Genomic DNA, 115,343 nt, shown 5'->3' with positions numbered 1-115,343 from the left:
GCATTCACAAGTGCCTATGTGTTTCCACTCCGTAAATCTGTTCTCGCTATCGGTCAGCACGCCCGTTAGGAATTCGTATAGCGTTTCGCGCTATTAACCTAGCGGCCTCGAATCGGCCATCTCTACCCTACTCAGCGCGAGATGTCCAATGGCTGAGATCACTCCGATCGAGAGCCTTGCATAGATCGACCGACCGGCATTCGACCTCGAAAAGCCCCTACTACCTGGCGTTTCATCCAGTCCGATGGGCTATCACAGCACGGTCACGGCCCTGGGCAACCGATCAGTATCACCGCAGGAGGGCCATCTTGTAAATAGTTCGGATGTTAATTCTCTAATGTGCAGGTATTCGGCTCGAGTCGAATGAAGCTATTGACTCGATTTCGTTTCGCGACCTAACGTACGTCATCGCCGATGTTGGCGTCGTACCGAATTGCGGCGCCGATGAAGTGTGATCGCCGAGCCACGGCGATGCGGCCACCTGTTTGCCATCAGCACCGCTCGACAATGCCGACGAGCTCGCACCATGAGGAGTTCACATGCCAATGCCAACCCACCTCCCCGGTCCGAACGCCGACGTCTGGGATTGGCAGATGCGCGGATCCTGCCGCGGCCAGGACTCCGCGGTGTTCTTCCATCCGGACGGCGAGCGCGGCCGGGCCCGCGCTCAGCGCGAGCTTCGCGCCAAGGACATCTGCAAGGCCTGCCCGGTGCTGTTGCAGTGCCGTTCGCACGCACTGAAGGTCAGCGAGCCCTACGGCATCTGGGGCGGCATGTCCGAGACCGAGCGCGAGCTGCACGCCCGGCGTAACCGCCGGCGTGTCGTGGCGTAATCCGGCCGCCCCCAGACACTCTCGGCAAACGCCCGTGACCGGTGTTCACCAGCGTTGTCGCTGATGCGGCGGTGGGCGGGGGCTCGAGATTATTCCCATCCTTTCGGGGTGGCGCGCCGAATAGCTAGCAAACACCCGGCACCGCCCGGCGGGGTCGGCAACTCCCGGCGCGTCACGGCGTGTCTTTGATGTCACGATTGCGGCGTTTCGGTACAAATCGGAAAATCGCTGTGCCACAGTCGCTTTGCCGATACCCCCACCCGAGAGGAGGTTATAGCGGCACGCTACCCTCGTGGCCGATGACACAGAACGGAGCGTTGTGACAACGCGGCCGCCTGCCGCAGAGGGCGACTCGTTCCAGAGCTCGAGGGACGGACGGGTGGAAACACCCAGCGTGGACTCTGCGGTGACGGCGCGCGCAGCCGAAAGTCTCGAACTAGCCGCACTTCTCCAGCGTTGCGGGCAGTCCGATCAGCAGGCCTTCGCCGAGCTGTACGACCGCACCAGCGCCCGAGTGTTCGGCCTGGTCCTACGCGTGCTCCACGATCCGGGCTACGCGGAGGAAACCACACAGGAGGTCTATCTCCAGATCTGGCGTACGGCGGCCAATTTCGATCCGAACAAGGGCTCGGCCGTCACCTGGTTGATGACGCTGGCCCACCGCCGCGCCGTCGATCGAGTCCGCGCCGAGCAGGCGCATGCCCTGCGTGAAGTCGCCTATGGCACCAGCACTCTCGGTAACGAGTTCGACGAGGTCACCGAAGAGGTCGGGCGACGGCTGGAGCAGCAGGCGGTGCTCGCCGGGCTGGCCACCCTGACCGAAACGCAGCGGGAGGCCATCTCTCTCGCGTATTTCGGCGGGCGGACGTATGCCGAGGTAGCGGCCTATCTGGGCGTAGGGTTACCTACCGTTAAGTCCCGTATACGGGACGGACTGACACGACTCAAGAAAAGTTTGGGAGTGACGTGAGATGAACGAAAGCCAGATCGATCTCGCGCACACTGTCGCGCTCGGATCGATCGGCGACGAAGATCAGCGCGCAGTGGCGGACCTGCTGGATTCCGACGACCCCGTACTGCGTGCCGCCTTCACCCTGGAAGTGCAGCAGACCCGAGAAGCGCTCGCGCTGGCCGCGTCCGTGCCGGCCGTACCGCCGCCGCCCGCCCTCCGCGACCGCCTCCTCGCCGCGATAGCTACAGACCCGCCGACCCCGATTCACCATCCCCATACCGCTCTCCACAACGGAAACGGACGTTCGTCGCATCCCGTAAGGGATTGACCACCCGACCGCCCCGGATCATTCTCCGGGGCAAATCCCCGATTTCCGTTCACCGGTAACAACCCTCACAAACGGGACGATTCGGACACCGTAAGCCCGTGTGCGCCATGCGGATTCATGACGCCTCGCGAACGAATCCAGCACGTACCCCCTCACCCTCGCCCGCCTCACGGTGTCCCCACCGTTGGAATGACGTGGCCAGAAACCTGCGGTCTCCCCGAAACACCGAGGGCCCCGGACGATTCCGTCCGGGGCCCTCGGGGCTATGTCCTGATCAGCTGGTTACGGCTGGATCAGTGGGAGTGGCCGGCGTGCGCGTCGGCGGCGTCGTCGACCGGCTTGTCGACGATCGCGGACTCCGTGGTGAGCACCATGCGGGCGACCGAGGTGGCGTTCTCGACGGCCGAACGGGTGACCTTGACCGGGTCGATGACGCCCTCGGCGACCAGGTCGCCGTAGGTGAGGGTGGCGGCGTTGAAGCCGTGCGCGCCGTCGGTCACCTTGGAGACCACGACCGCGCCGTCGACACCGGCATTGCTGGCGATCCAGAACAGCGGCGACAGCAGGGCCTGACGCACGACCTCGACGCCGACGGCCTCGTCACCGGTCAGCGAGTCGCGCAGCGCGGGCAGCGTGGCGGCGGCCTGCACCAGGGCGGTGCCACCGCCGGGGACGATGCCCTCGGCGACCGCGGCCTTGGCGGACGCGACCGCGTCCTCGACCCGGTACTTGCGCTCCTTGAGCTCGGTCTCGGTGGCCGCGCCGACCTTGATGACGGCGACGCCGCCGGCCAGCTTGGCCAGGCGCTCTTCCAGCTTCTCGCGGTCCCAGTCGGAGTCGGTGTTCTCGATCTCCTTGCGCAGCTGCGCGACCCGGCCGTCGATGTCGGCCTGCGAGCCGGCGCCCTCGACGATGGTGGTCTCGTCCTTGGTGACCACGACGCGGCGGGCCTTGCCCAGCACGTCCAGGCCGGCCTCGCGCAGGGTGATGCCCAGGTCCGGGTTGACCACGGTGCCGCCGGTGACGATGGCCAGGTCGTCCAGGAACGCCTTGCGGCGGTCACCGAAGAACGGGGCCTTCACCGCGACGACCTTGAGGGTCTTGCGGATCGCGTTGACGACCAGGGTGGACAGCGCCTCGCCGTCGACGTCCTCGGCGATGATGACGACCGGCTTGCCCGACTCCGCGATCTTCTCCAGCAGCGGCAGCAGGTCCGGCAGCGAGCTGATCTTCTCGCGGTTCAGCAGGATCCACGCGTCCTCGTAGACCGCCTGCATGGTCTCCGGGTCGGTGACGAAGTACGGGGACAGGTAGCCCTTGTCGAACTGCACGCCCTCGGTGATGGCGACCTCGGTCTGCAGACCCGAGGACTCCTCGATGGTGACGACGCCGTCCTTGCCGACCTTGGTCAGCGCCTCGGCGACCAGGGCGCCGATCTCCTCGTCACGCGAGGACACGGTGGCGACCTGCGCGATGGCCTTCTCGCCGTTGACCGGGGTCGCGGCGGCCTGCAGGGCGGCGGTGACCGCGTCGGCGGCCTTGCTCATGCCCTTGCCCAGGGTCATCGGGTTGGCGCCCGCGGCGATGTTCTTCAGGCCGCCCTTGATGAGGGCCTGCGCCAGCACGGTCGCGGTGGTGGTGCCGTCGCCGGCGACATCGTTGGTCTTGGTGGCGACGCTCTTGACCAGCTGCGCACCGAGGTTCTCGAAGGGGTCCTCGAGGTCGATGTCGCGGGCGATGGTCACGCCGTCGTTGGTGACGGTCGGGCCGCCGAAGGCCTTGGCCAGCACCACGTGCCGGCCGCGCGGGCCGAGGGTGACCTTGACGGCGTCGGCGAGCTTGTCGACGCCGCGCTCCATGGCGCGACGAGCCTTCTCGTCGAACTCGATCTGCTTTGCCATATGTGCCTACTCCTGAAGTGAGTTGAGGTAGAAACGCACTTCGCCCCGGGCCGATGCTGTATGACCAGCTACGACACCGGGGCGGCGCTTCTCCGGGCGCCCGAGGTTCAGGGGAAGCCCTGAGAGCCAAGCGGTTTCAGGGGGCAGCCCCTGGAGCCCCGGAGAGTTGGGCGTTTCTTACTTGGTGACGACGGCCAGCAGGTCGCGAGCCGAGAGGATCAGGTACTCGGAGCCGTTGTACTTGATCTCGGTGCCGCCGTACTTGCTGTAGATGACGACGTCGCCTTCCTTGACGTCCAGCGGGATGCGCTTCTCGCCGTCTTCGTCCCAGCGGCCGGGGCCGACGGCGATGACGGTGCCCTCCTGGGGCTTTTCCTTCGCCGTGTCGGGGATGACCAGACCGGAGGCGGTGGTGGTTTCGGCCTCGTTGGCCTGGACGAGGATCTTGTCCTCGAGCGGCTTGATGTTCACGCTCGCCACGTTGAGCCCTCCACTTTCAGGGGATTCTTCTCGCCCGGGGCTGTTCCCCGGACGCACGGTTTCGGTCATGTGCGTGACCCTGTGCAATCAGCCCCGTCGTCGCGGGTGCCGGGACCCCTGCTCAGTAGTCATCAGCTGGCACCTAGCACAAATCGAGTGCCTCCTAGCACTCTATACATGGGAGTGCCAGCGCTCAAGGCAAGGGGCTGCTAGAAGACTGCTCGCGGACGACTCGCCGACACGACGGCCTGGGAATCTGAGGTCTTCCAAAGAAATCCGAAAATCTGTAACGTTCGGATAACGGATTGTGACACCATTGACGGCGGTCACGCGCCAAGACCGATTCGGTCGTGTCACGTGCGCCGTCGACAGTTACACATCCGCTTCACCCCGCTAACCGTGCGGCAACTCCGCGCACGGGCTCGAGAAGAGAGCAAGACCGCAAGTGATCAGTGGCAGGTCCGGACGCCCCATCGGACGCGAGCCCGCCACGGTCCGTAGCTCGCCGGAATCGTCTGCTACCCACTGGGCGCGCCCGGAGTCCGTTCGAGATGGTCGTCTCCACCAGGACCATCCGCTCGAAGGGAGGTGAACATGCGAACATCCCTCGGCATCTCCGCCGGGAGCGAAGTGGTGTGCTCCGCGACGGTCGCGACCGCGCCCAACGGCGCCCAGAGCTTCGACTACCGGGTTGTGACGGCCGATACCGCCCACTCCGACCTCGGCGACCTGGTGGCCTCCTCGATCGAGTTGATGACCACCCAGATCCCCCGCGACAGCGTGCATCCCGTCGGCGCGCACCCCGGCGCCCACACCAACGGCCATCGCGAGCCCGGCGCGGCGGCGCCCGGTGACATCGCGGTCGCCTACCGGGACCGGGAGCAGGCCCAGATCATTCGCTCCGCGATCGGCCGGCAGCGGCACGGCGTCCAGCTGATCCCGGAGAGCACCGCGGCGCTCGCCTATCTGCGGCACACCGGCCTGCTGGATCGCTGGAACACGGTGGCGGTCATCGACATCGGGGCCACCGGCACCACGGTCACCGTCGCCGATCACGCCGACGACACTGTGCTGCGCTCCGAGCGCACCTCCGCCATCAGCGGCAACGCCATCGACGAACTGATCCTGCAGCACCTGCTGGACTGCCACCTGTCGCGCCGCGGCATCCGCCCCAACCGGGGCATCCTGCTCAACCGCAGCCGAGCGGCCAAGGAGCACCTGTCGGTGGTGCCGGCGGTGACCATCGACCATGTGGCCGGGCAGCCGCTGAAACTGACCCGGGTGGATTTCGAGGAGATCGTCGCCGACCTGCTGCGCGAACTGGCCGTGTTCGCGCGCGGTGTGTTCACGCGCGCACCGAAGTTCCCGGAGGCGGTCGCGGTGATCGGCGGCGGCGCGAACGTGCCGATCATGGTGGTGGGGCTGGAACGCCAGCTCGACGTGCCGGTGGTCACCGTGCCCGAACCGGAGTCGGCGATCGCGAAAGGCGCGGCGCTGGTGGCGGATTCGACCACGCCGACGGCCTTCCCGGTGATCGGCATGGGCTCGGACGCGCCGATCGGCACCTTCACCAAGCTGGCGGGCACGCTGGCCGGGGCGGTCGTGGTGGTCGGGCTGATCGTCGGCTACGGGGTCAAGGAGTTCGTGGTCGAGGAACCGCAGCCCGCGCACTACTCGCCGACCACCACGCAGCAGCAGCCCCCGCCGACCACGCCCGCGACGACCAGTCCGCCCGCGGGTTCCACCAACCCGACCACGAACCAGAGCCACCGCACCACGGTCGCCGTGCCGCCGGTCCAGACCGGTTCGGCCACCGGCACTCCCGCGTTCCCGACCATCACCTCGCAGCAGCCGCCGCTGCGCCCGGATCCGGACCTGCCGCAGATCCCGTTCCCCGCCGACCTGCCGCGCCTGCTGGGCCCGCTGCTGGGCACCACGCTGCCGCCGGTGGATCCGGAACCGCGCGTCTCGCCGACGCCGCGCGGGCCTGCGCATTCCGGGTCCGCGAACAACGGCACGACAGCGACATTGGTCCGCCCCAACGCGTAGGACGAACGACCAGGGTCTCGCGGGGCCCGGCGCACCCGTCTGCTTGGGACTTCAGCGGTCTGCGGAGAGCAATTGGCCGGCACGCATCCGTGCCGACGTTGGGTGCAAGCTGTCGGCGGCGATCGTTTACAGGTAGCTCGTCGAGACCGGCAGGCCCGGGTCGGTGGCGACGGTCAGTTCCGAAGGCGGTGCGCCCCCGGCGATCACGTGCGCGCCCAAGGTGGCGATCATGACGCCGTTGTCGGTGCACAGCCGCGGTTTCGGAACGCGCAGGGTGATTCCGGCAGCGGTGCAACGCTCTTCGGCCATCGAGCGGATGCGGGAGTTGGCGGTCGCGCCGCCGCCGAGCACGAGGGTGTCGACGCCGACGTCCTGCGCGGCCCGCACGGCCTTCATGGTGAGCACGTCCGCGACGGCTTCCTGGAAGGAGGCCGCGATATCCGGGATGGGCAGTTCGCGGCCTTCGCGTTGCGCCGCTTCGACATAGCGGGCGACGGCGGTCTTGAGGCCGGAGAAGGAGAAGTCGTAGCGCGGGTCGCGGGGACCGGTCATGCCGCGCGGGAAGGCGATCGCCTTCGGATCGCCTTCGGTGGCAATGGAATCCAGCACCGGTCCGCCCGGGTAGCCGAGGCCGAGCAGCCGGGCCACCTTGTCGAAGGCCTCGCCCGCCGCGTCGTCGACGGTGCTGCCGAGTTCGGTGATGGGCTGCCCGAGATCGGTCACCTGCAGCAGGTGGGTGTGCCCGCCGGACACCAGCAGCGCGACCGCCGGGGGCATGGGCCCGTGCTCGAGGGTGTCGACGGCGACGTGCCCGCCCAGGTGGTTGAGCGCGTAGAACGGGATATCCCAGGCCGCCGCATAGGCTTTCGCCGCCGCCACACCGACCAGCAGCGCGCCCGCGAGGCCGGGGCCGATGGTGACGGCGAGCGCGTCGGGCTTGCTGATCCCGGCGGTGGCCAGGGCCCGGCGCATGGCGGGCACGATGGCCTCGAGGTGTGCGCGCGAGGCGATCTCGGGCACCACGCCGCCGAAGCGGGCGTGCTGGTCGACGCTGGAGGCGACCTCGTCGGCGAGCAGTTCGCAGCTGCCGTCCGGCAACCGGCGCACGATGCCGACACCGGTTTCGTCGCAGGAGCTTTCGATACCCATGACGATCATGACGAGACCTCGGCGTCGGTGGCGAATCCGTCCTGCGGGAACCCGGCCATGGCGGGCCGCCGCATGGTGTACGCGTCGGCTCCGCTGGGCTGGTAGTAGTTCTTGCGCAGGCCGATGATGTGGAAGCCGTGCTTCTCGTAGAGCGTGATGGCGGGCGCGTTGTCGGTGCGGACCTCGAGGAAGACCGGTCCGCCGCGGCGGCCAGCCTCCAGCAGCAGGGCCTCGAGCAGCAGGGTGCCGATGCCGCGGCGATGGTCGTCCGGGTCGACGCCGATGGTGTGCACCTCGGCCTCGGGGTGATCGGCGGTGCCGAGCAACGCGATTCCCGCGTAGCCGACCATGCGGCCGCCGGCGTCGCGGGCGGTGATGTAGCGGTTGTGCGGTCCGGCCAGTTCCGACAGGAACGACACCTCGTGCCAGGGATCGTCCTCGGGGAACAGCACCTGCTCGAGTTGTGCGCAGCGGGCGACGTCGGCCGGCCGCATCGGTTCGATGCGGATGGTCATCGGCCCACCTGCGCGTAACTCTTCTCGACGGCGTCCGGGCGGCGCAGGTACAGCGGTACCAGCGGTGCGGGGACGGCTCCGGACAGGATGTCGGCGGCGGCGCAACGCACCAGACCGGCCGGGGACGGCGTCTCGACCGGGATCACCGGCAGGTCGAAATAGTCGACGTGCGAGGCGGATCCGGCGATCAGGGTGGCGGCCGCCTGATCCAGGTCGGCGGGCTTGCTCACCTCGGGGCCCTCACTGCGTTCGAGCACCAGGCTGCCGGGGATGGCGCGATAGCGCGCCCAGTACACCTCGCGGCGGCGGGCGTCGGTGACGACCAGCAGCTCGACCGGTTCGGAGCTCTCGCGCAGATAGCTCTCGGTGTCGGCGGCGATGGCGTCGAGACTGCACACCCCGTACACGGGAATGCCAAGCGCGTCGCCGAACGCGGCCGCGGTGGCCATGCCGACGCGTAGCCCCGTGAACGGCCCCGGACCGATCCCGGCCACGACCGCCGCGATATCCGCACGGGAGCGGCCGGATTCGGCCAGGCAGGTCAGGATCTGGGGAGTCAGCACCTCGTTGTGCGCGCGTGCGTCCACGGTCACCTCGGCGGTGATCGTGGTGATGCGGGGTGCGTTCGACCCGGGTTGTGCCGGTTCCAGTTCCACCAGGCCCGCTGTGACGGCGGGAGTCGCGGTGTCGACAGCCAATATCAGCATGATTGCCTCAACAATACCGGGTGGTACAGCCCACTCGGCGTGGTGTCTGCCTGCGGGAATCTGGCGGTGGGTCAGGTGGCGGCGACCCACTCCCATTCCACGGTGCGCACATCGGACTCGGGTTCGCGGCGCAGCTGCACCCGCAGGTGGCGGTCGGCCAGGTGTTCGGCCACGCCCAGGCCCCATTCGACGACCACGACCGCGTGGTCGAGATCGGTGTCCAGGTCGAGGGCGTCGAGTTCGTCGAGGTCGCCGCCGAGCCGGTAGGCGTCCACGTGCACCAGCGCCACCGCGCCCGGATGCGCTCCGGCGCGATGCTGGCGGGCGATGATGAAAGTCGGTGAGCTGACCCGTCCTTCGACCCCCAGCCCGGCGGCGATGCCGCGGGTGAGCGCGGTCTTGCCGGCGCCCAGCGGGCCGTCGAGGATGACCAGATCCCCGGCCTGCAGCTGTTCGGCCAGCTCGCGGCCGAGCGCCTCGGTGTCCTCGACGGTGGCCAGCATGCGGTGCTCGTTCATCGGTCGCCCCCCAGGTGCGCGCGGACCACGCGGCCGCGCGGATTACAGACGATCTCGTAGTTGATGGTGCCGAGCGCGTCGGCCCAGTCCTGGGCGCGCGGGTGCCCGGGCTCCGAGCCGAACAACACCGCGGTGTCGCCCGCCCGCACCCCCGCCTCGTTCTCGCCGAGGTTCACCACGATCTGGTCCATACACACCCGCCCGATCTGCGGGCGGCGCGCGCCACCCAGCCAGACGGAGAACTTCCCGCTGAGCGAGCGCGGCACACCGTCGGCGTATCCGGCGGGCAGCAGGGCGACGGTGGTGTCGTGTTCGGCGATCCAGTCGTGGCCGTAGGACACGCCTTCCCCGGCGGCGACCCGCTTCACCCGCAGCACCCGGGCCCGGAAGGTCATGGCCGGGCGCAGGCCGAAGTCGGAGAGCTCGGGGATCGGCGACAGGCCGTAGACCGCGATGCCGGGGCGGACCATGTCGAAGGCGAGGTCCGGACGGGTCAGCGCGGCAGCGGAATTGGCCACGTGCACCAGCTCCGGTTCCAGGCCGTGCTCCTTGGCGACGGCGATGAACTCGAGGAAGCGTTCGCGCTGCCGGTCGTTGACCGGATGCTCCGGCTGATCGGCCAGCGCCAGGTGCGAGAAGATCGCGCGCAGCCGGGCCGTCCCGTCGCCGACCAACCGGGCCAGCAGTTCCAGGACCTCCGGGTATTCGACGGCCGGAATGCCGTTGCGGTTGAGGCCCGTGTCCACCTTCAGGCTGACGGTGGCGGTACGGCCCAGCCGCCGGGCGGCCGCGGCCACCGCCTCCAGTTGGGCGAGCGCCGACACCCCGATCTCGATGTCGGCGGCGATGGCGCTCGCGTAGTCGGCGTCGGAGGTGTTGAGCCAGCACAGGATCGGCGCGGTGATCCCGGCGGCCCGCAGCGCCACCGCCTCACCGATGGTCGTGGTGCCCACTTCCCGCGCGCCCGCCGCCAGCGCCGCCCGCGCCACTTCGGCCGCCCCGTGGTTGTACCCGTCCGCCTTGACCACGACCATGACGGCGGCGTCGCCGGCGCGCTCGGCCAGGATGCGCACATTGTGGGCGATGGCATCCAGATCGACGAGGGTTTCCACCTGTGGGTCGGGCGTAGTCACAATCCGATCCTGCCATCCGGGCAAGGGCGATTCGCGTCACACCCGAGTGGGAGCGGCCGCCGCGGGCCGCGTCTACACCGCCGCGGGCAGTGCCGTGGACAGCGCGGCCAAGGCCGATGAGAGCGCCTCGGGGCTCGCGGGCAGCAGCGGGAGCCGCAGGTTCGCGGTGGGGATGCGGCCCTGGGCTGCCAGAACCGCCTTCACGACAATCGGATTGGGTTCGCTGAACAGGGCGTTCGCCAGGGGCGCGAGCCGGTTGCCGAGTTCGCGGCCCGCGTCGAGCGCGCCGCTGCGCCACGCGGCGACCAGGTCGGCGTAGGCCGCAGGTGCGACATTGGCGCACGCGAGAATCGCGCCGGTCGCGCCGAGCGCCAGCAGCGGGGCGGCGAACAGATCGTCGCCCGCCAGCACCGAGGTGTGCTCGGGCAGCCGGGCCAGAAAGGTCACCGTCGTCTCGTCGATGCCGCCCGCGGTGTACTTGAAGCCCGCCACGTTGGGCAGTTCGGCCAGCCGGCACAGGGTTTCGGCGCTCAGCGTGCGGGAGGTGCGATACGGGATGTGGTAGATCAGCACCGGCACCGGGCTGGCGGCGGCGAGGGCCCGGAAGTGTTCCACCACACCGTCTTCCGAGGGCCGGTTGTAGTAGGGGACGACCGCCAGGGCGGCGGTGGCGCGCGGGTCGAGAGCGGTGAGGGCGCGCGCCGAGTCGAGCGTGGCGTTGGAACCGGCGCCGACGATCAGGGCGGCGTCGCGTTCGGCGCAGACGCGGGCACAGACATCGATGACCCGCGCCTGCTCCGCGCCGGTGAGGGTGGTGGGTTCGCCGGTGGTGCCGAGCGCGACGAGGCCCGCCGCGCCGGCGTCGAGGACCTCGTGGGCGAGCGCCTCGAGGGCGTCAGCGGCCACCTCGTCGTCGGCGGTGAAGGGCGTGACCAGGGGCACGTACAGGCCGTTGAATGTCATGCCCTCAGCCTGGTCGACGCGATGCGTCAGGTCTATTTCACGTTTCTTGCCCCGAGCATAAGATCAACTGATGCTGGATGTCCGCCGTCTGCGCCTGCTCCGCGAACTCGCGCACCGCACCACCATCGCCGCGGTCGCCGAGGCGTTGACCTATACGCCCTCGGCCGTCTCCCAGCAGCTCGCCGCCCTGGAGAAAGAGGCGGGCACGCCCCTGCTGGAACGCACCGGCCGCAGCGTCACCCTCACCCCCGCGGCGCTGCGCCTGGTCGAGCACACCGAAACCATCCTCGCCGTCCTGGAACAGGCGAGCGCCGAACTCGCCTCCGTCCGCACCGAACTCACCGGCGCCCTGCGCATCGGCGCGTTCCCCACCGCCGTGCACCACATCCTCTCCCCCGCCCTGGTGTCCCTCAGCCGCGACCATCCGCTGCTGGAACTGCTTGTCACCGAACTGGATCCGGCCGAGGCCCCCGCCGCCCTGCGCGCCGAGACCCTGGACATCGCCCTGCTCCAGGAATACGACTACGTCCCCCTCACCCCCGAACCCGGTCTCGACACCGAGCCGCTGTTCGAGGAAACCATCCACCTCGCCGCCCTGACCCCCGGACCGCTTGCCGCACAATCGGATTCCCCCTGGATCGCGGGCACCCCCGGCACCCTCTGCCACGAAATGACGGTCCGAGCCTGCCTCGCTGCCGGTTTCACCCCCCGCATCCGCCATCACGCCGACGACTTCGGCACCGTCCTCAACCTGGTCGCCGCCGGCCAGGGCGTAGCCCTCGTCCCCGACCTGGGCACCCACTCCGCCCCCACCGCCGTAGCCCTCACCCCACTCCCCACCCGTCGCCGCACCCACCTCGCCTACCGCCGCGGCACCGCCACCCACCCGGTCATCGCCGCCGCCCGCACCGCCCTGCACACCGCCGCGGCGGCCACCCGCCCCCGAGCCTGATCAGCGAGCCGCGAGCTCACGCAGGGTGCCGATCGCCTCGCGGACGTGGGAGAGCAAGGGGGAAGCGGAGATCGGGGCGCCGGCGGTGGTGGCGGAGTGAGCCGCGAGGTTGGCAGCCAGGGCGTGGACGCGGGCGGCGGCCGCTGCGGCCCAGGCGGGGTCTCGGCCGCTGGCCAGCAGGGCCGCGATGATGCCGGACAGGACATCACCGGATCCGGCGGTGGCGGCCCAAGAACCACCAGCCTCGTTGACCAGGACCGGGCGACCCGGGCTCGCGATGAGGGTGGCACGGCCCTTCAGAAGGACGGTGACCTGCCAGGATTCGGCCAGTTTGCGGACGGCGGCGACGCGGTCGGAGCCGGGCTCGGAACCGGTGAGGCGGGCGAACTCCCCCGCGTGCGGCGTGAGGACGGTCGGGGCCGCGCGGCCGGTGACCAGGCCGGGTTCGGCGGCGAGCAGGGTCAGCCCATCGGCGTCGACCACGACGGGGAGGTCGGTGGCGAGGATCTCGGCGAGCCGATCCCGGGCAGCGGCGTCGGTGCCCGCACCGGGGCCGCACACCCAGGATTGGACCCGGCCGGCGGAGGAAATGGTCTCGGCGGCAACTACTTCCGGGAAGTGGGCGAGGACCTGAGCCGCGCCGGTACCCGCGTAACGCACCAGGCCCGAGGTGGCGGCGATCGCACCTCCGGTGCACAGGACGGCAGCACCCGGATAGGTGGCGCTGCCCGCGCAGACACCGGTCACGCCTTGGGTGTATTTGTCGTCGAACGGTCCGGGGACCGGCCAGCCCGCGCCGACCGAACGCGGCTCCAGCGCAATCAGATTCGCATCGGGCAGTCGTAACCCGATGGGCACCAGCTCGATTCGTCCGCACAACGGCGCGGCCAACGCATGCACCGGCTTCAACGCACCGAACGTGACCGTGACGTCCGCGCGAACCGCGGGCCCACTCACGGCTCCGGTGTCGGGATCGACGCCGCTGGGCAGATCGGCGGCGATGATCGGACAGCGCACGCCCGCAACCAGTTCGGCCGCCACCGGTCGCAGCGGACCACGCCCGGAGATGCCGACGATGCCGTCCACGACCAGGTCAGGGGTGCCGAGCAGCGCTCCTGACCCCTGCACGACCAGCTCTGCGACCGTGGCGGGCGCGGGGCAGATCCGCCCGCCCGTCCTGCGCAGTGCGGCCAGCCCCGCGGCGTGGGCGCGTTCCGGCGCGAGCAGCACCGCCCGCACCGCCACCCCGCGCCGCCGCAGGAACGAGCCCGCCCACAGCGCGTCGCCGCCGTTGTCGCCGGAGCCGACCAGCAGGGTGACCGTTCGGCCCGCCACGCCGCCGGTGCGTTCCCGGAGTTCACGCGCCACCACGTCGGCGAGACCGAAGGCGGCGCGGTGCATGGGCATTCCGGCGGGTACGCGGGTGAAGAGTTCGGCTTCCGCGGCCCGTACTTCGTCGGCCGTGTAGTAATCGAGCACCGCGTAATCGAGCACCGCGTGGTCGAGCACCGCTGGGTCGTGCGCCGCCGGTGCGGTCATGGGTCGCCTCCCGAATCCGGACTGCCTGCCGATTCAGCAGACTACGCCCCTCTCGTATCAGAGCGAATCAGCGCGGCGCAGGTCAGCGCGGGTGCCCGCGAATGACCCGCTATCGGCGAGGACTAGCCTGGCTGACATGCCGATCCGCCAGTCGTCCTCGCGTGCCCTGCTTCTCGTCGCCGTCGTGGCGGGGGCGCTAGCGGCCGGGGGCTGCTCCTCGGACACCTCGAAGCCCGCCGCCACCTCCACCCCGGCGGCCGCCGCGTCCTCGACGGCGGCGACCTCGGCCGGTCCGGCCGCGCCCGCCGCCGTCACCGTGAACGTCACGGACATGAAGTTCTCCCCGGCCGACATCACCATCAAGGCCGGTGACACGGTGACCTGGAAGTTCGACGACAAGGCCCCGCACGCCGTGCAGGGCATCGGGGATGTCGCGCTGGGCATCAACAGCCCGATCATCCGCAAGGGCGAGTGGAGCCACACCTTCACCTCGCCGGGCACCTACCGCTACCTGTGCCCGCTGCACCCGGACATGAAGGGCACCGTCACCGTCCAGTGAGAGAACCAACTCTCGGGGCTCTCAGGGGCTTCGCCCCTGAAACCCCAACTGCCGACGGTCCCTACTCGACGGTGACGGACTTGGCCAGGTTGCGGGGCTTGTCGACGTCGTAGCCGCGGGCCTGCGCCACTTCGGCGGCGAAGATCTGCAACGGGACCGTCGACAGCAGCGGCTGGTACAGCGTTGGGGCCGAAGGGATTTCGATCAGGTAGTCGGCGAACGGCCGCACCGTGTCGTCACCCTCCTCGGCGATGACGATGGTGCGCGCGCCGCGGGCCTGGATCTCGCGGATATTGCTGAGCAGCTTGGAGTGCAGCACCGCGCGGCCCTTCGGCGAGGGCATGACCACGAAGACCGGCAGCCCGTCCTCGATCAACGCGATCGGGCCGTGCTTGAGCTCGCCCGCCGCGAAGCCCTCGGCGTGCATGTACGCGAGTTCCTTCAGCTTCAGCGCGCCTTCCAGCGCGACCGGGTAGCCGACGTGGCGGCCCAGGAACAGCACCGTCGGGACGTGCGCGAACTCGCGGGCGATCTCCCGCACCCGCCCGGCCGACTCCAGCACCTGGGCAACGAGTTTCGGCATGGACTCCAGTTCGGCGAACTCACGCGCCACCTCGTCCGGGTACTTGACGCCGCGCGCCTGCGCCAGCGCCAGGCCGACCAGGTAGTTGGCGGTGATCTGGGCCAGGAACGCCTTGGTGGAGGCGACGCCGATCTCCGGGCCGGTGCGGGTGTAGAGAACGGCGTCGGCTTCGCGGGGGATCTGCGCGCCATTGGTGTTGCAGATGGCCAGGACTCGCGCCTTCTGCTCCTTGGCGTGACGCACGGCCTCCAGGGTATCGGCGGTCTCGCCGGACTGGGAGATCGCGACCACCAGGGTGGAGCGGTCCAGAACCGGGTCGCGGTAACGGAATTCGCTGGCCAGTTCGACCTCGACGGGCAGCCGGGTCCAGTGCTCGATGGCGTACTTGGCCAGCAGGCCCGCGTGATACGAACTGCCGCAGGCGACTACGAAGACCTTGTCGACCTCCCGCAGCTCCTGATCGTGGAGCCGCTGCTCGTCGAGCACGATCCGGCCGTTGGCGAAATGGCCCATGAGCGTGTCGGCGACGCCCGCGGGCTGCTCCTCGATCTCCTTGAGCATGAAGTAGTCGTGGCCGCCCTTCTCGGCGGCGGCCAGGTCCCAGTCGATGGTGAACGGGCGGGTGCGGACCTCGTCGGCCACGCCGTCGAAGTCGGTGACCCGGTAGCTGTCGGCGGTGATGACGACGGCCTGGTCCTGACCGAGTTCGACTGCCTCCCGGGTGTGTTCGATGAAGGCGGTCACGTCGGAGGCGAGGAACATCTCGCCCTGGCCGACGCCGATCACCAGCGGCGTGGAGCGGCGGGCGGCCACGATGGTGCCGGGGTGGTCGGCGTGGGTGAAGACCAGCGTGAACGCACCCTCCAGGCGGCGCACCACGCTCAGCGCGGAGGCCACGAAGTCACCGGCGGTGTCGCCGGCGGCGTAGGCGTTCGACACCAGATGCACCGCCACCTCGGTATCGGTGTCACTGCTCAGTTCGACGCCCGCGTCCTCGAGTTCGCGACGCAGCGGGGCGAAGTTCTCGATGATGCCGTTGTGCACCACGGCGACCCGGCCGGTGCGGTCGCGGTGCGGGTGGGCGTTGCGGTCGGTGGGCGCGCCGTGGGTAGCCCAGCGGGTGTGCCCCATCCCGGTGGATCCGGCGTAGCGCTCGGGCCCGCGGTCGACGAGTTCGGCCTCCAGGTTGGCCAGCCGCCCCGCCTTCCGCTCCACGGCGAGGCCGCCCACCCCGTCCAGGATGGCGACTCCGGCCGAGTCGTAGCCTCGATATTCCATGCGGCGCAAAGCATCGACGACCACACCGAGCGCGTCCCGGTACCCCACATACCCCACGATTCCGCACATGAGTCACCAGCCTAGCGGTGTTCTCGGCCTCCGCTTCGCTACGGCGGGTTCGCGGCCCCTTGGTCCCGATTCTTCCCTCCTCCGCTCCTCCGCTTCGCTCCCGTATCCGGTCCAAGCACGGGGAGGCGGAGCGCAGTCCAGAGTCGGGACGGCCGCGAACCTTGTGCGCTCGAGGCATTCGGCCGCAAGACCGACTAAGTTCATCTCCGTGTCGGTGTCTGTGAAATCGCTCCTGAGCACTCTGACCCTGCGTGGCCCGCACGAGGTGCTGCGCGGGAATCTCGGCATCGCCGGGCTGCCCGGGGTGGTGTACACGCCGGGCAAGGGGCTCAACCTGCCCGCGGTCGCCTTCGGGCACGGCTGGCTGACCGGGGTCGGCAACTACCGCCGCCTGCTGGAACACCTGGCCTCCTGGGGTTATGTCGCCGCCGCACCCGACACCGAACGCGGCCCGATCCCGTCGCATCTGAACCTGGCCACCGATCTGCTCACCACCCTCGACATCTGCACCGGTGTCCGCCTGGGCGCGGGCAATATCAGCGTCCGCCCCGACCGCTTGGCCCTGGCCGGCCACGGCATGGGTGCGGGCGCGGCCGTGATCGCCGCCTCCCAGCGCGAGGTGGCCGCGGTCGCCGCCCTGTTCCCCTCCCCCACGGCCCCCTCCGCCGAGGCCCTGGCCGGCAAGGTAGACGCCCCCGCCCTGATCCTGGCCGGCGCCACCGATATCGACTCGGTCAGCTCCAACGCCCTCCCCCTCGCCTCCGCCTGGGGTGAAGGCGCGATCCTCCGCTCCCTCGACAAGGCCACCCACAACGGCATGGTCGAAGGCCGCCGCGCCCTGGCCGCCCTCGGCGCCGGCAAACACGAACCCAAGACCGAGCGCCTCACCCGAGCCCTCCTCGTCGGCTACCTCAACTACACCCTCCTCGGCGACAAGAAATACAAGCCCTTCGCCGACCCCGAGGCCGTCATCCCCCACACGCAGCTGGTAGACCCCGACGCGGTGGACGACGAAGCCGAGCAGCCCCAGAAGCTCCCCGTCCTCCAACTGATCCAGGCCCTCCGCAAGTAGGCCGCACACCCGCGGCCCTAGGAAGCCCCGGGCCCGAGCCCGGGCGCCACCTCCGGAATCTCCACCCCTCCCTCCGGAATCTCCAGCGGCACATCCGAACCCCCGAGCGCAGGCGCAGGCGTCCCTACGGTCCCACCGCCGACCGGCCCACCAACGGCCCCACCGCCGACCGGTCCACCCGACTCCGCCCCGCCCGCTCCCGGCGACTCGGCGCTATCCAACGGTGAAGTCGCCCCGGGGTTTTCGGGCACGACCGGGCAGTTCGCGGGATCTCCGACCGCGCTTCGCCCGCCATCGAGCGGCTGCCCTCCGGGCAAATCACCGCAGTCGGGCGGCGGCGCAGCCGGACACATGCCATCGACTGGTGGATAACCGAAGTTCGGCAGCTGGTCACCACCGAGCGGCCTTGGCGGCGTCGCAGATTCGGATGGCGGCGAACCACCCGGTGTGCAGGTCGGACTCGGGCCTCCACCAGGCGGAGTGCCGGCATTCGGCGCGGCGCTGCCGCACGGCGGTGCCGGTATGCCGGACTCGGATCGCGACGAATCATCAGGCCGGCACAGGTTCAGGCCCTGGTGCTGGACCGGAGGGCATCCCGCGCCGGGAATCTCCGCCCCGCCGACCTGGTCCGACCGTGTGGCGGACTCAGGCGATGACGGAGTGCCTTGCGGGCACGGGTCCGGCGGGACTGCCCCCGGAGTCTGGGCCCCGCCGGCGGGGGTGAATGGTCCCCCAGCGGGGTTGTCCGGGGTGAGGGCGGGGTTGCCCGTGTGATCCTTCAGGGTCCAGGTGTGGGTTCGACCGGATTCGTCTGTTACCGCGACAGACATGTCGCCGTTTGCCGTGCGGTCGAGGACGAAATGCTTTCCAACGATGTCGAATTCGACGTGGCCAGTAGGCAGATTCGCACCTTCGGGACCGCGCGGGGCAGGTGTCGAGCCTTCAGGCCCGCCGGAGTTGATCCCGCCTCCCGGGGAGGCGGGGTGCCCTGCGTTGCTGGGATGCCCGGAGTCCTCCGGAAGGCCGGAGTCGACCGGCTCGGGTGATGTCGGGTCAGCGAGGAAGCCGAGCTGCTCGAGGGTGGCTGAAATACCTTGCCGGAGGCTGGTTCCGAGCTGCTCGAGAGTGCCCTTCAACGCTTCGGCGAGCCGGTCCGACGAAGCCTGGCCCGGTTCGATCGCAGCCCCGGGCGTCTGCGAGGACCCGCGCGGTCCAGCACCTGCCGCAGACTCCGCGCCCGGCCAGGGCTCCGCTCCACCACGTGGCTCAATTGCGGTGCGCGACTCTATGTCACCCCGCGAATCCATTGTTGCCCGCGGCTCCGAAGTGGCGAGCGGGGTTGTGGCGGCGGGGCCGGCGAAATCGGTATTGCCGCCGGCACGTTCAGGGTGGGTGGAGGTCGGACACGTGCGCCCCTCCGACCGAGATCGAGCCGAGTCCGGCGCATCCGTTGCGACACCGGGCGGCTGACAGCATGCGGGCCCGCCGTCGGATGCGGGCGGCCGCGATCCGGCCGTCGGCGGCGCACCCACCCCTCCGTCGGCCGAACCGACCGAGCAGGGCTGTACGCCAACAGCATTCGACTCCACACCTGCCGGTTGGCACTTCGCACCAGCCGGGTCGGTCTCCACCGCAGCTGGATCTGCCTGCCCGGCGAGAGGGTCCGCTTCTCCGGCAGTCGGGTTTCCCTGCGCAGCGGCGGGGTCTGTCCGCCCCGCAGCAGAGTTCCCCTGTCCAGCGGCGGCATCTGTCTGCCCGGCAGCAGGGTTCCCCTGTCCAAAGGCGGGGTCTGTCTGCCCGGTGGCAGGGTCCACCTTTCCGGTGGTGGGGTTGGGCAGCGGCGATGGAACTGGACGGGCTGCCGAGGGATCGCGTTGCTTCGGGGCGTGGGTCGGCGGTGCCGGGGCGGGGTCTTGCTGTGGCAGCAGGGTCGGGGCGGGCTGAGGGTAGGGGTGGTCGATGACCTGCGCGAAGGCGGTACTGATCACGCGGTAGTGGGATTCGAAGGTGTCGGCGGTGGCGGTGCAGGCTGCGGTGAAGGCGGCGAGTTTGTGGTCGACGTCGGTGCGGAAGGTGCCGGTGAGCCATGGGTCGGTGGGGGCGATCGACTCGATGGCGTCGGGTGTCCTGCCATCGATGGTGAGGCGGCCCTCGCCGTCGGGTGTGGGTTCGAGCAGGGCGCGAGCGTGTTCGGCTTTCGCGAGGACGGCTTGACGCATCGGGTCGAGGGCCGCGGCGATCGCGCCCGATGCCGCGCGGATCGTGTCGAGGTCGGTGCGGGCCTGGCGCAGTTGAGAATTCATGAGCGCGACGGCTTCCGTGCCGGTGGCACCCGTCCACGCGGTGGGCAGGGTGTTCGCTACCGCCCGGTGGGCTGCGAAGCGGGAGTCGGCGTCCGCGAGCGCCTTGTCCATTTCGTTTCGAGCAGTGTCGAATTCGGTGAGGCTCATGCCGCGCTGCTCGTCGTAGCGTGCGTAGAGTTCCGTCGGTTCCGCGCCCGGCGGTGCGCCGAATACCTTGGCGTACAAGGGCAGGAAGTGCTCCCAGTAGCGCAGGCCGGGCGCGCCGTAGTCGAGGATCTGGTCGACGGTCTTGCCGCTGGGGTCGAAGGTCATCGGCCCGCCTCGTCGAGAGCGGTGGCGCGGTCGCGGTCCAAGCGCTCGTATTCGGTGGCGGCGCGGTCGATGACGTCGGCGGTGGCGGCCGCGGCGGCACTCCAGTAGCGCAGGCAAGCCGCCGCACGTTCGAAGCCCTGGTGCACATCGGCGCCCTGCGCGGAGTAGTCGCGGCCCGCTCGGTCATTGCCGATACCGAAGGCGTGATCGGCGACCGCCCCGGCGTGCTGTCGCAGCGCCGCAGCGTTGTCGCGCAAGGTGGTGGCCGCCGTATGCAGGGCTGCGATGCGCACGCCGAAATCGCCGGATTCCCCCATTGATCCCCCCTCGAGTCCTTGCCCTCCGGACCGGCCTCGCCAGCCGGCGAGGCCCGGTTACGCGCCGTGCAGCCCCCTGCGCTCGGCCTCAGCTGCCGCCGAGATGCCCGCCGTCCATCCGCACCCATTCGGTGGTGCCGTCGGAGTGGTGGTGGAACTCCCACGCCGAGTAGTCACCACCGCTGTCCACAACGGTCACATGGTCGGCGTAGCCGTCGTGATCCAGATCCGTCCACACCTGCATGGCGTGATCGGTGCCGGTGGTCACGGTGTCGGCCAGCCCGTCGGCGTCGAGATCCTGCGTGGGGTGCGATAACTCGACCGCACCCAGCGCACCGAGTTCCGAATGCGCGTCCAGCTCAGGCAGATTCAGTCCGGGCAGATCACCGGATGTGACCATGATGTGCACTCCTCCGCAGTGGCGTGACTCCCATCCTGGCACTCCCGATCACCCCTCGCACCACCTTCGATGCCGAATGTGGATAACTCGGGCCCTGGGGATAACTCACTGCTTGGGGATGATGATCCACAGCGCGATGTAGAGCAGGAACTGCGGTCCGGGCAGCAGGCAGGAGAGCACGAACAGGAAGCGGACGAGTCCGGAACTCCAGCCGGTGTATTCGGCGAGCCCGCCGCACACCCCGCCGATCCACTTGTCGTCCCGCGAGCGGGTCAGTCGTTTGGGGGCCGGGGTCGGAAACTGTGTGGTCATGTCTCCACTCTGCCGAGGCGGGACCCCGCGCACATCGGGCCGAAGCCCGAGGACGACCCTGAACTTTCCGAGGCCCGACGTCAGGGTGCCACCCCGAACACGGCAGAATCGCCCAGGTGAGCACCACTCTGCATGCGCGCGGCCTGGCCGCCGGACACGGCGAGCGTCTGCTGTTCTCCGACCTGGACCTGATCCTCGCCCCCGGCGATGTGATCGGCCTGGTCGGCGTGAACGGGGCGGGCAAGTCCACCCTGTTGCGCATGCTCGCCGACGGCGACGCCCACGAGGGCGAGATCGTGCTGAGCCCGCCCGACGCTACCGTCGGCTACCTGGCCCAGGAGCCCGAGCGGGTGGCCGGCGAGACCGTGCTGGAGTTCCTGCGTCGCCGCACCGGCGTGGCCGCCGCCCAGCGGATCATGGATTCCGCCGCCGAACGGCTCGCCGACGGCGGCGACGACGAGTACTCCCCCGCCCTGGAGCGCTGGCTCGCCCTGGGCGGCGCGGATCTGGAGCAGCGCGCCGACGAGGTGGCCGCCGATCTCGGCCTGGCCGACAGCCTCCCACACGGCCTGGACACCCCGATGACCGTGCTCTCGGGCGGTCAGGCGGCCCGGGCCGGGCTGGCCTCGGTGCTGTTGTCCCGCTTCGACATCCTGCTGCTGGACGAGCCCACCAACGATCTCGATCTGGACGGCCTGGCCCGGCTCGAGCAGTTCGTGACCGGTGTCCGCGAGCCGCTCATGGTGATCAGCCACGACCGAGAGTTCCTGGCTCGCACCGTGAATCGCATCGTCGAATTGGATCTGGCGCAGCAGCAGGTCGGCGTCTACGACGGCGGCTACGACTCGTATCTGGAGGAGCGGGAGATCGCCCGCCGACACGCCCGCGAGGCCTACGACGAGTTCGCCGACACCAAGGCCGGTCTGGAGGCGCGGGCGAACATGCAGCGCAATTGGATGGAACACGGTGTCCGCAATGCCCGCCGTAAGTCCAAGGCGGACTCGGACAAGATGGGCCGCAAGGCCCGCGCGGAATCCACCGAGAAGCAGGCGTCCAAGGTCAAGCAGACACTCAAGCGCATCGAACGCCTGGACGCGGTGGAGGAGCCGCGCAAGGAGTGGGAGTTGCGCATGTCCATCGCGGCCGCGCCCCGCAGCGGCGCGGTGGTGGCGACGCTCTCCGGTGCGACGGTGAGCCGCGGCGACTTCACCCTCGGTCCGGTGACGGTGCAGGTGGATTGGGGCGACCGCATCGTCCTGACGGGCGCGAACGGCGCCGGAAAGTCCACCCTGCTGTCGCTGCTGCTCGGAAAGATGCAGCCGGACAACGGATCCTCGTCGCTGGGCTCGGGCGTGGCGATCGGCGAGGTCGATCAGGCGCGCGGCCTGTTCCGCGGAAACGGCACTCTCGCCGATACTTTCAGCGCTCAGATCCCCGACTGGAACGAATCCGACGTCCGCACCCTGCTCGCCAAGTTCGGGCTGCGCGGCCCGCATGTGCTGCGCCCCAACGACACCCTGTCCCCCGGCGAGCGCACCCGGGCCGCCCTGGCGCTGCTCCAGGCACGTGGCGTGAACCTGCTGGTGCTGGACGAGCCCACCAACCACCTGGATCTGGTCGCCATCGAGCAGCTGGAGCAGGCGGTCGAATCCTTCGAGGGCACAGTCCTGTTGGTGACTCACGACCGTCGCATGCTCGACACGGTCACCGCCACCCGACGCTGGCACCTGGCCGACGGCAAGCTGACCGAAGCCCACTGACACGTCGAGTGGCACACCGGGGGCGGATCTTCGTACCGCCGGGGTGTGCCACTCGGCGAAAAGCTAGACGGCCTCGACCAGCTTGGCGAGGTGATCGGCCAGGTCGTGCGCCTGGGCGAGGTCGGTGGCCTCGACCATGACGCGGACCAGTTGTTCGGTTCCACTGGGACGCAGCAGGATTCGGCCGCTATCGCCGAGCAGCTGTTCGGCCTGGGCGACCGCTTCCAGCACCGCGGGCGCGCTGGCGACGGCGGCCTTGTCCGAGACCGGGACGTTCACCAGGATCTGCGGGACGGTCTGCACGATGCCCGCCAATTCCGCGAGGCTGCTGCCGGTTTCGGCCATCCGCGCCATCAGTTTGAGGCCGGTGAGCACGCCGTCGCCGGTGGTGCCGTAGCGCGGGAACACCACGTGGCCGGACTGCTCGCCGCCCAGGGTGTAGCCGCCGTTGCGGAGGTCCTCGAGCACGTAGCGGTCGCCGACGGCGGTGGTGCGCACCGTGATTCCGGCCGCGCGCATGGCGATGTGCAGGCCGAGGTTGCTCATGACGGTGGCGACCAGGGTGTCCTCGGCGAGTTCGCCGGACTCGCGCATGCCGACGGCGATCACGGCCATGATGGCGTCGCCGTCGACCACGGCGCCGGTGGCGTCCACCGCCAGGCAGCGGTCGGCGTCACCGTCGAGGGCGAGGCCGAGGTCCGCGCCGTGTTCGCGCACCGCGGCCTGGATCTGCTCCAGATGCGTGGAGCCGCAGCCGGCGTTGATGTTGAGGCCGTCGGGTTCGGCGTTGATCGGGATGACGGTCGCGCCCGCCTCACGGAAGGCGGCGGGGCCGACCTCGGAGGCCGCTCCGTGCGCGCAGTCCAGCACGACGGTGAGCCCGCGCAGGTCGCGGCCGGTGGCCTGGACCAGGTGCTCGACGTAGCGTTCGTGGGTGCCTTCGAGGCTGTAGCGGTCGGTGACGTCGAAGACGTGCCCGCCCAGTCCGGGCCGGCCGAGGATGCGTCCGATGGCGCCGCCGGTGGGCCGGGTGAATCCGCCGTCGGTGATGAGCGCCTCGATGCGGTCCTCGATGGCGTCGTCCAGCTTGTGCCCGCCCGCGGCGAAGATCTTGATGCCGTTGTCCGGCATGGGGTTGTGCGAGGCGGAGATCATCACGCCCAGGCAGGCGTCGTACACGCCGGTCAGGTAGGCGACGGCGGGCGTCGGCAGCACGCCGACCGACAGCACGTCCACGCCCGCGGAGGTCAGGCCCGCGGTGACGGCGGCTTCGAGCATCTCGCCGCTGGCGCGCGGATCGCGTCCGACGACGGCCACCGCGCGCTTCTTCCCGCGGCTCAGTACCTGCGCGGCCGCGGCCGAAACCTGCAGTGCCAGTTCCGGACTCAACGAGTCATTGGCGAGCCCGCGGACACCGTCGGTGCCGAACAAACGTCCCATTACCTCAACACCCCTGCAGTTCGGTGGATACAGCACGAGAGCAGGCGCCCCTCCGGTCCGAAAACCGTTGTGGGGAGCCTGCTCTCGCACAGGTTGCCGTGCAGACGGTACCGTGCCCGGCCCCCACGAGGGCCGGGCACGGTAGAGCCTGACGGCGCAATATCAGCGCTTCGAGTACTGAGGCGCCTTACGGGCCTTCTTGAGGCCGTACTTCTTACGCTCGGTGGCACGCGGGTCACGGGTCAGGAAGCCGGCACGCTTGAGGGCGGGACGGTCGTCCGGGGTGACCTCGATCAGCGCACGGGCGATGGCGAGACGCAGCGCGCCGGCCTGGCCGGACGGGCCGCCGCCGACGAGGCGGGCGAAGATGTCGAAGGTCTCGACGCGCTCGACGGTGACGAGCGGGGACTTCACCAGCTGCTGGTGCACCTTGTTCGGGAAGTAATCCTCGATGGTGCGGCCGTTCAGCACGAAGTTGCCGGTACCCGGCACCAGGCGCACGCGAACCACGGCCTCCTTGCGGCGGCCGACGGTCTGGACCGGACGGTCCATGGCGACCGGCGCGGCGAAGGTCTCGGTGTACTCGGCCTCGGCCTCGTAACCGTCACCCTCTTCGACGACCTCCACGGCGGTGTCCTCGACGACGTAGTCGTCGTTGAATTCCTCAGGAGCGGTCACTGGGCCACCTGCTTGATCTCGAAGGGGATGGGCTGCTGGGCGGCGTGCGGGTGGTTCGGGCCCGCGTAGACCTTCAGCTTGCCGATGATCTTGTTGCCCAGCTTGTTCTTCGGGATCATGCCCTTGACGGCACGCTCGACCAGACGGTCGGGGCGGGTGTCCAGGATCTGGCCCACGGTACGGCCCTTCAGACCACCCGGGTGACCGGAGTGGGTGTAGAGGACCTTGTCCTGCCGCTTGTTGCCCGAGATGGCAACCTTGTCGGCGTTGATGATGATGACGAAGTCGCCGCCATCAACGTTCGGGGCGTAGGTCGGCTTGTTCTTGCCACGCAGGATGTTCGCAGCCTGCACGGAAAGACGGCCGAGCACTACGTCAGTGGCATCGATGACGTACCACTTGCGGGTCACGTCACCGCCCTTGGGGCTGTACGTAGGCACAGTGCATCCCTGTCTGTCGTAGGTTTTGCCAGCCAAGTGCGTGGTCGAGCTGATCCCGGCGGCCGGAAGAGACCCAGGGCTCGTGTGACAACCAGTTGCCTGGCCGTACCGCACACCAACGAGCAACCTTACCAGCGGGGGCGGCGGTCCCTCGAATCCGGCCCCCAGCCCCGGAATGGGCGAACCGGCGAGTGAAGCACATCACCGTCCAACCGAAAGGGCCCTTCCCGCGATCGCCGGAAGGGCCCACAGGTCAGATGTGCAACGGCGGGCCGGGGTCGATGCCGCGCACCGGCCCGGGCAGCGTGTAGCGGAGGGTGTCGATGCCGAGGCGCAGGCATTCCAGGCTCTGCGGGTCGCCGATGGTGGCGACGCCCGAACCCGGCAGGCCGGACACGAACGGGGTCACCGCGCACGAGTCGCCGACCGGACGCAGCTCCCCGACGGCGGTCCGAGCGACGACGCCGGAGGCGGTCCCGGGCGCGACAGACGTCCCGGACGCGGTCCCGAACGCGGTGGATGTCCCGGAGGCGGTTCCGGACGCGGTGGATGTCACGGACGACGCGGGCGGGACGGACTCGGCCGCCATGGTCGCCCGCTGATCCGAGTGCGCGCCCAGCAGCGACAGGGCCGCGGCGCCGACCACGATGGGCGCGCCGAACGGCTTGCGCATCTTGCCCCACAGCTTGCCCTTGCGTGGCTTGCGCTCACCTTCGGAGCCCGATCCGGAGTCCGAATCCGACTGCCCAGCGGCATCTTCCGGCGCTTGCGGATTCGACCCACGCACCCCCGACGACATCGGCCCACCGTACATCGCGCCGGGCTGGCCAGGAGCGTTTCCACCGGATCCAGCAAAACTCCCGCGACCCGAACCGGACGTATCCCCCTCGGGCCCATAGGGACCCGCCGGATAGCCGCCCGTGGCGTACCCGCCTTGCGCACCGTATCCACCCGGGCCGTATCCGCCCTGGTTGTACTGCCCGCCCGGACCCTGCTGCGAGCCGTACTGGCCGCCGGGACCTTGCTGCGCACCACCCGGGCCGTAACCGCCCTGAGCGGAACCTTCCGACCCCGCAGCGTTCGCCGAACCGTAGCCCGCGCCATAGCCGCTGCCACCGGTCGAGCCCGGCCCGCCTGCGCCCGGCCCGAATTGGCCGGCGGCGGCCTGCGACTCACCCGGCCCATACGCGCCGGGCTGCCCATAGCCGCCCTGCACCTGACCACCGGGCCCGAAAGCGCCACCCGACTGCCCCTGGCCGTAACCGCCCTGGCCGCCAGGACCATACGTGCCCGCGGCACCCTGCCCCTGCTGCGCACCAGCGCCACCAAGCCCCTGCTGCGCGCCTGCCGAACCCGGACCCTGCGCCGCGCCTGCGGAGCCTGAACCTTGATGCGTGCCCGCCGAACCTGCTCCCTGCTGTGCGCCCGCGGAGCCCGAACCTTGTTGCGCGCCTGCGGAACCCGGTCCGTACCCGCCATCTGCGGCGTGTGCCGACGCCGCGTAGCCCTGACGGCCCGACCCGGCACCACCCTGGTCACCGGGTCCGAAGACCGTCGTCATCTGATCGTCGGCGGGTGAACCCGGCGGCCGCATGAACCGGCCGCCGACGCCTTCCAGCCCGGGCGGTAGCGTCCCGCGTCCCCCGGCCACGGGCTGTCCCCCGGTGCTCGGACCTTCGGTGCCGCGCGTAACCCCTTGGCCCGCATCGCCGCTCGGCGACGTCCCGGCCGCCGCGGCGGCGTTCCGGTCGGGTTCGCCCGCTCCCGCCTGTGTGAGCCGTGCCAATTCCGCGGCGGTCACCCGCTGGGTGATGCCACCGGGCCCGGTGTTGCCCGTCGCGCCGGCCTGAGCCGCGGCGTCCTGCGCGGTGATGCGCCGCGTGAGTCCTTCGGCGGCCGGATCGGCGGGCCGGCCCGACGTCGACCCCTTCGTCAGGGCGGCCACGGCCGCGACCTCCTCGGCGGTCAGACGACGAGTCCGGCCCTCCGAGTCGCCGCCCGCCGGCTTACCGGCGTCGGCCGCAGGCTGCGGGCCCGTGCGCGGCGCGGAACCCGGCCGCTGCGTGTCGGATTCGGGCGCGGGCGGTGGATCCATGTGCCGGGGAACCAGTTCCGGCTGCTGAGCCAGCGGTTCGGGCTGGCGTTGCAGCGGCCGGTCGGCGGGTCCGCCGCTGACATGGCGCGGTCCCTGCTCGATCGGTCGCGCGTCAGCGCCTCCAGGCTGCTGTTCGGAGCCACTCTGCTGCCCGACGGCGCCCGCCTGCTGCGGCGATCCCGTCTGCTGCCCAGCGGCACTCGTCTGCTGCGCCGATCCTGCCTGCTGCCCAGCGGCACCGGCCTGCTGCGCCGATCCCGCCTGCTGCGCCGCGGCGGGCCGGGGCCGGTCGTAGGCCGGGTCGCCTTCACTGTCGGCGACCAGCAGGTGGGTCGCACCCAGGACGAGCGCGTGCATCGGATGGTCGGCGACCTGGAAGCGGTGGCCGAGGTGGTTCTGGAAGGCCAGGCGCAGCGCGTCGTTGAAGCAGACGTTGCCGGTGAGCAGCACGGTCGAGGTGTCGGCGTTGATGGCGCGGGCGGCGGCCATGACCTCGATGACGACATTGTCGGCGGCGTGGGCCTCGTGCAGCGCTTCGGCGGTGATGGCGACGCTGACCGATTCGGTGGGCTGATCGTCGTTGCCGTGGACCGCGACGACCAGGCATTCGCGGCCGTCGGAGTAGACGCCGACCGCGCCGACGGCGGGCCCGCGCCCGGGCGCCCGGACCAGGCCGAGGGCGCGCACGTACCCGGACAGCGCCACCGATTCGGGCAGCGGTTCGGCGGGCACGCCGAGTTGTTCGACCAGCCGCACGAATTCGTCGACCTTGGGGTCGGGCCATTCGTCGGGGAAGGGCAGCGCGAGCACATCCGGTGTGGCCCCGAGATGTTCGACGACCGAGGCCAGCGGGTTGTGCATGCGGGCGCGGAACACCAGTTCGGCGGGCCAGGTCGCCCCGGCCACCACGATCTGCGGGTGCCCGATGATGTCGCGCACGTCCGAGATGGCAATGCCGACATCGGGCCGCCGGTCCACGCCGGCGGTGTGCAGCCGCCCGGACGCGTCCGCCAGCAGATACGCCGGAGGGGTGTACGAACCCTCAACCAGGACCGGGCGGATGGGCGAACCGCCGCCACCGGCGGCCACCGACACCACGTCCCAGCCGAGATGCACTGCCCCAACTCGCGCCGTCACGACCATCAGTCTGCCTGCTCGCCCTGCTGAGCGCGCGACCGAATCACCACTTCGCACCCCCGCCCGGGTGTATGACCGATCACGCCGACAGCTTCTTCAAGCGCAGACGCGACCAGGTGAACAGCGCGAGCAACGCCGTGATCCCGCTCAGGATGGCGATGTCCATCGCCCAGGTGCCGACCGTGTGCTTCCACACGAAGTCCTTCTGCGCCTCGGGCATCGACGACATCGAGGGCAGGTTGATCGTGGACGCCCCGGCGCCGTAACCCCAGCGGGACGGGAACAGCCACGAGAGCTGTTCCAGCACGGTCTGACCCGCCACCGAGATCATGCCGCTGGACAGCACCAACTGCGCCATGATGACCACCACCAGCAGCGGCATCACCTGCTCGTTGGATTTGGCCAGCGCCGACAACGCCAGACCCAGCACCACACACGACACCGCCGTCAACGCGACGTCGAGATAGAGCTCGAAGGTTCCCGACGAGAGCACCACGCCCTTGCCCGGCGCGGGCTTGAACGCCAGCACGATGCCGATCATCACCGCCGACTGGAACAGCGCCGCGAGACTGAAGATCACGATCTTCGACATCAGGTAGGCGCCCGACCGCAAGCCGACCGCGCGTTCCCGATAGAAGATGGCCCGCTCGCCGACCAGGTCACGAACGCTGAGGGTGGCCCCCATGAAGCAGGCGCCGAGGATCAGCACCACCAGCAGCTGCTGCGCCTCACCGTTGCTGGCGGGCACCATGTCGCCGTTGGGCAATTGGACGAAGCCGGCCGATTGGAATCCGTTCTTGCCCTTGACGACCAGTGACAACGCCCCGAGCACGAAGGGCAGCACGGACAGGAAGATCAGGTAGCCGCGGTCGGCGAAGATGAGCCGCGACTGCCGTCGCGCCAGGGTCGAGAACTGTTTGATCGCACTCGATTTCGGGGCCTTCGCCCGCTCCACCGGTTTGACCGGCGCGGGCGGCTCCGCGAACGCCTGCCGGGACCGGAAGTTCGCGAACGCCAGATCCGGGTCGGCGTCGACGCGGCCGAAGATCTCGGCCCAGTCACTGGTGCCCATGACGTGCCCGACGGTGCCCGGGTGCCCACAGAAGGCGGTCTTGCCGCCGGGCGCGAGCAGCAGCACCTGATCGCACATGTCCAGGCAGGCCACCGAGTGGGTGACCACGATGACGGTGCGCCCGGCGTCGGCCAGTTCCCGCAGCATGGTCATGACCTGACGGTCCAGCGCCGGGTCCAGGCCCGAGGTGGGCTCATCCAGGATGAGCAGCGAGGGACCGGTGAGCAGTTCCATGGCCACCGAGGCGCGCTTGCGCTGACCGCCGGAGAGCCGGTCCACGCGGGTGTCGGCGTGCTGGGTGAGCGAAAGCTCCTTCAGCACATCGGTGATCACCTGTTTGCGGTCGGCCTTGCTGGTGTCGGGCGGCAGTCGCAGCTGGGCGGCGAAGTTGAGCGCCTGTTTGACGGTGAGCTGCCGGTGCAGCACGTCGTCCTGCGGCACCATGCCGATGCGGGAGCGCAGCGCCTCGTATTCGGCGTGCAGGTTGCGGCCCTCGAAGGTGACCACACCGGCGGACGGAAGGGTGGTTCCCGCAATGAGTTTCGACAGCGTGGACTTGCCCGCGCCGGAGGGTCCGATGAGCGCGGTCAGCGAGCCGCGACCGGCCTGCATGTTGACGTCGACGAGCAGCTGCTTGTTGCCCTCGACGGTGAACGAGACGCCGTGCACGTGCAGGCCCTGTTCGGCGACCGGCCGCTGCCGGTGCACCAGGGTGCCTTCCTGCACGACGAAGTCGACGTTACCGATGGTGACGATGTCGCGTTCGCGCAGCAGTGCGCGCTGTTCCCGGCGGCCGTTGACGAAGGTGCCGTTGGCCGAGTTGAGGTCCTCGAGGGCCAGGCCCTCGCGGTCCGGGACCAGGCGCGCGTGCTTGCGCGAGGCCATCGGATCATTGACCACGATCTCGTTGTCGCTGGTACGGCCGATGTGCAGGCCGTTGCGCGGAATCCGGTCGGCGCGCGCGATGGCGGCGGTGGACGCCCGCGCGCGGATCGGCGGCAGCGCGGAGGTGTCGGCCTTGGTGGTCATGTTGATCGCGTCGCCGGCCTGCGGCTGCTGGTTGACCGGCGGCCGCACCACGTTCGGCCGCGGCGGCGTTCCGCCCTGCGGAGTCTGCCGCTGCGGCATCGGGTTCGGCTGCTGATGCTGCGGTCCCGAGACCGGCCGGTTCGGGTTCGGGTTCGGCCACTGCGGCTGATTCTGGTTGGGCTGGACCGGATTCGGCGGCTGCCACGGCTGCTGCGGCGCGGGCCGCTGCTGCACCGGCGGGCGCTGCGCGAACGGCTGCTGTGCCTGCTGCGGCTGCCCCACCTGCGGCTGCGGGCGCGACGGCGGCCGGTTCGGCTGCAGACCGGGCTGCTGCGACGGCGTGCCTCCCACACGCGCCTGCTGCGGCAGCAGGTGCAGCAGCGGGCCGCTGATGGCGTCGCCGAGCCGCACCTGGGTGGGCCGGTTGATGACCAGCGGCGTGGACAGCCGGCGGGCGTCCACGAAAACGCCGTTGGTGCTGCCGTTGTCGGTGAGCATCCACGATCCGGCCTCGTAGCTGAGGATCGCGTGGACGCGGGAGACCAGTGGGCTGTCGACGAACAGCGTCACCTCCGGCGCCCGCCCCATCGTGATCTGCTGAGTCGCGTCGAAGACCCGTTCGGTTCCATCATGACGCACGGTGATCTGCTGCGCCCCCGGTGAAGACATGGTGGGATGATAAGCGAAGCCCCCGGAGTCCGGCGTCGCGCTTCTTGGCCGCCCGCCCGATTCCGGGACCAGAATTCGATCGGCTGCCGAGGGAGAACACGTGGCGAGACGCCGAGGGGAGGCGGTGCGCACTCGCCGGTCCGCGCGGATTCGCCGCACCCTGGTGACGCTGGGGGTACTGGCCGTCGCGGTCGCGCTCTTGTCCGGATGTACACGAAATGTTCACGGCCACGCCGTATCCATCTACGACGACCCGTTCAAGGTGGCCGGTCTGCCTACCACCAGCGGTCCCAGCGGACCCCGCACCGGTGTGCCCGATTCGACGCTGACCGCGCAGAACTCCGACGGCGGCATGATCGACAAGCTGGTGCTCAACGCCCTCGACGATATCCAGACCTATTGGCAGGGTGAGTTTCCACGCGAGTTCGGCGGCGACTTCACGCCGGTGGACAAGTTCATCTCCTGGAACGCCAGGACACCGCGCTCGCAGGCCGGGCAGTTCTGTGGCGAGACCAGCTACCGGCTCGTGAACGCCGCCTACTGCCGGCTGGACGGTTCGGTGGGCTGGGATCGCGGCGTGCTGCTGCCCGCGGTGGCCGACGAGTTCGGGAAGATGTCGGTGGTGATGGTGCTGGCCCACGAGTACGGGCACGCCATCCAGGAGATGGCCAAGCTGGTCGGCCGCCGCACCCCGACCATCGTCAAGGAGCAGCAGGCGGATTGCTTCGCGGGCGCCTTCATCCGGAATGTGGCCGAGGGCAAGGCCCCGCATTTCACCATCAACACCTCCGACGGCCTGAACGCGGTGCTGGCCGCGACGGTCGCCTTCCGCGACGCCGATCCCGACGATCCGCAGAGCGTGCACGGTTCCGCGTTCGAGCGGGTGACGGCCGTGCAGATCGGCTTCACCGACGGCCCCAAGAGCTGTAAGGCCATCGACCAGAACGAGATCGACCGCCGCCGCGGCAATCTGCCGCAGACCCTCGGCAACGACGCCAATCACGGCCAGTCCGAGGTGACCCAGTCCAGCCTGCAGGATCTGGCCAAGGCGATGGCGTCGATCATGCCGATCAGCGACGAGCCCGAATACGGCTACGACACCGCGAAGCTGAACTGCCGCAACGGCGCCGACACCGCGCCGGTCACCTATTGTCCGGCCACCAATCGGATCGGCACCGATGTCTCCGCGCTGCACGATCGCGGCGTCTCCAATGCCGATGACCAGGATGCCTTGCCCGCCAACGTCACCGGGGATTTCACCGCCTACATCGTGTTCATCTCCCGCTACACACTGGCCGTGCAGCACTCCGAGAAACTGCCGTTGAAGGGTGCGAAGACGGGTTTGCGCGCGGCCTGCCTGTCAGGCGTGATCTCGGGGAAGCTGGCCGATCCGAGCCGCAAGGCGAGCGGCGGCATCACGCTGTCCGCGGGCGATCTCGACGAGGCGGTCTCGGGTCTGCTCACCGACGGCCTGGCCGCCAGCGACACCGACGGCAAGACCGTGCCCAGTGGCTTCTCCCGGGTGGACGCCTTCCGCGCAGGAGTGCTGGGCACCCAAGACATCTGCTATTCCCGATATACCTAGGGGAACAGGGACTTTCGGGTCCTATCCGAAGGGCGGGGGCGCGACGGGTTCCAGCCGCAGCACCCGGTTGCCGAGCATGATCTCCGCGCCCGGAATCAGAGTGAACGGCTGATTCGGTTGCAGCCGAATCCAATCGCGGTATCCGGGCGGGCGCACCCGGGTGCCGTTGGTGGAGCCGCGGTCGACGATGGTGACATCCCAGTTCACCAGGCGGATCTCGGCGTGCGCCCGGGACATGCCGCCGGAGCTGTCGTCGATCCGCAAGGGCAGCAGGCCCGCCCGGGCCGGTTCGGAGAGCTCGGGGTCGCGGCCCACCACGGCGTCGGCGGCCAGCATGAACGTCATACCGTCGTCGAGGACCAGCATGCCCAGCGGCGGCCGGATCACCTCCGACACGTGCTGGGTCTGATCCACCGGCATGCCGCACACCGTGCAGAAGGCCGCGCGCGGATCACTGGGATGCGCACGCGCGCACTTGAATCCGAGCACCTTCGCGGTGAGGGCGGTGGCCTTGGCGGTGGCCTCGAGCCGGCGCTGCAGGTCCGGATCGGGTTTGGGCGCGGGGTTGGTGCCGCTGGTCTCGCTGGAGCCGGCCATCTCGGTGGGCGCCCGATGCAGATCCACCGGGATGTCCTCGGTCACCGGATCCGCGGGAGCGGCGGCCGCCGCCAGGCTCGCGGGAATGCGATTGGAGGTGCGGGTCGGGATCAGATCGGGGTCCACGGGGAGCGGTTCGGGCTCCGGATCCCGTTCGGCGTCGAAGGCGGCCGTGGGCGGCGGCGGTTCCGCGGGCCGCGGCCGGACCGCGCGCACCGGTGTGCGGGACACCACAGGCTCGCCCTCGAACCAAACCACCGCGCCCGCGGCGGGCGCCAGTCCCTCGATGAGCGACCCGATTCCGCGCTCGGGCAGCTCCGGTTGCCGCTGGTGGTGGCCGAAGAGTTCCTGCCGGGATTCGTCGATGAACAGCGCCGCGGCCCGTGCGGGCGGCGCGGCGACCCGGTCCACGGTGAACGCGGCGTCACTGCCCCGGTAGTACTCGACCACGCTCCCGGCCAGCACGGCCGTCACCGAGCCGTGCAGGAAGATGGCCAATCCACCGGTGTCGGCGGCCGACAGGATGCCGAAATCGATGGGCTCCCCCGGTGAGATCCGCTCGGCGTCCTTCATCAGCCACCGCGTCGCCTGCCGCGCGATCCACCGGCCCGGCCCGTCCGGGGACAGCTCGGTGGCGTCGGCGACCAGATCCCCCAGCGCCCGCACCGCCGTGACCGCCCGCGATTCCGGGGTGAGCCGCCCGCGCTCCCGATGCGCGACCAGGATCACCGCTCCCGCCACCCGGCTCAGCGCATGCCCGCCCGCGACGACCTCGACCTGCCGATCCATCACGGGAATCGGCCCCCGAGAAGCACGCGGCAGGGATCCTTCAGCACAGCCACCAGGTTACGTGCCCGTCCGACACCCGCTACAGTCGCGGAGAGCAGCGGGGGGAGCCGCTGCGTCCGGCGAGTAATCCAGGAGTTCGTTCATGGCGATGAGTCCCGGCACCATCGTCGGGGGGTACCGGATCGTGCGGGTCCTCGGTGCGGGCGGGATGGGGACCGTCTACCTGGGCAAGCATCCTGAGCTGCCGCGTATGGACGCGCTCAAGGTGCTCTCGGCCGAGCTGACCCGCAATGAGGAGTTCCGCGGGCGCTTCGAGCGCGAGGCCAATGTGGTTGCGGGTCTGGACCACCCGAACATCGTCGCGGTGCACAATCGCGGCGAGGAGAACGGGCAGCTCTGGATCGCGATGCAGTACGTCGAGGGCACCGACGCCTCGGCCGAGATCAAGCGCGATCGGGCCGCCGTCCCGCCGCTGCGCGCGCTGTCCATCGTCACCCAGATCGGCCGCGGCCTCGACTACGCGCACCGGCGCGGACTGCTGCACCGGGATGTGAAGCCCGCCAACTTCCTGCTCTCCAACGCCGAGGGTGAGGACGAGCGGGCGCTGCTGGCCGACTTCGGCGTCGCCAAGTCCATCGAGGACACCACCGAGCTCACCCAGACCGGCAGCTTCGTGGCCACCATCGCCTATGCCCCGCCGGAGCAGCTGTCGGGCGCCCCGCTGGACCACCGCGCCGACATCTACAGCCTGGGCTGCTCCTTCTTCAAGCTGCTGACCGGCCGGAACCCGTATCCCGCAACGCAACCGGCGCTGGTCATGATGGGCCACCTGCACGAGCCGCCGCCGCGCGCCACCGACGTCGACCCGCATCTGCCCGCCGCACTCGACCAGGTCTTCGCGCGGGTGATGGCCAAGAACCCGGCCGAGCGCTACAACTCCTGCCGCGAGTTCACCGAAGCCGCCACGGCCGCGCTGGTGCCGGGCTACAACCCGGTGTCCACCAACACCTCACCGACCTATCCGATCCAGGTCGCGCCGCCGGGCATGCTGACGGCAACGGCCCAGAACTACAGCGCCACACCGGTTTCCGCGTCGGATCCGACCGAGGCGGTGCGGCCGACCCGCGGTCGCACCCGGCTCTACCTAGGTATCGGTGCGGCGACGGTGGCCGCCGCGGTCGCGGTGGGCATCGGCATCGTGGTCAGCGGCGGCGAGAGCGGTTCCGCCGCAACGACTTCCGCCGTGGCCGCCCCCGCCTCGAACGCGGCGCCGAAGTCGGTGGACCAGGCGCGCAAGGACAATCCCGCGTTCCAGGGCAAGACCGTCACCATGGTCGACGTGACCGGCGACCAGCTCAACACCAAATACAGCATCTACCTCACCGGCAGTGACCAGGCGAAATACCTGGAGAGCCTGGGCTTCGTCTACAACCCGCAGTACCAGCCGGCGACCGGGGAGACCGCGCCGCGCGCCTCCACCGGCTGGGGCTCGCTGAAGGTGACCGACGATTCCTACGTCATCGCCGTCCGCTCCGACGAGAAGGCCGGCGGTGGCGGCCTTCTCGGCCTGCCGAGCGAAATCACCAGCTCACGTGCCATCGTGGTGCCGGTCGACGACCCGTCCACGGTGGCCGCGATCCGCAATTGGACCCCCGACTCCGGCCAGACCCTGCTCACCAAACTGGTACCGGTCCTGCACAACCGGATCAAGTAGGGTTGCGCCGACAGTCTCTGGGGAGGGGAACCCATGCGCAAATCCGTGCGCGCAGCCATGTCCGCGGCGGCCGCGGTCGTGGCTCTGATGACCGCCGCCTGCGGCTCCGATCCGGAATCGGCCGCACCGGCCGAACCCGTCATCGACCTGGCCAAGCTCGATACCGGCAACCTGACGACCCAGCCCAAGCAGTACGACAAGGCCGGCAACAAGGACCTCGGCCGGGCCGTACAGGCCGAACGGCTGGCCAATTACCTACCGCTGCCCGCGGAAATGAACCCGGCGGTCACCAAGCCCGCGGCGGCGGTCAACGGCGCGATCAGGCCTTTCATCGATCTCGGCTCCGGTGCGATGCGGGTCCGCACCAACGCCAAACCGGACGCCCTGCGGGCCGCCGCGCCCGGCTTCCTCTCCGGCTACGTGACCACCGGTAATTCCGACGACCTGCCGGGCCTGGCCTACGAGTTCGCGAATACGGTGCTGATCTTCACCGACGAGGCAGCAGCGTCCGCCGCCGCTCAGGCCCTGGGCCAGGCCGACTTCGACGCCGTCCCGAGTGAGCGCCTGCACCTGGACAAGTACCCGTCGGCCTTCGTCTATCTCGACAAGTACTACGACTTCAACGCCGGCGTCCGATCCTGGTATGCCACCGGCAGATTCGTCATCTTCGGCTACGTCTGGGACGAACTGATGGCGGAGTCCGGGATCAGCGATCCGGCCGCGCTGCTGGCCCGGGTGCAGCTCGGCCTCGACGCCATTCCGCCCGCCCTCGCGAAGTTCCCCGCCGTCGCCCCGGATCAGCTGACCGAGCAGCCCGTCGACCTGGACGGCGTACTCGGGCGCACCTTGCGGACCGTCGCCGACGACCAGTCCGAGCGCGGCATTCCCGGCGTCTACGACCGGCACGGCGGACTCCAACTGTTCCCCGGCGACGACAATGCGGCCTTGTTCGAGAAGGCGGGCGTGGACCGGGTGGCGTTCAACGGCGGCTACGTCTTCCGCGCCCGCGACGCTGCCGGGGCCACGGCCATCATGGCCGAACACAGCCGGACCTCGCGCACCTTCGAGCCCGCGGACTCACCCGTGAACCTCCCGAATGCTCAGTGCCGCAAGTACACCGGGCCGGAGCCCCTCTCCATCCCCTACTACTGCTACGTCACGCACGGCCGCTTCGCGGGCGAGGTGGCGGCGAGCCAGCTGCTCGATGCGCAGCAACGGATTTCGGCGCAATACGCCCTGTTCATCAACGCGGACAAGTGATCGGGAGGGAAAATGATGATCTCGCAACGACTTCGAATGACCGCCCTGTTCGCGGTCGCCGCCGCGGCGCTGACCGGCTGCGCGACCATGTCCGGCACCACCCGGCCCGGTGAAATCGACGTCCGCACACTGGATGTCGGCAAGTACTCCACCCGGCCGCTGGATCTGCGGTACCTCTACCGACCGAGAATGATCATCGCCCGGGAACTGGCGACGCAGCGGCTCGCCGACCACGTGGTGACCGGCGCCGACATCGACCCGGCCCTCGCCTTCGGCACCGGCGCCGTGTCGATCATCAATACCGACCGCGCGACCCAGGTCCTGGCCAAGGCCACCGAACCGGTCCTCGTCGCGAACAAGATGATGTTCGGCCTCTCGGTCGGTCACAGCGACAAACAGCTGGACGAGTCGGGTAAGACGCCCGCCGACAGCACGTTCACCACGGTCACCGTCCTCCAGTTCCCCGATGCCGCCGCCGCGGTGAAAGCGGCCACCGAATTGGACGACGCCGACTTCGGGGTGGCCGCGGATGTGAACGAGCGGGTCGTGTTACCCGGACACGGCGACGCCCATTCGCATTGGCGGCCCGGAGTCGCCAGCCTCGGCTCGACCATCGCGCACGGCAGCTACGTCGTGAATACCTATCTCGGCGTGCAAAATCCGGATCTGTCGGCCTTGACGGCGCTCGCCGACAAGGTCTTCGACGCCCAATTGCCGCTACTGGATTCCTTGCCGCCGTTGACCCCGGAGGGCATTCTGCGCCTGCGCTACGACGCGGACGGCATGCTGCGGCGCACCCTCGCCCCCGGGGTGAGTTTCCGGCCCGACTTCCGTGAGCAGGCCGTCGCCGAACCGCGCGGATTTCTGCATCGGGTGAGCGATCAGGCCTTCTGGCGGCGGCTCGTCACCGACAGCGGAACAGACCGCTTCTCGACCTCCGGCGCGGATTACGACGGGCCGAGCATGCTGTTCCGAACCCGTGACGCGCAGGCGGCGAAACAACTGGCGGATGCCATTCTCGGACACGGCTATTCCGGGAAAGTGGACGCACCGGCCGGAGTTCCGGACGCGAAATGCGGGGAAACCACCAATACTTCGACCGTGATCAACCGCATCCGGCGGTATCGCTGCGTGGTCAGCTATCGCCAGTACACGGCCGTGGTGGACTCCGATCAGGTGGCCGACGCCCATCAGCGGGCGGCCGCCCAGTACGCGTTGCTGGCGAACAGCACCTGGTAGCGGGGAACCGGCGGGCCGTGACCTACGTCCAATCACTCAGAGGTCGTCCGCCCGCGAACCGGAAGGAGGCACCGTGGCAGGTGCATTCGAAGCCAGTAACGAGCTCATCCAGGCCAAGGCCCAGGAGTTCCAGAAGACCCACGACATGCTGATGCACGCCATCGCCGATCTGAAGCGTGATGAGGACGGCATGGTCGCCGGCTCGAATTGGCGAGGCGGCGCGGCGGACGCTTTCAACGCGTTCATGCAGCGGTACTACTTCCAGGCCGACAAGCTCAACGACAAGCTCATGCACACCGCCGAGACGCTGATCAAGGTCGGCTCGAACTACGAAGAGCACGACAAGGATTACGAGTCCAAGGTCAACGCCCAGATCTCGAGCCTCGACCTCCCGGCCGTCTAGCCACTCGGCCACCCTCTCTTTCCGGACAATTGGCAAAGGAGTTCACCATGGCAGCAGTTGACGGCCAGATCATCTCCGCCCATTTCGAAGGCGTCGCCGACGGCGCGAATTCGATCCTCCGCCGCGCGGAAGCCATCCGCGACCAGCTCGAGGCCTTCCACCGCACGGTGGAGGAGTTCGTGCAGAACAACTGGAAGGGCGACGCCAACGACGCGTTCGCCGACCTCCAGCGCCTGTGGAACCAGCATGTCCTCCACCTCAACACCACCCTCAACGGCGCGGCCACCCTGGTCCGCACCGGCAATGCCGAACTCCAGGCCAAGGACACCGCACTCGCGGGACTGTTCTGAGAACTTCACGAGCGAACGGGCCCCGGCATTGCCGCCGAGGACCGTTCGCGTTCGGTCACTGACAGCTCACGGCTCTGCCGAAGGCAGCCAACCGGTTTGGATCAGTCCCTGGCTTGCCCGGGTGCCGTAGGTGCCGCGGCCCGGCGGCATGAGGGACGGACGGCTATTGCCGAACAACACGCCTTCGTCGCGGCTGCAGCTCATCACCAGGGACGCGGAGTTGAGTTCCTCGAGGCGGTTGAGGGTGGCCTCGTACATGGCTCGGCCCGCGCCGCCGGAGCGGCGGGCCAGGATCAGGTGGAAGCCGAGGTCGCGGGCGTGGGCCAGGTGGTCGACCAAAGCGTGCAGGGGGTTGCCGGCGGCAGTGGCGACCAGGTCGTAGTCGTCGACGATGACGTACAGTTCCGGGCCCTGCCACCAGGAGCGGTCCTTGAGCTGCTGCGGGGTCACGTCGGGGCCGGGCATGCGCTGGCTGACGTAGGCGGCCAGGTCGGCCATGTGCTGGGTGAACTGCGGCCCGGTGGTGCCGTAACCCGCGAGGTACCCGTCCGGGACGGTGCCGAGCATGGTGCGCCGGTAGTCGCCCATGATGACGCGCGCCTGATCGGTGGTGTTGGACGCGCAGATGGACTGCACCAGCGAGCGCAGCACGGTGGTCTTTCCGGCTTCGGAGTCGCCGATGATCACGAAGTGCGGGCTCGCCGCCAGATCCAGGAACGCCGGGGCGAGTTCGGCCTCGTCGATGCCGAGCGGGAAGCGCAGGCACGGCTGGGCACGGTCCACCCGGGCGGGCCACTCCCCCGCCGCGCGCAAGAGCTCGGCGCGAGGCAGCCGATCGGGCAGCATGCGCACCGCGGGCGCGGGGCGGCCCGGCGTGAATCGAGCGATCATCGAGACCGCGTGCGCCACACCGGTTCCCATCGATGCCGGATCGGGGTCGCCGCCGACTCGCGGCAGCGCGGTCAGCATGTGCAGCCCGTCGGCGGTCATGCCGCGCCCCGGGCGTCCCATCGGCACCAGTGCCGCGAACTTGCGGCCCAGATCCGAATCCATGGGGTCGCCGAGCCGCAATTCGACGCGCGTGCCGATCTGATCCTTGAGCGCGGGCCGGGCCTCGGCCCAGCGGTTCAGCGACAGGACCACGTGCACGCCGTACGAAAGTCCTTGCACCGCGAGGTTCATGACAGTTTGGTCGAGAAGTTCGAATTCCTGCCGGAAGGCGCCGTACCCGTCGATCACCAGGAACACGTCGCCGAAGGGGTCCTCCCGCACGCCGCCGGCGGTGCTGTCGGCGTCGGTTCCGGTGGCGCGCAGCCGCCGGAACTCGGCCATGGACTCCACCCCGAGGCGCCGGAAGCTTGCTTCGCGGCGGCGAACGATGCCCACCATCTCGGCCACGGTGCGCCGCACCTGGTCGGCCTCCATGCGGCTGGCGACCGTGCCGACGTGCGGCAGCCCGGCCAGCCCGACCATGGTGCCGCCGCCGAAGTCGAGCAGATAGAACTGCACCTGTTCGGCGGTGTGCGTCAACGACATCGCCATGACCAGGGCCCGCAGCGCCGTCGATTTACCCGATTGCGGGCCGCCGACCACGGCCACGTTGCCGCGCGATCCCGACAGGTCCACCACCATCGGATCGCGGCGCTGATCGTAGGGCCGGTCCACAATGCCGATCGGGGCGCGCAGCGCGGCCACGGGGTTCCAGTCGCCGGTGAGGATCGAGCGCGGCAGCAGCTGATCCAGGGTGGGCGCGTCACCGAGCGGCGGCAGCCAGATCTCGTGGGCGGGCCGCCCGCACCCGCGCACTCGCGACACCAGCATCTGCAGGTTGGAGACCTGATCGGCCTCGGCGGGCGCGGTCACCGGTTCGGGTTGCTCGGGCGGCGGAATCCGGTCGGCGGTGCGGAAGTCCACGCGTGCCGCGCTGAACGGCCGAGCAGTCACGTCGATCTCACCGGAGCGAGTCACCGCCCCGGCCGCACGTCGCGCCGCGCCGCCGGTGTACGGCCCGGAGACGTAGGCGGACTGGAATCGCTGAATCTCCCCGGAATCGGATTTCAGGTAGCCGCCGCCGGGATTGCCGGGCAGGTTGTAGGCGTCCGGCACGCCCAGTACCTGCCTGGATTCGTTGGCGGAGAACGTCTTCAGGCCGATCCGATAGGACAGGTGGCTCTCCAGCCCCTTGAGCCGTCCTTCCTCGAGCCGCTGCGAGGCCAGCAGCAGGTGCACGTGCAGCGAGCGCCCCAGACGCCCGATCATGGTGAACAGCTCGGCGAAATCCGGGTGCTGGGACAGCAGTTCGGAGAATTCGTCGAGCACCACGAACAGGGCGGGCATGGGGTCCAGGTCCGCGCCCGCCGCCCGCGCCCTCTCGTATTCGGAGACATTGGCGAAGTTGCCCGCCGCGCGCAGCAGTTCCTGTCGCCGGTTCATCTCACCGGCGAGCGCGTCGCGCATGCGGTCGACGAGGTCGGCCTCTTCCTCCAGGTTGGTGATGATGGCCGCGACGTGAGCCACCCCTTCCAGCCCGAGGAAGGTCGCGCCGCCCTTGAAATCGACCAGCACGAAGTTCAGCTGATCCGGCGAGTGCGTGGCGACGAGGGAAAGCACCAGTGTGCGAAGGAATTCCGACTTTCCCGACCCGGTCGCGCCGATGCACAGCCCGTGCGGGCCCATGCCACCCTCGGCCGCCTCCTTGATATCGAGCACCACCGGCAGTCCGTCGGCCCCGATGCCGAACGGCACCCGCAGCCGTTCCCGGCCGTAGCGCGGCCGCCAGGCGGTCTCGGGGACGAAGGCGCCGATGTCGCCGAGCCCCAGCAGCTGTGACCAGCCGGAGATGACTTCGCCTTCGTCGCCGCCGGTCTCGGCGGTGCGCGCGGCGGGGGCGCGGTAGGGCGCGAGCCGCCGCGCCGCCTGTTCGGCTTCGCGCGCGCCAATGCGGTCGATGACCGCGAAGCGTTCCATCGCCCCGGAGGCGCCGCGGCCGGCGCATTCCCCGTTCTCCACCACCATCTGGATGCCGCGGGAAGCGGCCAGCCGTGGCGCGTACCCGCACAGGTCGATGACAGTGACGCCCTCGAAACCGTGCTCCCGCAGAGGATCTTCCTCGGCTTCGAGTAGTCCGCCGTCGAGCACCAGCACGATCTGGGTGAGCGCGGGATCCGCCGGCTGGTTACGGGAGTATCGAACCCGGTTGTGCAGTAGCGAGTTCAGGTCGGCGTGCGCCTCACGGATGGAGCCGTACACCATGCGCCCGCTGCCGACGCCGTCCTGGGATTCGGGATGCTGGCTGTGCGGCAGCCATTTGGCCCATTCCCATTCCCGGATGGTGTCGGGTCCGCAGACCACGGCGACGAGTACCTGGTCAGGGCTCTGGAACATGGTCAGTTGCAGCAGCATTGCCCGGCTCAGGTCGCGGGCCTGGGCGCGGTCGCCGGTGAGCTGGACGGCGGCGAAGCCTTTGACGGCGAGTGCGGTCGGCAGGTCGGGGACGGTGGAGTGGGTGCGCACGAACCGCCGCAGCGAGACCGCGGCGATGGGTTCGAGTTCCTCGACCGGCCCAGTTTCCGGGGCGACCAGTCTTGTAGCAAGTCTCTGGCTACCTAACCCGATGCGGGCGTGACAGAAGTCCTTGTCCCCCGGCCGACGCTCCCACATCCGCGCGGTCCCCGCCAGCATCCAGATCAGCCCCGGCGCCGGATGACTCCATTCGACGGCCGCCCGCTGCTGCCCGGCCGTCCCCTCCACATCCCGGCGCACCTGGTCCAGATAGCGCAGATAGTCCTTGCGGTCCTCGTCGGCCTCGGCCGCCTTCTGCCCCTTGCCGCCCTGCCCCGCATACATCCCGACCATGGAGAACACCATCATCATCGGGAACATCAGGCTCATCGGATTGGACGCGATGCCGCTGCCGGAGGTGAACATCAGCGCCACCATGCCGAGCATGCCGACGCCCATCACCACCGGCATCAGCCTGGCCAAGAGATTCGCCGGAACGGCCCGCGGAATCTCCGGCGGCGGCTGCAAGGTCACCTCACCGCCCGGCGAGCGCGGCATCTCCCGGCGCGGGCGGCGTTGGAACCGAACGGTGCTCATCGCGAAAAATCCCCCAGGGCATCGGGTGGGAGTTCACAGACGGCAACCATCTTGCCGTACAGTTCGGGCGTGATGCACTCGCGGACGGATCACCTCGAGGACTTCCGCGGCACCGTGCGCGCGCCGGATCTCGCGCGAGTCACCATTCTGGCCAAGCACACTCAGGTCGACATGGCCATTCCCGTGGATGTGCCGGTGGCCCTGATCATTCCGAGCCTGGTCGACATGGTCGATCAGCACAACCGCGCCAACGACTTCGACCTCGACGGCGAGCCGGTCGAGCCGCACGAGTGGGTGCTGGCCCGCATCGGGCAGCCGCCGTTCTCCAATTCGCTGAGCCTGGCCGAGCAGGGTGTACGCGACGGCGAACTGCTCATGCTGGAGAGCGCCGCGCGCAGCGCGCCCGCGCCCCTGTTCGACGACATCATGTACAACGTCGCCATCGCCGACGCCGACCACTTCCGCGGCTGGTCCCCGCGCACCGCCCGCCGGACCGGGTCGGTGCTGGCGGTGGCCGGCATGCTGACCGGCTGCTTCGGCCTGCTGGCCGTGCCCGACGCCGTCCCGAGCTGGGTCTGTGCGAGCGTGGCCACCGCCGTCACGCTGCTGCTGGTCACCGCGGGCACGGTGCTGGCCCGCATGTACCGCGACCCCGCGAGTGCCCTGGTGCTGGGCGGCTGTGCGCTGCCGACGGCGTTCACCGCCGGAGCATTGTTCGTCCCGAGTCACTATGGCTGGGCCAATGGACTTTTGGGCGCGGTCCTGGCCGGGGCCACCGCGCTGCTGGCCTGGCGGTCGAGCGGGGTCGGTCCGGGCCTGTTCATCGGGGCGGCCACGCTCGCCGTCTTCGCCATCCCGGCCGCACTGGTCGGCCTGCTCACCGAGCTGCCGGTGCGCGCGATCGGTGGTGGCGTCGCAGCCTTGGGCCTGGCCGGATTATCGCTGACACCAAGGCTTTCCATGCTGCTGGCCCGGCTTCCGCTGCCGCCGGTGCCCGCCCCGGGCACCCCCATCGATCCCACCGAGGACGACCCCGACGACCATCGCGCGCTGCCCACGCTGGAGGCATTGCGCGCGAAATCCGAACAGGCGCGGGACTATTTGGCCGGTCTGGTGGTGGCGACCACCCTCGTGGTCGTGACGGGTGCGGTGGCGAGCGTGGATCCGACTGCCGGACGGCCCTTCTGGCCCGGCCTCGCCCTGGCATTGGTGTGCGCGGCGGTGCTGCTGTTCCGCAGCCGCACCTACGCGGGCGCGGAGCAGGCGGTGGTGCTCATCGCGGGCGGCGCGGCCATCGCGCTGCTGGTGTTGATCGGCGCGGCGCTCACCCAGCGTCAGCCGCTCACGGTTTTCGGTGTGGCCCTGGCGCTTTTCGCGGCCGCGCTGGTGCTGGGCTTCCTGGTACCGCACCGGCAGGCGTCACCGCCGGTCCGCCGGGCGGTGGAGTTACTGGAGTACGGCTTCGTGGCCGCCGTTGCGCCACTGGCCTTCTGGGTGACCGGCCTCTACGCCCTCGTGCGCGGACTCTGATCGAGGCCGGCGATGCGGGGTAGAGCGGTGAACGCCAAGGAGTCTCACAGAACTGCTGCGGGCGTACGGCGCGCTTCCCGCGTAGCCGCGGCGGCATCGGTACTGGCGCTGGGAGTCTCGTTCGGCATCGGTTCCGGACCGGGCGCCGCCCAGGCGGACCGGCCGCCGCCGATCGATGTGGGCCTGCTGCCCCCGGGCGGACCGGCCACCCCGCCGACCCCCACCGAGCACCCTGCCAACTCCCCCTGCCTCAGCACCCAAGAGGGCGGCGACGGGCCGACCATACCCGCCACCCAGCGCACCCTGAACCTGCCCGGCGCCTGGAAATTCTCACGCGGCGCAGGCCAATTGGTGGCCGTCATCGACACCGGGGTGTCGCCGCATCCGCGCCTGCCCGGCCTCATTGCCGAGGGCGACTACGTAGCGGCCGGCGGAGACGGCACCGAGGACTGCGACGCGCACGGCACCATCGTGGCGGGCCTGATCGGGGCCACCCAGGTCGGCGGCCAGGGCTTCGCCGGCGTCGCGCCGGAGGCCCGGATCATGACCATCCGCCAGACCAGCGCGCTGTATCAGCCCAAGGGCGCGGGCCGGGAGAAGGGTCCCGACGACATGCCCGACGGCTACGGCAAGATCTCGGCGCTGGCCTCGGCGGTGCGGCGGGCCGCCGACGCGGGCGCGCGGGTCGTCAACATCTCCCTCGTCGCCTGCCCCACCACGGAACCGATGAGCGCGGAGATGGGCGCGCTGGGCGCGGCCGTGCAGTACGCGGCGGTGGTGAAGGACGTGGTCATCGTGGCGTCGGCGGGCAACACCGACACCTGCAAGGCGAGCAATCCGGGCCTGGATCCCCTGCACCCCGACGGCGATCCGTGGGATCACGTCACGTCCTATGTGGTGCCGGCCTGGTGGGACGCCTACGTGTTGTCGGTCGGCTCGGTGGACGCGTTCGGGCAGCCGTCGAAGTTCACCGTCCCGGGGCCGTGGGTGGGGGTCGCCGCGCCGGGTGAGAACGTCGTCTCCCTCGATCCCCGCGATACCGGGCTCACCACCGCGAAGGTGACCAATCAGGGCCAGGTCCTGCCCTACAGCGGAACAAGTTTCGCCGCCCCGCAGGTGGCGGGGGTCGCCGCGCTGGTGCGGTCGCGGTATCCCGATATGCGGGCCGCGGAGGTGGTCGAGCGGATCGAGGCCACCGCGCACGCCCCGGGCGAGGGCTGGAATCCCTACATCGGTTACGGCACGGTCGATCCCGTGGCGGCGCTCACCGCCGAGGTGCGCAAGGAGTTGCGGCCCAAACATCCGGCGGACGCGCGCGATCAACAGCTCGGTGTGCCCAATCCGGCTGCTGCGCCCGACAATACGGCGCGCGATGCCGCTTTGATCGGCAGTGGCATCGTCGCGCTGCTTCTGGTTCTGGGTTTCCTGGCGTCGTTCCCGCTGCGCCGCAAGTTCGGCAGCCGCGACAGCTGATCGCTAGTTCGCGCTGGGCCCTCGGGTTTTCACCGGTTCCTCGGCCGGATTCGGATCCGGCGCCACACCGTCGTGAGCGACCATGGCGCCTTCCCGGCTCAAGACCGGCCCGGGAGCGAGTAGTCCGAGGATCGGCCACGGCGCGGGTTCGGGTCGCACCCGCTCCGGGTCCATGCCCAGCGCCTCGGCGGCCTCGAGATTCCTGACGCCGAAGCGAACACCGTAGTCGGACACGAAGAACAGGCTGTCGTGACGCTGACTGTCCGGTTCGATCCCCGTGGACTGCACGTAGGCGCCCGCGCCCGGCTTCAGGTAGAAGCTGTCCACGTTGGGTCCGCTGCCGTCGGCCTGCGCCAGCGGCACCAGCCGGGCGCCGTCGGGGATCGGGACCGCGTGCCCGGTGAGCACCGACAACTCGGCGTGCCTGCTGCCGTCGGACGTGTCGGCGGAGCTCACCGGCCGCCAGGACAGGCAGTCCACGGGCTGGTCCTTGCCGTCCACCAAAGCCGGGGCCCGACTCGGATACTTCGACACCGGCAAAGCCGAGGACACGGGCGCACCGGTGCGATCAGCCTGCGCGATATAGCTGTCGGCGGCGCTGGAGCGGTAGGTATTGCGGATGATGTCGGCGGTGAGCGCCGACACGGGCTGCAGCCCGTCGGGCAGCACCGCGTAGTACCTGCTGTCGGTGCGCACCTGCACAACGTCGCCGATGCGATGCTCGCCGAGCGGATAGCCCGGTGCGGCCCCGGCATTCTCGATACGCGGCGGCACCAGCGGCGGCACCTCGGGGATGGCGTCGAGCAGGCCCTCGCTGATCGGGCGCGGTGTCTGGCCGTTCAGCTCCAGTGCGTCGGCCACGGCGCGATCCTCGAGGTCGATGCGGGCGCGCTGATCGTCGTAGATCAGATACGTGTAATCCCGGCCCTGCACCAGCAGCGCCCTGCCGGGCTCCAACGCGGAAACCTTGTCCCTCGAAGCGGATTCGCCAAGCATCACCGAACTCGTGAGGTTGCGGCTGCCGTCGTTGGACAACGCGTCGCACACCGTCCAGGTGCGGCCGTCGCCGCGGGTGAAGTTCAGCGAGGTCGGCGCGCCGGGGATGCCGATCAGCTGGCCGCGCGGCTGCTCGGCCAGCTGGGACTCGTCAACGATGGCGGGCTTGGCGGCGTCGCCCGCGGCCAGCCGCGCCGAGGCCAGGTTCAGCGCCGGGTGCACCACATTGTCGAGCACGACGTACACCGCGCCGGTGTCCTTGCCGATGAGGATCTTGTTGGAGCCGATCTTGTCCTGCGGCCGCAGCAGAGCCAATACTCCGCAACCAGCCAGTGCGACACACGCGAGGATCAGTCCGGCGGCGAAGGCGCGGGACTGGGAACGCATGGGATCGTGCAACATTCGCACGTCCCGGCGGACCAGGGCGTGCTCCATGCGACGGACCAGGAAGCGGTAGCCGCTCACCTGCCATCGGGTCGTGGGTTTCGAAGGCATCCAACTCCCGGCGCGTCGTTGGTTTCGCCGAACACAGTACAGTGACAAGGACATTCATTCGCGCTCGACCGCCGCGCGGGTGCCGCGCGGGGCCGACATCGGGGAGCCGGGGACGACGATGACGATCACATCCGGGGAGGCGGGGCGGCGGCCGTCACCGGTCCGGATCTCCTTGGCGAACCTGGTCTGGGCGCAGGTCTCCGGACTGGTCGTTCTGGTCATCGCAATGATGTGCGGGCTGACCTGGTGGGCTGCGCTCGCCCTGGGCATAGTGGTCGGTCTGGTTCTTGTGCTACCGCTCGGCAAACGTACTGTTTCCGACTGGATCACCACCCGCGGCCGATTCCGCGCCCGCCGCGGCCACCCGCCCGCCGACCTCATCGACTTCCGCGCCCCCGACGGCCGCTCCCTCGGCCTCTACCGCGACGGCAGTCGCGTGGTCGCCGTCGTCGAAGTGCTGGCCTCCAAAGGCGGACTCACCCGCCTCGGCCGCTCCACCGTGCAGTCCACCCACCTGCTGCCGCTGCCCGAACTCGCGAAAAGCCTGAGCCGCCACGACATTCTGCTGTCCGGCATCGACATCGTCTCGCACGGCTTCCGCAGCCGCTCCGGCACGCCCGCGGGCGCGATCTACGAATCACTGCTCGGCCCGCTGCCCGCCACCGCGCACCGCACGGTCTGGCTGGCCATCGCCTTCGACCCCGTCACCCGCCCGGAGGCCGCGACACGGCGCGGCGGCGGACTGCCCGGCGCGTGTCGCGCGGTCACCGCCGCCACCGAACGCGTGGTGCGCATCCTCGAGGACGGCGGATGCACGGCCCGCCTGCTCACCGCACCCGAGATCCGCCAGGCCGCCCTGCAGGTCACCGCGGGCGTGGATCCCGGTGCGCTGACCCAGCACTGGCGCTACGCCGAACTCGGCAACAGCGTGAACATCGGTGCGGCCGTGGACCCCCGGCAGCTGGGCTCCGACCTGCTCGCCCAGCTCTGGGTGCCCGCCTCCCGCGGCACCACCGTGGCCGTGAAACTGCGCCCCGGCGACAGCGCCGACACCGTGCGGATCGGCGCGGCCTGGCGGCTCACCGCCCGGGAGCTGCCCGAGGAGCCGCTGCAGCAGCACATGATCTCCATGAACGGCCGTCACCGCGAGGGCCTGCTCGCGCACCTGCCGTTCGCGGTACCGGGCCTGGACGACACCGTGCCCGCCGAACTCCGCGATATCGCCGAACTCGGCGCCCTGCACCTGCCCTCAGCGGGGTGCGGACAGCTGCTCGGCTCCGACGGGGACGGCAACGGTGTCGCCATCCGCCTGGTCGGGCAGGGCATTTCGAGCGTGTACGTGGCCGGCGAGCTCTATCTCGCACAACAGCTGGTCTTCCGCGCCCTGGCCGTCGGCGAACGCGTCCTGGTCCGTACCGACCGCCCCGACGCCTGGCAGCAGCTGGTCACCACCATCGGCAATCCCGAGCGCCTCGCCGTCGCGATCGAAACCCACCAGTCCGACGCCGATTTCACCGCCACCGTAGTCGACGGGGTGCTCGCGCCCGCACCCCACGCGGGCATCACCACCTTCCACCTCACCGACGACCCACTGGGCTGGCCCGCCACCGGACCGGACCTGTCCGTCCGGCAGCCCGGCGCGGCCGGGAATCGAATCATCCTGCGCACCGGCGCAACCGAGGTCCCGCTGACGCTGGTCTCCATCCCCCGCGAGTCCACCTACATCGGTCAGCCCCGCGCCGCCGCGGCCGCCACTCGCACCCCCGGCTAGCTCCCCGGGTAGGGATCCGCGGCGCGCGCTGTACGCAACGCCCCTGCCCACCAAGCGAGTTGGCGCAGCATACGGTCCGCGGCATCGATCGCGGCACCATCGCTCGTTTCACCGTCGGCGTCGAATCTGCGTTTGGCCTCGTGGAAACTGACGGTCTCGCGCACCGAAACCATGTGGATCTCGGCGACCACCTGCCGCAGCTGCTCGACCGCGCGCAGGCCGCCGGACAGACCGCCGTAGCTGACGAAACCGATGGGCTTGCCGCGCCATTCGCGTTTGACGCTGTCGAGGGCGGTCTTCAGCGACGCCGGATAGCCGTGGTTGTACTCGGAGGTGACCGCCACGAAGGCGTCCGCGGCGGCGATCCGCTGCTGGAAGGCCCGCACCTCGTCGGTCTCGGTGAGATCGGCCGGCAACGGGGTATCGATCAGGTCGATGACACCCACCTCGAAATCCGCGTCCGCGCGCGCCCGCCGCAGGAACCAGTCCGCGACCACGGGCGCGAACCGCTTGGGGCGCACACTGGCGACGATGACCTCGAGCCGCAGCGGAGCGTCGTTCGAAAACTCAGCCATGCCGAGAGCCTATCGGGCTCGCTCGAACCCACCCGCCCCGGTTCAACGCCGCCCGGTGCCGCGCCTGGCATAGTCGGCGAGGCCCTTGGCGGGCAAGGTCGGAGCCGTGAAATCCAGGGCGTGCTTGGCTCTTTCCGGATGTGCGACCACATGCCGGATATCGGTGACCCGACATTGCCCGGTCACCACCGGCGACGGCCCGTCCACAGCCTTTGCCATGGTGGAGGCCACCTCCCACAGCGTGAGCGGCCGCCCCGAAGCGATGTTCAACGGCACGAATCCCGGCACCGGGCGCTCCACCGCGGCCACGGTCGCCAGCGCCGCGTCCCGCACGTGCACAAAATCGCGAACCTGCCCGCCGTCCTCGAAGACCCGCGGCGGACGGCCCGCCGCCAGTTCGGCCCGAAAACGCGCCACCACACCCGATTCCGCCGACCGCACCCGCCGACCGTCGGCCACCGGATCCCCGTAGAGATTGTGGTACCGCAGCACCGCGGCCTGACCGCCGGTATTTGCCACCCAGGCCAGCGCGTAATGCTCCTGCGCGACTTTGCTTGCCGCGTAAGCGCTCCGGGGCCGCAGCGGGGCGTCCTCCCCCATCGGCTCCCAGGTCAGTACCTCCCCCGAGCGCGGCGCGCGGTGGTCGAACAGCCCTCGGTCCAGATCTCCCCGCCGCCGCAGTCCCGGATAGAACGGCCCGCTGCGCACGCCGCGGTACCGCCCCTCGCCGTACACCGCCACCGAGGACCCGAGCACCAGCCGACGCACGCCCTCCCGCTCCATGGCGGCCAGCAGCACGGCGGTACCGACGTCATTGTGCGCCGCATAGAGCGCGGCCCAGCGCATGCCCTCCGCCCCGGGGCGATCGGTTCCTGCCCGGCCCGCGCCGACCGGGCCGCGGACGCACGGACCGGCCCCGTGCGCCGAGTCCGCGCGACCACGCAGACCATCCGCTGACGCCCGGCGCGAATGCGGAACATCTTGCGGCGAAGCCAAATTGGATGGATCGGCGCAGACCGGCTCGACCGCGCCGCGTACCTGCGGGAGCGGCACGGCCGTGGCCAGGTGACAGACCGCGTCGACATCGCCCAGCAGGGGTTCGAGCGCGCCCTGATCACGGATGTCGATGCGCGAGACATTCTCGGGAACAACCGGATTCGGTCCATGCACGGTCTCGAGCAACGCATCGATGGCGACGACCTGATGCCCCGCGGCCAGCAAGGCGCGGTGAACATGAGAGCCCAGGTAGCCGGCGGCGCCGGTCACCAGGACGCGCAGGGGGTCGGGACCGCCCGCATTCATGAACCAAGCCTAGCGGACGTAACCCCAATACCTATTTACAGATGGACATTCCGGGCATAACACCGAACCCGCGAATGCCGCCGCGAGCGGGTGCAATGGCGCACCACGGGGCACAACGGCGTACCCCGGCTCCCCCGCCTCCCGAGCCTTCAGCGGACGACTGAGAGCCGTCCGCCGTGGCAACCCGTGCCGCCGGTTGGGTGCCGAACCGATTCCGGGCGTACCCGACGAGTTACCCCTGTCGCCACGAAATCAGTTGTCGCGGGAGATTCGAAGATCCTCCGGCAAGTCGCGACGCCCGAACGACAGGGGCCAATCTCAGGGCAGTTCGAAGGGCAGCTGCACGCCGGTACCGGTCAGCACCCGGCACTTGTCGCAGGTGTCGTCGCCCTGCACCGCGGCGACGGCGCGGCGCACCATCGCCTTGAACGGCACCAGGTTGCGCTCGAACTCGGCGAAGACGTCGGCGGCGCTGACGCCCTCACCCGACTCCAGCCCGGCGTCCAGGTCGGTGACCAGAGCGATTGCGGAATAGCACATTTCGAGTTCGCGAGCGAGCACGGCCTCCGGGTGCCCGGTCATGTTGACCAGCTCCCAGCCCTGCCCGGCGAACCAGCGGCTCTCGGCGCGGGTGGAGAAGCGCGGGCCCTCCACCACGACCATGGTGCCGTAGTCGTGCGCGGGCAGATCGTCGCCGGCCGAGGCGAAGGCGGCCGACCGCAGTTCCTCGCAGTACGGGTCGGCGAAGGACACGTGCACGCCGCCGGTGTCGTAGAAGGTCTGGGCGCGCCCGGAGGTGCGGTCCACCAGCTGGTCCGGCACGGCGATCGTGCCCGGCCCCCAGTCGGCGCGCAGGCTGCCGACCGCGCAGGGACCGAAGATGCGGCGCACGCCCAGGGTGCGCAGCGCCCACATGTTGGCGCGGTAGGGCACGGTGTGCGGGGAGAATTCGTGCTTGCGGCCGTGCCGCGGCAGGAACGCGACCGAGCGTCCCTCCACCTGACCGATGGTGATGGGCGCGCTGGGCGCGCCGTAGGGGGTCTCGATCTCGACCGTGGTCGCGTCATCGCCGAAGAAGTCGTAGAAGCCGCTGCCTCCGATGATGGCGAGCGTTGCCCGTGCGTCCGAACTCATACCCTCGATTCTTGCCTACGCGCGCGCGAGTGGTGGGACCAGGGCGAACCATGTACCCTAGGGGGGTATTTCCACCCGGGAGTGAGGACAGCGTAGGTGACCAACGACAAGATCGCACCCCAGGACCACAGCGAGACCGACGCCGCCGAGTCCTGCCACGACCACGCCTCGCACGGCTACATCACCGCCAAGGACGACTACCTCAAGCGCCTGCGCCGCATCGAAGGTCAGGCCCGCGGCCTGCAGCGGATGGTCGAGGAGGAGAAGTACTGCATCGACATCCTCACCCAGGTCTCGGCCATGACCAAGGCCCTGCAGGCGGTCGCCATGGGCCTGCTCGAGGATCACATCAGCCACTGCGTGGTCGACGCGGCCGTGGCTGGCGGCCCCGAGGCCGAGGCCAAGATCAAGGAAGCCACCGACGCCATCGCCCGCCTCGTGCGCAGCTAGCCCCCCCCAGGGGCACCAGCTCAGCAGGCGGCGGTGCCGCCTGGGTAGGTACCCAGGGACGCCGGGAGGGCCCAGCGGTCCGGGCCGGACTGCCAGCCGGCGGCGACGCGGCGGGAACCGCGGCGGGTGGGGGCGCTGTCCTTGCGGAGGTTGTCCTTGCGGTCGCGGGTGGTGCGAATGGAGTCGCAGGCCTGGTTGTCGGCGACCTCGACCGAGATGTCCAGATCGGCCAGCAGGATGCCCTGCTCGCCCTCTCCCAGCGGGGTCACGACCTCGCCACCGTCGGAACCGTAGATGCGGGCGCGACCGATGGGGCCGCTGGGCTGACGGGAGCCGCCCAAACCCTCGAACGCGGCTTCGCCGACCACCGCGGTGGGCGCGAGCACGAACGCGCCGACCTCGAGCGCGTACATGCGGCTGAGCGTCGCGCTCGACTCCGGGCCGACCGCGTCACCGTCGGGGCTGCCGGGCCAGGCGGCCACGTGGATCTGCTCCTCGTCGGCGCGCAGCGCGCGGGTGAGCAGCGGCCGCTGGTTCTCCTGACCGGAGAGCGCGCCGTACTTGCCGATCGGGGTGTGGTGCACCGCAGGCAGATTCGGGGTTCCGGACGCAAATATCTTGCGCTCCACGCTGTTCAGACCGGCTTTGCGGCGCACCGACAGCAACTCGCCGGAATCGTCGATCACGGCCTGCGACATATAGATTCGGCGTTCCTGCCGCTCACCGAATCCGAGGACGACGTGAATGCCGTGCGCGGCGGCGGCAGCGGTGATCGCGCGCATTTCCGCGCCATCGCGAGTCATCGAATTCTCGCGGCACCGGGTCGAGTATTCGACATTCCACTGATTGGTATCGATCCAGCGCCACCACGGATAACCCGGGAGAAACGCCTCCGGGAATGCGACGAGCCGAGCACCCTGATCTCCCGCCGCCCCGATCAGATCGACAACCTGATCGACACCGTCGGACAGGCGCAGCCAGCTGGGTTCGGCCTGGACGGCGGCGACTCGCACCGTAGTCCTCATCGCTTTTCCCTCATGCATCAGCATGCTTGCCAAGAATTTCGCGATGAACAATGGCCACGAGTGCCGAATGACCGACTGATCATGCCAGGGTGCGAAAAGCTCCCGGAGTTGTACCCATTTCCAGACGGAAGCTTCTGTAGAAGCTACGCTCCGTGAGGAATCCCGATGCTTTCGCAACCGCCGAAAGCGGCAACTGTGGCGCATTTCTCAGTAGGTCGCAAGCACGTTCGATGCGCATGCGGCGCAACACGGTTCCGGGCCCGCCTTCGAACTCACCGAAGACTCGATACAGGGTACGCCGAGACATTCTGCAACCTTCGGCGATTCGGTCGACTCCGAGGTCCGGATCCGCGCAGTTGTCGCGCATGTAGTTCAAGACCCGCTGCCGGTTGAGCGCGTCCGCCGACTGGTCACCGGGTGCGCGGCCGGACGCCGCGATCGCCGCCGCGGCCAGCAGGTCCATACCGGGCGCGGACAACAGCGCGGCACTCTCGGGATCGGTGCGCTGCAATTCCGCCAGACCTCGAAAGAATCCGGCCACGATTCCCGGTGCGGTGTTTCCGGAAAATACTGTCGCAGTGGGCAATTCGAGATTGTCGACGCCGTAGCGTTCCCGCAGCCGGGCGAGCGGGACCTGCACGACGACTTGTTCGAAGCGCTCGGAAGCGTCCCAGCGGTAGGGCCGAGTGCTGTCGTAGAACACGATTCCACCGGGACCGACATCGGCGACGCGATCATCCTGGCACAGTCGTGCGGTACCGACCGTCGGAATACTCGCGAGCAGATATTCGTCCGCGGATCTGCCGATCAGTGCACCGGTGCGGCGAATGACTTGCGGCGTGGATCCGATTACGGAGACATCCATCTCGCCGTAGCTCGCGGATTCGATATAACCTACAAAGCGACCACTCGGTATTGGTTCAACGGCCAGCGGAACGTAAGAGGCACTCACCTGCGCTTCCCAACGCTCGAATGCCTCCGTCGACGTCTGTTCCAGGCCGGACCGCACCTCGATCCGGTTGACCGGTTGTAACCCTTCCACTCCCCATCCCTCGATGACAATGGCGGCCGTGTACGGCCGAATACTGGGGAGAGTGTGTCAGATCGAATGAGAACGAGCCAATGGGCCGAGCAGGTACAACCTGTATCAGTACCGGTACGTACTTGTACCGCTAAGCAGCAGACTCGAAGCTGAGATCGAGTTCCAGATCGGCGTACAGCAAACCCTGTTCGTGCCCGCCCAACGGCGACGCCAGTTCCTCACCGCCCGGCGCGAAGATGCGCGCATGCCCGCCCGGACCCGGCACCAGCTGCTTGGCCGGCTCCACGCCCCGGCGGCCCTCGCTGCCCGCCACGTCCATCACCGAGCACGCCGCGATCACATTCAGCTGCCCGACCACCGCGTACCAAAGCGTGGCCGCGTTGTTCACGCGCACGCCCCAATCCACGTCTCGCGCAACGATGAAACCCGGCCAGGACACCACGTGGATCTGCGCGCCGGTGCGCTCCAGCTCCCGCCGCGCCGGCAGATGCAACTGCTCGGAGCCGCCCTGCACCGCGATGCGGCCGATGCCGGTGCGGAAGACCTGCGACTCGCCGGGCTCACCGGAGCGGAAGATCTTGTGCTCCAACGGCGTCAGCTCGGGCTTGCGGCGGACTCCGAGCAGTACCCCTCGATCATCGATGAGACACTGCGACATGTAGAGCGAACTGCCGCACCGCTCGCTGAAGCCGAGCAGCACGTGGATGCGATGCCGCCGCGCCGCGTCGGCGATGCGCCGGAACTCGGTGCGCCCCACCGTCATCGAATTCGTCCGATAGCGCGCGAAGAAACCCTGACCCCAGCTCACCGACTCCAGCCACAGCCACCACGGATACCCGGGCAGGAAAGTCTCCGGGAAGGCCACCAGTTGCGCGCCGCCCGCGGCCGCGTCCTCGATCAACTCGATCGCCTGCCCGACGCCCGCGGGAAGGTCCAGCCATCGCGGCTCGGCCTGGACGGCTGCGACACGCACCTTCGTCGGCACCTCGGCTCCTTCGACGGGATCGGATGATGCAATCACCCTTCGCCGAACGCGAGCCGGTCACAGCGACATACCGTGCCGTGCTACCGACAGCGCGTGCCTGCGTCCAATTGCGACCGGAATTGCCCCGGAGTCACGCCGGTTTCCTGCCGAAATGCCCGGTAGAAATGCCGATCGGTGGCGAACCCGGACGCCGCCGCGATGGCCGAGAGCGGCCGCTGCGGGTCGGCCCGCAACAGCCGCCGGGCATGCTCGACGCGCATCTGACGCACCAAGGCGGCCGGCCCGCCGATCTCCTCGCAGACCCGGTAGAGCGTGCGCCGCGAGACCAGACAGGCGTGCGCCACCTCGTCCACGGTCAGGTCCGGATCGGTGTAGCGCCGCCGCAGCACCGCCAGCACCTGCTGCCGGGTGAAGACCGAATCGGCCGGCGCCGGGGAGCTCTGCCCGTTGGCCAGCAACAGCGCCGACGAGAGCATGGAGGTGACCTGTGCTTCGAGAACGTCTGCCGCACGCCCGGTTTCGTCGGCCCCGAGCCCGGCCATGCCCCGGAAGAAGTCGGCCACCACCCCCATCGCGCCGGTGACCGGCAAGGCCTTGGCGATCGGCAGTTCGTCACGCTGCAGTCCGGAGTGGTCGAGCACCGCGCCCAGGGGCGCGCGCACGATGGTGGAGACCGCGTTCTCGGTGGTCCGGCTCTCGATCGGGCGGGCGCTGTCGTAGAAGGCGATGGTCCCGGCCCCGCCCTCGATCAGCCGACCGCCCTGCTCGGTCCAGTTCGCGCCCTCGACCACGATGTTCACCAGCAGGAAGTCGCCGGCGGCCTGGTCGAGCTGGCGCTTGGTGCGCACGACCCGCTGGGCGCTCGAGGTCATCAGGGTGAGGCTGGAGCGATCCAGCTGGGTGTAGCGCAGCTTGCCGTGCCAGTCCTGCCCGTTGCCGATCGGTTCGATGATCGACGGCAGCACGGCGTCCGCGACGACGGCCTCCCACTGCTCGAAGGCTTGCCGCGCGGAAACCTCTGAGGTCGTACGGACTTCGGCACTGGCCGTGGAAGCGATACCCACAGCTGCATCATTGCACCTGCGGGCCCTGGGAGATTGGGAATGAAGGCGACGGATGCGACAAAACGGACCACTTGCCCTGAATTTTCCGCGCTGGCTCGCCGCCCGGTCACCGGCGGCTCGAGGCGGCGACCGGGCGGCGCGTTCCCAGTATCCCGCGCGCCGACGCCGTTGTGACTGGCCGCCCGTGCCAGATCACTGTCCATTCATGTCAGCCCGGAAATCACCCCTCATCAGGCATGATATGCCCGGAATTCGCCAGGGGTCATGCCGGCTTCGCGTTTGAAGGCCCGATAGAACTGCCGCTCCGACATGAACCCCGCCGACCGCGCCACCGACAGCAGCGGCCGGGTCGGATCGGTCCGGATCAGGGACACCGCCCGCTCCACCCGCATCCGCCGCAACATGGCCGCCACCCCGTCCTCACCCTGTTCGAACAACCGATACAGGGTGCGGCGCGACACCGAGCACGCCACCGCCACCTGATCGATGGTCAGCTCCGGATCGGCGTAGTGCCGCTGGATGAACGCCAGCGCCCGCTGCTTGGCCAGCGCGTGCGCGGGTTCGTCACGCGGCAGGTCGCCCGCGGCCAGCTGCACCACCGACGCCAGCAGCCCGGTCCCGTGCTTGGCCAGCATGGCCGCCTGTTCCGGTGCGGTGTACTGCAATTGCGCGAGGCCGCAGAAGAAGCGGCCCACGATGCCCGCCGCGCCCTCGGGCGGGAAGCGCACCGCGGTGGGCAGCCGGTCCGCCGGCACCCCGGACGCGCACACCACCTCGGCCAGCGGCACCTGCACCGCCACCACACCCCAGGACTGCTCGAAATGCGCGCTGAACGGCCGGGAACTGACGTGCAGGGTGAGCCCGCCGTCGGCCAGCTCCCCCACCCGGCCGTCCTGCTCCAGCCAGCCGTGCCCGTGCGTGGTGACGCTGGCGAACAGGACGGGTTCCTCGGGGTCGTTGACCAGCTGCGGAATCCGGCTCAGGTGCTGGCCACTGGCCGTCACCATCGACACGTCGATGCCGTCGAATCGCGATTGCACGATGCGAGCCCGGAATTCCCCCGACCGCACCGGCGTCACCACCAGCGGAACGTAGGCCGCCGCGACCACGGCCTCCCATTCCTCGAAAGTCTCCTGCTGCGAAACCTCCGGCATGGAGCGAACCTCCATCACGGAGGGCTCGACGCCGCCCCTCATTGCCCGATTCTCGCATCCCGCCCCCACCCCGAGCCCCGAATTCCCTTAACAACATCCAACTTTCGCCCAACCGTCCGAAATGGCGTATTGCCCGCAACTCGCACAGCGAATCTTCATCCCGGACTTGCATTTTCATCCGCGCGACCGATCCGCAATCACGCGCGCGGCATTGCACCCGCGACCTCGGAAGAGACGCGGGAACGGGGACGGAAAGGGGTGGGTGCGGCCGGCACATCGAACGGCGCGCCGGATGCGCGGCGCGCCGGACGGGGGATCAGTCCCCGCAGCAGCCCTCGGGATCGGGAACGGTACGCACTTCGCGGGTCTGGGCGTTGCGCGCGGCCAGGTCGGCATCGGCGGGATAGTCGACGGCGATCAGGGACAGGCCGTGGGCCGGAGCCACGGTCACCGCACTGGCGCGTTCGCGCTCGTTCAGCAGACCGGCGATCCAGTCGGGGGTGCGGCGGCCCTCACCGACCGACAGCACGCCGCCGACCAGACTGCGCACCATGGACCAGCAGAACGCGTCGGCGCTGACATAGGCGGTCAGCAGATCGCCGTCCTGAACCCAATCGAAGCGCTGGAGTTCACGAATCGTGGTCGCGCCCTCGCGACGGCGGCAGAAGGCGGCGAAATCGTGCAGGCCCAACAACTTTCGGGAGGCCTCACGCATGGCCTCGACATCCGGGCCGGGACGGCACGGCACGACACCGCGCGCCTGCAGCGGCTCGGCGCCGTAGGGGGCGGTAGTCAGTCGGTACGCATAGTGGCGGCGGATCGCCGAGAAACGGGCGTCGAAGTCCGGCGGGGCGAGACGGACCTGCTTGACGCGCACATCCTTGGGCAGGAAGCGAGCCAGCCGGTGCACCAGTTTGGGGCCGTCCACCTCGGTGTGCGTATCGAAGTGCGCGACTTGGCCTTCCGCGTGCACGCCGGCGTCGGTGCGCCCGGCCACGGTGAGCTGGATCGGCTCGCGCTGCACCTTGGACAGGGCTTCCTCCAGCACGCCCTGCACGGTGCGCAGACCGGGCTGGCGCGCCCACCCGGTGAAATCGGTGCCGTCGTAGCTGATGTCCAGCCGTACCCGAATCGAAACCGGTTCGGGCGTCGGATCCTCCACGGTCACAGCGATCTCCTGGTTAACATGGAGAAAGCCCGCCGACCCGGAGGGGACGGCGGGCTCACTCATGGGATGTCCACCTTCGGGGTTTCAGGGGAAGCCCCTGAAAACCCCTTGTTGGTCCGAAGGACCCGGAGTATTACTCCGCGGCCTTGTCCTCGGCAGCGTCGGCCGGAGCCTCGACAACCTCGGCAGCCTCTTCGGCCTTCGCCTCGGCCGGAGCCTCGGGAGCCTTGGAAGCGGCGACACGACGGGCACGGTCGGCCTCGTTGGTCACGGTCTTCTCGCGGACCAGCTCGATGATCGCCATCGGAGCGTTGTCACCCTTGCGGGGGATGGTCTTGATGATGCGGGTGTAGCCACCCTCACGGCCCTCGAACGAGGGACCGATCTCCGCGAACAGCGCGTGCACGATGTCCTTGGAGCGGATCACCTTCATCACCTCGCGACGGTCGGCCAGGGTGCCGCCCTTCGCCTTGGTGACAAGCTTCTCGGCATAGGGGCGCAGCGCCTTGGCCTTGGCCTCGGTGGTCGTGATGCGACCGTGCTCGAAGAGCGCCGTCGCCAGGTTGGCGAAGATCGCCTTCTGGTGCGACGCCGACCCGCCGAAGCGGGCACCCTTCTTGGGCTTGGGCATGTTGGAATCTCCTGTGTTGAAGGCCGATTCGGGGCGCTACACCCCGGATGGCCTAAAGCTGTTCGGTCTCGGCGTAGTCCTGCTCGCCGCTGTCGGTGTCGCTGAACGAGCCGCTGTCGCTCCAGGTGCCGCTCGCCGCGTCGTAGCCGACGACGGAGGACGGATCGAAGGAAGCCGGGGAGTCCTTGAGGGACAGGCCGAGCGAGTGCAGCTTGACCTTGACCTCGTCGATGGACTTCTGACCGAAGTTGCGGATGTCCAGCAGGTCCGACTCGGTGCGGGCGACCAGCTCGCCGACGGTGTGCACACCCTCACGCTTGAGGCAGTTGTACGACCGAACGGTGAGATCCAGGTCCTCGATCGGCAGGCCGAACGAGGCGATGTGGTCCGCCTCGGCCGGGCTCGGGCCGATCTCGATGCCCTCGGCCTCGATGTTCAGCTCGCGCGCGAGTCCGAACAGCTCGACCAGGGTCTTGCCCGCCGACGCCAGCGCATCCCGAGCGGAGATCGAGTTCTTGGTCTCGACATCCAGGATGAGCCGGTCGAAGTCGGTGCGCTGCTCGACACGGGTGGCCTCGACCTTGTACGTCACCTTGAGAACCGGCGAGTAGATCGAGTCAACCGGAATCCGGCCGATTTCCGCACCCGACGCCTTGTTCTGCACGGCCGGGACGTAGCCGCGACCGCGCTCGACCACGAGCTCGATCTCCAGCTTGCCCTTGTCGTTCAGGGTGGCGATGTGCATGTCCGGGTTGTGCACGGTCACGCCCGCCGGGGGGACGATGTCACCGGCGGTGACGGTGCCCGGGCCCTGCTTGCGCACGTACATGGTGACCGGCTCGTCCTCTTCGGACGACACGACCAGGCCCTTGAGGTTCAGGATGATGTCGGTGACATCTTCCTTCACGCCCGGGACGGTGGTGAACTCGTGCAGCACGCCGTCGATGCGAATGCTGGTGACAGCAGCACCAGGAATCGACGACAGCAGCGTGCGGCGCAGCGAGTTGCCGAGGGTGTAACCGAAGCCCGGCTCCAGCGGTTCGATGGTGAACCGCGACCGGTTCTCGGACACGACCTCTTCGGTCAGCGTCGGTCGCTGTGAAATCAGCATTTCTTCCTCCTTCGGACGCCCACTATTTGACGCCCACGATGTGGGAGCTGTTGCGGCCCTGACCCTGTGCTTGTCGAACTGAGCAGGGCCACAACCAGCGGCACGCTTACGCGCACCTATTACTTCGAGTAGAACTCGACGATCAGCTGTTCCTGCAGCGGAACATCGATCTGCGCACGCTCGGGGAGCTGGTGCACCAGGATCCGCAGGCGGCCGGGAACGACCTGCAGCCAGCCCGGGATCGGGCGATCGCCGACGGTCTCACGCGCCACCTGGAAGGGGTACATGGCCAGCGACTTCGGCTTGACATCGATGATGTCGTACTGCGAGACCTGGAAGCTGGGCACATCGACCTTCACACCGTTGACGGTGAAGTGGCCGTGCGAGACCAGCTGGCGGGCGCCACGACGGGTACGGGCCAGACCGGCGCGGTACACGACGTTGTCCAGACGAGCCTCGAGCAGACGCAGCAGGTTGTCGCCGGTCTTGCCCTTCTGGCGGTTCGCCTCTTCGTAGTACTTGCGGAACTGCTTCTCCATGACGCCGTACGAGAAGCGAGCCTTCTGCTTCTCCTGCAGCTGCATGAGGTACTCGGATTCCTTGATCCGCGCGCGGCCGTGCTGGCCGGGCGGGTAAGGACGACGCTCGAACGCCTGGTCGCCTCCGACGAGGTCGACACGCAGACGACGCGACTTGCGGGTAATGGGGCCTGTATAACGAGCCATTGTTCTGTACCTTTTCCTTCCCGCTTAGACGCGACGCCGCTTGGGCGGACGGCAGCCGTTGTGCGGCTGCGGGGTGACATCGGAGATCGTGCCGACCTCCAGGCCAGCGGCCTGGAGCGAACGGATCGCGGTCTCGCGGCCCGAACCCGGGCCCTTCACGAAGACGTCGACCTTCTTGACGCCGTTCTCCTGCGCCTTGCGGGCAGCGTTCTCGGCGGCGAGCTGAGCGGCGAACGGAGTCGACTTACGCGAGCCCTTGAAACCGACGTGGCCGGAGGACGCCCAGGAGATGACGTTGCCTTCGGGATCGGTGATCGACACGATCGTGTTGTTGAACGTGCTCTTGATGTGAGCGTGGCCGTGCGGGATGTTCTTCTTATCCCGGCGACGCGCTTTCTGAGTCTTCTTCGGGCCCGAGGCCCGGCTCTTCGGAGGCATGCGCTATCCCTACTTCTTCTTGCCGGCGACGGTCTTCTTCGGACCCTTGCGCGTACGAGCGTTGGTCTTCGTCCGCTGGCCACGCACGGGCAGGCCACGACGGTGGCGGATGCCCTGGTAGCAGCCGATCTCGATCTTGCGACGAATGTCGGCCTGCACCTCGCGGCGCAGGTCACCCTCGACCTTGAACTCCTGCGCTTCGATGAAGTCGCGGAGCTTGGTCAGGTCGTCATCGCTGAGGTCCTTCGACCGCAGGTCGGGGCTGACGCCCGTCTCCGCGAGGATCTCCTTGGCGCGGGTCCGGCCGATGCCGAAGATGTAGGTCAGCGCGATCTCCATGCGCTTTTCGCGCGGGAGGTCGACGCCCATCAGACGTGCCATGGTTGGCGATTCCTTACTTTTGCGGAGGTCTGCTCCCTGGCCGTCCCCTCGTAAGTGGGGCCCCGGCCTCCGTACCGGGGGTAGGCCGCCATCCGTCCCCTGCGGGACTCGGCGACGGCGACTGGCGCTGGGAGTTCTTCTTCTATTGCCAATCCGAACCGCGTTCGGTGCTTGGCGGTGAGCGACCGGGGGCGTGGAATATCCACAGTCCCGGCGATCACGGCACTAGGCCGCGATCAGCCCTGACGCTGCTTGTGGCGCAGGTTCTCGCAGATCACCATGACCCGACCGTGACGGCGGATCACCTTGCACTTCTCGCAGATCGGCTTGACGGACGGCTGAACCTTCACGTCAGATCCAATCTGGGTTGGTGTTCACTGGCCGTGAACACAGTTTTTCCCCGGTCAGTTCGACCGGGGAAACCCGGGACTTATCGTCCCGGAAGACTTTGCGCCCCGCGGGGAGCGACTCACTTGTAGCGGTAGACGATGCGACCACGGGTCAAGTCGTAGGGCGAGAGCTCCACGACGACGCGGTCCTCGGGCAGGATGCGGATGTAGTGCTGCCGCATCTTGCCGCTGATGTGGGCCAAAACCTTGTGCCCGTTCTCCAGCTCGATCCGGAACATCGCATTGGGCAACGGCTCGATGACCCGGCCCTCGACCTCGATGGCCCCTTCCTTCTTCGCCATATCCTCCGCGATCCGGTTAGGTTGAACCTGGTTGGTTCAAGCTCATTACGGCAGGTCGACCTCGAGAAACGTGGGCGCACCGATAGATTGCCGGTGCACTGCAGCCAACCCGGTGACATACTCACGGGAGGCGGCGCCAGGCGGTATGCCTGGACATGCCACAGCCACTATGTAAGTCACCAGCGACCTACTTTACCCGTAGCCCCAGATCCGGCCAAATATGGGTGCCGTGACGTGCCCCGCCGTGACCGCGGCCACCTCCCCCGGGGGCCGGTCGGCCGGTCCGTGCCGGGCGCGGACCCCGCCGGAGATCGCTAAACTACGCCCTGTCCTGCACGATGATCGAGGCACCGGGGGTAGATGTGAGTCGCGAGAACGACGGGCTCCCAATGCTCCCGCCCTGGCTCTCCGAGAGCGACGTCACCGACACCGGTTACGAAGCCCCCGTCGAGAACCTCCCCCAGGACGACGTCATCCCCGAGGAGAAGGGCGGCCGCCGCCTCTTCGGCCGCCGCAAGCCCCGCAAGGAATCGACCCCCGACTCGGCACCCCAAACCCCCGGCCCCGGCCCCGGCCCCGGCCCCGAGCAGCGCGCCACCCCGCCAGCTCCCGCACAGCCCGCGCCGCCGATGCCGACCCGCGACCCCGGCACCCACTTCAACCTCCCGTCCAACGGCACCGCCGCCCCCTCGGGCCACCCCATCGGCCAAGACCCCTTCGCCCAACAGCCCAACAGCCACACGCCCCAGGCCCAGCCCACCAACGGCCAGCCCCCGCAACCCAACGGCCAGGCACCCGCCACCCAGCCGCCCAACGGCCACGCTGCCCACGCCCAGCAGCCCCCGCAGCACGACGGCAGGTCACCGTTCACCCAGCCGCCCGGCGGCCAGGCGCCTCAGCCTGCGCACCGCGACGGCCAGTCGCCATTCACGCAGCCACCCAACGGCCAGTCACCGCAGGCTCCGCAGCGCGACGGCCAGTCACCGTTCACGCAGCCACCCAATGGCCGGATGCCCCAGACTTCGCAGCCGAATGGCGAGGCCTCCTCCGCTGAGCCGGCGAATGGCCAGGGCGGTCACGGCATGGGTCCGGCGAATCTCCAAGGCTCCGCACCGTTCCCGACGAACGGTCAGGCCCCGACGCCCCCGCCGCCCCATGGCCAGGGCTCCGGCAACAGCCAATTCCCCAGCGCGCAGTCGAGACCCGCGTCCGATCCGTCGCGGCCTCCGGCCAACCCTGATTCGGCCCGGCCCGGCCCTGCGGCGACACCGCCACGGGGACAGCAGTTCTCGGCGCCTCCCGCGCCTCCTGCCCCGGCAACTCCTCCGGCGACGGCACCCTCGCCGGCTTCGGCTGGCCCTGCGGTCGCGACCGGAGCACAGCCCGCGGGCGCGTCCCTCGCGGGCACGCCGTCCGCCGGCACCCCGGAGGCCGTCTCCCCCGCGCGCCCCCCAGCGGATCCGACGACCCGCATGCCGCTGCCACCTTCACCGAGCGAAATCGATTCGGCGGCAGCCGATCCGGCCCGTGCCTCGCGCCCACCACTGCCCCCGGCGCCGGGCGAGCAAACCGTCGATTCCGTGGACGCCACCACGAAGATGTCGAATCCGCCCCTGCCTCCGGCACCGGGCGATCTCGACGCGACCGGCTCGGGGATCATCGCCCCCGCCGATCCGACGACGCGGTGGCCGATCCCCCCGTCTCCGGAATCGAGTTCCGCCGCAACCGAACCGGGCCCCAGCCAGACACCTGTCGCACCGCAGGCCACCCCCGCGGCCCGCCCGGGTGCCGACCACGCGACACCCCCGCCGCCCCCCGCCCAGCATGACGTTCCGCCGGTACCGATTACGACGGCCGCCGCGCACGAGCTGCTCGACGCCCAGCTGGCTGAGCTAGGCGCCACCGCCGGCGCGGACGAGACCTCGGACCCCGAAGCCGATTTCGATCAGCCGATGAGTCCGGGCCGTCACCGCGCCGCGGACGTCTCGGCACCGGTCGCCGATGGCGGACAGTGGATGCCACCCGCGCCTGGCACGATTCCCGGCGATCAGGGCCTGCCGCCGGCACCCCCTCCGGGCGTTCCCCCGATGCAGCCGCACCAGGGCTTCCCGCCCGGAGCGGTTCCGCCGCAGCTGAATCCGTGGGCGAATGCTCCGCATTCCGAGGCTGCTGCGGGCGGTCGGTACCCGAATGGTCCCGGACAGCCTGGTTTCGGGGTTCCGGGGTTCCCGGACCAGGCGTCGCAGCCGGCTCCCTGGCGATCCGAGCCCGGTGTGCCGATGCCGGGTCACGGCATGCCCGCTGCCGCACCTGATGCCACCGACGCTGCCGGTACAGATGCGAACCCGTGGGCGAACGCGCCGATGTCGGAGGCTGCCGCGGCGGGTCTGACCGGGCCGCCCATGCGGATTCCTCTGCAGTCGGATTCGGGCGTTTCACCGACGCACGCGCTCCCTGGCGTCCTGCCGGGACAGGTCCCGCCGCCGGATGCCTTTGGCACGGACTCGAATCCGCGGGTCGAGGCTCCCGGCTCCGAGGCGGCGGCCGCCGCGCTGACCGGACCGCAAGCCGACGGACCGGCCCCGCACGGTGTGGGTATGCCCGGCGAAAATGCTCCGGGACAGTCGCATTGGGGTCCCGGGCCCGATGGTCCACAGGGCCCGGGTGGGCAGATGCCCTGGGCTGCGCCGGAGCAGGGGGCTGCCTACCCGGGCGGTCCCGGGCCCTCGACCGGTCCCGTCGTTCCCGGACAACCTGCTCCGGCCGCCCCTGGCTGGGGCGATATGGGCGCACCCGCGCAGCCGGGTGTCGTGCCCGGGCAGTACGGGATGAGTTCCGTGCAGCCCGCGTATGGCGCGCCCGGCCAGTACGGCGTTCCGCCACAGGGTTACCCGGGTGGGCCCGTGCAGGGTCCGCGTGGTGGCTATGCCGGTGGTCCCGCCCCGTCGCTGGATGATGTGCCGTTGCGCCGGGCCACGAAGGCTCCGGGTTCGGGTTGGCGGCGGGCTGTGCATCACATGTCCGGTGGCGCGATCAATCCGGGAATGTCGGCGGAGGAGCGCCGCCTGCAGGAGTTGGTGGCGCGGATTCGGCAGCCGGTGCGCGGTGATTACCGGATCGCGGTGCTGTCGCTCAAGGGTGGTGTCGGCAAGACCACGACCACGATGGGTCTGGGTTCGATCTTCTCGTCGATTCGCGGGGATCGGGTGATCGCGGTGGACGCGAATCCGGACTTCGGGACGTTGTCGCAGCGGGTGCCGTTGCAGACGCGGTCGACGGTGCGGGATCTGTTGCTGGACGATCATATTCAGCGGTATTCGGATGTGCGCCGACATACGTCGCAGGGCAGCAGCCGGTTGGAGGTGCTGGCCAGTGAGCGGGATCCGGCGGCGTCGGAGTCGTTCAACGAGGAGGAGTACCGCGCGGTGGCGCGCATCCTGCAGCGCTTCTACAACATCATCCTGACCGACTGCGGTACCGGCCTGATGCATTCGGCGATGGCGGGTGTGCTGGATTTGGCGCATTCGCTGGTGTTGATCTCGTCGTCGGCGATCGATGGCGCGCGGAGTGCGGCGGCGACGCTGGATTGGCTGTCGCTACACGGTCACGACCATTTGGTTCGTAATGCGGTGGTGGTGATCAATTTGCCGCGCCCGGGCGCCCCGAATGTCGGGATCAATCAGCTGCGCGATTATTTCCTGTCGCGCTGCCGCGCGGTCCACATCATCCCGTACGACGCTCACCTGGGTGAGGGCGCGGAGATCGATCTGCATCGGCTGAGCAAGCCCGTCAAGCGTGCTTATGTCGAGCTGGCGGCGACCGTGGCCGATGATTTCGGCGCTGACCACCGTCACTATCGGGGTTGAGTCGCGGGCATTGTCGTGGTCGGGCCGGAAGCGGTTCCGAAGGCGCTCCGGGGCAGCGACTTCGGCCGGGCCGGCTGCGCATGACACGGCACCGAACGGGTGCTAGTTTGTGGCTCGATCGCGCTGCCGCCCTGTCCGGCGAATTCCTCGCGGCCGACCCCGAGAACTCGGAGTACACCTGGATGCGTAATGTCCGCGGCCTGTCCGCCGCACCCCGTCCGTATACGCCGAGCCCGGCGGATCCGCGATGAAGGCGCTGTTGCCCGACGATCCGCGCTGGATCGGCCCGCACCACATGATCGCGGTGGTCGGTACGGGTGAGATGGGCCGAGTGCTGCTGGGTCGCACGCCGACCGGAAAGCTCGTGGCGGTCAAGCAGATTCACCGGTCGCAGACCGTGGACATGGAGTTCCGTGCGCGTTTCCAGCGGGAACTGGAGACGGGCAAGCAGCTCACCAGCCCGTCGTTCGCGCCGGTGGTGGACAGTGACGCCGACGCCGAACGCCCGTGGCTGGCCACCGAATACCTGCCCGCCCCGGACCTGGCCACGGTCGTCGCGGCCTGTGGCCCGCTGCCGCTGCCGGGTCTGCGCCTGCTGGCGACCGGCTTGGCGTCCGCGCTGCTCGAGGTGCATCGCGCGGTGCTGGTGCACCGGAATCTGAAGCCCGGCAATGTGCTGTTGACGGCGGAGGGCCCACGCCTGGTCGATTTCGGCATCACCCGTGCCCGCGAGGATGGCTCGGCCACCACGGACGCGTCCGTGTACCTGGCGCCCGAGCAGGCCGAGGGCCAGCCGGTGACCTCCGCGGTCGACGTCTACGCGCTGGGCATGCTGCTGGTTCTGGCGGCCACCGGATCGGTGTCCGCGACACCGGATCTGCAGGCGGTCCCGCACGCGGTGCGCAAGCTGGTCGAGTCCTGCCTGTCCCCCGATCCGGCGCATCGCCCGTCGGCACGCCAGCTGCTGGAGCAGGCGGAGCGCATCCCCGGGGAGTCGACCTGGCCGCAACCGGTGCTGGACTTCCTCGCGTCGCACCGCACCGATGCCGAATGGTGGGCGTCGAGCGGTGAGCAGGAGACCCGTTACCGGGATCAGATGGCGCGCTTGGAGGATCGCCGCAAGCGCAATATCGGCTGGGCGGCCGCGGCCGTCACCGGTGCGGTGCTGGTGGGCGGCACGTTGTTCGCGTTGACCCGATCCTCCGATGCCGAGGGGCATGCGCAGGCGCGCACGGATCCATCCCTGGATCTGACGGCCGCGCAGCTGCGGCTGCTGGATACCTGCGCCGTGATCGACAAGGCGCTGCCGGGCAAGGTGGGTACCCGTACCGCCGATCCCGAGTTGCAGCCCGGGGGCGGTTGCGCCACCACGGTGGTCGATTCCACACAGCGAAAAGTCCACTACACCCTCGACATTCCCGACAGCGCGATCGGCGTCGACCAGTTGAAGCCGACCACGCACACCGCGAGCTGGGGCACGATCCTCACGTCGGGCGCGGCCGACAACAAGTGCGACACCGTGCTGGTCGCCAAGTCCGGCGGCGATGTCCCGCTGCGCATGTCGGCCGAGCAGTTGGATCCCGCGGCCGAGCCCGGCGCGGCTTGCACGGCCGCCGAGCAGGCGCTGGCCGCGGTGGCCGACCGTCTCTCCGACTCCGTCCCGCAGCGTCAGGCCGCGCCGGTGTCGGTGCTGCGCCTGGATCCGTGTTCGCTGGTTCCTGACGACACGATCCGGGGAATCACCGGTGAGGTCACCGACCGTCAGCATTCCCCGCACGCGTGTGCGGCGATCGGCCACGATGGCTGGGTCCGGGTCGATCTGGTCGACCAGTCCCGTCCCGATCAGGGTGATTGGGCCTACGACACCTGGCAGGCCGGCGATTTCACCACCTACGTCATCGGCGCGCACACGATCAACGACTGTAACGTCAGCTACCTGGTGCGCCCGACGGACAAGGGCAATGCCGAGCAGTTGAAGCTCATGGTGTCGGATCAGTCGGCGACCCCGGACGCGTGCGGCAAGGCGGCCAAGCTCCTCGCCGACGCGATCCCGAGACTGCCGAAGTGATACTCCGCTAGAGGTATTGGGCCTTGGCCAGCAGCGCGTATTGCGCGGCCGCGCGCTGCTGGGCGTCGAGCAGTTGGGGGCCGCCGACCCGGGCGACGTACCGGTCGTAGTACACGGTGCAGACATACCGGTCGCTGAAGTCCCAGCCCTGCGGGAAGCTCGCGCGGTTGGGTTTGGGGTTCTGGGCGCAGGTCGCCGCGGAGAGCCCCGGGGGCGCTTCGGCCGAATCCTTGATGAGCCCCTTGATTCCCGACCACAGGTCGACCGCGGACTTCGGATCGCGGGCGCGCAACAGCAAAGCGCCCTTGGTCGTGCTCGAGGTCATGTCCACGCCGTTGTCGTCGAGCAGTCGTTTCCACGGGGCTTGTTCGTCGAGGGTGTGCAGGAACCCGCGCGGTGTCCGGGTGACCTCGTCCTCACTGGGTTTGGGGTAGTCGCCGGGATGAAGGGTGCGGCGGAGCATGTCGGCGGGGTCGTAGTCGAGGTAGAGGATGTCGCGCTGGGACAGCGGGGGTGTCTTGTCCAGCAGCGGCAACTGGGCGTCGAAGATCTTCGTAGCCAACGATTTCAGGCCGTCGATCTCCGCCTTCGGCGTGCGGACGAAGACGTTGATCGCGTACTGGCCACGGGACAGCGTGGCCGCCATGGAGGGAATCCCGGGCCGCCAGTGGGCCTTCGCGGCCGGATACTTGTCCAGGCTCACCCGCGCGTTGTCGGCAGGTGCGACACCGAAATCGGCGGACTCGATTCCCTCCGCGGCCGCCTGGGCTTGCTGTTCGCCGGGAAACTGCATCACGGTCACGTTGAAAGTGGTGGCGGTGGGATCGTTCTCCCAGCCCTCGAGCGGGCTCGAATTGCCCGAACTGTGGTCGATGTAGAGGGTTTCGAGCCGGGGCTGGTCGCTGACCGTGGTCGAATAGGACAGCATCAGGTGATTGGCGTCGAGCACCGGTTTGGCGGCCGCCGCGATCACATAACTGGTGCCCGACCGTGCGAGCGCCGTGTAGCTGAAGCTCGGATCGACGTCGGCGCCGCTCACCACCGCGTCGGCGAGCCGTCCGGCGGCGATGTACGCGCCGTCGTGGGACGAGTGCTCGTAGGTGGCGCGTAAATCCAAGGGCGTCGTCGGGTAGTTGCCGACGGCCAGGGTGCGGACATCGATCTCTCCTGCGGCGGACGACCCGGAGACCGTGCTCCCGCACCCCGCGAGCAGGACAGCGAAACTCGTAGCGGCAGCCGCGAATACGGCCCTACGCCGATTGATCTTCTTCACGACTACCCCTATTTGTCGTTGGCGAGGATGGCGTACTGCGCCGAGATCCGCTGATACAGGTCCTGTGGCTGCTGGGACCACATCTCGGCGGCGTACCGCCCGTGCGCGACCATGCAGCGATATGGGAACTGGAAAACGACCGGCCCCTGGTACTTGACGCAACGGGCGCTCGGCAGCCCGGACGGCGAGTCGATCCGGCGCCACACGCGGCCAACGGATTCCACGTCGACATACTCCTCGGCGGCGGCCGCGTCACGGGTCCGGACGAGCCGGCCCGCGCCGTAGCCGATGTAGTCCACCCCGAGCCGGTCGAACAGTGCGCGGCCCTCGTTCGGATCGTCCTCCCGGTGCAAGGCGGCATCCCGGCTCAGGGTGCCCTGGAGCGCGAAGGCGGTCTGGTCGCCGTCGGGCCGGATCAGGGCCAGCCGCAGGAAGCCCTGGGGGTCGATCGGCAGCGCGGCGAGCTGGTCGACCGGTGTCGGCTGAAAGCCCTTCAGCCGCTCGATGGTCACGCCGATCGCCTTGTCCGACAGTGCCAGCAGGACATTGGGGTCGGAGATCTCCAGGTCCAGGTTCTCGTGGTGATTCACCACGTCGCCGATGACGTACCGGCCGGTGGCGTACCAGGACGACAGCGCCTGGAACCGAGGGATCCAGACCACGTGCGCGTCGGGATACACCGTCGACCGCAAGGGATCCGGTGTGGTGATGGTTTCGAAGCGCATCCCGGACAGCGCTGTCGCCGCGGCGGTCGCCGCCGCGTCGCTGTCGAAGATCATCACGGAGTGCCGCAACGTGTATCCGAGGCCCTTGGTGTCGGCGTTGGAGGCGGCGGCCGTCCCGAATCCCGCGATCAGCCCGGGTGTGGCCGCAGTGAACTGGTCGCCGTCGAAGGACGCGAATGGTGAACTGTTGCCGAAGGATTCGACGTCGACGATGGCGTGCACGCCACCGAGATTGTGGGTCAGCGCCGGGTCGATCTGCTGCGGCAACGGCACCGCGTCCGCGAGTCGCATGGCCTCGAGGTTGCGGCTCATCCACGCCGCGTCCTTGGGTACCAGTTGCTGTGGTTTCGTGGCGTAGCTGCCGGTGTCGAGCTTGGTGAGGTCGACGGTCGTCTCCGCCGCGGACTTCGGTTCCGACCCGCACCCCGTGGCCGTTAGCGCCGTAATCGCCAGTACTGCAGCGAGTATCGCGCGAACTTGTAGCTTGTCCACAACTCCCCTTGTGGTCGAACTCAATGATCGCGCCAACCGTATCGCGGATACGCAAAGATGACGGTCCGGGCCGCCCTCGGGCCCGGACCGCGCATCGGTCCTGCTTTTACCAGGCGGGCAGCCGGCGACGCCCGGCGAGAACGTCTCGCACGAGATCGTCGTAGGCGTCCGACAATTCGGCTAAATGGTGCCAAGCGCCGTGCAACATTTCATCATTGGCGTCAAGGGTCATCAACGCGTGATGAGCACGCACGGATGCGTCGGCGAGCCGTTCGATGACCGATCCGACTGTTTCGGTGTGCAGGGTGGCGCCCAGTCGATGCTGGGGTACCGAGCGCACGATCCAGTCGTCAATGGCCATGACCAATTCGATTCGGCGACGCTTGTTTTCGATGATCGAGGTGGGATCGGTTTCCGGGCCGACACCGCCGCGCCCGACCACTCGCCGCTCGTGCAGCACCGCGAGGTCGTGGGCGAACCACAGCAGAGGTCCGCCGATGACCCGGTGACCGCGACAAGCGCGCAGGAGTAGGTCGGAGGTCGGCAATAGGCCGGAAGCCGGTAGTTGCGCCTCGATGTCCACATAGGAACAGGACACGTCGGGCAATGCCACAACGACCGTGTTTGATGTCTCCGAACCAGCCACGTTGCCTCGCGTTCTTCGACGAATACCAACACCGCATTCAGGACGTTCATTACAATAAACCTCAGAATGCTGCTGTCAAGCCTTACACGGCAGTAGTACTACGGGAGTAGACTTCACACTCTTGAAGCAACAACCGAGGAGCGAGATGGCAGACGGTCCGAGATACCAACGGATCGCAGACCTCCTCCGCGAGGAGATCCGCGCCGGCAAGTGGGAACCGGGCGATCGACTACCGAGTCACAATGAGTTGGCCGAGCAGATGCAAGTCTCGATTACGACGGCTCGCAATGCGATTCAACTTCTTGTTGCCGAAAACCTGGTTTACACAGCCACTTCCCGAGGCACCATCGTGCGTAGTCAGGAAGTGCTGGAATCCGTTGTCACCAATCACATTCGGCCGGACCGGCCGCGTGCGGCCCACGATATCTTCTCCGAGATCGCGCGGGCCGCGGGCCGGGAGCCGTCCAAACAGTTCAGCGCGAGAATGGAACCGGCCAGTCAGGAGGTGGCGCACTGGCTGGGCGTGGCGCGCGACGAATGGGTCGTTTCGCGCACTATCATGCAGTATCTGGACAACGAACCGTGGTCTTGGGAGGTCAGCTTCTACCCGCGAGATCTGGCCGAGGCCACCGGAATCGACGCTCCGCGCGATATCCCCGAGGGGACGACGCGGCGGCTCGCCGACCGCGGCTACGCCGAGACGGCGCACCGCGACACCGTCGTCGCCCGTCCCGCCACGGCCGAGGAGGCAGCGTTGCTGGGCATCGGTCCAGGCACCATTCTTCTCGATCATTTACGTATCGGAGCCAACCACGAACGCGTCACTCGAGTGACCCGTCATCGTTCCACTGCGGCCCGCAACCGATTGGCATACGAATTGGGCGATGACGAAGGAACGGACATTATTCGTAAAACTCTGGGCGCACCATTTCCGACCGGTAATTCCCATTCGTTCGGTAATTCCCTGCTACCCGGTTCGCCATGAAACCACACCTGCGTCGGGCCCGCGTCGCGGATCTGGGGACCATCACCCGGTTCCGGTTGCAACGCACCAATTGGCTGGCGGCGCGCGGCAGTGACCAATGGACACGGGCCGGACGAGGTCTCCCCATCGAGACCTTCGTCCGGTCCGTGGCCCATGCGGTCCGGCAGGGCGAAACCTGGATAGCCGAGGTGGACGGCGAACCCGCCGGCACCATCACCGTCAACGACCGCGCCGACGAAAACCTCTGGTCTCCCGGCGAACTCGCCGACGCCGTGATCATCCATTACATGATCGTCGACCTCCGCTTCGCCGGAAACCGCATCGGCGAAGCCCTCCTGGCGCACGCGGCCCAGCTGGGCCGCCGCCGCCGTCGCACGTGGGTCCGCCTCGACGCCTGGACCACCAACGAGGACCTGCACGCCTACTACCTGCGAGCCGGCTTCCGCCTGGCCCGCATAGCCGGCCCCGAGGCCACCGGCCCTTCCCGAGCCCTCTTCGAGCGCCCCACCGCCGCCTGGTCCCACGCCTTCACCCGCCCCACCCTCACCCTGGCTGCAGGCGAAACCACCCGCCTCACCCTCGATCCCGCCACCCCGACCACCTGGACCCTCACCCAGCACCCCTTTCTCCGCGCCCATCCCGGCGTGATCGCCGAACCGGGCCAGGCAACCGCCACCTGACCCAGCCGCGGCGGGGCGACGCAGGCGCGTGCCCCCCCACAATTCGGGGCACGCGGTGGGCAGCCCACGGTGGTTAGGCTGCGGCACTCCGATTTTCGGGGGGCGAAAGGAGTGGACAAGGTGCGTAGGGAAGCCGGGATCGGCCGCCGAATCGGTTGGGGCACAACGGGGGCGGTGATCGCGGCATCGGCGGTCGTCACCATTGCCGCGCCGACGGCGTCTTCGTCCGTCGCGGACGCGACATGGATCGTGGCAGGCCCGAACAACCAGTGGATCTATCAGGACACCCCGAACCCAGTTATTCAAGTGGGGACGATCTACTCCCTGGGCGTGGAGGGTATTACGTCGGCATCACCGGCCACCCCCAACAGGATCAGTTTCTACGACAACGGGCAGTGCATCGGGGCCGGCCCCATCCATACCTATCACCCCGACCTAGGGATCACTGCCCGGGCCTTTGTGTCCTGGGTCCCAACCAGCGTGGGCACCCACACTTTCACCGCACAGCAGGGCTCTTCGTCCGTGTCGTGGACGGTCACCGTCTCCGCGGCGGCCGACGGAAGCACCCCCGCTGTGCAACCGGCACAGCCGGCCTGCGATGCCGTCGGAACCGGTAGCACCGGTAGCGCGGGCTTCTGACACGAACCGACCCGTGCCCGGCGCGGCTTGCCCCGGGCACGGGTCGGTGCCGTGCGTATTCCTCGTTGTCCCGCGGGTGGATTACATTCCGGGCAGGTCGGCGATCTGGATCATTTCGTCGCCGCGGGAGCGGGACCAGAGGATGCCGCGGCCTGGCGGCAGGCGCATGGGGCGGATGTCGCCGATGAGTTTGCCTTCGTCCCGGGAGCCGCTCATGAGCAGGGCGGGTACGGAGAGGTTCTTCATCGAGCCGAGGACCTGGTCGTAGAGGGCTCGCGAGATGCCGCCCATGTTGCGGGAGATGACGACGTGCAGGCCGATGTCGCGGGCCTGCGGGAGCAGTTCGATCAAGGCGCCCAAGGGGTTTCCGCCGGCGACGACCATGTCGTAGTCGTCGACGACGACATAGATTTCTGGGCCGGTCCACCAGTCGCGGTCGCGTAGCTGTTGCGGGGTGATGTCGGAGCCGGGGATGCGCTTGGACAGGTAGTTGACGACTTCCTTGATCATGCCGCCGCAGGTCTGCGAGGACGTCGAGTAGCCGGCGAGCTGGTCGCCTTCCAGGACGCCGAGCAGGGTGCGGCGGTAGTCGATGAGGATGACGCGTGCGGTGTCGGCGTTGGAGTTCTCGGCGAGGCCGCGAATGATGTTGCGCAGCACCGTGGTCTTGCCGGACTCGACTTCGGAGAAGACCATGAAGTGCGGGTCGGAGGCGAAGTCGAGGACGATCGGCTGCAGTTCGGATTCGCCGATGCCGATGACCACCTTGGTGGGTCCCTGCTGAATGCCGTTGCGGTGCGCCAGTTCCAGGATCCGCTCGCGCGGCACGCTGCCGGGCAGGGTGCGGACCTCGGGTGCGCGGCGTTCGCCCCAGATGGCCTGCATCTCGGTGCGCGCGGCGGCCACACCCTCGGCCAGGTTCTGCGGATCGGTGTCGGAGTCCAGGCGCGGCATGGCGATGAGCATGTGCAGCTGGTCGGCGGTGAGACCGCGGCCGGGCCGGTTGAGCGGCACGTTGACGGCGACGCGGCGGCCCATCTCGGAGTCGGACGGGTCACCCAGTCGCAGTTCGATGCGGGTACCGATCATGTCCTTGACCGAGGCCCGGATCTCGCCCCAGCGGTTGGCGCCGAGGATCACGTGGATGCCGTACGAGAGACCTTGCGCGGCAAGCTGTCCGACCATCGGCTCCAGGCTGTCGAATTCCTCGCGGACGACCTGCCAGTTGTCGATGACCAGGAAGACGTCGCCGAACCGGTCGCCCAGCACCGGGTCATCGGACTGCGCCGCCTGGGCGGCGTGCTTGCGCCGCCGGAACTCGGCCATGGATTCGATGCCCAGTCCCGCGAAGCGCTCCTCGCGCTCCCGCAGCAGGGTGGTGAGTTCGGCGATGGTGCGCCGCACCCGGTCCGAGTCGAGCTTGCCCGCGACCGAGCCGACGTGCGGCAGCCCGACCAGGCCGGCCATGGAGCCACCACCGAAGTCGAGGCAGTAGAACTGCACCTGTTCGGGCGTGTGGGTGGCCGCCGCGGACATGATGATGGTGCGCAGCGTGGTGGACTTGCCGGACTGCGGACCGCCGACGACGGCCACATTGCCCTGCGCGCCCGCGAGATTGATGGTGAGCACGTCGCGGCGCTGCTCGTAGGGCTTGTCGATGATGCCGATCGGCATCCACAGCTGCCCGTGCCGGTTGACCGGCGACCGCCAGTCGGGGTCCGGCAGCAGCATGTCCACGGTCGGCGATTCCTCGAGCGGCGGCAGCCACACCTCGTGGGCGGGGCGGCCGTGCCCGGTGAGGCGTTTGACGACGGTCTGCAGCAGGCTGTCGGGCAGGCCCTCATCACTCGAGGGCGGCGGGGGCGGCAACAGATCGAGCGGATCGAACGGGTGCTCCGATTCGGGCTGCTCGAGGACTTCGACCATGGCGGCGGTGAATTCGCGCGGTGGCGCGTCGACGACGGTGGTGCCGTCGGCGGCCTGCCGGGCGGCGCGGGGCGCGACGTAAGGCCCGGACACGTAGGTCGCGTTGAACCGCAACGGATCCGACGCATCGCTCTTCAGGTAACCGGAGCCGGGTACGCCGGGCAGGTGGTAGGCGTCGGTGATACCCAGCACCGCGCGAGATTCGTTGGCGGAGAAGGTTCGCAGACCGATCCGATACGACAGGTGCGAGTCGAGGCCGCGCATCTTGTTCTCCTCCAGCCGCTGCGAGGCGAGCAGCAGGTGGACGTGCAAAGAGCGGCCCAAGCGGCCGATCATCACGAACAGATCCGCGAAATCAGGCTTCTGCGAGAGCAATTCGGAGAATTCGTCGATGACGACGAACAGCGCGGGCAGCGGGTCCAGGGGCACGCCGGCCGCACGGGCCTTCTCGTATTCGACGACGTTGGCGAAGTTGCCCGCCGAGCGCAGCAGTTCCTGGCGCCGGTTCATCTCACCGGCGAGCGCGTCGCGCATGCGGTCGACGAGTTCGAGCTCTTCCTCGAGGTTGGTGATGACCGCCGCCACGTGCGGCAGCGGATCCATGCCGAGGAAGGTGGCGCCACCCTTGAAGTCGACCAGGATCAGGTTGAGCTGATCGGGCGAGTGCGTGGTGACCATCGAAAGGATCAGGGTGCGAAGGAATTCCGACTTGCCCGAGCCGGTCGCGCCGATGCACAGGCCGTGCGGGCCCATGCCGTTCTCGGCGGATTCCTTGATGTCGATCTCGACGGGCGTCCCGTCCGGGGTGATGCCGATGGGCACGCGTAGTCGTTCGCGTCCGGCGCGCGGCCGCCACACCTTGGCCGGGTCGATCTGGGAGGCGTCCGGGATCTTGAGCAGGTTCATCAGGCCCGGATCGGCGGCGGAGGTGTTGTCGCCGAGGCTGACGATCTGCGCGGCCGTGGCGATGCGGAAGCGGGCCAGGCTGCGCGCGAACGATTCCACCTCGGCGAGGGTCACCCGGTCGGCGTTGGCGAACTTCTCGCTGCCCGCCGCGCTCTTGGCGAACACCTCTCCCCCGGCGGCCACCAGTTGCAGTCCGCGTCGCGCGGCCAGGCTGTTCTCGGCGGCGCTCAGGTCGATGACGGTGACCGCGTCGAGTCCGGATTCGCTGATCAGACGCTCACTGCCGCTGACGTATCCGTCGTCGATGATGACGACCAGGTGCATGCGCCCCTGGGTGGGCTGCGGGTTGCGCATGAACCGCCCGCGCTCGAGCAGGTCGTCGGCCAGCGCCGTCTCCAGTTCGCCGAGCGAGCCGTAGATCATGCGGGCCGCGCCCATACCGTCGCGCTGGCTCGAATGCTGTACGTGCGGTAGCCATTTCGCCCAGGCCCAGGCTTCGCAGTCGGGTTCGGCGGTGACGATGGCGACGCCGACGTGGTCGGGTCCGTGGAACGCGGTGAGCTCCATGAGCATCGACCACACCAGTCCGCGTACGTCCTCGGCCGGTCCCTCGAGATTGATGGCGGGGAAGGCGCGCAGCGACACCGCGGTCGGCAGGTGGTGTACCACGGAATGGGTTCGTACGAAACGACGCAACGCGACGGTGGACACCGGCTCCAGGTCCTCGAGCGGACCGGTTTCGGGTCGCGCGAGTTTGGCGGCGAGCCGGTGCGTGCCGATGCCGACGCGCACGTGCCCGAAGTCCGGGTCGGCGGGCCGCCGCTCCCACATGCGCCGGGTGCCGACGATGGAGGGCAGGTCCACCGGTTCGGGGTGGCTCCAGACCAGCGTCTCGAGCTGCTTCTGCCCGGTGCGCCGGACTTCGCGGCGGGTCTGGTCGAGGTAGCGGAAGTAGTCCTTGCGTTCCTCGTTCAGTTCCGCGGAGCTCTTGCTGCTGCCGCGCTGACCCATGAGCATGCCGGCCATCGACATGATCATCATCATCGGCATCATCATCATGTACGGGTTGGACAGCATGGAGCGGCCCATCAGGCTCATCATGGCGAGCATGCCGATCATGGCGACCACCATGACGACCGGCATCAGCTTGGCCATCAGGGGCGCGGCGACCGGTCGCGGGATCTCCGGTGGCGCGGTCAGCGCCATCTCTCCGCCCGGCGCGCGGGGTGGTGCGATGCGGGGCCGACGCACGAAACCTTCGGTAGCCATGGATATCTCTCCGGTCAGTAATCGAGGTCGGGCAGCTCGTCGTCGCTTCGGCGGCGGCGGAACGGAATCGACACGGCGAGACCGATTCCCAGCGCGGACAGGCAGACGATGGTGCCGACGGTGGCGACCAGCCGCGGCAATCGCGGTGGGCCGGCGGGCTTTTCGGGAGTGGGGAAGGCCAAGGGTTTGTCGGACCCGGCGTGGTTGGGCAGCACGGGGGTGTCGGCGCTGAGCACGTCGTCTGGGAAGTGCGCGGTGAGCGCGGCGACCGGGTCGATCAGTCCGGCGCCGACGCGGTCGTCGCGCCCGGTGCCGGGCTGATGCGCGGTGAGGATGATCTGGTTCATGATCTGCCGCGCGGACCAGTCCGGATACTTCGCCCGCAGCAGCGCCGCCAGTCCGGCCACCTGGGGCGCCGCGAAACTGGTTCCGTTGAGGCCGATGGGTTTTCCGTCCTTGTCGACGCCGGTGCCGTTGACCAGCGCGCCCGGGTTCTTGCTGTCGAGCGAGACCAGGTCCTGGCCGATGGCCGCGACGCCGACCCACGGGCCGTAGAGCGTATTGCCGGCGGGGTTGCCGTCGGGCTGGATCCAGCCCACCGACAGCACGTACTTGTTGAACCAGGCCGGGCTGGAGACGGTCTTGACGTTCTTCCAGCTGGTCGCGTTGTCGCTGTACGAGCCGTTCTGGGTGCCGCAGCCGGTGGCCTGATCCAGGTTGCCCGCGGCGACGACCACCACGACCTGGTTGTCGTAGGCGTAGCGCACCGCGGCGCCGAGCGGACCGTCGCCGGTGTCGGATCCTCCTGCGGTGCAGGCGGCCTCCGAGATGTTGATGGTCTTGGCTCCCAGGTCGACGGCGTGCACGACCGCGGCGGCGAGGGTGAGGCTGGGGCCGTACCCCTGCGAGCTCATGGTGCCGGGCGGCTTCTCGCCGTTCTGGTCCTTGGCCTGATAGTGGTCGCTGAACTGCCGGATCGCCAGGATCTGGGCTTCCGGCGCGACACCCACGAGCGCGTCGTCGGGACTGGGTTTGGCGGCGATGATGCCCGCGACCGCGGTCCCGTGTCCGTCGCAGTCCTCGGTACCGTCACTGCCGGAGACGAAGTCGCCGCCGGGCCGCACGTCCAGGCGCGGATTCTGGATCACGCCGGTGTCGATGACCGCGATGGTCTGTCCCGCACCCTTGTTGCCGGGCCCGGGGTTGGCCTGCCAGACCGCGGGCAGATCGAGCACCTTCTGCGCGACGGCCTCGTCCCGCGGGACGACCTTGCTCTTCAGGTACCACTCGTTGCCGCAGACCACCTTCAGTTCGGTGGTGACCAGCGGACCGGGCTTGCCTGCTTTGTCCTGCGCGTCCTTGAGCCGCGCCCGTCCCTCGTCGGTGCCGGGATCGGAGGTCGGCGGGTTGACGGTGGCCACCGGCCCGGCCTCGGCCGAGACCTGCGGTCCCAGCAGCGCACCGCCGAGAATCGCCGTCGCACACAGTGTTCGCGCCCAGTTTCCAGGACGCCGACTCATATGTTCCGGGCCGTCGAGTAGATGTCCATCATCCACAGCACCAGCGGGACGATCGACACGATCAGACCGTATTCGAAGATCTCGTTGAAGCGCCGTGTGACCGGGGTGACTTCGACGTGCGGGCCGATGACGCCGAATCCGACGGCTCCCACCGCGAAGAGCAGCAGCAGTCCGGCCGACAGCAGTGGCATCCCGTCGTCGGCGAGCGCGAGCAGCACGGCCAGGCCGATGAAGGTGACGCAGCCGCTGCCGATCAGCGTGGCGGCCTGGGTGAGATCGGCGAAGGAGCGACCGCGCAGGCACAGGATGATCGAGATGACCACGGCCAGCGCGATGCCTTGCCAGCGGGCGGATCCGAACGGATCGGCCGAGCCGATCGCACCGGCGACCGCGCCGATCGCGCTGCCGACCACGATGCCGGTCTGGAACTGATTGGCGGTGCGGGCGCGCTGTCCGAGCCCGGCCGCGGACGGCAGTACGGTCGCGCCGATGGCGCCGATGCCCTCGATGGTGGGCCGGGGTTCGTGGTCGGCCGGGTCGATGGCCGCGCCCGCGGTGGGCACCGGCGGCACGGGCAGCCGGGCCAGCATGGCGGCCAGGCGCGGCACCATGGACAGCACGATGATGGAGGTAACCAGTACGCCCGCAGCGACTTTCGGCACTCCGGCATCCCAGATCATGCGCACGGCCGCGCCGATTCCGGACAGGATCACCACGGTCACGACGGCGGACACCACGGCCGCTCCGGCCCCGATGATGCGGTAGCCGACCACGGCCAGCAGCAGGGTGGCGGCGGCGCCGAGCATGAGGTGCGGGCTGCCGACCGAGCCGGGCACGGCCAGCGCCGCGCCGCCGAAGGTGAGCAGCAGCATGCACAGGGTGAGCACGGTCGCGGTCAGCTCGTCGGCGTACTTGCGCCGGGCGATGGCCGCGGCGACGAGCGCGGCGATGGCGCCGCCCAAGAGCAGCGGCGGCGCGACGAAGGTGTCGCCGTCCGAACGTGAGATCAGGCCCAGCACAACCGCGAACACGACGGCGGCCACACCGGCCACCAGTCCGGTCCAGCGGGCGGCGGTCGGTGACCAGCTGCGAAACTCCTCGGCGGTGAGCCTGGACACAGCGTCGATGACGTCGTCGAAGAGCGCGGGCGCTTCTTTGGCGGAAACCGCGCGCAGTACGAGCAATTCGCCGTCGTAGATCTCGGCGTCATTGAGCGTCTGGCTCGGCGCGATCATGTCGCGGCCCAATTTGGCCAGTGTCCAATGCTGGGATTGGAGGGGTGTTCCGCCCTCTTCACCACCGATCGGATCCGGGTTGCGAGATTCGATGAGACGCACCAGATCACCGATGAACGCGGCGATCGGCACGTTGGCCGGCAGACCGACGTCGAGCTGGGTATTTCCCCCGATGACGGACACTCGGCACAATTCGGGTTCAGCCGCCCGTGGGCCGCTGATCGACTGTGCTGTCACTTGCTGAACTGCTCCCCTATAGCTCTCAACAGTTGCCCGCCCAGGGCGGTTAACCATAATGTATCCGACTGTCCGCAGCCGTGCGATTCGCACGGTGTGGGTGGGGAATGTGAACGAAAGACCAACCAGGTTCGACGAATTCGGGGTTCGACTAGGATGATCGACACTCGCCAGGCCCAACGCGCCTTCGATGCGGGAGTGCTGTCCCTGGGGTTGAGCATCGAGGGCCAGGAGTCGAATCGGGACCTCGACTACGCGAAACTCGCCTTCCAGCGCGCGACCGAGTGGGACCCCACCATGGCCGACGCCTGGCTGGGCCGGACCGCCGCCGGTGAGGTCACCAAGGATGTTCTGAGCAACCTCTACAAGTGCAGCACCGTCTCGCTGGGGCGGGAACAGCGCCGGTTGGGGCTGCCGCCGCGCACGCTTGCCGGACGTTTTCTTCCGGGCCTCTACATCGACTATCCGCTGTCGAGTTTCACCGAGACCCATCTGGCGTGGGCCGCGCATCTGATCGGCGAGAAGCAGTACGACGAGGCCGAGCAGGTGCTCGACGAACTCGAAAAGCACCGGCGGGCGCGGGCTTCGGAGCCGGACTTCGAGATCGACGGCCGCATCGCCAAATACGTGCGCGGCATCCTGCACTACAACACGCAGCGCTGGCCGGATGTGATGACCGTGCTGAACGGGTCCGAGAGCTGGGAGGACCCGTATCTGGCCGCCGGCGCGCATGTGATGGTCGGCACCGCCTGTGCGCAGCTGGGTCTGTTCGGTGAGGCGATTCGCCGGATGGAGGCCGCCGAGGCGGGCCCGATTCCGGCGGCCCGCACCGCGGCCATGTTCTGCCGCGGCCTGTGCCTGCGCGAGAACGGCGCGGCCGAGGAGGCGCAGGCGCTGTTCGAGAAGGTGTATTCGCAGGCGCCGGATTTCGACGCCAATGCCGCGGCCATGCGCGACCGCACCTACCGGATCACGCTCACCTCGAAGGAGGTGATCGAGGCCCGCACCGAGAAGTGGGATCCGGCTTCGGCGCCGTCGCTGGAGGAGAAGCAGGCCGCCGAGCACGAGGATCGGGCCAAGGAGATCCTGGCCCAGGCGCGCGCCGAGCTGGACAAGCAGATCGGTTTGGCGGCGGTGAAGACGCAGGTGGCGAAGCTGCAGTCGAGTGCGCAGCTGGCGAAGATCCGTTCCGAGAAGGGGCTTTCGAGTTCGGCGCGCGGTCAGCATCTGGCGTTCACGGGCCCGCCCGGAACCGGTAAGACCACGATCGCGCGGGTGGTCGCCAAAATCTATTGCGGCCTGGGCATTCTCAAGACCGACAAGGTGGTGGAGACCAAGCGTTCGGACTTCGTCGGCCAGCATCTGGGTTCCACGGCCATCAAGACCGACGCCCTGATCGACACCGCCATGGACGGCGTGCTGTTCATCGACGAGGCGTACACCCTGATCCAGACCGGTCTTTCGGGCGGTGACGCGTTCGGCCGTGAGGCGGTGGACACACTGCTGGCCCGCATGGAGAACGACCGCGACCGCCTGGTGGTGATCATCGCCGGGTACGACGGCGAGATCGACCGCTTCCTGGCCGCCAACGACGGTCTGGCGTCCCGCTTCTCGAAGCGGCTGCAATTCCCGTCCTACACCGCGGAGGAGCTGGGCCGGATCGGCCAGGTCGTATCCTCCAAGCGGGATTCGGAATTGTCCGATGACGCGCTGGCCGCGCTGGTCGAGACCTGCGAGAAGCTCTACGTCATGGAGAGCACCGACCAGAGCGGTGCGCCGCGGCGCGGGGTGGACGTGGCCGGCAACGGTCGTTTCATCCGCAACCTGATCGAGGCCGCCGAGGAGGAACGCGAGTTCCGGCTGGCCAATGACGAATCCATCGATCTGAGCACCATCGACGAATCGGCGCTCATGCGCATCGAGGGACCCGACATGAAGGCCGCGCTGAGCACCCTGCTCGCGTCGCTGAACTTGTCGTCGGCCGCCGACTGAGGGGCAACTGAACTGTGAACGACTTTCCGCGGGGAGCGGGCGGCTATCAGCCGGGCGGAAATGGTGGGAACCACTACGGCGGAGACGGGAGGCACGCCGGGGGCGGGCAGCCCGGTTTCGCGCCGGGCGGCTACCCGCAGGGCGCGCCAGAGCATTACGCACCCGGTTCGAGCGTGGCCGCGCCGCCACGCCCGGCGCCGCCGGCTCCACGTCCCCCGATTCCGGAGCCTGCGGAGCCTCGGGGGGAGCAGCCGTCCGCGGCCCGTCCCGCACCTGTGGTGGCGGCCGAGCTGCGGTCCGATGATCTGTGGCTGCTGCGGAATCTTCCTCTGCGCCTGGTGATTCCGGTGGCTTTGGTCGGCGTGCTGGTCTCGCTGATCGTGGTCGCGGTACACGCGCCGTGGTGGGCGGCACTGGTGGCCGGGCTGGTGCCCGTGCTCATCGGGCTGACTCCCGTGGCCGGGACGCCGATCGGCCTGCGCCTGGGCCGTTGGGTCGCCTATCGCTGGAAGCAGGTGCGCCGCAAGAGTTTCGACGAGAACGCTCTGGTCGACGTCCCGATGCCGGACGGCGGCAGCTGCGGATTGCGGTGGGATGGAAGCTTGTTGACCACGATGCTCCGCATCGACCCGCCGCCGGACACCCTGACCTTGCTGCGTCGCGGTTCGCTCAGCACCGATCAGCTGCTACCGCTCAACGAGATCGCCGCCTGCCTGCGCCAGTACGACGTGGAACTGCATTCGGTCGATGTGATCAGCACCGGCACCCGCACCGCCAGCACCGAGGCCGTGATCTCCGGCTACGCCGCGAGCATCGCCCCCCTGGGCCGTCTCTACGACGAGATCCTGGGCCCGCTGCCTGCCATCGCCCACCGCACCATGTGGCTGGTCCTGCGCCTGAACCCGCTCGCCAACGCCAAGGCCGTCGACAACCGCGGCGGCGGCCCCGAGGGCGCCCTGCGCTCGGCCCTGGTGGCCACCCGCCGTGTCGCGAACCGCCTTGCCGGACACGGCATCACGGCCTCGGTGCTGACCACCGCCGAAATGACGTCCGCGATCCGCGAACTGACCCGCGGCATCCCCGTCAACGAATTCACCGAGCACCCGGACAACCTGGAGCACAACGGAATTCACCTGACGAGCTACCAGATCGACCCGCAGCTCTTCAATTCCGACGGCCTGGCCAAGATCTGGGCGGTCCGCAGCCTCGCCACCACGGTGACGGTGCGCCTGCAACCCGTCCCCGAGCCCGGCGCGAAGCCCGGCGAGCCCGCCGCCATCATCGAGGTCGACGCCCGCGTCCGCTACGACACCCCCTACGAGCACGGCGAGCCCCCCGTCACCGGCCTGAAGGAGCTCCCCCGCCGCCAACTCTGGGCCCTCATGGACATCTTGGCCTACGGCGCCCAGGAAACCCGCCCCAGCGGCTACCGAGGCCCCGTCGACGTCCTCACCGACATCGCGATGCCCACCGCCGGCTGCGGCCAGCTCATCGGCGCCGACGCCACCGGCAGCGGCATCGCCGTCCCCTTGATCGGCGACGGCTCCCGCCGCATCGACATCATCGCCAGCCTCCCCCTGGCCCAGCAGGTGATCCTCCGAGCCATCGCCCTCGGCGCCGGCGCCGTGGTCCACACCGCCCGCCCCTGGGCCTGGCAAGCCATGGTCACGAATGTCGCAGCCCCCCACGCCCTCTCCCTGGCCTCCTCGGTAACCCACAGCTCCCGAGGCACCGCGATCACCGGCCGCCTCGCCAGCCCCGCCGCCACCGTCATCGTCTTCGACGGCGTCCCCACCACCGCTCCCCCGGGCTCGGCCACCGTGGTCACCATCCACGAATCCATCTCGTCCGACTACGAGCCGGACGCCGACGTGACGATCGTCCAACACCCGGACGCGCCCCACACGATCTCGGTGCACACGCCGGCCACCATGACGACGGCGCTCATGGTCACTACCCCTGCGGAACAGCACTACTTGACCGGGGCAGCTGCCCGACGCTGAGACGAGGGAAATCTCGGCACGAGGCGAAACAGGGACCAGCCGCTACACTCTGTTCGCCAGAAGTACAGTGCTGCCGGTGATTCGGCGGCAGCGGGGGTGGGGACCTTCACAATGAACAACGTTTTCGGCCGACGCCGTTCGGCCCGCATTCGGTTGTGCGCGGCGGCGGTGGCACTGGCAGCTTCGGTGCCGGCGACCGCCGGGTGCGGGTCGGAATCGCATGCGGCACAGGAGCAGACGGTCGACCTGGCCAAGCTGGACACCGGCAGTTACACGACCCAGCCGACTCAGGTCACCGCTCCCGACGCCGTCGCGGCGGGCCGGCTCGCGGAGGCGCTGCGGCTTGGCGGAGCCCTGCCGTTGCCGATGGAGATCGATCCGGCCTTGACGACCAATGCCGGTGGCGTGCACCCGTTCACCAGCGTCTCCGACCTGTTGGTCCCTGAGATGCGAGGTGGCAAGACCGCGTTCGGGTGGCTGAACGACACGGCGTTCACGACCGACCCGACCGGGTTCACGGCGGGGTTCGCGACCTCCGCGCGGACCGACTCGGATGCCGACTTGGGGTATCAGCTCACTGCTCTGGTCATGGCGTTCGACAGCGACAGCGATGCCGCCGCGGCGGCGACGGTGTTCGCGGCCGACGGATTTCCGGATTTCGGTAATGGCGTCGGCGAGCCCGCACAGTCGACGGCGCACCCCGGGGCACTGCTGTCCTGGCTGCCCGGCAGTCAGTACCTGGCGGGGTTCTATCCGACCGGCCGATTCGTGATCGGCACGCTGGTCGACAATCGCGAGAAGCACTACGAGAAGATCTCGGATCTCCCCGACCTGATCGCGAAGTCCGACAAGGCCATTGCCGTCACCGAGGACCGGTTGAAGTCGTTCCGGCCGACACCGCCGGACCAGCTCACCACCTTGCCGCTCGATCCGTTGGGCATCGTGCGCCTGACCCTCCCGCGCCCGGCCGGGGACCGGACGGCGAGCGGATTCAGCGGCGCTCTCGACGCGCACAGCGCCCTGCACGACGAAGACAAGCCGGATACCGCACAGGCGCTGTTCGACAAGGATGGGGTGGATGCGGTCGGTTACGGTGCGGGAGCGCTGTATCGGACCCGGGACGCGGCGGCGGCGAAGGATCTCCGCGACCTGGAATACGTCGACAAGTTCCACCATCCGATCGATTCGCCGGTGGGTCTGCCGGGCGCGCGGTGTGTGAAGTACCACGGCCCCGACACCCATGCGTTCCCGTTCGCGTGCACGGTCTCCTATGGCCGATTCGCGGCGCAGGTGTGGTCCCAGCAGCAGCAGGATGCGTTCCAGCGGATCTCCGCGCAGTACGCCATGCTCGCGAACGACAAGTAGGGGAATCGTGATGCGACTCGGCGCCCGTCGTGGTTACGGCAGAAAGCTTTTCGGCACGGCAGCCCTCGCTCTCGCGGCTGCCGCGGCCATGTCCGCGCTGACCGGATGCGGTCACGATGTGTCCGGCGCCGCGGCCGCCGCGGAGATCGATGTCCGGAGGCTCGAGGTGGGGAACTACCCGACGGACCCGCTCGAAGTCCGTATGACTTACCGCCGCAGTTGGGAAGACGGACAGTCGCTCGCCGTTGCCCGCCTGGCCGACCACGTGGTCGTAGGCGCCGATGTCGATCCCATGTTCAGCCACACGATGTTGTCCAGGGAGCTCGCGTCGGCGTCAGGCACATTCAATGTGCTGGCGAATGCGGTCCAGCCGGTGCTGGAGCAGCACCAAATGGTGTACGGCTACTCCACAGCGGCCAGCACCGAAGCATTGGACAAGCTGGAAGGTTTCGAGCTATCCGGCAATTTCCAGCCGTTCGACGGTGCGACGCCCAGCCCGTCCTCGACTTCGTTCAACGTCACGGTGATCCAGTTCCCCGACCAACAGCAAGCGCAGGCCGCGGGCGAAGATATGGAGGCCGCCGATTTCGATGTGGCTCCCGACCAGAACGCCCACGTCACCCTGGATCGGACCACCGATGCCAAAGCCCATTGGCGGCCCGGCGTTCCATCACTGGCCGCCACCCTCGCCGACGGCCGCTACGTGATCAGCGCGTTCGTCCAGACGCCCACCGCCGACCTGAACGGCCTGCGTTCCCTCGCCGACAAGATCTTCGCCGCGCAGCTCCCCCTGCTCGACGGCTCCCCCGGATTGTCCAGCGCCGACATGTTCCGCCTCGACTACGACCCTGACACCATGCTGCGCCGCACCCTGCACCCCGCCACGTATCTGAACATCTCGGCGGACAGCGAGGCCACCCACACCGCTCGCGGTTACTTGCATTACGTCGAGGCCCCGGAGACCTGGAAACCATTGCTGGACGTCAACGGTGTCGACCGTGTCTCCACCGCTGTCGGCGGCGGCCTCCTCTTCCGTGCTCGCGATGCCAATGCCGCCCTCGCCCTCTGGCAGGGAATCCCCACCATCACAACAAGTTCCGCCGAGCCCGCAGGCACAGCCCCCGACACCGCCTGCACCCGAACCGCCAACCCTGGCGTCGGCTATCCCTGGGTCGCCTACACCGCGTGGAATCACAAGAACAAGTACATCTGCACGCTCCACTACAACCGCTACGTCGCCCAGGTCGCAAGCGACCAACTCTTCGACGCCCAGCAGAAGGCCGCCGCCCAATACGCCCTCCTAGCCAACAGCCAAGGCTTCTGAAGAAGATGCGCCTGACCTTGAAGCCCCCGCCCTACCAACGCTCGGCAAACCAGAAGGACTGCACCAGCTGCTCGTGAAGAGCCGGTACCTATGAGATGCCACCACCTGTGTGGCCTCGGATTGCCCGTCAATCAGCCAGGTAGTCCGAAGTAGTCTGTGGCAGTCTTTCAATACTGGTGCTGCTCGCTCGAATCGATCGCCGCGATATCTACATCATCAACGCAAGCCGTCCGTCCAGTGAGCTGGTCGCCGACTTCGAAGCATGGGAGGCCCGCAATGACTGATCCGGCAAACGAGTTCGAGAACATGACTCCAGACCAGATCCTGGAGATGACGCAACGCCTGCGGATTCAGACCGACCAGGCGCAACTGCTGCCGCCCCCTGCCGATGCCGAAGCCGAGCCGGCCAATATTCCACGGTCCGTGAAGCTGACCCCGACCCAGGACCGCCGACTGAAGGCGCGCGCCAAGGAGCGCGGCATGAGCCAGTCGGAGTATTTGCGGTGGCTCGTCGAGCAGGACCTGAACAAGCCCGTGGATCGCCCGCTGACACTGGCGGACCTACCGCTGATCGTCAAACTCGTTCGGGCCCAGGCGGCATAACCGGGCACCCCGCCCATGGGACCTACCTCGCAGCGAGGTATGCGTCGACCGAGACTGACTCAACATGCTGGCATACAACACGGCGGGTGAGGTCCAGGGCCATCGACGGATCAATCATTCATTTCGATTTCGGTTGTCGGCACATCCACGACCCAGGACCAGCCTGCCAACCGAGCGATCTCGAGGAGTTGTTGGCGCGCGCTGCAGGAGTTCACCTGGCAGCCAGAGCCTTCGATACATCGGCGGTGCGGCCAGAGCAGGATCTTCACCCCGTTGGACGACTGCATCGAGGTGGACAAGGGCAGCCGGTGGTGGCTGACACGAGATGAGGTGGAAGGCATCAGATCAGGTCGCTCGGTGCTGGGCTCGGTGCCGGCGTCCGATGCCGCCGCTCGCCGGGACTTCCACATACTTCGAGCCGTCGAGGTACGTAAGTCTGAGAAAGCGGTCGTCACCGCCCGGATGGCTGTCGCGGTAGAAGCCCCAAGCGGACCAGCAGATGACGGCCACGCAGAGGCTGAGTATCGACAGCAGAGCCCATGTGTCCCAGGACATTACGACCTCCCGCGTGATTCGGGCCAATCAGTGGCGACCGGTTGTCGCCTGATGCCCGAACAGTGCACCGGATGAGGACGGCGGGTCGGCGTAGCCAGTCAATCCGCGGAATCGGCTCAAACCCGCAGTTCGCCTCTCACGAAAGGCATATCCTCCTTCTCAAAATGAGAAGTTCGGCCCAACCTGGTGAGAGGGCAGGCGGATGGCGAACATCGAACCGGAGGACACCGACACCACCCTGCCGCGTCGGCAACTCGGCCGATTGCTGCGGGACGCACGAGCGACCACGGGGATGAATCTGGATCAGGCCGCAGCCTTGGTCCAGTGGAGTCGGCCGACACTGAGTCGACTCGAACGGGGCGAGACCGAGAAGGTCAGAGTCACAGACATTCTGGCGCTATGTGAAGCATATGGACTCGACGAGGAGACGACCTTAGTCGCGAAAGGCCTCGCTACACAGGCACCCGCCAAATCGTGGTGGCAAGCCTTCAGTGACCTGATCCCGGCATGGGCCAACCTGTTCGTCGGATTGGAATCCAGCGCAACGTCTTTGACCGTCTTTCAGCCATTGATCGTGCACGGACTGCTCCAGACGGCCGACTACGCGCGAGCGCTCGACCGGCTCTACTTCCCCGATGACACCGAGTACGAACTCGAACGACGCATTCAGGTTCGTGTACAGCGGCAACGCATCGTCACACGCTCACGCAAACCAACCAGGATGTCAATCATCCTGCATGAGAACGTACTGCGGACTGTCGTTGGAAACAATCGAGTGATGTCGGCACAGTGCCGGCACATCGCAGATATGAGCACTCGGGACAACATCGACATCCGCGTGATGCCGTATCAGGCGGGCCTCCCCCTCGGAATGGCGGTGCCGCCGTTCACAATCATGGACTTCGGGAGTGACACACGCAGCAAACAGTTGGTGGAACCTGCGCAGGTCTACTGCGAGGGCTACGCGGGTAGCGCATACCTCGAGAAGCGAACGGACGTGGTGACATTCCGCCAGGCGTTCCGGAGGCTCCAACAGGCGAGCCTGGACCACCATCCGAGCCGCGACATGATCAGAGAGATAGCGAGGAGGCACGAGAGTGAACGTTGACCTGCACGGATCCGAGTGGTTCAAGTCGAGTCACAGCTCAGGAGGCGGGGAATGCGTGGAGGTGGCCTTCCTGGCGGGTGGCACGGTAGGCGTCCGCGACTCGAAGGACCCCACCGGCCCGGCACTGACCTTCACGCCCGGCGAATGGGACGCCTTCACCGCCGGTATCAATGACGGGGAGTTCAACAGCCCCTGAGCACAGCGTCAGCTTCAAGGGCCAGGGCCTCGAGGCGAAACCGGGGGCGGCCGTACAGCACTCGGCCCGCACGCACCTCCAGGACCTGTGAGATCTCCCCCAGCGGATTGCCATGGCGTGCCTCACATCCATACCTACCAGTACACTCTGCACACCAGAGGGACGGCACAGCAGGGAATTCGGTATCGGGGGGATGTTCGACATGCGTCACGGCTTTGGCCGACTACGGTCGGCCCGTATCGGGGTGCGCGCGGCAGCGGCTGTAGCACTGGCGGTTTCGGTTCTGGTGAGTGCCGGGTGCGGGTCGGGGTCCCATGCGGCCGAGCAGGCGCCGGTCGATCTTACGAAGCTCGATGTAGGCAGCTACCCGACGCAACCGAAGGACATCAAGCCCAAGGATCCGACGGCGTGGGCAAAGTATCTTGAAGCGTTCCGGCTCGGCAACACCATGCCGCTCGCGCAGGATATCGATCCCGCACTGACGCACAACGTTCCCGACGTGAACCCGTTCATCGATGCCGGTGATTTCCTCGCCGACCAGGCGGTAGGCAATACAGCTGCCTTCGGCTGGCTGAATATGACCGAGTTCAACGCTAACACGCCGGGGCTCATCGCAGGCTTCCAAACCGGAGCACGCTCCGACGCAGACTCCGTGATCTCGTATGAGCTCAAGGTCGCCGTGATGGCGTTCGACAGCGATAATGCTGCGGCCACGGCCGCGGGCGCGCTCGCGCGCAGCGGGTTCGGCAAGAACGAGGGGGCCGAGTCTGCGCACTCGACCCTGTATCCCAGTGCTCAGATCACATGGATCCCCCAGACCCAAGCGCTCGCGTCGTGGTACCCCACTGGAAAGTTGATCATTCTCGCTCTGGTAATCAACCATGAGAATTCGCTACTTGGGCAATCGGATCAGCCCGGCCTACTTGCTCTGTCCGACAAGGCAATTTCGGTCACGGCTGATCGAATGAAGGCGTTTCAACCCACTCCGCCAGAAAAGCTGCCTGATCTCCCCGTAGATCCTCAGAGCATGCTCAGGATGACCGTGCATCGCCCGTCCGGCGACCAGGCCGCCTTCGGTTTCGATGGCATGCTCGATACCCACGGCGCAATACTTGCAGCTGAAGATCCGAGCGACGCCCGCGCGCGCTTCGAGAAGACCGGTGTCGATTTCGTGAGCTACGGTGCCGGCCAAGTCGTCAGGGCGCGCGACTCCACGGCAGCGGAGAATTACATCGCCGACAAGGCCACTACGCGGTTCCAGCGCCGGATCGATCCACCGTCAGGGTTGTCGGTCGCACGCTGCGTCGAATACCACGGACCGTCCAGTGGTGAATTCCCGTTTCATTGCTATGCCGCGTACGGGCGGTACGCAGCTGAGGTTTGGTCCAGCCAGAAACAGGATGTGTACCAGCGGATCTCAGCGCAGTACGCCATGCTCGCCAATAGCAAATAAGGAGCTGTTGTGACGATCCTCGACGCCCGCCGTCTCGGCGGCAGAACCGCACTGGGCGTACTGACCCTGTTCGTGACCACGACGATGCTTGCAGGCTGTGGAACCGCAACAGGGAAGCCTGAAGCAGGCGAGTTCGATATCCGGAAGCTCTCGGTCGGTACATACCCAACTGATCCGATCGACGTCCGACGAGCCTATGTCCACTCGCCTAGCAGCGGACAGGACCTCGCAACAGGCCGTCTAGGCGACGCTGTCGTCACGGGGCCCGATGTCGATCCGAGCTTCACTCACGGCGTTCTCTCCTATGGCCTGCAAATCTCCGTTGGGCTCGGCATGGTGCTCTCGAAGGTCGCCGAGCCGGTGGCCGAACGCAACAACCTCATGTTCGGCTACGCCGCATCTGCCAGCACCAAGCCGCTGTCCGAGGTCAAGGATCCGAGCTCATTCCTTATCTTCAGCCCATTCGGTCACAGGAAGCCCGACCCAGATTCCACGTCCTTCAGTGTCACAGTTCTACAGTTTCCGGATCAGCAGCGGGCATCAACCGCGGCCGATCAAATGGAAGCGGCCGATTTCGACGTCGCAGCCGATCAGAACCAGCGAGTCGTCCTCGACAAACAGCCTGATGCCAAGGCACATTGGCGACCGGGCATCCCGTCAATGGGAACGACCATCGCTCGCGGACAGTACGTCGTCAGCATATTCGTGCAGCAACCGAAACCCAAACTCGCGGGGTTGATGAGTCTGACCGACAAGGTCTTAGCCGCACAACTGCCGCTGCTCGATCAGACGCCCGCCTTGTCGGCCCGCGAAGTCCTACGTCTGGACTACGATCCACAAGGCATGTTGCGGCGGACACTGCATCCCGGAAGCTTTCCGTACGTGCACGCTGAGAATGAAATCACCCGCACACCACGCGGATTCCTTCACAACGTCGACGATCAAGCCACATGGAAGACGCTGCTCGACGCCAACGGCGTGGACAGCACCGCCACTACTCGCAACGGTGCATTACTACTGCGGGCCCGAGACGCCCAGGCTGCCGCCGCCCTATCGGCCGGTATTGCCGGCATTACAACCAGTCAGACTGAAAAGTCGACGGACGTCCCCGACACCGTCTGTTCCGAGACCGGCAAGACCACGAAGCCCGATCGTATCGAGCAAGAAGAGGCATGGGACAGGTCCGATCGATTCATCTGCACTCTTCACTACAACCGCTATGTCGCACGCGTTGCCGGGACACAGCTCGCTGACGTCAACCAACGCGCCGCCGCTCAATACGCCCTGCTGGCCAATAGCCAGTACATGTAAGGAATCAGGATGAATATCGGACCGGGCACCATCATCCGCGGCTACCGCATCGAGCGAGCGCTCGGGGCGGGTGGCATGGGTACGGTGTATCTGGCCAAGCATCCAGAACTGCCGCGCTGGGACGCGCTCAAGGTCCTCAGTCCACAGTTCAGCCGGGATGCCGAGTATCGGGCACGGTTCGAACGAGAGGCGAATCTCGCTGCGGCCCTGGATCATCCCAACATCGTTGCGATCTACAATCGCGGCGAGGACAGCGGTCAGCTCTGGATCGCGATGCAGTACGTCAATGGCATCGACGCGGCCGCAGCTGCGGAACGGGATCCACGGTCCATAACCCCGTGGCGTGCGCTGCACATCGTCACCGAAGTGGGCCGCGGCCTCGATCACGCGCACCGTAGAGGATTGCTACACCGGGACGTCAAACCCGCGAACTTTCTGCTATCCATGGGTGATAACGGCGAAGAGCGCGTATTGCTCACCGATTTCGGCGTCGCGAAGTCCACCGAGGATACGAACGAGCTAACTCAGGCCGGTGGCTTCGTAGCCACGATCGCCTATGCCTCACCCGAGCAGCTGAGCGGGGAGCGGCTCGATCATCGTGCCGATATCTACAGCCTCGCATGCTCGTTCTTTCGCCTACTGACCGGTCAAAACCCATATCCGGGAACACAACCAGCAGTAGTGATGATGGGACATTTGAACGAGCAGCCCCCTCGCATTACGGCACTCGATCCCACACTCCCAGCCGCCGTGGACGATGTGATCGCGGTTGCCATGGCAAAGAACCCTGCCGACCGCTTCGAATCCTGCCACGAGTTTACGACGGCTCTGAAATCCGCTCTCGAGTACGGGGTTTCCGGACTATCCATGGCGACGGTCCCTCACTCTCGCTCCGCCGTGCTCACTGAGCCACCGACACCGGCTGTCGCCGCGTCGACGAAATCGACTTCACACAAGCGCGCTTGGCTATTGGGAGCGGCCATCGCGACGATCGTCACGCTCGCGGTCGGCGCGGGAATCTGGGCAACCCAGCAGGATTCCTCCCCCTCAGCATCGCGGAGCCCAATGGCGGAAGCTCGTTCGCAGAACCCAGCCTTCAGCGGAAACCTCATCGCTGTCATGGATATCTCGGGCAAGAGTGGAGACTACTCCGCAGATTTGGATATCCAATTGAAGCCTGGACCACAATCGAAGTTCTTCGAGGACTTGGGCTTCAGCTATAATCCCAACCTCCTTCGTAAGGGCGATGAGCCGAACCCTCGGCCAATCGGATCGGGAGGCGTCAACCAGTACGACGCGCTGAAGCCCATTTCCACGGGCTATCTACTCGCTGTACGCACCGACACCAATGCGGGCGGCGGAGGCCTGGTGAATCTCCCGACTGCCGTTACGTCGACGAAAGCTTCAGTCATCGTCCTCGACGACCCGGTCGCAGTCGCCGCGATCCGCCAGTGGTCGGACGACTCCGAACAGGTGCTGCTCAACAAACTGCTACCGATCCTGCGCAAGAGCGTCAAGTAGGACCGCGATTCGTCGACCGGCCCCGCGGCTTCTATCAGCGAGACGGAAGCGCATCCCAACTCTTCTGGGCATCTTCCGCGGACAACATGGGACCGGGAACCAGGGTGCCGAGGATCTCCCACGGCGCCAGGCGGGGTCGTGCAGCCAATCCTAGGATCTGTGCCGTCTTGGAATCCGGTACGCCATACAGGATTCCATTATCGGCAAGGTAGTAGAGGCCATCACGCACCGGGCTGCCTGGCTTCACTTTCGTGGCCTGCACGAATTCTCCGGTGGAGGGCGGAACATATACCCGGTCGACTCGATCACCAACAGAACCGTCGGCCGTCGCCAGCGTGACCGAAGTCTGCGAGTCACTCAGCGGGTAACGCGTACCGACCAGCAGTTGAACCGTGGCCGCGTCCGAGGCGGCCTCGGTGGCATCGGCCTGATCCTTGCCGAGACCATTCTTCTTCGCCCAGGAGACGCAGGCAACGGGGTTCTCCGCCGCAGAGATGATCTTCGGCGCCGCGCCGGGGAAGTCATCGACCGGCAGACCCGGGTTGATCTTGTCGTTGCCATGCTTCTGCGGGATTCCAGCGATGGCGTCCGGCGTCACGGAGACGAAACCGTCGATGTTCTTCTGCGAGCTCGCGAACGTGATGAACTGGGCGGTGAACAGCGACACGCGCTGGATGGCGTTGTCCAGCACGACATACAGGTCGGAGCGGCCGGACCCGTCCAGTGCCGGCACCTGGATGATGCTGCCGATCTTCACATTGCTCAGCCGCCCCTGAGCGAATTCACCGGCGCGTGAAACTGTCGGGGCAACCAACGGCGGCACGCTGACGGCCGCGCCGATCAGGTTGGATGTGATCGGCCGCACATTGGACAGGTCAAGTACCTGGGATAGAGCGCTCTTGGTGACATCGTCGTTCTCCGGGTTGATCTCGGCGATCTTCCCGTCGTAGATCAGATACGTATGATCCTTCTTCTGGCTGTCAGTCTTCTTGGCCAGAACCGCGGTCCCAGGATCAGCCGCCCTGATGTGGTCATTGAGGTGCAAGCCACCGGCAATGACGGTGGTCTCGGCCCCCGTCGACGACGCTGCCCCACCGGATGCCGACAGCGGCACCTTGTCGCAGAGTGTCCACTCGGATCGGTCACCTTGACTGCTGCCGGGCAACGCCGCCGGCACGCCGGGGATGCCGCGGATTGGACCACGCGGAACCGAATTGAGTTTGCTGTCCTTGACCGATGTCGGCGTCTCGCTCGTCTGCGAGAGCAAACGCGCCGACGCGAGATTCAGTGCCGGGAACAAGGTCATCTTGTTCTTGTCGTCCTTGTCCCGCACGACGACATACAGGGCACCGCTGTCCTTGCCCATGACGATATTCGCGTTGCCGATCGATCCCTGAGGCCGGATGAAGGCCATGATCGCAGCGCCCGCAACCACGAGAACCGCGAGGACCGCTCCCACCATCAGCGATCGGAATTGCGATCGCATCGGGTCGTGCAGCATGCGAACATCGCGGCGCACTAATGCGTGGTCGAGCCGGCGCAGCAGGAATCGGTACCCATTGACCTGGGCACGGGTGGTCAATTGGGCTGGCACGAACCAAATCCTCCGTCGAACCGGAAACTACGGGTACACACACTACTGGCCGTCAGCAGACGACAGCGCACCCTCCAGGGTGGAGGAGTGCGCTGTCGAGCGGCACCGACGTCCTCGTTAACCGAAGGACTGGCCGACCTTCGCGTCGGCGGCAAGGGCGTTGTGCAGAGCATTCTCGACCGCGGTGGCGACAGCGTCGAGAGTCGACAGGCACTTGTGGGCGTATGCGGTGTCCCACTCGGACTTCGCTGCCTTGACTCCCTCCAACGCGCCGTTCTCCGCGCCGCTGTTCGGGTCCGACCACGCCTGCTTCAGCCTCTCGCAGGCCTGGCCGAGGTCACTCGAGGTATCAACGGCAGACTGGCCGTCACCGGCAACCGCGACAAGGTCGCGGTGGTACTGCCGGAGGGTATCGATGAGGTGGGTCATCTGGACTTTGTCGTAAAGCATGTGCGTTCCTTTGCAAATACCGGAGGGTTGACTTAGCACTCGCCCCTATTAACCGAGGTTCGTGAGGGCCTTCGAGAATTCGTCCTGGTTGGAGATATCCACGTTCGAGAAGACGTCAGTTCCCGCGCCGACCTTGTCCTGGAAGTGGTCCAAGGACTGGTTCAGGGCAGCGGACTCGTCATCCCATGCCTGCGCGGCAGCTTGGAAGGAGTTCGCCGCATCACCCGCGAAGCCCTTCTTGGAGGTGTCAACCGTGTCGGTGATCTTCTTCAGGATGTCCTTGATCGACGCCACAACGTCGGCCATGTGGCTCTGCGCCGCCTTGGCAACTTCCGCTTCATTTGCAACCATCGTCTGTACCTTGCCTTTTGTTCGGAATGGATAGAGGCGATGCGTTGCGCACCACCGGTTCGGGGTTGAACAGCTGCACAAGTCACGCGGGACTCACGACAGCCACCTCCCCCCGGGCAGCGAGTCGATCAGTGTTGAAATCGACTGCGCGATACGGTGATCACTGCCCGGTGTCAGCGTGGACCAGAGTTGCTGGTCCGGGGCGACCCCCGGTGCGGCCACGATGCGGCCCCGTGCGGTGTCGTAGACAGCGACGGCTCCGGGCGATCGGTCTGTGAGGCCGTCGGCGTAGGCGTAGGCCACGATTTCGGCGTAGGCGTGAGTGGCTGAGAGGGCGAGGCCGTAGGCGGTGGCGTCGGTGTCGGGGACGCCCAGGCTATAGACGGTGCTCGCGTAGTCTTCGGAAGTTGTTGCGGTGTTGAGGCGTTCGGCCAGGTCTGCCGATTCGGCGCTGAAAGCGGCCAGGTCGGCGGGCGGGCAGGGGCCGAGGGCGTCTAGTAGAGGGCGGGATAGGGAGGTCCCGGAGCCGTCGGACCATAGGGGGTGGAGGTCTAGCGTGTCGCCGCGGCGGATGGCCATGGCGTGGTGTTCGGCTCGGCGGGCCACGCAGACGCGGATGAGGCCGTCGGTGGTGTGGACCCGCATGGCTAGCTCGCGGTCGGGCTGGGATAGTACGAAAATGGCTGTCGCAGTGTCGGTGTCGACGTCGCCGTGGGCGTCGACGATGCGGCGGGCACGTAGGTCGGCGCGGGCTAGTTCCTGCGCCTGCTCCCACTCCCGGTAGGAGTCCTGGCGCGGGCCGATGGATAGCACCAGGGGCAGGGTTTGCACCCCTAGGTGTCCGGCGAGTGCGATCATTCCGTCGTTGGTGAGGGTCGTCATGAGGACGCCTCCGCACGACTTCCGGAATCTGCTGCGGCAGCTGCCTTCTCGGTGCCCGAACTGCCGGCGTTGAAGGCGATGTCGACGGGTGCACGTTGGGCGGCGGGGTCGATGCCGCCGAGGACGGCGGGTGCGACCTGCATGCCCGAGGTGAGGCCCAGCTCGGCATCACCCGCGGGCGCGCCCACGAGACCGGCGCGAGGGGTGTGCTCCTCGTCGCTGTCCTGCCCGGCGCCGCCCATGGCGGTCGGCGCCATCGCGGTGCCGCCCTGCTGTACCGTAACCGGCTGTGTCACAACGCGTTGCGTGGTGGTTTCCTTCGCCTCGACGGCGGAGGTCCGCATCTGGGTCACCGGCATCGGCGGCAGGTTGAGCGAGCCGAGCGACAGGGACGGCAGCGAGGGCATCGCCGGCGTCGTCACTTCCGGCGTCTCGACCGGAGTGGTCGGTTGCTCGGCGGGTGTCAGCCCGGCCGTCACCTGCGGCGGCGCCTGATGCTCCCACGGCTTGGCCAGCGACTCGGTGGCGGCTTCGTAGGTCCGCATCACCCGCGCGGCTTCGGCTTTCGCCTTCTCGACGTCAGTCTCGGTTCCGGCCAGCCCGCCGAGCAGCGGTAGTCCGCCGGCTAGGCCGAGCTGCTGCATGAGCTGCTGAATGTCCTTCAGCTTCTCGACCTCGTCGACATTGGGCATCGCGAGTTTCGCGATTTCGTATGCGGCCGCGTGAGTTTCGGCCTGCGCGGCATTGCCGGCCGCGGCCGACGCGGATGCGCCGAGCCAGTCCCGCAAGGCTCGGATACGTTCGATGAAGGGCCCACTGTTCTTGGATTCCCAAGCACTGTCGAGGATTACGAGGATTCGCTCGTACTCCACGGCGGCCGCCGCGAAACCCGCGCTCAATCGCGTCCACGCGAGACCGGCTTCGGCGGCCGGGATGGCACCGGCCCCCGTCACCAGGTCACGCGCCAGCTGCTCGGGCGGCCGGGATTCCCAAACCGTCTCGGTGAAGCCGGGTTTCGTCGGTTCCAGCATCGAGAATGTGTTCCGCTCAGCCGGCGAAGCCGAGGACGGACTGCTCCTCGACCTTTCCGAAGGCGTCGAACTGGCTGCGCAGCGTGGCGGCGAGGTTGCGCAGCTCGCTGACGCCGTCGCTACCGGAGTTCACGAACGACGCGGCCACCGCGTTGAGGGTCTGCGCGGCGCGCAACGACACCTCATCCGCACCGGCGGACGCGAAGTCGAGCTTGACCCCTTCGACGCCCAACCCGTTGGCGATCCGGTCGGCGAGCGCGTCCAGCTGGGCCGCGGCGTCGCGTGCGGTCGAGGCGTCGAAGCGCAGACCGTCGAATGCGTTGGTGCTCATGCCAATCCTCCTGTGTCCCCTGGCGTTTGCAGTCTTAGAGTGTGAGCGCCTTGTCCGGCGGCTCTTCGATGGCTTCGATCGCGCCGACCACGGGTAGCACCACGCCTTCGATGACACCGACCACCTCGTCGCCGTGCGCTCCGGTGACCAGACCCGAACGGTCCGAGGTCGATTCCTCGTCGGCGGCGCCGGCTCGGCCCGCGGCGCCCGCACCGGTCATACCCGGCGAGGTGGTCGCGGTGGTGCGGCCGTTCGGCTCGGTGACCGTCTTGGGCACACCGGCCCCCGAAGTGACCTCACCTGTCGGAATCCGGCTGCTGCCCAACGTATTAGCCGGAGTGGTGGAGGTCGGCACACCGCCGCCGAGCAGGGTGGCGAGCGGGCTGCCGCCGCCACCGTCGATCTTGGTGCCGTCCGGGTTGTCGGTCTTCTTGGCGTCGTCGGTCTTGGTCGGGTTGGTGTTCGACGGCGTCGTGGTGGTCTTGTTGGTGTTGTTGTTCGTATTGGTGTTGTTGTTGCTGTTGCTCAGCGCCGAGCTGATGTCGCTGACACCGGTGGAGACCACCGACGCGCCCTTCTCGACCAGCTTCTCCGCCACCGTCGGCGCGACACTGGTAATCGGCTGCAGCGCGGAGCCGACCATGTTCACCAGGTTCGAGATGTTGGCCGCGACCGGCGCGCCCGCGATCATGATCTTCGTACCGGCCTCGACGATCTGGGCGGTGCTGCCCGCCAGCTGAAGGCTGGTCTTGGCCGCGATGGCCATGCCCGCGTTGATCGTCTCGGTGGCGGTGGCGATCAGCCACGGGAGACCGGCGGGGGTTGCGATCAGCGCGGTCGCACCGATCACCTGCGCGATGAATTGCGAGATGAGAGCAGACATCTCGGCGTAGCCCTCGCCGACGATGGCCTCGGCGGCGATCAGGATGGCGTGCTGCTGTGCACCCTGCGCGGCTACCGGCCCACTCTCGGCTTCGACCGTGTTGCTCTTCAACTGCGCGGCGGTCGCCGCGTCGCCGCTGAAGGTGTTCATCAGCGTGCTGGTCGCCGACTTGCTCTGCGAAGTCGCGGAAGTCAGCGCGCTGATCAGCGAGGTGATGATCGTCGCCGGATTGAAACTGCTGTTGCTCAGGCTCCCCGTCCCGAACGATTGCAGCAGGCTGGTGACCGGCTGGATCAGCGTCGTCAGATCAATGGTGGGCAGCGTAGGCAGCTGCAGCCCCGACAGATCCGGCAGGCTGATCGACGGGAGTTGCGGCAGCTGCGGCAATCCCATGTGGCTCAACACATCCGAGACCGGCGTATCGAGGTACGGACCGATCGGACTGCCGCGTAGGCCATCCAGAACGGTCGGATTCGACGGACTGGTCACAGCACCGTCGAGAGGAAGCTGGCAGCCGACGTCACCTCATTGGACGCGTAGGTGCCGACAGCCGTGTACGCCGCCGTCGCCGTGTTCGCGTGCACCGCGGCGATCTCCGCCGAGGACATCAGAAAGTTGCCCTGCGCGACCGCGAAAGCCGCCAGAAACTCCTGGCCGATCAGACCGAAAACCGGAACCGCCTGCGCCAGCGCGGTACCCACATCCGCTGCCGCCGCCCCCGCGACCTGTGCGGCGATCGCCGCCTTCTCGGTCCCGTACGCCAGGATGGGCGGAAATTCCGCCGCCACATGATCAGCCATCAGTGTCCCTCCCACTACCTATGATCTTGCTCAGACTACAAGCACGAAATTTCTTGTGCCAGACCGCAACATGCAAACTCTGGCGCAAACTTCTGTAAACAAACCGGCTTAGCCGGCCATCTCCTCGTTGAACCGATCCACGATCTCGGCCCGCCGCTCGAATGCCCGCCGCGCGGCCTGCGCCGCCGTCGCGACCACGGCCTGCTCGAACTCCGAAGGCGTCATCCGCGACACCGCGCTGGTGAACTGCAAGTCCTTCAGCGCCCCGTTCCCGTCGACCTCCGCGGTCACCGCCCCGTCGTCGGAGGTCTCCCGCCCCCGAACCGCGGCCATCTGATCCGCCAAGTCCTGAAACCGATACAGCTGCCGCCGAACCTGCTCCTGCAACTCATCCATCGACGAAACCACGAGCCCCCCTCTCACACGGACCTGAGCCAACTCTGCGGCTCAGTATCGTAGTCCTGCTCCTCGACAATCTCCTGCCGAGCAACATCCGCCTCGGTGGGAAGCCCGGTCCTGGCGAGGCCTGCCGCATCCAACCCGGCCTCCTCCAACTGCTTCCGCAGCGCGAGCCCGGCCCGATTGGCAGCCTTCTGACAAAGCCGTAAAACCTCCCCGGCCAGCTGCGCCGAATCCCGATGCAACTCAGCCGCTTCAACCTTCACAGCGAGCGGCAAGCCTTGATTGGTCGTCCGCACCCGAATCGACCCAGACGTATTGGCAACAACCAGCGAGGCCCAATCCCCCTCACCAGCGCCAGAACTGACTGCCCCCGGCTCAGTCACGGCGAACTCCCTCCCAGTTAGCTAAGCGTATGAGTACCATAGGCCACTTCGGTGCGACAAGAACATTTCGCTCTGCTGATGCGATCAGCCGCGCTCGTCCTTGATCACCTGGATCACAGCCGCGACGTAGTTGTTGATGACCGAGATGAATCTGGCACTGTCCACGGCGAGAGCCCGTGCCGGATTGTCAACGACGACATAGCGGCCGTCGTCCACAAGGTCCCGGAACCGCACCTGGTGGCGGGTGATCCCGCGCGGCCCGAATTTCGAACTGCCCTGGGCGATATGGATCTCACCGGCGTGCGAAGCTGCTGCCTCGAGGAAATCCCGAGTTCTGGACACCGCGGTGTCCGGCATTGCGGCAATCGCCGACCGGCCGAAGTCGTGGTCGATGTTCTGCTCGTCAGTGGCCAGCCCAATATCCCCCCGGCCGCCCCGCTCACCTGCGGGCATTGCTTCGACCACGGCATCGGCGAGTCGTAAGGGATCACATTCAGCCACCGTGTAGCCGCCCCGACGCCAATATGTTGCGCCGGGATGTTGACTGATCACATAGCCCTTCGGCCCCTTTCGGGCCGCATGGACGCGCACCATCGACTCGGTGCCCCATCGATCCTGTTCATTCCACCCGTAGCCGGTCAGGTAGAGGTCCGGATTCGTCAAGGTATCGAAAGCGGTCGAGAAGTCCCCACGAACCTTGTGAATCAGGCTTTCTCGCGCATCCCGCATCTCCAGGTCGAACTCGTCGGCAGTCTTTGTCGCAGAGGTGAACATGAAGGGCTCGGGAGGCTCCAGACCTGCCTGATCCATCCATAGCGCGTAGAACTCGGCCTCGGTGAATCGCCAGTGCACCGTCATTTCTCGGCCACCGGGGTAACCGCTGCCGGCGCCTCACCGAGGACTGCCTCGAGATTGTCGAGATTGGTGAGGAACTGCGGACGCTTGTGTTCCTTACCCTGACCCTGCGCACCGGCCGCCCCCATCGGCGAACCACCCATCCCACCGGCCGACCCTGTGGACGAGGAGGAGGCCGTAGCAGCTAGTCCCGCACGCGATGTCGTGGTCTCTTCCTTATCCGTTTCGGTCGTAGATGCCGGATTGGCGGCACGCGGAGTCAGCTGAGTCTTCGGTGTCTGGGGCGAGCCTGAGCCGGTGGGCGCGCCCGACGGGCTGCCTCCGGTCGGCGATCCGGACGGAGTGTTGGTGTTCGGAATCAAGCCCAGATTCTGCAACTGCTGGGTGAGCTGATCCGTCGGCGAGGTTGTCTTGGTCGTTGTCGGCGTTTGCGTCAGCGCCGTCGTGATCGCCGAAGCGATCTTCTCGGCACCCTGTTCCGCAGCGGTGATGCCCGCCTGAATAACCGTGCTGGCCTGTGTGATCAGCGTTTGCAGCGTCGTATCGGTAGTCGGATTCTTGTCCGTGGGTGTGGTGGGCGTGGTCGGGGTGGTGGGCGTAGTCGGCTGGGTGGGGTTGTTGTCCAGGTTCGGCGTCTCGATGTTCGGTGTGCCACTGGGGTTCCCGCTCGGACTTCCGCTGGGGTTTCCAGCCGGGTTCGGGTTCGGGTTCGGCCCGGGCTGCTGGGGCTGAACCGCGATCGCGTCCTTCGGGCTCTTGAGCATGGGGACAGCGCCGCTGGAATCCTTGACACCTTCGACATACCAATTGTCCCAGGCGTGCCTCATCTTCTTCATCGCATCGTCGATGTCGTACTGGGACATGTGGTTGATGGCCTTCTCCCAATCGACAGCGTGGAACGGCAAGAAGTTCTGCAGCTTCTTCAACCACCCCTGTGCGAAGGCCAGGTTCAGGGCCATCAGGTCCATGCCGTCGGTCAGGGTCTTCACGCTCTTGAGATAGTTGGTGATCCCTGTTTGCGCGGCCTTCGCACCGTCGGATGCCCAGACCGTGTCCATCGTCGAAGTATTTCCCTGGTACCCGGTCAGATACTTGTCATTGGCAGTCCGAAAAGTTGCCGCCTGAGCCTTCAGGTACGCACTGGCCGTGTTCCAGGCCTGGGCGTGACTCTCCAACTGAGCGAGAATCTTCGAATCGTTGACGAACTGCCAATGGTTGTGGAAGTCGTCCCATTCGTACTGGCTACCGACTTCGGCTGCGACCGACTTCGTATCAAGTTCCACCCCACTGGCATTCGAGGAGAGGGTTGTCTGCTTATCGGTTCCGGACAGCAGATTGTCGTAGTCACCCTCCATGGTTCCCGACCATTTGGTTGGACTCGAGAACAAACCAGGGCCGGATTGCCCCCACCCCGGCATACTGACCGGGTCGACCTGCACCGACGAGACAGCCAGCCCGGGCTGCCCCGGCTTCGGCACCATCCCCTCGAACTTCACGCGTGCGTCATCGCCGGAAAAGGCCGTTGCCGAAGCTTGATCGGTGTCAACGTACAGCCTGGCCGCACCCACGAAGGACTCACCGATCTCGGTGAGCACCTCCTGATGTTCCTTCAAGGTCGTCTCGACCAGCTTCTTCGCGGCCGCGTTGAACTTCTCCGCGAGCTCGTGCCCCGAATTCCGCTGATTCAGCGCGCCCAGATCGGCCTGCGGCGCCTTGCCCATGGCGGCATTCACCATCGCGAGCATCGCCGCAGCCTGATCGGCCATCGTCTGCGCGGCTTCACGATTGAACAGGACGCCCTTCTTGCTCTCGCCATTGAGTCCGGTGAAGTCGTCGTCGGCCATCGCTCTCCCCTCCCAGGTGGACGTGATCGCAGCCTAACCGGTTGCGCGGAGCCCGATCCAGCCGAGCCGCTGACCAGCGACGTGGGTAGGCTGCCTGCGAGGTTCGATATTCGACCGCGGGGGCAATGGTGAGCCGCGGTAGTACCGAGGGGGATTCATGGCCATAGCCATTGTCATCGGAGTGATCGTTGTCGTGGCGCTCGTGGCGCTCAATATTTCCAGCAACGCGCAAGACCGTGAGAGGCAAGCGGCCATGGCAGCTGCGATGGGCGGCGCGGTCGGCTGGCCCTCGGCCCAGTGGCGTGAGCAGCACGCGACAATCGGGCTGTGCCCGTATCCGTCGAAGGCCAAATACAAGAATCCCATCCACGGCCAGGCGGCCGGCGCTCCGTACACCACCTTCTTGGTCGAGCACGAGACCATGTTCCAGAACATGATCACGACCTGGCGGCACACCGCCGTCGTCATCGAGGGCGCCGACCGGTCCGTGGACCGGCTGGACCTGCTCTCGGCCCAAGGCGAATGGCTCCTCGAATTCAACAAGAAGTCGGTCGAACACCGCCGATTCTCCAGCGGCAACGAAGAATTCGACCGCTGGTACCTCGGCCTGACCCCCAGCCACCCCGACCAAGCCCGCCAACTACTGACCCGCCCGGTTATGGCCGCGGCCTACTCAATCGTCCAGATCGCCCCCACCGCCCGCATCCGGGTCAACGAGGGCGCAGCCGTCTGCTGGATACGAGGCGTTCACGACCGAGACTCCGCCGCCTACCTCGAGGTCATGCGACTCACGACCGAGTTCGCCACGGCGATCAATCAGGCTGCGACACAGATCAATACGGGTAACCAGCATCGCTAACCCCGAGCGAGAACGAACGTACGATCGAGAGTGACGAACACCACCCAACCGCCGTCATGTCTCTTCAAGCCCGCGCCGCCCTACCGGAGGGCTCGATCAGCGGTGAGCAGTCAGCCAATTCGGCAGCTCATAGTCGAACCCTTCGGCGCGACGCAACTCTTCATCGAAGGCTTCTGATGGAGGAGGCGAACACCATTGCGGCTCGTTGGGGCCGAAGGTCCGAAAGTCCTCTTCCCCGCTGTACCAGAGTTCAACTCGCGCCATGTACCAAACCGCTGGTCGACCACGCGAAGCCGCGCGCAGTTCGCTGAACCGCTCGCTGACCTCGACAGGCGGAGACCAGGGAGTCAGCTGGCCGGAGATATCTTGCACCGACGCCGATGCCTCGAAGTATCCGCCAACCTCGTTGAACGTCACCTGCGCATAATTCCAGCCCTGAGGAAGGGTCAGCCGCAGTTGCAGTGATGCCGCCTTCGTGCGAGCAACTATTTCCGGGAGCGTACCGGGGGAAATCTCTGGACGTGGGGAGTTGGGGTTGATCTTGCCTTCGAGCCAACGCGGTATCTCGCAATCCAAACGCGGATACAGCTGCAGATCTTCCAAGTATTTCTCAGCTGGAATCGATGGCTGCCACATCGGATCGACGGTGAAATTGAAAGTAGCTCTGTAGTTTTCCGGTGGATCGACCTGCATGCGAAGCGAAAACCACGTTCCCAGACGGTCTTCGAAGCGGAGATCTCTCAAATCAGGGAAGGCTTGGAATATTTCCTGAGGAATCTCCCGCAGCTGCGGAGATCCGTCCCGATTCAACGTCGAATACTTGATGTTCTGCATGTCTGCCGCCATAGCAACCTGCAGTTCGATACGAGCGCAGCCTTCATCAACGCTGTCCAGCAGCCTGCCCGCGACCCAATCGAGGATCATGTCGGCCCGAGCTTCACGCTCCCGCCGGGACGATCGCCGATGCCCAAGCCGGTCGCGTGGGTGCGTTTGAACCCCACGGGCAGGTCCGGCTACCCGGCTACGGACCCAGCCGTCTCCCATTTTGCCCCAGCCGATGCGGTCGATTTCCTCATGGCTCATGATCGACTCTCGCTACCCCGTGGTGATGACGCGAACGGCCAAGTCCTTCGCCTGCGCAGTTACATCGCCAAGCTGGTAGTCGCGACTGATGATGTGGCGCACCAACTCTGGGTCCGGGGGCAGGGCATGCTTACGGAGGTAGTGGGATACCGCGCCGGCCCAGATCCAGACGCCGTCGGTCCGGAAGGTCAGCGGCACATCGCGATCGGATGGGGTGAATTCGTCGACCTCGAAGCTGCGTGCGGCGAGAACGATCGGGGCGGAATTGAGGTAGACGAGGACGCGGTCACGCAGATCCGCGGGCAGTGGTTCCCTGACCGCGATCGGACGACCACTGTCGTCACGACTGTCGTACACGCGTGCGAGCCGTGGCAGCTCGTCGAAATCAGCACTCACCGTTGGAAACCTCCGCCCCTGTTCGGCCACCAGCATCGCATAGTGCGGAGAAGCAGCCTCCTACGAGGCGCTGAACTCGTCGTTCACAATGCCCTTCTCGAATGCATCCCACTCGGCGGCCGTGAACGCCAGCTCGGTTCCGTCATCGCTCTTCAATGTCGCGCCACCCTCGGAGCAAAGCTCGATACTCAACCCCATTCCGACTTCACCTGCCCTTCCGCGCAGGACGAACTCGAGCATGTCAGCCCAGAGATGGCTCGGAACCGTGATGATCGGCCGACGTGCCGGCGGTCCAGAATATTTGCTGTCGCGGATCTGCACCGTCTCGGATGCGATGGCAACTTCGACGCATTGCCCCCCGTTACTTCCGCTGTAGCTGGACTTGCGCCATCCGACAGGACTGACCGGGGCCATCGACCGACTCCCTCATTTCATCCCGGCCACGCGACTCCTGATCAGTTCGGCGGATTCACTTTTCGACAGCGCCGCCGCAAGGAGCTGCTCGGCCAGCATCTCGTACACTGCGACCCCATCGTAATCCTGCAGGTACAGAGCACCGGTTGGGTACTCGATGTAGGCGACGGTCTGAGCTTCGGCGAACTGCAGCAATGTGAACTCGGTGACGTTCCCGGCGTGGGCATAGTTCCTGGTCGGCAGGATGCGAATGTCGATGTGGTCGTGCTTCATCAGCAGCGACAGATGCTCGAGTTGCTCGCGCATCGTCTCCGCGGTGCCGACCACTCGGTCGATGACCGCTTCCTCGATGACGGAGCTCAAGCCCATCGGGTGAGGGCCGGTTACCCGCTGCCGGGCCATTCTGGCCCGGACGATCTGCGGCACATCCACCGAAGCGACCAGCGGGCTGCCCTCATGCAGTGCGGTGGCGTAGGCACTGGTCTGCAGCTGTCCGGTGAATGTGACTGTCTGATAGATGAATTGACTCCGAGCCAGGCCTTCCAAGCCCACGAATGTCTTGAACCAGTTCGGCAATACCTCGGAAAATGATGCCCACCAGGTCTTCTGATCGGCCTGGCCGGCTAGCGACGTGAGCCGGTCGACCTGGGCCACCTCGGCGCCGTACAGCCGCAGCAGTGCGGTCACGTCATCAGGTTGCTGCAGATACTTCCCGGATTCCATCGCGACGATCTTCGGCTGGCTGCACTCGATCGCTCTCGCGGCCTCACTCTGCTTCACCCGTGCGCGTTCGCGCGCGACCCGCAACTCATGCCCGATCAGGAACCGCAAAGCCGATGGATCGGAGCGTTCCCCCATCTTGCCTTCCCTTCGTATGCACAACGAATCATCTTGCCGATCAACATCATTCAGGCGAACCCGTTGAACTGGCTGATATATCAGCCTATTCTTGATGTGTGGCGCTCGCCACATCTCACGCTAATCCTGATCTCAGATTGCTTGCGCACCAGCCCGAACCGTCGAAAGGACGACCATGTTCGAGCAGTTGAAGGTCGGCAGCTGGGCCTGTGCCGACGACCGATGCCCCATCCGCTCCGTCGTCCACGCCGAGGACCAGGCAGTCACCCTCGTCTTCGGCGAGCACGGAGACTTCGAACTCTTCGTCAGCGCCGCAGCGCTACAGACCCTTCTTCAAGTAGGCGGTCACGCGCTCGAAGAGCTCAGAATGCGCACCGCCAGCTCCCTCAGCGGCGCGAATCACGAAGGAGAAGGCGATGATCAGTGAGGTTGCCTGCCTTCTCGCCGGCACCGCCTTCGGCATCATCGTCGGCTGGCCGTTCTCCCCCACCCGTTCCCGTCGACGTCCCGGCCGGGGCACGACAGTCGCCGAGATCCGCGCACGCCTGGACCGCGAAAACCACTGCGGCCAAGCACTCTCCCTTTGATCGCAGCAGTCAATCCCCAAGCCCCCGGCACATCCTGCCCCAAGGCCACACGTGTCCGGACTTCGCGATCCGGGTCATCGATGTCGAAGTTGCACCTAATTACGATTTCCGAACCAACCACTCCGGCAAGCCATAGTGGAACGACGCAGCCAACGCCAGCTCCTCCTCGTATGCCGATGCTGGTGGCGGGGTGACCCAACGCGGCTCGTCTGTGCCGAAACTCTGGAAGCTCTCCTCACCTGAGAACTGAACCTCGAACCGTGCCCGGTACCAGGCTGCGGGTCGACCTCTCATGGCAGCTCGCAACTCACTGAATCTCTCGTTCACCGGGCGGGGCGGAGTCCACACGTGCATCTTTCCAGCAAGATCTCGCCACAGAACCTCCGCCTCGTTGTGGTGGCCAACCTCGCGAAATTGCAACTGCGCCCACGTCCATCCGGCCGGCAGCGCCAAACGCAGTTGCAGTGAAGCATGCTTAGTGCACTCTACGATGTCCTCGACAGTCCCCGGCTCCACAGGGGCCAATTCATGATCATGGGCAAGCTTGCTATTGAGCCAATGAGGGATGCGGTTAGCCAACCGCGGATACTCTTCGAGGTCTTTGGCGTAGACCTCCGACTGTATGGGCGGATTCCATATCGGGTCTACATCGAAGTTGTAAATGCCCGAGTAGCTGTCCGGAGGTTCAATCTCGATCCGCAGCGAGAACCAGGTTCCAAGACCGTCCTCATAAAGCAGATTTCGCAGATCAGGAAACGCACGCAGAGTCTCAGGTGGGATATCTTGGGCCTGCGCCGCACCACCTTGATCAACCACGGTGAACTTGAGGTCGACGATGTCGGCAGCGAGAGTGGCGACCAAATCGATACGGGCCCAGCCTGGTTCGATACTCATCGCCAATCGGCCACAAACCCACTCCAAGATCGAGTTGGCCTGAACCTCGCGCTCATGTTGCGCTTGCCGGGGCGGCCGGGTCTGGTGCTGCGGTTCATTGCGGGACATTCAAATGACTCCTGTAGTGAAGCACCGGCATTCAATGACGGGACTGCGCTAGTGGACCAGATGAATCCTCCTGCGCCACAGGCGTAGTCAGTCGTTGTTGCGGTTATCGGTTTCGACAACCACGCCCCGGATGAGTTCACTGATGTCGCGTAGCCAGGCTTCCGCCGCAGCATCGGAGGTCTCGTCGTCAAGTACCCAGTTTCCGTCGACGGCTACCATCCACGACAGCGTGCCCTGCGACTGAGGAGTGGCCAGCAACGCTTCGATGGCCTCTGCCTTGCGTTCCACGGTCCTTCGGTTGATTTGCGCCAATCGGACGAGGTGCTCACGCACCTCGTCCAGACCAACGGAGTCTGCAACATAGCTACCCAGGAACTCACGAACCTGGTCAATCGCGGGGGGCGGTGGCTGGTTTGCCCGTGCGCGCAACGCTTCAGGTATCTCCATTTCCTGGCTATGTTGAGAACTCGCCCAGCCAGCTTCGCTGCAGGATATGCCGGGGCAGGTAGTCCGACTCGACATCGATTTGGAAATCGGCATCGAATGCGAGACATGCCATCGCCAATGGACCTACGGCGATCATCCCCACACGATTGTTCCGCCGGTCATCCTCGTCAGAATTCCAGAAGGCATCGTGGAGCTGGAGCGCTTGGGCCAAGTTGCTATTGAACTCGGCACGCTGTTCGTCGAGAAACCTGTAGAACAGATCGATCGGCGGGTACAGAATCTTCAGCATGAGGTCCGGGGGCACGTGACTGACATTGGCGGGATCCGCGCTATCGAACGCACCCCGAAGCTTCACCCCCATATCTGAGCCCTCTGACCAGTAGGTTTTCAGTGCATCAACCCAGTGGTAGATGTACTCGTCGTACACCGATCCCGTCGCGCGAAGCAGATCGATCGGTACTTCGGAGAGCATGTTCAGGCGCGCTTGGTCCCGACCCATCACCGCGAAGTAGAAAGCGGTAACCCAGTTTCCAGCGTCAGCAATTCCCTGAGTGGATCCGGCAGGAATGGAAACACTCTGCTCACCGATGCGAACTTCAATTGAACCCGAAGCTGTAGTCGCTATTTCGAAGATCGCTGACGATGCTTGCATCACCTGAACGTATGCTTGCCAGGTTTCAAGCTTGTTCGCCATCGGATCCAGGTAGGAGCGTAGCCCGGCGAGACGCAACGATGCCTGAAGAACACTCTTCAGCCGCCGCGGATGCGCTGCCACGCGACTGAGGTTGCGCTCGATCCCGTCGGTGATACTCCGGACTTCGCGATCCGGGTCATCGACGTCGAGGTTGTGCCTAGTTACCGCCCTGGTAGCCACCCGGCTGCGCCTCCCTGTCGAGATCGAAATACTTCAGATCGTAACCGGCGTAGACGTCCCCGTCCGCCTTGGCTTGAACGAGGACGTACTCTAGTTGACCATCGTCAAGCGCGTCCTGCAGCAGTTCAGCGATCGAATCTTCGCCATTGCCCAGTCTTTCGCCTCGCTCCGTCATCGCATCGAGAACAGACTCGAAATAGTCGAGACGTCCTTGTTGGACGGTTTGACCATTGGGCAGCGTACAGGCACCCAATTCCGCACTCGGCCCCTTCGCCTCGACGACGATGATCGTGCCATCAGGCAATTTGTAGACGAGGTCGAATTGACGCTGACCGTAGCCCAGTTCCGGCAGTTCGATCCTCTCGGCGTCTGGGAAATGCTCAGGTATGGCATGCCGGTCGGCGGCCTCCTCACCGATCTCCTCGCCTCGATCGGTCACCTCCTTGTGTGGCACCTTATGGTCCTGCTTATCGGACTCGAGCTCCCGCACCGCCTTCTCGTGCTCAGTCTTCGCGTCCTCGTATTCCTGCCGGGCACTGGGACCTCCCTCGGATTTGAAGGCGTCCTCAGCCTCCGTCAGACGCTGTTTGGCCTGTGCAGCAACATCCTTGGCGGCAGATATCCGGTCATGGAACGGCAGATCGGCTTCAATCGCCTCGCGGCGGATCTTTGCGATGGCATCCAAGTGCTGCCTGGTCTCTGCAGGAAGGCCGGCCACCTGTCCATCCGGGGCACCGACCGGGCCGGCCTTGAACTTCTTTGGCAGCGGTGGAGGCGCGTCGTCCGCGAGGATCCACTGGCCTGGACGATCGCGGTCGGGCTTGAGCTGCGGCAGCGGGTGATCGTCGACCAACCGCTCGACTTCTCTGCGATACCCGTTCTTCTGATAATGATCGCCGAACCAATCCTCATCCAGGTTGGCCAGCTTCACGCGGTCCCGCGCGATTTCCTTAGGCGACTTGCCCTCGGTGTCTCTGTACGACGAGGTGTCCTCACCGCGAGCTCGGGCTTCATCCGGTACCAGTCCGTGCTTGTCTTCATCACGGGTACCCGGAACAAAACCGTCTTCGGAGACTTTGGTTTTGGTGCCGTCCGGGCGTACGAGTTCCCAATCGCCGTCGGGTGGGATGCGGGGGCGGCGCGTGCCCTCGGAGGTGATCTCGGCGGTGGACGAGTAGATGCGGCCGTCGTGGTCGGTCCAGGCCGGCTTGGTGGGGGCCAGGACAGGTTTGCCGGTGGCTTTGGCCAAGTGTGCGGCAGCGTCGGTGGAGGCGGCGTCGCAGCCGACCAGACGGATGGGGCGGCCGTCGTAGGCGAGGGAATTCAGGCGGGCGGCCAGCTCTTCCATTGTGTATTCGCGACCGTCCAGAAGGACTGTGCCGTGCTCGGTCAGGTGGGCATCGATGGTGAAGAAGCGAGGGTCTTCGGGGACCTGACGGGCTAGTTCACGGAGTTCCGGCTCGTCGTGGAGGGATAGACCCGCAGGGGTCTTTTCCGCGAAGTGGGACAGCGGATCTTCGACGGGAGTGTGATCCGGGACCCCGTGAGGCGAATCCTGTTGTGAGTCGGGCTCGTTCTGACGGTGGTCGGATTCGGTTGGGTGGCGTTCCGACTCCGTGGGGTGAGCCGCGGGTTCGGTTGCCGTGGGCAGCAAGGTCTCATGGTGCTGCTCGAAGTAGCGGGCGAGTGCGGGATCGTATTCCTTGAGAAGGCGCCAGGGAGTTGCACTCTCGTGTGGGTCCATGAGCCCCACGCGGTCCAGCGTCTGGACGAACTTCTCGCGGAGCGCGGGCAGTTCGGCCGCACGTCCCGGCTCGTAGTGAGCCTTCGCGATTTCTCCGGCGGCGGCCCGCATTTCCTCGAAGCGCGAGGCCAGGTGCGGCGTCAGTGTCGACGGGCGCTCCAACGCCGGGTCGAAATGGGTACTGGGTGAGCGTTGTTCGGGGTCGGAGGTACGCGCAGGCGCGGCGGAATCCTCGCCCGCTAGGTGTTCTCGCCCTGTTCCCGGTTGATCCGGGCGATCTCCGACTCGCCCCATGCCTGCCAAATCTTGATCTGGTCCTCGGTGGCCGGGCGGCGTCCCTTCGCGTCCATCTCGCGGAGTCTCTCCGTGTTGCGGTCGGCTCGTGCCCGGATCTCCGGGTCCTCGATCTCGTCCCTCATCGTGGGGCCCAGCACTTCTCGTGCTATCTGCTCCATCTCCTCGGGGCTGATGGGCATCTGGAGTCCTCCCTAGATCGGCGAGTTGGATGTGGTATTTGCCGTTGATGAACTCACGACGGATGACTTCGAATTGGGTGCCCGGCGGGAACACGACCTCGTCCTGGGACAGGCTCGCCCAGGAGATGTCTTTTCCGGTGTGGGACTCGATGGTCAGTTCGATGTTGCCCCCCGGCATGGAACTACCTTTGTCGGAGGACGCGAAGCCTGCGTCCACGGGGTGGTTGCCCGCGGAGTAGTCGGCGAGGAACTGCCTCAGCACCGCGGGGTCGTCGATGCGCAGCGAGCGGTAGACGATGCCCTCGTAGTCGGGCAGCTTGTTGTAGGCCGACATCAGCGTGCGGATTTCGACGTCGTGGTCGGCCAAGGTTGCGGGATTGCCGTTGCGGGTACCGTCGTTGACCGGCTCGTTGAGGTTGAACCCTTGGTTACGACGGATCGCGTCCAGCTCGGCATCGGTGAGCCGGGAGATCTCGGGATGATTCGCGGTCTCGAAGTCGCGGATGGTTTGGACCTCGCCGTGGCTGATCTTGTTCTTCGCGGCGTATTCGTGCGAGGCCGTGGGGTCTTCATAGCGCGGGTTCGCGTAGTAGGGCTTGTCCTCGACCGGTAGCTTCGGGCGCGCGGGCTCGCTGCCGTCCGGGACATGGGCCGGGTTGGCGTGTTCGGGCGCAGAGGGATGCGGATCCGGTTGACCGATACGGGCTTCCGGCCGTTGTCCGACGGGATTCTCGCGCGGGGCGGATTCGATAGGCCGCACCGGATTCCCCTGCGAGTCATAGACGATCGCGTGGGTGGATTTGACGTTGGTGTGGTCCGGCGGGAACGGGTGGGGGCCGCCGGGGACGGCGTTGTCGTGGACTACGAGGCGACCGCCGTCATTGGTGATGGTGTACGCATGCGCGCCGACGCCGTTGGCGTCTGTGGGGCCGTGGAATTCGTCTACGACCAGGGCCGTTGCGCCGTCGCCGAGGCGGTGGAGCTGGTCGGCTATGGAACCCAGGGTTTCGTGGCGGTCCAGGTGGGCGCCGGCCGCGTTCTCGAGTTCCGCGGCGGTCATGCCGTGTTCGGCGATCGTCGGGTCGTCGGGGACGTGGATGTCGGGGTTGCCGGTCAGTTCGTGGACCTGACGGAGGGCTTGGGGGCCACAGTCGTTGGTTTGGGTGTAGGTGCGTTCGG

At 67.6% G+C, this 115,343-nt stretch carries 102 protein-coding genes (1 of these 102 cut by a window edge); 36 read left to right on the top strand and 66 right to left on the bottom strand.

Annotation, left to right across the window (positions count from 1 at the left end):
- The first annotated feature begins 539 nt into the window (after positions 1 to 539).
- From ACYVKL_RS10375 to ACYVKL_RS10365, 3 genes are all read left to right on the top strand, one after another.
- A complete protein-coding gene (locus ACYVKL_RS10375) occupies positions 540 to 833 on the top strand; it encodes a WhiB family transcriptional regulator (protein ID WP_213557918.1) in 294 nt (97 codons plus the stop codon).
- Between the two features lie 394 nt (positions 834 to 1,227).
- Complete coding sequence (locus tag ACYVKL_RS10370) at positions 1,228 to 1,803, top strand: sigma-70 family RNA polymerase sigma factor (RefSeq protein ID WP_213560637.1); 576 nt, start codon at positions 1,228 to 1,230, stop codon at positions 1,801 to 1,803.
- 1 nt (position 1,804) lies between these two features.
- Positions 1,805 to 2,113, top strand: coding sequence for an RskA family anti-sigma factor (locus ACYVKL_RS10365; protein ID WP_379168691.1), 309 nt, complete (start codon positions 1,805 to 1,807; stop codon positions 2,111 to 2,113).
- Positions 2,114 to 2,406: 293 nt separating this feature from the next.
- Here ACYVKL_RS10365 and groL read toward each other — a convergent pair whose 3' ends face one another.
- Both groL and groES read right to left on the bottom strand, forming a co-directional pair.
- Complete coding sequence (gene groL, locus ACYVKL_RS10360; RefSeq protein WP_379168689.1) at positions 2,407 to 4,014, bottom strand: chaperonin GroEL; 1,608 nt, start codon at positions 4,012 to 4,014, stop codon at positions 2,407 to 2,409.
- A 177-nt stretch (positions 4,015 to 4,191) separates the two neighbouring features.
- Positions 4,192 to 4,494, bottom strand: coding sequence for a co-chaperone GroES (groES, locus tag ACYVKL_RS10355; RefSeq protein WP_033086015.1), 303 nt, complete (start codon positions 4,492 to 4,494; stop codon positions 4,192 to 4,194).
- 594 nt (positions 4,495 to 5,088) lie between these two features.
- Here groES and ACYVKL_RS10350 point away from each other — a divergent pair.
- Positions 5,089 to 6,543: a DUF7159 family protein gene (locus ACYVKL_RS10350; protein WP_379168687.1), complete on the top strand. Its 1,455-nt coding sequence runs from the start codon at positions 5,089 to 5,091 to the stop codon at positions 6,541 to 6,543.
- 126 nt (positions 6,544 to 6,669) lie between these two features.
- On the opposite strand, the gene tsaD is transcribed toward ACYVKL_RS10350, so the two are convergent.
- From tsaD to dapA, 6 genes are all read right to left on the bottom strand, one after another.
- A complete protein-coding gene (gene tsaD, locus ACYVKL_RS10345) occupies positions 6,670 to 7,701 on the bottom strand; it encodes a tRNA (adenosine(37)-N6)-threonylcarbamoyltransferase complex transferase subunit TsaD (RefSeq protein ID WP_213557923.1) in 1,032 nt (343 codons plus the stop codon).
- A complete protein-coding gene (rimI, locus tag ACYVKL_RS10340; protein ID WP_213557924.1) occupies positions 7,698 to 8,207 on the bottom strand; it encodes a ribosomal protein S18-alanine N-acetyltransferase in 510 nt (169 codons plus the stop codon). Before rimI ends, tsaD begins: the two co-directional genes overlap by 4 nt.
- Entirely contained in the window at positions 8,204 to 8,914 is a 711-nt protein-coding gene (gene tsaB, locus ACYVKL_RS10335; protein ID WP_357197605.1) for a tRNA (adenosine(37)-N6)-threonylcarbamoyltransferase complex dimerization subunit type 1 TsaB, read from the bottom strand. Before tsaB ends, rimI begins: the two co-directional genes overlap by 4 nt.
- Before the next feature lie 71 nt (positions 8,915 to 8,985).
- Positions 8,986 to 9,432: a tRNA (adenosine(37)-N6)-threonylcarbamoyltransferase complex ATPase subunit type 1 TsaE gene (gene tsaE / locus ACYVKL_RS10330; protein WP_357197608.1), complete on the bottom strand. Its 447-nt coding sequence runs from the start codon at positions 9,430 to 9,432 to the stop codon at positions 8,986 to 8,988.
- Positions 9,429 to 10,565, bottom strand: coding sequence for an alanine racemase (gene alr, locus ACYVKL_RS10325; protein ID WP_379168684.1), 1,137 nt, complete (start codon positions 10,563 to 10,565; stop codon positions 9,429 to 9,431). Before alr ends, tsaE begins: the two co-directional genes overlap by 4 nt.
- Positions 10,566 to 10,637: 72 nt before the next feature.
- Positions 10,638 to 11,528: a 4-hydroxy-tetrahydrodipicolinate synthase gene (gene dapA / locus ACYVKL_RS10320; protein WP_379168682.1), complete on the bottom strand. Its 891-nt coding sequence runs from the start codon at positions 11,526 to 11,528 to the stop codon at positions 10,638 to 10,640.
- A 70-nt stretch (positions 11,529 to 11,598) separates the two neighbouring features.
- Here dapA and ACYVKL_RS10315 point away from each other — a divergent pair, with 70 nt between their 5' ends.
- The gene (locus ACYVKL_RS10315; protein ID WP_379168680.1) at positions 11,599 to 12,480 is read left to right on the top strand and encodes a LysR family transcriptional regulator; all 882 of its coding nucleotides are present in this window, start codon (positions 11,599 to 11,601) and stop codon (positions 12,478 to 12,480) included.
- Here ACYVKL_RS10315 and ACYVKL_RS10310 read toward each other — a convergent pair whose 3' ends face one another.
- A complete protein-coding gene (locus tag ACYVKL_RS10310; protein ID WP_379168901.1) occupies positions 12,481 to 13,959 on the bottom strand; it encodes an NAD(P)H-hydrate dehydratase in 1,479 nt (492 codons plus the stop codon). It lies immediately after the preceding gene.
- 196 nt (positions 13,960 to 14,155) lie between these two features.
- On the opposite strand from ACYVKL_RS10310, the gene ACYVKL_RS10305 reads away from it, so the two are divergent.
- Positions 14,156 to 14,578 (top strand): cupredoxin domain-containing protein, encoded by a 423-nt coding sequence (locus ACYVKL_RS10305; RefSeq protein WP_357197619.1) that lies wholly within the window; start codon positions 14,156 to 14,158, stop codon positions 14,576 to 14,578.
- A gap of 61 nt (positions 14,579 to 14,639) precedes the next feature.
- Here the strand turns inward: ACYVKL_RS10305 and glmS are convergent, their stop codons facing one another.
- Positions 14,640 to 16,508, bottom strand: coding sequence for a glutamine--fructose-6-phosphate transaminase (isomerizing) (glmS, locus tag ACYVKL_RS10300; RefSeq protein ID WP_379168678.1), 1,869 nt, complete (start codon positions 16,506 to 16,508; stop codon positions 14,640 to 14,642).
- 208 nt (positions 16,509 to 16,716) lie between these two features.
- Between glmS and ACYVKL_RS10295 the strand changes: the two genes are divergently transcribed.
- Positions 16,717 to 17,580: a dienelactone hydrolase family protein gene (locus tag ACYVKL_RS10295; protein ID WP_379168676.1), complete on the top strand. Its 864-nt coding sequence runs from the start codon at positions 16,717 to 16,719 to the stop codon at positions 17,578 to 17,580.
- Positions 17,581 to 17,597: 17 nt separating this feature from the next.
- Here ACYVKL_RS10295 and ACYVKL_RS10290 read toward each other — a convergent pair whose 3' ends face one another.
- The 4 genes from ACYVKL_RS10290 to ACYVKL_RS10275 form a co-directional block, all read right to left on the bottom strand.
- The gene (locus tag ACYVKL_RS10290; protein ID WP_379168674.1) at positions 17,598 to 20,195 is read right to left on the bottom strand and encodes a hypothetical protein; all 2,598 of its coding nucleotides are present in this window, start codon (positions 20,193 to 20,195) and stop codon (positions 17,598 to 17,600) included.
- Positions 20,192 to 20,512, bottom strand: coding sequence for a hypothetical protein (locus ACYVKL_RS10285; protein ID WP_379168672.1), 321 nt, complete (start codon positions 20,510 to 20,512; stop codon positions 20,192 to 20,194). The genes ACYVKL_RS10290 and ACYVKL_RS10285 overlap by 4 nt, the downstream gene beginning before the upstream one ends.
- A gap of 88 nt (positions 20,513 to 20,600) precedes the next feature.
- Positions 20,601 to 20,912 (bottom strand): DUF6802 family protein, encoded by a 312-nt coding sequence (locus ACYVKL_RS10280; RefSeq protein WP_213557932.1) that lies wholly within the window; start codon positions 20,910 to 20,912, stop codon positions 20,601 to 20,603.
- A 105-nt stretch (positions 20,913 to 21,017) separates the two neighbouring features.
- A complete protein-coding gene (locus tag ACYVKL_RS10275; RefSeq protein WP_379168670.1) occupies positions 21,018 to 21,224 on the bottom strand; it encodes a PspC domain-containing protein in 207 nt (68 codons plus the stop codon).
- Positions 21,225 to 21,340: 116 nt separating this feature from the next.
- On the opposite strand from ACYVKL_RS10275, the gene ACYVKL_RS10270 reads away from it, so the two are divergent.
- Positions 21,341 to 22,984: an ABC-F family ATP-binding cassette domain-containing protein gene (locus ACYVKL_RS10270; protein WP_379168668.1), complete on the top strand. Its 1,644-nt coding sequence runs from the start codon at positions 21,341 to 21,343 to the stop codon at positions 22,982 to 22,984.
- A 63-nt stretch (positions 22,985 to 23,047) separates the two neighbouring features.
- On the opposite strand, the gene glmM is transcribed toward ACYVKL_RS10270, so the two are convergent.
- The 5 genes from glmM to ACYVKL_RS10245 all read right to left on the bottom strand — a co-directional run bounded on the left by glmM (position 23,048) and on the right by ACYVKL_RS10245 (position 31,544).
- Positions 23,048 to 24,424: a phosphoglucosamine mutase gene (gene glmM, locus ACYVKL_RS10265; protein WP_379168666.1), complete on the bottom strand. Its 1,377-nt coding sequence runs from the start codon at positions 24,422 to 24,424 to the stop codon at positions 23,048 to 23,050.
- A gap of 162 nt (positions 24,425 to 24,586) precedes the next feature.
- Positions 24,587 to 25,102 (bottom strand): 30S ribosomal protein S9, encoded by a 516-nt coding sequence (rpsI, locus tag ACYVKL_RS10260; RefSeq protein ID WP_213557936.1) that lies wholly within the window; start codon positions 25,100 to 25,102, stop codon positions 24,587 to 24,589.
- Positions 25,099 to 25,542, bottom strand: a complete 444-nt coding sequence (gene rplM, locus ACYVKL_RS10255; protein WP_357088878.1) for a 50S ribosomal protein L13 — start codon at positions 25,540 to 25,542, stop codon at positions 25,099 to 25,101. The genes rpsI and rplM overlap by 4 nt, the downstream gene beginning before the upstream one ends.
- 253 nt (positions 25,543 to 25,795) lie before the next feature.
- Positions 25,796 to 28,774, bottom strand: a complete 2,979-nt coding sequence (locus ACYVKL_RS10250) for a hypothetical protein (RefSeq protein WP_379168663.1) — start codon at positions 28,772 to 28,774, stop codon at positions 25,796 to 25,798.
- Between the two features lie 79 nt (positions 28,775 to 28,853).
- Positions 28,854 to 31,544: an ATP-binding cassette domain-containing protein gene (locus ACYVKL_RS10245; protein ID WP_379168662.1), complete on the bottom strand. Its 2,691-nt coding sequence runs from the start codon at positions 31,542 to 31,544 to the stop codon at positions 28,854 to 28,856.
- A 169-nt stretch (positions 31,545 to 31,713) separates the two neighbouring features.
- On the opposite strand from ACYVKL_RS10245, the gene ACYVKL_RS10240 reads away from it, so the two are divergent.
- Positions 31,714 to 33,129, top strand: coding sequence for a neutral zinc metallopeptidase (locus ACYVKL_RS10240; RefSeq protein WP_379168899.1), 1,416 nt, complete (start codon positions 31,714 to 31,716; stop codon positions 33,127 to 33,129).
- Between the two features lie 21 nt (positions 33,130 to 33,150).
- Here ACYVKL_RS10240 and ACYVKL_RS10235 read toward each other — a convergent pair whose 3' ends face one another.
- The gene (locus ACYVKL_RS10235; RefSeq protein ID WP_379168661.1) at positions 33,151 to 34,515 is read right to left on the bottom strand and encodes an FHA domain-containing protein; all 1,365 of its coding nucleotides are present in this window, start codon (positions 34,513 to 34,515) and stop codon (positions 33,151 to 33,153) included.
- Between the two features lie 142 nt (positions 34,516 to 34,657).
- On the opposite strand from ACYVKL_RS10235, the gene ACYVKL_RS10230 reads away from it, so the two are divergent.
- The 5 genes from ACYVKL_RS10230 (at position 34,658) to ACYVKL_RS10210 (ending at position 39,481) form a co-directional block, all read left to right on the top strand.
- A complete protein-coding gene (locus ACYVKL_RS10230; RefSeq protein ID WP_379168660.1) occupies positions 34,658 to 36,229 on the top strand; it encodes a serine/threonine-protein kinase in 1,572 nt (523 codons plus the stop codon).
- A gap of 33 nt (positions 36,230 to 36,262) precedes the next feature.
- Complete coding sequence (locus tag ACYVKL_RS10225; RefSeq protein ID WP_379168658.1) at positions 36,263 to 37,489, top strand: DUF7373 family lipoprotein; 1,227 nt, start codon at positions 36,263 to 36,265, stop codon at positions 37,487 to 37,489.
- Between the two features lie 36 nt (positions 37,490 to 37,525).
- Positions 37,526 to 38,728, top strand: coding sequence for a DUF7373 family lipoprotein (locus ACYVKL_RS10220; protein ID WP_379168656.1), 1,203 nt, complete (start codon positions 37,526 to 37,528; stop codon positions 38,726 to 38,728).
- 73 nt (positions 38,729 to 38,801) lie between these two features.
- The gene (locus ACYVKL_RS10215) at positions 38,802 to 39,131 is read left to right on the top strand and encodes a WXG100 family type VII secretion target (protein ID WP_379168654.1); all 330 of its coding nucleotides are present in this window, start codon (positions 38,802 to 38,804) and stop codon (positions 39,129 to 39,131) included.
- A 47-nt stretch (positions 39,132 to 39,178) separates the two neighbouring features.
- On the top strand, positions 39,179 to 39,481 hold the full coding sequence (locus tag ACYVKL_RS10210; protein ID WP_379168652.1) for a WXG100 family type VII secretion target: 303 nt from the start codon (positions 39,179 to 39,181) through the stop codon (positions 39,479 to 39,481).
- A gap of 66 nt (positions 39,482 to 39,547) precedes the next feature.
- On the opposite strand, the gene eccCa (ACYVKL_RS10205) is transcribed toward ACYVKL_RS10210, so the two are convergent.
- Positions 39,548 to 43,579 (bottom strand): type VII secretion protein EccCa, encoded by a 4,032-nt coding sequence (eccCa, locus tag ACYVKL_RS10205; protein WP_379168650.1) that lies wholly within the window; start codon positions 43,577 to 43,579, stop codon positions 39,548 to 39,550.
- A 72-nt stretch (positions 43,580 to 43,651) separates the two neighbouring features.
- Between eccCa (ACYVKL_RS10205) and eccD (ACYVKL_RS10200) the strand changes: the two genes are divergently transcribed.
- Positions 43,652 to 45,109, top strand: coding sequence for a type VII secretion integral membrane protein EccD (gene eccD / locus ACYVKL_RS10200; protein WP_379168897.1), 1,458 nt, complete (start codon positions 43,652 to 43,654; stop codon positions 45,107 to 45,109).
- A gap of 12 nt (positions 45,110 to 45,121) precedes the next feature.
- Entirely contained in the window at positions 45,122 to 46,582 is a 1,461-nt protein-coding gene (gene mycP / locus ACYVKL_RS10195) for a type VII secretion-associated serine protease mycosin (protein WP_379168648.1), read from the top strand.
- A 3-nt stretch (positions 46,583 to 46,585) separates the two neighbouring features.
- Here the strand turns inward: mycP (ACYVKL_RS10195) and eccB (ACYVKL_RS10190) are convergent, their stop codons facing one another.
- Together eccB (ACYVKL_RS10190) and ACYVKL_RS10185 are read right to left on the bottom strand one after the other, a co-directional pair.
- Positions 46,586 to 48,073, bottom strand: a complete 1,488-nt coding sequence (gene eccB / locus ACYVKL_RS10190) for a type VII secretion protein EccB (RefSeq protein ID WP_379168647.1) — start codon at positions 48,071 to 48,073, stop codon at positions 46,586 to 46,588.
- A gap of 54 nt (positions 48,074 to 48,127) precedes the next feature.
- Positions 48,128 to 48,295 carry a hypothetical protein gene (locus ACYVKL_RS10185; RefSeq protein WP_379168915.1) on the bottom strand — a complete coding sequence of 56 codons (168 nt, stop codon included), beginning with the start codon at positions 48,293 to 48,295 and terminating at the stop codon, positions 48,128 to 48,130.
- Between ACYVKL_RS10185 and eccE (ACYVKL_RS10180) the strand changes: the two genes are divergently transcribed.
- Positions 48,246 to 49,844, top strand: a complete 1,599-nt coding sequence (eccE, locus tag ACYVKL_RS10180; RefSeq protein WP_379168895.1) for a type VII secretion protein EccE — start codon at positions 48,246 to 48,248, stop codon at positions 49,842 to 49,844. The two genes, ACYVKL_RS10185 and eccE (ACYVKL_RS10180), sit on opposite strands and share 50 nt — an antisense overlap.
- On the opposite strand, the gene ACYVKL_RS10175 is transcribed toward eccE (ACYVKL_RS10180), so the two are convergent.
- The 3 genes from ACYVKL_RS10175 to ACYVKL_RS10165 form a co-directional block, all read right to left on the bottom strand.
- Entirely contained in the window at positions 49,841 to 50,419 is a 579-nt protein-coding gene (locus tag ACYVKL_RS10175) for an NADPH-dependent FMN reductase (RefSeq protein ID WP_379168645.1), read from the bottom strand. The genes eccE (ACYVKL_RS10180) and ACYVKL_RS10175 overlap by 4 nt on opposite strands.
- A 42-nt stretch (positions 50,420 to 50,461) precedes the next feature.
- Positions 50,462 to 51,697 (bottom strand): NAD-dependent epimerase/dehydratase family protein, encoded by a 1,236-nt coding sequence (locus tag ACYVKL_RS10170; RefSeq protein ID WP_379168893.1) that lies wholly within the window; start codon positions 51,695 to 51,697, stop codon positions 50,462 to 50,464.
- A 342-nt stretch (positions 51,698 to 52,039) separates the two neighbouring features.
- On the bottom strand, positions 52,040 to 52,855 hold the full coding sequence (locus ACYVKL_RS10165; protein ID WP_379168643.1) for an S-methyl-5'-thioadenosine phosphorylase: 816 nt from the start codon (positions 52,853 to 52,855) through the stop codon (positions 52,040 to 52,042).
- A gap of 111 nt (positions 52,856 to 52,966) precedes the next feature.
- Here ACYVKL_RS10165 and ACYVKL_RS10160 point away from each other — a divergent pair, with 111 nt between their 5' ends.
- Positions 52,967 to 53,305 carry a metal-sensitive transcriptional regulator gene (locus tag ACYVKL_RS10160; protein ID WP_213560641.1) on the top strand — a complete coding sequence of 113 codons (339 nt, stop codon included), beginning with the start codon at positions 52,967 to 52,969 and terminating at the stop codon, positions 53,303 to 53,305.
- Positions 53,306 to 53,325: 20 nt separating this feature from the next.
- Here ACYVKL_RS10160 and ACYVKL_RS10155 read toward each other — a convergent pair whose 3' ends face one another.
- The 13 genes from ACYVKL_RS10155 to infA form a co-directional block, all read right to left on the bottom strand.
- Positions 53,326 to 54,330: a nitrilase-related carbon-nitrogen hydrolase gene (locus ACYVKL_RS10155; protein ID WP_379168641.1), complete on the bottom strand. Its 1,005-nt coding sequence runs from the start codon at positions 54,328 to 54,330 to the stop codon at positions 53,326 to 53,328.
- Between the two features lie 79 nt (positions 54,331 to 54,409).
- Positions 54,410 to 55,372, bottom strand: coding sequence for an AraC family transcriptional regulator (locus ACYVKL_RS10150; RefSeq protein WP_379168639.1), 963 nt, complete (start codon positions 55,370 to 55,372; stop codon positions 54,410 to 54,412).
- A gap of 130 nt (positions 55,373 to 55,502) precedes the next feature.
- On the bottom strand, positions 55,503 to 56,357 hold the full coding sequence (locus tag ACYVKL_RS10145; protein WP_379168636.1) for a nitrilase-related carbon-nitrogen hydrolase: 855 nt from the start codon (positions 56,355 to 56,357) through the stop codon (positions 55,503 to 55,505).
- Between the two features lie 80 nt (positions 56,358 to 56,437).
- The gene (locus ACYVKL_RS10140; RefSeq protein ID WP_357197682.1) at positions 56,438 to 57,421 is read right to left on the bottom strand and encodes an AraC family transcriptional regulator; all 984 of its coding nucleotides are present in this window, start codon (positions 57,419 to 57,421) and stop codon (positions 56,438 to 56,440) included.
- A gap of 230 nt (positions 57,422 to 57,651) precedes the next feature.
- Entirely contained in the window at positions 57,652 to 58,575 is a 924-nt protein-coding gene (locus ACYVKL_RS10135; RefSeq protein ID WP_379168634.1) for a helix-turn-helix domain-containing protein, read from the bottom strand.
- Positions 58,576 to 58,891: 316 nt separating this feature from the next.
- On the bottom strand, positions 58,892 to 59,806 hold the full coding sequence (truA, locus tag ACYVKL_RS10130; protein WP_213557956.1) for a tRNA pseudouridine(38-40) synthase TruA: 915 nt from the start codon (positions 59,804 to 59,806) through the stop codon (positions 58,892 to 58,894).
- Positions 59,807 to 59,876: 70 nt separating this feature from the next.
- Complete coding sequence (gene rplQ, locus ACYVKL_RS10125) at positions 59,877 to 60,374, bottom strand: 50S ribosomal protein L17 (protein WP_379168632.1); 498 nt, start codon at positions 60,372 to 60,374, stop codon at positions 59,877 to 59,879.
- A gap of 52 nt (positions 60,375 to 60,426) precedes the next feature.
- Positions 60,427 to 61,485 (bottom strand): DNA-directed RNA polymerase subunit alpha, encoded by a 1,059-nt coding sequence (locus tag ACYVKL_RS10120; RefSeq protein ID WP_033085978.1) that lies wholly within the window; start codon positions 61,483 to 61,485, stop codon positions 60,427 to 60,429.
- 119 nt (positions 61,486 to 61,604) lie between these two features.
- On the bottom strand, positions 61,605 to 62,210 hold the full coding sequence (gene rpsD, locus ACYVKL_RS10115) for a 30S ribosomal protein S4 (protein WP_213557958.1): 606 nt from the start codon (positions 62,208 to 62,210) through the stop codon (positions 61,605 to 61,607).
- 24 nt (positions 62,211 to 62,234) lie between these two features.
- Positions 62,235 to 62,648, bottom strand: coding sequence for a 30S ribosomal protein S11 (gene rpsK, locus ACYVKL_RS10110; RefSeq protein ID WP_213557959.1), 414 nt, complete (start codon positions 62,646 to 62,648; stop codon positions 62,235 to 62,237).
- A 9-nt stretch (positions 62,649 to 62,657) separates the two neighbouring features.
- The gene (rpsM, locus tag ACYVKL_RS10105) at positions 62,658 to 63,029 is read right to left on the bottom strand and encodes a 30S ribosomal protein S13 (RefSeq protein WP_213557960.1); all 372 of its coding nucleotides are present in this window, start codon (positions 63,027 to 63,029) and stop codon (positions 62,658 to 62,660) included.
- A 236-nt stretch (positions 63,030 to 63,265) separates the two neighbouring features.
- Positions 63,266 to 63,379, bottom strand: coding sequence for a 50S ribosomal protein L36 (gene rpmJ / locus ACYVKL_RS10100; protein ID WP_033085975.1), 114 nt, complete (start codon positions 63,377 to 63,379; stop codon positions 63,266 to 63,268).
- Positions 63,380 to 63,498: 119 nt separating this feature from the next.
- The gene (infA, locus tag ACYVKL_RS10095; protein ID WP_040804562.1) at positions 63,499 to 63,720 is read right to left on the bottom strand and encodes a translation initiation factor IF-1; all 222 of its coding nucleotides are present in this window, start codon (positions 63,718 to 63,720) and stop codon (positions 63,499 to 63,501) included.
- A gap of 2,402 nt (positions 63,721 to 66,122) precedes the next feature.
- On the opposite strand from infA, the gene ACYVKL_RS10090 reads away from it, so the two are divergent.
- Both ACYVKL_RS10090 and ACYVKL_RS10085 read left to right on the top strand, forming a co-directional pair.
- Positions 66,123 to 67,586: a MinD/ParA family ATP-binding protein gene (locus ACYVKL_RS10090; protein WP_460771790.1), complete on the top strand. Its 1,464-nt coding sequence runs from the start codon at positions 66,123 to 66,125 to the stop codon at positions 67,584 to 67,586.
- A gap of 247 nt (positions 67,587 to 67,833) precedes the next feature.
- Entirely contained in the window at positions 67,834 to 69,654 is a 1,821-nt protein-coding gene (locus ACYVKL_RS10085; RefSeq protein WP_379168626.1) for a serine/threonine-protein kinase, read from the top strand.
- A 7-nt stretch (positions 69,655 to 69,661) separates the two neighbouring features.
- On the opposite strand, the gene ACYVKL_RS10080 is transcribed toward ACYVKL_RS10085, so the two are convergent.
- From ACYVKL_RS10080 to ACYVKL_RS10070, 3 genes are all read right to left on the bottom strand, one after another.
- Entirely contained in the window at positions 69,662 to 70,927 is a 1,266-nt protein-coding gene (locus ACYVKL_RS10080) for a DUF7373 family lipoprotein (protein ID WP_379168623.1), read from the bottom strand.
- A gap of 8 nt (positions 70,928 to 70,935) precedes the next feature.
- Complete coding sequence (locus ACYVKL_RS10075; RefSeq protein ID WP_379168620.1) at positions 70,936 to 71,964, bottom strand: DUF7373 family lipoprotein; 1,029 nt, start codon at positions 71,962 to 71,964, stop codon at positions 70,936 to 70,938.
- Between the two features lie 286 nt (positions 71,965 to 72,250).
- Entirely contained in the window at positions 72,251 to 72,604 is a 354-nt protein-coding gene (locus ACYVKL_RS10070; RefSeq protein ID WP_246598137.1) for a DUF4254 domain-containing protein, read from the bottom strand.
- Between the two features lie 307 nt (positions 72,605 to 72,911).
- Here ACYVKL_RS10070 and ACYVKL_RS10065 point away from each other — a divergent pair, with 307 nt between their 5' ends.
- The 3 genes from ACYVKL_RS10065 (at position 72,912) to ACYVKL_RS10055 (ending at position 75,094) form a co-directional block, all read left to right on the top strand.
- Positions 72,912 to 73,775, top strand: coding sequence for a GntR family transcriptional regulator (locus ACYVKL_RS10065; RefSeq protein ID WP_460771688.1), 864 nt, complete (start codon positions 72,912 to 72,914; stop codon positions 73,773 to 73,775).
- Positions 73,772 to 74,455, top strand: a complete 684-nt coding sequence (locus ACYVKL_RS10060; RefSeq protein ID WP_379168615.1) for a GNAT family N-acetyltransferase — start codon at positions 73,772 to 73,774, stop codon at positions 74,453 to 74,455. Before ACYVKL_RS10065 ends, ACYVKL_RS10060 begins: the two co-directional genes overlap by 4 nt.
- A 120-nt stretch (positions 74,456 to 74,575) precedes the next feature.
- Entirely contained in the window at positions 74,576 to 75,094 is a 519-nt protein-coding gene (locus ACYVKL_RS10055; RefSeq protein ID WP_379168613.1) for a hypothetical protein, read from the top strand.
- A gap of 81 nt (positions 75,095 to 75,175) precedes the next feature.
- Here the strand turns inward: ACYVKL_RS10055 and eccCa (ACYVKL_RS10050) are convergent, their stop codons facing one another.
- Genes eccCa (ACYVKL_RS10050) through eccD (ACYVKL_RS10040) form a run of 3 tightly spaced genes read right to left on the bottom strand, consistent with a single transcriptional unit; the run spans position 75,176 to position 82,133 of the window.
- Positions 75,176 to 79,195, bottom strand: coding sequence for a type VII secretion protein EccCa (eccCa, locus tag ACYVKL_RS10050; RefSeq protein WP_379168611.1), 4,020 nt, complete (start codon positions 79,193 to 79,195; stop codon positions 75,176 to 75,178).
- A 14-nt stretch (positions 79,196 to 79,209) separates the two neighbouring features.
- The gene (gene mycP, locus ACYVKL_RS10045; RefSeq protein ID WP_379168609.1) at positions 79,210 to 80,715 is read right to left on the bottom strand and encodes a type VII secretion-associated serine protease mycosin; all 1,506 of its coding nucleotides are present in this window, start codon (positions 80,713 to 80,715) and stop codon (positions 79,210 to 79,212) included.
- Entirely contained in the window at positions 80,712 to 82,133 is a 1,422-nt protein-coding gene (gene eccD / locus ACYVKL_RS10040) for a type VII secretion integral membrane protein EccD (RefSeq protein WP_379168607.1), read from the bottom strand. Before eccD (ACYVKL_RS10040) ends, mycP (ACYVKL_RS10045) begins: the two co-directional genes overlap by 4 nt.
- Before the next feature lie 210 nt (positions 82,134 to 82,343).
- Here eccD (ACYVKL_RS10040) and eccA point away from each other — a divergent pair, with 210 nt between their 5' ends.
- The 5 genes from eccA to ACYVKL_RS10015 all read left to right on the top strand — a co-directional run bounded on the left by eccA (position 82,344) and on the right by ACYVKL_RS10015 (position 89,474).
- Positions 82,344 to 84,179 carry a type VII secretion AAA-ATPase EccA gene (eccA, locus tag ACYVKL_RS10035; RefSeq protein ID WP_379168605.1) on the top strand — a complete coding sequence of 612 codons (1,836 nt, stop codon included), beginning with the start codon at positions 82,344 to 82,346 and terminating at the stop codon, positions 84,177 to 84,179.
- A gap of 14 nt (positions 84,180 to 84,193) precedes the next feature.
- The gene (gene eccE / locus ACYVKL_RS10030; RefSeq protein ID WP_379168603.1) at positions 84,194 to 86,182 is read left to right on the top strand and encodes a type VII secretion protein EccE; all 1,989 of its coding nucleotides are present in this window, start codon (positions 84,194 to 84,196) and stop codon (positions 86,180 to 86,182) included.
- A gap of 111 nt (positions 86,183 to 86,293) precedes the next feature.
- Entirely contained in the window at positions 86,294 to 87,547 is a 1,254-nt protein-coding gene (locus ACYVKL_RS10025) for a DUF7373 family lipoprotein (protein ID WP_379168601.1), read from the top strand.
- 10 nt (positions 87,548 to 87,557) lie between these two features.
- Positions 87,558 to 88,871 carry a DUF7373 family lipoprotein gene (locus ACYVKL_RS10020; RefSeq protein ID WP_379168598.1) on the top strand — a complete coding sequence of 438 codons (1,314 nt, stop codon included), beginning with the start codon at positions 87,558 to 87,560 and terminating at the stop codon, positions 88,869 to 88,871.
- A gap of 276 nt (positions 88,872 to 89,147) precedes the next feature.
- Positions 89,148 to 89,474 (top strand): plasmid mobilization protein, encoded by a 327-nt coding sequence (locus ACYVKL_RS10015; protein ID WP_357197725.1) that lies wholly within the window; start codon positions 89,148 to 89,150, stop codon positions 89,472 to 89,474.
- Positions 89,475 to 89,819: 345 nt separating this feature from the next.
- On the opposite strand, the gene ACYVKL_RS10010 is transcribed toward ACYVKL_RS10015, so the two are convergent.
- Complete coding sequence (locus tag ACYVKL_RS10010) at positions 89,820 to 90,029, bottom strand: hypothetical protein (RefSeq protein ID WP_379168596.1); 210 nt, start codon at positions 90,027 to 90,029, stop codon at positions 89,820 to 89,822.
- Positions 90,030 to 90,231: 202 nt separating this feature from the next.
- Here ACYVKL_RS10010 and ACYVKL_RS10005 point away from each other — a divergent pair, with 202 nt between their 5' ends.
- From ACYVKL_RS10005 to ACYVKL_RS09985, 5 genes are all read left to right on the top strand, one after another.
- On the top strand, positions 90,232 to 91,137 hold the full coding sequence (locus ACYVKL_RS10005) for a helix-turn-helix domain-containing protein (protein WP_379168594.1): 906 nt from the start codon (positions 90,232 to 90,234) through the stop codon (positions 91,135 to 91,137).
- The gene (locus ACYVKL_RS10000) at positions 91,127 to 91,333 is read left to right on the top strand and encodes a DUF397 domain-containing protein (protein ID WP_379168592.1); all 207 of its coding nucleotides are present in this window, start codon (positions 91,127 to 91,129) and stop codon (positions 91,331 to 91,333) included. The genes ACYVKL_RS10005 and ACYVKL_RS10000 overlap by 11 nt, the downstream gene beginning before the upstream one ends.
- 193 nt (positions 91,334 to 91,526) lie before the next feature.
- Entirely contained in the window at positions 91,527 to 92,786 is a 1,260-nt protein-coding gene (locus tag ACYVKL_RS09995; protein WP_379168590.1) for a DUF7373 family lipoprotein, read from the top strand.
- 9 nt (positions 92,787 to 92,795) lie between these two features.
- On the top strand, positions 92,796 to 94,097 hold the full coding sequence (locus tag ACYVKL_RS09990) for a DUF7373 family lipoprotein (protein ID WP_379168589.1): 1,302 nt from the start codon (positions 92,796 to 92,798) through the stop codon (positions 94,095 to 94,097).
- A 9-nt stretch (positions 94,098 to 94,106) separates the two neighbouring features.
- Entirely contained in the window at positions 94,107 to 95,618 is a 1,512-nt protein-coding gene (locus ACYVKL_RS09985; protein ID WP_379168587.1) for a serine/threonine-protein kinase, read from the top strand.
- A 34-nt stretch (positions 95,619 to 95,652) separates the two neighbouring features.
- Here the strand turns inward: ACYVKL_RS09985 and eccB (ACYVKL_RS09980) are convergent, their stop codons facing one another.
- The 12 genes from eccB (ACYVKL_RS09980) to ACYVKL_RS09925 form a co-directional block, all read right to left on the bottom strand.
- A complete protein-coding gene (gene eccB, locus ACYVKL_RS09980) occupies positions 95,653 to 97,212 on the bottom strand; it encodes a type VII secretion protein EccB (RefSeq protein ID WP_379168585.1) in 1,560 nt (519 codons plus the stop codon).
- A 117-nt stretch (positions 97,213 to 97,329) separates the two neighbouring features.
- On the bottom strand, positions 97,330 to 97,662 hold the full coding sequence (locus ACYVKL_RS09975; protein ID WP_379168583.1) for a hypothetical protein: 333 nt from the start codon (positions 97,660 to 97,662) through the stop codon (positions 97,330 to 97,332).
- A 48-nt stretch (positions 97,663 to 97,710) separates the two neighbouring features.
- Positions 97,711 to 98,013, bottom strand: coding sequence for a WXG100 family type VII secretion target (locus tag ACYVKL_RS09970; RefSeq protein WP_379168582.1), 303 nt, complete (start codon positions 98,011 to 98,013; stop codon positions 97,711 to 97,713).
- A 93-nt stretch (positions 98,014 to 98,106) separates the two neighbouring features.
- Positions 98,107 to 98,895 (bottom strand): ESX secretion-associated protein EspG, encoded by a 789-nt coding sequence (locus tag ACYVKL_RS09965; protein ID WP_379168580.1) that lies wholly within the window; start codon positions 98,893 to 98,895, stop codon positions 98,107 to 98,109.
- Positions 98,892 to 99,926, bottom strand: a complete 1,035-nt coding sequence (locus ACYVKL_RS09960; RefSeq protein ID WP_379168578.1) for a PPE domain-containing protein — start codon at positions 99,924 to 99,926, stop codon at positions 98,892 to 98,894. Before ACYVKL_RS09960 ends, ACYVKL_RS09965 begins: the two co-directional genes overlap by 4 nt.
- Before the next feature lie 16 nt (positions 99,927 to 99,942).
- A complete protein-coding gene (locus tag ACYVKL_RS09955; RefSeq protein ID WP_379168576.1) occupies positions 99,943 to 100,257 on the bottom strand; it encodes a PE domain-containing protein in 315 nt (104 codons plus the stop codon).
- Positions 100,258 to 100,291: 34 nt separating this feature from the next.
- The gene (locus ACYVKL_RS09950; protein WP_379168575.1) at positions 100,292 to 101,533 is read right to left on the bottom strand and encodes a hypothetical protein; all 1,242 of its coding nucleotides are present in this window, start codon (positions 101,531 to 101,533) and stop codon (positions 100,292 to 100,294) included.
- Between the two features lie 92 nt (positions 101,534 to 101,625).
- Positions 101,626 to 101,940: a hypothetical protein gene (locus ACYVKL_RS09945; protein ID WP_379168573.1), complete on the bottom strand. Its 315-nt coding sequence runs from the start codon at positions 101,938 to 101,940 to the stop codon at positions 101,626 to 101,628.
- Positions 101,941 to 102,048: 108 nt separating this feature from the next.
- On the bottom strand, positions 102,049 to 102,336 hold the full coding sequence (locus ACYVKL_RS09940; RefSeq protein WP_379168571.1) for a YbaB/EbfC family nucleoid-associated protein: 288 nt from the start codon (positions 102,334 to 102,336) through the stop codon (positions 102,049 to 102,051).
- Positions 102,337 to 102,359: 23 nt separating this feature from the next.
- Complete coding sequence (locus tag ACYVKL_RS09935) at positions 102,360 to 102,725, bottom strand: hypothetical protein (protein ID WP_379168569.1); 366 nt, start codon at positions 102,723 to 102,725, stop codon at positions 102,360 to 102,362.
- Between the two features lie 84 nt (positions 102,726 to 102,809).
- Positions 102,810 to 103,583 (bottom strand): ESX secretion-associated protein EspG, encoded by a 774-nt coding sequence (locus ACYVKL_RS09930; RefSeq protein ID WP_379168567.1) that lies wholly within the window; start codon positions 103,581 to 103,583, stop codon positions 102,810 to 102,812.
- A complete protein-coding gene (locus ACYVKL_RS09925) occupies positions 103,580 to 105,424 on the bottom strand; it encodes a hypothetical protein (protein WP_379168565.1) in 1,845 nt (614 codons plus the stop codon). Before ACYVKL_RS09925 ends, ACYVKL_RS09930 begins: the two co-directional genes overlap by 4 nt.
- Before the next feature lie 157 nt (positions 105,425 to 105,581).
- Between ACYVKL_RS09925 and ACYVKL_RS09920 the strand changes: the two genes are divergently transcribed.
- Entirely contained in the window at positions 105,582 to 106,283 is a 702-nt protein-coding gene (locus ACYVKL_RS09920) for a hypothetical protein (RefSeq protein WP_379168563.1), read from the top strand.
- 96 nt (positions 106,284 to 106,379) lie between these two features.
- On the opposite strand, the gene ACYVKL_RS09915 is transcribed toward ACYVKL_RS09920, so the two are convergent.
- Genes ACYVKL_RS09915 through ACYVKL_RS09900 form a run of 4 tightly spaced genes read right to left on the bottom strand, consistent with a single transcriptional unit; the run spans position 106,380 to position 109,034 of the window.
- Positions 106,380 to 107,366, bottom strand: coding sequence for a hypothetical protein (locus ACYVKL_RS09915; RefSeq protein WP_379168562.1), 987 nt, complete (start codon positions 107,364 to 107,366; stop codon positions 106,380 to 106,382).
- Positions 107,367 to 107,378: 12 nt separating this feature from the next.
- Complete coding sequence (locus ACYVKL_RS09910; RefSeq protein WP_379168560.1) at positions 107,379 to 107,798, bottom strand: hypothetical protein; 420 nt, start codon at positions 107,796 to 107,798, stop codon at positions 107,379 to 107,381.
- 24 nt (positions 107,799 to 107,822) lie between these two features.
- Positions 107,823 to 108,176, bottom strand: coding sequence for a DUF397 domain-containing protein (locus ACYVKL_RS09905; protein WP_379168558.1), 354 nt, complete (start codon positions 108,174 to 108,176; stop codon positions 107,823 to 107,825).
- Between the two features lie 12 nt (positions 108,177 to 108,188).
- Positions 108,189 to 109,034, bottom strand: coding sequence for a helix-turn-helix domain-containing protein (locus tag ACYVKL_RS09900; protein WP_379168556.1), 846 nt, complete (start codon positions 109,032 to 109,034; stop codon positions 108,189 to 108,191).
- Between the two features lie 175 nt (positions 109,035 to 109,209).
- On the opposite strand from ACYVKL_RS09900, the gene ACYVKL_RS09895 reads away from it, so the two are divergent.
- Together ACYVKL_RS09895 and ACYVKL_RS09890 are read left to right on the top strand one after the other, a co-directional pair.
- Positions 109,210 to 109,461: a hypothetical protein gene (locus ACYVKL_RS09895; protein ID WP_379168554.1), complete on the top strand. Its 252-nt coding sequence runs from the start codon at positions 109,210 to 109,212 to the stop codon at positions 109,459 to 109,461.
- On the top strand, positions 109,451 to 109,621 hold the full coding sequence (locus tag ACYVKL_RS09890) for a hypothetical protein (protein ID WP_379168553.1): 171 nt from the start codon (positions 109,451 to 109,453) through the stop codon (positions 109,619 to 109,621). Before ACYVKL_RS09895 ends, ACYVKL_RS09890 begins: the two co-directional genes overlap by 11 nt.
- 99 nt (positions 109,622 to 109,720) lie before the next feature.
- On the opposite strand, the gene ACYVKL_RS09885 is transcribed toward ACYVKL_RS09890, so the two are convergent.
- The 4 genes from ACYVKL_RS09885 to ACYVKL_RS09870 form a co-directional block, all read right to left on the bottom strand.
- Positions 109,721 to 110,623, bottom strand: a complete 903-nt coding sequence (locus ACYVKL_RS09885; RefSeq protein ID WP_379168551.1) for a hypothetical protein — start codon at positions 110,621 to 110,623, stop codon at positions 109,721 to 109,723.
- 87 nt (positions 110,624 to 110,710) lie between these two features.
- Positions 110,711 to 111,070 carry a hypothetical protein gene (locus ACYVKL_RS09880; protein WP_379168549.1) on the bottom strand — a complete coding sequence of 120 codons (360 nt, stop codon included), beginning with the start codon at positions 111,068 to 111,070 and terminating at the stop codon, positions 110,711 to 110,713.
- Positions 111,071 to 111,077: 7 nt separating this feature from the next.
- Positions 111,078 to 111,944, bottom strand: a complete 867-nt coding sequence (locus ACYVKL_RS09875) for an immunity 49 family protein (RefSeq protein WP_379168548.1) — start codon at positions 111,942 to 111,944, stop codon at positions 111,078 to 111,080.
- Positions 111,922 to 115,343, bottom strand: partial view of an alpha/beta hydrolase gene (locus ACYVKL_RS09870; protein ID WP_379168546.1) — the 3' portion only. It continues 3,247 nt past the right edge of the window; the window shows 3,422 of its 6,669 coding nt (coding positions 3,248-6,669); its start codon lies beyond the right edge, outside the window; its stop codon occupies positions 111,922 to 111,924. Before ACYVKL_RS09870 ends, ACYVKL_RS09875 begins: the two co-directional genes overlap by 23 nt.

It is taken from the genome of Nocardia tengchongensis, assembly GCF_054781395.1.
The sequence above is the reverse complement of the archived record's forward strand: the minus strand, read 5'-3'. Positions and strand labels throughout refer to the sequence as shown.

Bases quoted from the DNA above. Each gene is read 5' to 3' on its own strand.
- ACYVKL_RS10220 (WP_379168656.1), top strand. From the start codon at position 37,526: ATGACCGCCCTGTTCGCGGTCGCCGCCGCGGCGCTGACCGGCTGCGCG.
- eccB (WP_379168647.1), bottom strand. From the start codon at position 48,073: ATGCCTTCGAAACCCACGACCCGATGGCAGGTGAGCGGCTACCGCTTC.
- tsaD (WP_213557923.1), bottom strand. From the start codon at position 7,701: ATGATCGTCATGGGTATCGAAAGCTCCTGCGACGAAACCGGTGTCGGC.
- ACYVKL_RS10120 (WP_033085978.1), bottom strand. From the start codon at position 61,485: ATGCTGATTTCACAGCGACCGACGCTGACCGAAGAGGTCGTGTCCGAG.
- eccCa (WP_379168650.1), bottom strand. From the start codon at position 43,579: ATGAGCACCGTTCGGTTCCAACGCCGCCCGCGCCGGGAGATGCCGCGC.
- dapA (WP_379168682.1), bottom strand. From the start codon at position 11,528: ATGACATTCAACGGCCTGTACGTGCCCCTGGTCACGCCCTTCACCGCC.
- rpsK (WP_213557959.1), bottom strand. From the start codon at position 62,648: ATGCCTCCGAAGAGCCGGGCCTCGGGCCCGAAGAAGACTCAGAAAGCG.
- ACYVKL_RS10075 (WP_379168620.1), bottom strand. From the start codon at position 71,964: ATGAGCCGCAACCTCGAGGCCATGCGACTCGCGGACGCGGTGCCGTTG.
- ACYVKL_RS10015 (WP_357197725.1), top strand. From the start codon at position 89,148: ATGACTGATCCGGCAAACGAGTTCGAGAACATGACTCCAGACCAGATC.
- ACYVKL_RS09975 (WP_379168583.1), bottom strand. From the start codon at position 97,662: ATGCTTTACGACAAAGTCCAGATGACCCACCTCATCGATACCCTCCGG.
- ACYVKL_RS10090 (WP_460771790.1), top strand. From the start codon at position 66,123: ATGCGGATTCCTCTGCAGTCGGATTCGGGCGTTTCACCGACGCACGCG.
- ACYVKL_RS09915 (WP_379168562.1), bottom strand. From the start codon at position 107,366: ATGAGCCATGAGGAAATCGACCGCATCGGCTGGGGCAAAATGGGAGAC.
- ACYVKL_RS10020 (WP_379168598.1), top strand. From the start codon at position 87,558: ATGCGACTCGGCGCCCGTCGTGGTTACGGCAGAAAGCTTTTCGGCACG.
- ACYVKL_RS09985 (WP_379168587.1), top strand. From the start codon at position 94,107: ATGAATATCGGACCGGGCACCATCATCCGCGGCTACCGCATCGAGCGA.
- eccA (WP_379168605.1), top strand. From the start codon at position 82,344: ATGATCGACACTCGCCAGGCCCAACGCGCCTTCGATGCGGGAGTGCTG.
- ACYVKL_RS09895 (WP_379168554.1), top strand. From the start codon at position 109,210: ATGTTCGAGCAGTTGAAGGTCGGCAGCTGGGCCTGTGCCGACGACCGA.
- ACYVKL_RS09880 (WP_379168549.1), bottom strand. From the start codon at position 111,070: ATGGAGATACCTGAAGCGTTGCGCGCACGGGCAAACCAGCCACCGCCC.
- ACYVKL_RS10135 (WP_379168634.1), bottom strand. From the start codon at position 58,575: ATGCCGGAGGTTTCGCAGCAGGAGACTTTCGAGGAATGGGAGGCCGTG.
- ACYVKL_RS09940 (WP_379168571.1), bottom strand. From the start codon at position 102,336: ATGGATGAGTTGCAGGAGCAGGTTCGGCGGCAGCTGTATCGGTTTCAG.
- ACYVKL_RS10285 (WP_379168672.1), bottom strand. From the start codon at position 20,512: ATGGGGGAATCCGGCGATTTCGGCGTGCGCATCGCAGCCCTGCATACG.
- ACYVKL_RS10005 (WP_379168594.1), top strand. From the start codon at position 90,232: ATGGCGAACATCGAACCGGAGGACACCGACACCACCCTGCCGCGTCGG.
- tsaE (WP_357197608.1), bottom strand. From the start codon at position 9,432: ATGAACGAGCACCGCATGCTGGCCACCGTCGAGGACACCGAGGCGCTC.
- ACYVKL_RS10365 (WP_379168691.1), top strand. From the start codon at position 1,805: ATGAACGAAAGCCAGATCGATCTCGCGCACACTGTCGCGCTCGGATCG.
- ACYVKL_RS09995 (WP_379168590.1), top strand. From the start codon at position 91,527: ATGTTCGACATGCGTCACGGCTTTGGCCGACTACGGTCGGCCCGTATC.
- groL (WP_379168689.1), bottom strand. From the start codon at position 4,014: ATGGCAAAGCAGATCGAGTTCGACGAGAAGGCTCGTCGCGCCATGGAG.
- ACYVKL_RS09900 (WP_379168556.1), bottom strand. From the start codon at position 109,034: ATGGGGGAACGCTCCGATCCATCGGCTTTGCGGTTCCTGATCGGGCAT.
- ACYVKL_RS09970 (WP_379168582.1), bottom strand. From the start codon at position 98,013: ATGGTTGCAAATGAAGCGGAAGTTGCCAAGGCGGCGCAGAGCCACATG.
- ACYVKL_RS09890 (WP_379168553.1), top strand. From the start codon at position 109,451: ATGATCAGTGAGGTTGCCTGCCTTCTCGCCGGCACCGCCTTCGGCATC.
- rplQ (WP_379168632.1), bottom strand. From the start codon at position 60,374: ATGCCCAAGCCCAAGAAGGGTGCCCGCTTCGGCGGGTCGGCGTCGCAC.
- ACYVKL_RS09960 (WP_379168578.1), bottom strand. From the start codon at position 99,926: ATGCTGGAACCGACGAAACCCGGCTTCACCGAGACGGTTTGGGAATCC.
- ACYVKL_RS10155 (WP_379168641.1), bottom strand. From the start codon at position 54,330: ATGAGGACTACGGTGCGAGTCGCCGCCGTCCAGGCCGAACCCAGCTGG.
- rpsD (WP_213557958.1), bottom strand. From the start codon at position 62,210: ATGGCTCGTTATACAGGCCCCATTACCCGCAAGTCGCGTCGTCTGCGT.
- eccD (WP_379168897.1), top strand. From the start codon at position 43,652: ATGCACTCGCGGACGGATCACCTCGAGGACTTCCGCGGCACCGTGCGC.
- ACYVKL_RS10165 (WP_379168643.1), bottom strand. From the start codon at position 52,855: ATGAGTTCGGACGCACGGGCAACGCTCGCCATCATCGGAGGCAGCGGC.
- truA (WP_213557956.1), bottom strand. From the start codon at position 59,806: ATGAGTGAGCCCGCCGTCCCCTCCGGGTCGGCGGGCTTTCTCCATGTT.
- ACYVKL_RS10010 (WP_379168596.1), bottom strand. From the start codon at position 90,029: ATGTCCTGGGACACATGGGCTCTGCTGTCGATACTCAGCCTCTGCGTG.
- ACYVKL_RS10375 (WP_213557918.1), top strand. From the start codon at position 540: ATGCCAATGCCAACCCACCTCCCCGGTCCGAACGCCGACGTCTGGGAT.
- ACYVKL_RS10275 (WP_379168670.1), bottom strand. From the start codon at position 21,224: ATGACCACACAGTTTCCGACCCCGGCCCCCAAACGACTGACCCGCTCG.
- ACYVKL_RS10210 (WP_379168652.1), top strand. From the start codon at position 39,179: ATGGCAGCAGTTGACGGCCAGATCATCTCCGCCCATTTCGAAGGCGTC.
- ACYVKL_RS09965 (WP_379168580.1), bottom strand. From the start codon at position 98,895: ATGACGACCCTCACCAACGACGGAATGATCGCACTCGCCGGACACCTA.
- ACYVKL_RS09920 (WP_379168563.1), top strand. From the start codon at position 105,582: ATGGCCATAGCCATTGTCATCGGAGTGATCGTTGTCGTGGCGCTCGTG.
- ACYVKL_RS10235 (WP_379168661.1), bottom strand. From the start codon at position 34,515: ATGGATCGGCAGGTCGAGGTCGTCGCGGGCGGGCATGCGCTGAGCCGG.
- ACYVKL_RS09910 (WP_379168560.1), bottom strand. From the start codon at position 107,798: ATGCTGGTGGCCGAACAGGGGCGGAGGTTTCCAACGGTGAGTGCTGAT.
- ACYVKL_RS10060 (WP_379168615.1), top strand. From the start codon at position 73,772: ATGAAACCACACCTGCGTCGGGCCCGCGTCGCGGATCTGGGGACCATC.
- ACYVKL_RS10175 (WP_379168645.1), bottom strand. From the start codon at position 50,419: ATGGCTGAGTTTTCGAACGACGCTCCGCTGCGGCTCGAGGTCATCGTC.
- ACYVKL_RS10280 (WP_213557932.1), bottom strand. From the start codon at position 20,912: ATGGTCACATCCGGTGATCTGCCCGGACTGAATCTGCCTGAGCTGGAC.
- ACYVKL_RS10225 (WP_379168658.1), top strand. From the start codon at position 36,263: ATGCGCAAATCCGTGCGCGCAGCCATGTCCGCGGCGGCCGCGGTCGTG.
- ACYVKL_RS09885 (WP_379168551.1), bottom strand. From the start codon at position 110,623: ATGTCCCGCAATGAACCGCAGCACCAGACCCGGCCGCCCCGGCAAGCG.
- rpsM (WP_213557960.1), bottom strand. From the start codon at position 63,029: ATGGCACGTCTGATGGGCGTCGACCTCCCGCGCGAAAAGCGCATGGAG.
- ACYVKL_RS09930 (WP_379168567.1), bottom strand. From the start codon at position 103,583: ATGACGGTGCACTGGCGATTCACCGAGGCCGAGTTCTACGCGCTATGG.
- ACYVKL_RS10085 (WP_379168626.1), top strand. From the start codon at position 67,834: ATGAAGGCGCTGTTGCCCGACGATCCGCGCTGGATCGGCCCGCACCAC.
- rimI (WP_213557924.1), bottom strand. From the start codon at position 8,207: ATGACCATCCGCATCGAACCGATGCGGCCGGCCGACGTCGCCCGCTGC.
- ACYVKL_RS09905 (WP_379168558.1), bottom strand. From the start codon at position 108,176: ATGGCCCCGGTCAGTCCTGTCGGATGGCGCAAGTCCAGCTACAGCGGA.
- eccCa (WP_379168611.1), bottom strand. From the start codon at position 79,195: ATGGCTACCGAAGGTTTCGTGCGTCGGCCCCGCATCGCACCACCCCGC.
- ACYVKL_RS10230 (WP_379168660.1), top strand. From the start codon at position 34,658: ATGGCGATGAGTCCCGGCACCATCGTCGGGGGGTACCGGATCGTGCGG.
- ACYVKL_RS10290 (WP_379168674.1), bottom strand. From the start codon at position 20,195: ATGACCTTCGACCCCAGCGGCAAGACCGTCGACCAGATCCTCGACTAC.
- ACYVKL_RS09955 (WP_379168576.1), bottom strand. From the start codon at position 100,257: ATGAGCACCAACGCATTCGACGGTCTGCGCTTCGACGCCTCGACCGCA.
- ACYVKL_RS09925 (WP_379168565.1), bottom strand. From the start codon at position 105,424: ATGGCCGACGACGACTTCACCGGACTCAATGGCGAGAGCAAGAAGGGC.
- ACYVKL_RS10245 (WP_379168662.1), bottom strand. From the start codon at position 31,544: ATGTCTTCACCGGGGGCGCAGCAGATCACCGTGCGTCATGATGGAACC.
- ACYVKL_RS10305 (WP_357197619.1), top strand. From the start codon at position 14,156: ATGCCGATCCGCCAGTCGTCCTCGCGTGCCCTGCTTCTCGTCGCCGTC.
- mycP (WP_379168609.1), bottom strand. From the start codon at position 80,715: ATGAGTCGGCGTCCTGGAAACTGGGCGCGAACACTGTGTGCGACGGCG.
- infA (WP_040804562.1), bottom strand. From the start codon at position 63,720: ATGGCGAAGAAGGAAGGGGCCATCGAGGTCGAGGGCCGGGTCATCGAG.
- tsaB (WP_357197605.1), bottom strand. From the start codon at position 8,914: ATGCTGATATTGGCTGTCGACACCGCGACTCCCGCCGTCACAGCGGGC.
- glmS (WP_379168678.1), bottom strand. From the start codon at position 16,508: ATGTGCGGAATCGTGGGGTATGTGGGGTACCGGGACGCGCTCGGTGTG.
- ACYVKL_RS10025 (WP_379168601.1), top strand. From the start codon at position 86,294: ATGAACAACGTTTTCGGCCGACGCCGTTCGGCCCGCATTCGGTTGTGC.
- ACYVKL_RS10185 (WP_379168915.1), bottom strand. From the start codon at position 48,295: ATGACCAGAACGACCAGTCCGGAGACCTGCGCCCAGACCAGGTTCGCC.
- ACYVKL_RS09945 (WP_379168573.1), bottom strand. From the start codon at position 101,940: ATGGCTGATCATGTGGCGGCGGAATTTCCGCCCATCCTGGCGTACGGG.
- ACYVKL_RS10315 (WP_379168680.1), top strand. From the start codon at position 11,599: ATGCTGGATGTCCGCCGTCTGCGCCTGCTCCGCGAACTCGCGCACCGC.
- glmM (WP_379168666.1), bottom strand. From the start codon at position 24,424: ATGGGACGTTTGTTCGGCACCGACGGTGTCCGCGGGCTCGCCAATGAC.
- mycP (WP_379168648.1), top strand. From the start codon at position 45,122: ATGCGGGGTAGAGCGGTGAACGCCAAGGAGTCTCACAGAACTGCTGCG.
- ACYVKL_RS10350 (WP_379168687.1), top strand. From the start codon at position 5,089: ATGCGAACATCCCTCGGCATCTCCGCCGGGAGCGAAGTGGTGTGCTCC.
- ACYVKL_RS09950 (WP_379168575.1), bottom strand. From the start codon at position 101,533: ATGGGATTGCCGCAGCTGCCGCAACTCCCGTCGATCAGCCTGCCGGAT.